The organism is Arthrobacter sp. TJ-236, from assembly GCF_058269235.1.
In genome coordinates, this window is sequence record NZ_JBZCNI010000001.1 from 1,094,956 (window position 1) to 1,207,876 (window position 112,921).

The 112,921-nt window shown below is 70.3% G+C and carries 108 protein-coding genes and 2 pseudogenes (2 of these 110 running past the window's edge); 57 read left to right on the forward strand and 53 right to left on the reverse strand.

Going from position 1 to position 112,921, the window contains the following annotated elements; genetic code table 11:
• The 3 genes from AC4D16_RS05025 to AC4D16_RS05035 form a co-directional block, all read left to right on the forward strand.
• Nucleotides 1-33 carry the final stretch of a 5-formyltetrahydrofolate cyclo-ligase gene (locus AC4D16_RS05025; RefSeq protein ID WP_490954169.1) on the forward strand. The gene continues 660 nt to the left of window position 1, outside the view, so 33 of the gene's 693 nt are visible here — the last part of the coding sequence; the start codon falls outside the window, past its left edge; the stop codon is at nt 31-33.
• A 144-nt stretch (nt 34-177) separates the two neighbouring features.
• The gene (locus AC4D16_RS05030; RefSeq protein WP_490954170.1) at nt 178-564 is read left to right on the forward strand and encodes an FmdB family zinc ribbon protein; all 387 of its coding nucleotides are present in this window, start codon (nt 178-180) and stop codon (nt 562-564) included.
• A 171-nt stretch (nt 565-735) separates the two neighbouring features.
• On the forward strand, nt 736-1,407 hold the full coding sequence (locus AC4D16_RS05035; RefSeq protein WP_490954171.1) for an RcpC/CpaB family pilus assembly protein: 672 nt from the start codon (nt 736-738) through the stop codon (nt 1,405-1,407).
• Nucleotides 1,408-1,483: 76 nt separating this feature from the next.
• Here AC4D16_RS05035 and AC4D16_RS05040 read toward each other — a convergent pair whose 3' ends face one another.
• The 4 genes from AC4D16_RS05040 to AC4D16_RS05055 form a co-directional block, all read right to left on the reverse strand.
• Complete coding sequence (locus AC4D16_RS05040; RefSeq protein WP_490954172.1) at nt 1,484-5,791, reverse strand: DUF4011 domain-containing protein; 4,308 nt, start codon at nt 5,789-5,791, stop codon at nt 1,484-1,486.
• A gap of 153 nt (nt 5,792-5,944) precedes the next feature.
• Nucleotides 5,945-7,543: a glutamine-hydrolyzing GMP synthase gene (guaA, locus tag AC4D16_RS05045; RefSeq protein ID WP_490948590.1), complete on the reverse strand. Its 1,599-nt coding sequence runs from the start codon at nt 7,541-7,543 to the stop codon at nt 5,945-5,947.
• 165 nt (nt 7,544-7,708) lie between these two features.
• On the reverse strand, nt 7,709-8,191 hold the full coding sequence (locus AC4D16_RS05050; RefSeq protein WP_490948775.1) for a DUF3817 domain-containing protein: 483 nt from the start codon (nt 8,189-8,191) through the stop codon (nt 7,709-7,711).
• On the reverse strand, nt 8,185-9,147 hold the full coding sequence (locus AC4D16_RS05055) for an SURF1 family protein (RefSeq protein WP_490954173.1): 963 nt from the start codon (nt 9,145-9,147) through the stop codon (nt 8,185-8,187). The genes AC4D16_RS05050 and AC4D16_RS05055 overlap by 7 nt, the downstream gene beginning before the upstream one ends.
• A gap of 142 nt (nt 9,148-9,289) precedes the next feature.
• On the opposite strand from AC4D16_RS05055, the gene AC4D16_RS05060 reads away from it, so the two are divergent.
• From AC4D16_RS05060 to AC4D16_RS05080, 5 genes are read left to right on the forward strand one after another with little or no spacing between them, the layout of a single operon-like run.
• Nucleotides 9,290-11,011, forward strand: coding sequence for an ABC transporter transmembrane domain-containing protein (locus AC4D16_RS05060; protein WP_490954174.1), 1,722 nt, complete (start codon nt 9,290-9,292; stop codon nt 11,009-11,011).
• Nucleotides 11,004-12,749 (forward strand): ABC transporter ATP-binding protein, encoded by a 1,746-nt coding sequence (locus AC4D16_RS05065; protein WP_490954175.1) that lies wholly within the window; start codon nt 11,004-11,006, stop codon nt 12,747-12,749. Before AC4D16_RS05060 ends, AC4D16_RS05065 begins: the two co-directional genes overlap by 8 nt.
• 50 nt (nt 12,750-12,799) lie before the next feature.
• Nucleotides 12,800-13,891, forward strand: coding sequence for a serine hydrolase domain-containing protein (locus AC4D16_RS05070; RefSeq protein WP_490954176.1), 1,092 nt, complete (start codon nt 12,800-12,802; stop codon nt 13,889-13,891).
• Between the two features lie 8 nt (nt 13,892-13,899).
• Nucleotides 13,900-14,238 carry a hypothetical protein gene (locus tag AC4D16_RS05075; protein WP_490954177.1) on the forward strand — a complete coding sequence of 113 codons (339 nt, stop codon included), beginning with the start codon at nt 13,900-13,902 and terminating at the stop codon, nt 14,236-14,238.
• Nucleotides 14,235-14,957, forward strand: a complete 723-nt coding sequence (locus AC4D16_RS05080) for a DUF3887 domain-containing protein (RefSeq protein ID WP_490954178.1) — start codon at nt 14,235-14,237, stop codon at nt 14,955-14,957. Before AC4D16_RS05075 ends, AC4D16_RS05080 begins: the two co-directional genes overlap by 4 nt.
• A gap of 79 nt (nt 14,958-15,036) precedes the next feature.
• Here the strand turns inward: AC4D16_RS05080 and AC4D16_RS05085 are convergent, their stop codons facing one another.
• Both AC4D16_RS05085 and AC4D16_RS05090 read right to left on the reverse strand, forming a co-directional pair.
• A complete protein-coding gene (locus AC4D16_RS05085) occupies nt 15,037-15,528 on the reverse strand; it encodes a PTS sugar transporter subunit IIA (RefSeq protein WP_490954179.1) in 492 nt (163 codons plus the stop codon).
• 87 nt (nt 15,529-15,615) lie between these two features.
• Nucleotides 15,616-16,755, reverse strand: a complete 1,140-nt coding sequence (locus tag AC4D16_RS05090) for a GuaB3 family IMP dehydrogenase-related protein (protein ID WP_490948574.1) — start codon at nt 16,753-16,755, stop codon at nt 15,616-15,618.
• 79 nt (nt 16,756-16,834) lie between these two features.
• On the opposite strand from AC4D16_RS05090, the gene AC4D16_RS05095 reads away from it, so the two are divergent.
• The 5 genes from AC4D16_RS05095 to AC4D16_RS05115 all read left to right on the forward strand — a co-directional run bounded on the left by AC4D16_RS05095 (nt 16,835) and on the right by AC4D16_RS05115 (nt 20,243).
• Nucleotides 16,835-17,272, forward strand: coding sequence for a hypothetical protein (locus AC4D16_RS05095; RefSeq protein ID WP_490954180.1), 438 nt, complete (start codon nt 16,835-16,837; stop codon nt 17,270-17,272).
• Nucleotides 17,265-17,876 carry a GNAT family N-acetyltransferase gene (locus tag AC4D16_RS05100; protein WP_490954181.1) on the forward strand — a complete coding sequence of 204 codons (612 nt, stop codon included), beginning with the start codon at nt 17,265-17,267 and terminating at the stop codon, nt 17,874-17,876. The genes AC4D16_RS05095 and AC4D16_RS05100 overlap by 8 nt, the downstream gene beginning before the upstream one ends.
• A gap of 155 nt (nt 17,877-18,031) precedes the next feature.
• Entirely contained in the window at nt 18,032-18,925 is an 894-nt protein-coding gene (locus AC4D16_RS05105) for a WXG100 family type VII secretion target (protein ID WP_490948568.1), read from the forward strand.
• Nucleotides 18,926-18,964: 39 nt separating this feature from the next.
• Nucleotides 18,965-19,591: a hypothetical protein gene (locus AC4D16_RS05110; RefSeq protein ID WP_490954182.1), complete on the forward strand. Its 627-nt coding sequence runs from the start codon at nt 18,965-18,967 to the stop codon at nt 19,589-19,591.
• A 13-nt stretch (nt 19,592-19,604) separates the two neighbouring features.
• Nucleotides 19,605-20,243, forward strand: a complete 639-nt coding sequence (locus AC4D16_RS05115) for a hypothetical protein (protein ID WP_490948564.1) — start codon at nt 19,605-19,607, stop codon at nt 20,241-20,243.
• Between the two features lie 78 nt (nt 20,244-20,321).
• Here AC4D16_RS05115 and AC4D16_RS05120 read toward each other — a convergent pair.
• A pseudogene (locus tag AC4D16_RS05120) lies at nt 20,322-22,152 on the reverse strand (ABC transporter ATP-binding protein).
• A gap of 45 nt (nt 22,153-22,197) precedes the next feature.
• Entirely contained in the window at nt 22,198-23,724 is a 1,527-nt protein-coding gene (gene guaB, locus AC4D16_RS05125; RefSeq protein ID WP_490948560.1) for an IMP dehydrogenase, read from the reverse strand.
• Nucleotides 23,725-24,112: 388 nt separating this feature from the next.
• Here guaB and AC4D16_RS05130 point away from each other — a divergent pair, with 388 nt between their 5' ends.
• Complete coding sequence (locus AC4D16_RS05130) at nt 24,113-25,747, forward strand: ribonuclease J (RefSeq protein ID WP_490948774.1); 1,635 nt, start codon at nt 24,113-24,115, stop codon at nt 25,745-25,747.
• A gap of 974 nt (nt 25,748-26,721) precedes the next feature.
• Here AC4D16_RS05130 and groL read toward each other — a convergent pair.
• Together groL and groES are read right to left on the reverse strand one after the other, a co-directional pair.
• Nucleotides 26,722-28,338, reverse strand: a complete 1,617-nt coding sequence (gene groL, locus AC4D16_RS05135) for a chaperonin GroEL (RefSeq protein ID WP_490954183.1) — start codon at nt 28,336-28,338, stop codon at nt 26,722-26,724.
• 73 nt (nt 28,339-28,411) lie between these two features.
• Nucleotides 28,412-28,708 carry a co-chaperone GroES gene (gene groES / locus AC4D16_RS05140; RefSeq protein ID WP_055768411.1) on the reverse strand — a complete coding sequence of 99 codons (297 nt, stop codon included), beginning with the start codon at nt 28,706-28,708 and terminating at the stop codon, nt 28,412-28,414.
• 229 nt (nt 28,709-28,937) lie between these two features.
• On the opposite strand from groES, the gene AC4D16_RS05145 reads away from it, so the two are divergent.
• Nucleotides 28,938-30,152: a class I SAM-dependent methyltransferase gene (locus AC4D16_RS05145; protein WP_490954184.1), complete on the forward strand. Its 1,215-nt coding sequence runs from the start codon at nt 28,938-28,940 to the stop codon at nt 30,150-30,152.
• A gap of 120 nt (nt 30,153-30,272) precedes the next feature.
• Nucleotides 30,273-31,010: an HAD family hydrolase gene (locus AC4D16_RS05150; protein ID WP_490948553.1), complete on the forward strand. Its 738-nt coding sequence runs from the start codon at nt 30,273-30,275 to the stop codon at nt 31,008-31,010.
• Between the two features lie 23 nt (nt 31,011-31,033).
• Here AC4D16_RS05150 and AC4D16_RS05155 read toward each other — a convergent pair whose 3' ends face one another.
• The gene (locus AC4D16_RS05155; protein WP_490948551.1) at nt 31,034-31,327 is read right to left on the reverse strand and encodes a DUF503 domain-containing protein; all 294 of its coding nucleotides are present in this window, start codon (nt 31,325-31,327) and stop codon (nt 31,034-31,036) included.
• A 50-nt stretch (nt 31,328-31,377) separates the two neighbouring features.
• The gene (locus AC4D16_RS05160) at nt 31,378-32,394 is read right to left on the reverse strand and encodes a LacI family DNA-binding transcriptional regulator (protein WP_490954185.1); all 1,017 of its coding nucleotides are present in this window, start codon (nt 32,392-32,394) and stop codon (nt 31,378-31,380) included.
• A gap of 493 nt (nt 32,395-32,887) precedes the next feature.
• On the opposite strand from AC4D16_RS05160, the gene AC4D16_RS05165 reads away from it, so the two are divergent.
• From AC4D16_RS05165 to AC4D16_RS05185, 5 genes are all read left to right on the forward strand, one after another.
• Nucleotides 32,888-33,217, forward strand: coding sequence for a hypothetical protein (locus AC4D16_RS05165; RefSeq protein WP_490948547.1), 330 nt, complete (start codon nt 32,888-32,890; stop codon nt 33,215-33,217).
• Between the two features lie 92 nt (nt 33,218-33,309).
• A complete protein-coding gene (gene ybaK, locus AC4D16_RS05170) occupies nt 33,310-33,798 on the forward strand; it encodes a Cys-tRNA(Pro) deacylase (RefSeq protein WP_490948545.1) in 489 nt (162 codons plus the stop codon).
• Between the two features lie 44 nt (nt 33,799-33,842).
• Complete coding sequence (locus tag AC4D16_RS05175) at nt 33,843-34,265, forward strand: GNAT family N-acetyltransferase (RefSeq protein WP_490954186.1); 423 nt, start codon at nt 33,843-33,845, stop codon at nt 34,263-34,265.
• Nucleotides 34,262-34,846: a GNAT family N-acetyltransferase gene (locus tag AC4D16_RS05180; protein WP_490954187.1), complete on the forward strand. Its 585-nt coding sequence runs from the start codon at nt 34,262-34,264 to the stop codon at nt 34,844-34,846. The genes AC4D16_RS05175 and AC4D16_RS05180 overlap by 4 nt, the downstream gene beginning before the upstream one ends.
• A 126-nt stretch (nt 34,847-34,972) precedes the next feature.
• A complete protein-coding gene (locus AC4D16_RS05185) occupies nt 34,973-35,848 on the forward strand; it encodes a DUF4394 domain-containing protein (RefSeq protein WP_490954188.1) in 876 nt (291 codons plus the stop codon).
• Nucleotides 35,849-36,109: 261 nt separating this feature from the next.
• On the opposite strand, the gene AC4D16_RS05190 is transcribed toward AC4D16_RS05185, so the two are convergent.
• Together AC4D16_RS05190 and AC4D16_RS05195 are read right to left on the reverse strand one after the other, a co-directional pair.
• On the reverse strand, nt 36,110-36,949 hold the full coding sequence (locus AC4D16_RS05190) for a PhzF family phenazine biosynthesis protein (RefSeq protein ID WP_490954189.1): 840 nt from the start codon (nt 36,947-36,949) through the stop codon (nt 36,110-36,112).
• 18 nt (nt 36,950-36,967) lie between these two features.
• A complete protein-coding gene (locus AC4D16_RS05195) occupies nt 36,968-38,422 on the reverse strand; it encodes an APC family permease (RefSeq protein ID WP_490954190.1) in 1,455 nt (484 codons plus the stop codon).
• A 252-nt stretch (nt 38,423-38,674) separates the two neighbouring features.
• Between AC4D16_RS05195 and AC4D16_RS05200 the strand changes: the two genes are divergently transcribed.
• From AC4D16_RS05200 to AC4D16_RS05225, 6 genes are all read left to right on the forward strand, one after another.
• Entirely contained in the window at nt 38,675-39,121 is a 447-nt protein-coding gene (locus AC4D16_RS05200; RefSeq protein WP_490954191.1) for a VOC family protein, read from the forward strand.
• Nucleotides 39,121-39,411: a DUF1905 domain-containing protein gene (locus AC4D16_RS05205; protein WP_490954192.1), complete on the forward strand. Its 291-nt coding sequence runs from the start codon at nt 39,121-39,123 to the stop codon at nt 39,409-39,411. The genes AC4D16_RS05200 and AC4D16_RS05205 overlap by 1 nt, the downstream gene beginning before the upstream one ends.
• A 224-nt stretch (nt 39,412-39,635) precedes the next feature.
• Nucleotides 39,636-41,693: a beta-galactosidase gene (locus AC4D16_RS05210; RefSeq protein ID WP_490954193.1), complete on the forward strand. Its 2,058-nt coding sequence runs from the start codon at nt 39,636-39,638 to the stop codon at nt 41,691-41,693.
• 5 nt (nt 41,694-41,698) lie between these two features.
• Nucleotides 41,699-42,628 (forward strand): carbohydrate ABC transporter permease, encoded by a 930-nt coding sequence (locus AC4D16_RS05215; protein ID WP_490948528.1) that lies wholly within the window; start codon nt 41,699-41,701, stop codon nt 42,626-42,628.
• 95 nt (nt 42,629-42,723) lie between these two features.
• Nucleotides 42,724-43,557 carry a carbohydrate ABC transporter permease gene (locus AC4D16_RS05220; protein ID WP_490948773.1) on the forward strand — a complete coding sequence of 278 codons (834 nt, stop codon included), beginning with the start codon at nt 42,724-42,726 and terminating at the stop codon, nt 43,555-43,557.
• Between the two features lie 89 nt (nt 43,558-43,646).
• Complete coding sequence (locus AC4D16_RS05225; RefSeq protein WP_490954194.1) at nt 43,647-44,987, forward strand: ABC transporter substrate-binding protein; 1,341 nt, start codon at nt 43,647-43,649, stop codon at nt 44,985-44,987.
• A gap of 170 nt (nt 44,988-45,157) precedes the next feature.
• Here the strand turns inward: AC4D16_RS05225 and AC4D16_RS05230 are convergent, their stop codons facing one another.
• Nucleotides 45,158-46,039: an NAD-dependent epimerase/dehydratase family protein gene (locus AC4D16_RS05230; RefSeq protein ID WP_490954195.1), complete on the reverse strand. Its 882-nt coding sequence runs from the start codon at nt 46,037-46,039 to the stop codon at nt 45,158-45,160.
• Between the two features lie 202 nt (nt 46,040-46,241).
• Between AC4D16_RS05230 and AC4D16_RS05235 the strand changes: the two genes are divergently transcribed.
• Nucleotides 46,242-46,841, forward strand: coding sequence for a TetR/AcrR family transcriptional regulator (locus tag AC4D16_RS05235; RefSeq protein WP_490954196.1), 600 nt, complete (start codon nt 46,242-46,244; stop codon nt 46,839-46,841).
• 102 nt (nt 46,842-46,943) lie between these two features.
• Here the strand turns inward: AC4D16_RS05235 and AC4D16_RS05240 are convergent, their stop codons facing one another.
• Nucleotides 46,944-47,588, reverse strand: a complete 645-nt coding sequence (locus AC4D16_RS05240; RefSeq protein ID WP_490954197.1) for a TetR/AcrR family transcriptional regulator — start codon at nt 47,586-47,588, stop codon at nt 46,944-46,946.
• A gap of 56 nt (nt 47,589-47,644) precedes the next feature.
• Between AC4D16_RS05240 and AC4D16_RS05245 the strand changes: the two genes are divergently transcribed.
• A complete protein-coding gene (locus AC4D16_RS05245) occupies nt 47,645-48,400 on the forward strand; it encodes an SDR family NAD(P)-dependent oxidoreductase (protein ID WP_490954198.1) in 756 nt (251 codons plus the stop codon).
• Between the two features lie 39 nt (nt 48,401-48,439).
• Here the strand turns inward: AC4D16_RS05245 and AC4D16_RS05250 are convergent, their stop codons facing one another.
• Nucleotides 48,440-49,438, reverse strand: coding sequence for a D-cysteine desulfhydrase family protein (locus tag AC4D16_RS05250; protein ID WP_490954199.1), 999 nt, complete (start codon nt 49,436-49,438; stop codon nt 48,440-48,442).
• A 215-nt stretch (nt 49,439-49,653) separates the two neighbouring features.
• Here AC4D16_RS05250 and AC4D16_RS05255 point away from each other — a divergent pair, with 215 nt between their 5' ends.
• Complete coding sequence (locus AC4D16_RS05255; RefSeq protein ID WP_490954200.1) at nt 49,654-51,549, forward strand: alpha-amylase family protein; 1,896 nt, start codon at nt 49,654-49,656, stop codon at nt 51,547-51,549.
• A gap of 99 nt (nt 51,550-51,648) precedes the next feature.
• Here AC4D16_RS05255 and AC4D16_RS05260 read toward each other — a convergent pair whose 3' ends face one another.
• Nucleotides 51,649-52,467, reverse strand: coding sequence for a shikimate 5-dehydrogenase (locus AC4D16_RS05260; protein ID WP_490954201.1), 819 nt, complete (start codon nt 52,465-52,467; stop codon nt 51,649-51,651).
• Between the two features lie 116 nt (nt 52,468-52,583).
• On the opposite strand from AC4D16_RS05260, the gene AC4D16_RS05265 reads away from it, so the two are divergent.
• Nucleotides 52,584-53,723: a glutamate--cysteine ligase gene (locus AC4D16_RS05265; protein WP_490954676.1), complete on the forward strand. Its 1,140-nt coding sequence runs from the start codon at nt 52,584-52,586 to the stop codon at nt 53,721-53,723.
• 114 nt (nt 53,724-53,837) lie between these two features.
• On the opposite strand, the gene AC4D16_RS05270 is transcribed toward AC4D16_RS05265, so the two are convergent.
• The 5 genes from AC4D16_RS05270 to AC4D16_RS05290 form a co-directional block, all read right to left on the reverse strand.
• A complete protein-coding gene (locus AC4D16_RS05270) occupies nt 53,838-54,080 on the reverse strand; it encodes a hypothetical protein (protein WP_490948510.1) in 243 nt (80 codons plus the stop codon).
• 120 nt (nt 54,081-54,200) lie between these two features.
• Nucleotides 54,201-54,722 carry an ATPase gene (locus AC4D16_RS05275; RefSeq protein WP_490954202.1) on the reverse strand — a complete coding sequence of 174 codons (522 nt, stop codon included), beginning with the start codon at nt 54,720-54,722 and terminating at the stop codon, nt 54,201-54,203.
• 161 nt (nt 54,723-54,883) lie between these two features.
• A complete protein-coding gene (locus AC4D16_RS05280) occupies nt 54,884-56,029 on the reverse strand; it encodes a mannitol-1-phosphate 5-dehydrogenase (RefSeq protein ID WP_490954203.1) in 1,146 nt (381 codons plus the stop codon).
• Nucleotides 56,029-58,032: a PTS mannitol transporter subunit IICBA gene (locus AC4D16_RS05285; RefSeq protein ID WP_490954204.1), complete on the reverse strand. Its 2,004-nt coding sequence runs from the start codon at nt 58,030-58,032 to the stop codon at nt 56,029-56,031. The genes AC4D16_RS05280 and AC4D16_RS05285 overlap by 1 nt, the downstream gene beginning before the upstream one ends.
• Nucleotides 58,033-58,094: 62 nt before the next feature.
• A complete protein-coding gene (locus tag AC4D16_RS05290) occupies nt 58,095-58,823 on the reverse strand; it encodes a TetR/AcrR family transcriptional regulator (protein WP_490954205.1) in 729 nt (242 codons plus the stop codon).
• Between the two features lie 119 nt (nt 58,824-58,942).
• On the opposite strand from AC4D16_RS05290, the gene ptsP reads away from it, so the two are divergent.
• Nucleotides 58,943-60,628, forward strand: a complete 1,686-nt coding sequence (ptsP, locus tag AC4D16_RS05295; protein WP_490954206.1) for a phosphoenolpyruvate--protein phosphotransferase — start codon at nt 58,943-58,945, stop codon at nt 60,626-60,628.
• Between the two features lie 58 nt (nt 60,629-60,686).
• Here ptsP and AC4D16_RS05300 read toward each other — a convergent pair whose 3' ends face one another.
• Nucleotides 60,687-61,088: a nuclear transport factor 2 family protein gene (locus tag AC4D16_RS05300; RefSeq protein WP_490948498.1), complete on the reverse strand. Its 402-nt coding sequence runs from the start codon at nt 61,086-61,088 to the stop codon at nt 60,687-60,689.
• A 230-nt stretch (nt 61,089-61,318) separates the two neighbouring features.
• On the opposite strand from AC4D16_RS05300, the gene AC4D16_RS05305 reads away from it, so the two are divergent.
• The 3 genes from AC4D16_RS05305 to AC4D16_RS05315 all read left to right on the forward strand — a co-directional run bounded on the left by AC4D16_RS05305 (nt 61,319) and on the right by AC4D16_RS05315 (nt 64,448).
• Nucleotides 61,319-62,530, forward strand: coding sequence for an MFS transporter (locus tag AC4D16_RS05305; protein WP_490954207.1), 1,212 nt, complete (start codon nt 61,319-61,321; stop codon nt 62,528-62,530).
• Between the two features lie 113 nt (nt 62,531-62,643).
• Nucleotides 62,644-63,600 carry a LysR family transcriptional regulator gene (locus tag AC4D16_RS05310; RefSeq protein WP_490948494.1) on the forward strand — a complete coding sequence of 319 codons (957 nt, stop codon included), beginning with the start codon at nt 62,644-62,646 and terminating at the stop codon, nt 63,598-63,600.
• Nucleotides 63,601-63,671: 71 nt separating this feature from the next.
• Nucleotides 63,672-64,448 (forward strand): SDR family NAD(P)-dependent oxidoreductase, encoded by a 777-nt coding sequence (locus AC4D16_RS05315; protein ID WP_490954208.1) that lies wholly within the window; start codon nt 63,672-63,674, stop codon nt 64,446-64,448.
• A gap of 2 nt (nt 64,449-64,450) precedes the next feature.
• Here AC4D16_RS05315 and AC4D16_RS05320 read toward each other — a convergent pair whose 3' ends face one another.
• The 7 genes from AC4D16_RS05320 to AC4D16_RS05350 form a co-directional block, all read right to left on the reverse strand.
• On the reverse strand, nt 64,451-65,440 hold the full coding sequence (locus AC4D16_RS05320; RefSeq protein WP_490954209.1) for a fumarylacetoacetate hydrolase family protein: 990 nt from the start codon (nt 65,438-65,440) through the stop codon (nt 64,451-64,453).
• Between the two features lie 5 nt (nt 65,441-65,445).
• Nucleotides 65,446-66,510 (reverse strand): amidohydrolase family protein, encoded by a 1,065-nt coding sequence (locus AC4D16_RS05325; protein WP_490954210.1) that lies wholly within the window; start codon nt 66,508-66,510, stop codon nt 65,446-65,448.
• Complete coding sequence (locus AC4D16_RS05330; protein WP_490954211.1) at nt 66,507-67,628, reverse strand: FAD-dependent monooxygenase; 1,122 nt, start codon at nt 67,626-67,628, stop codon at nt 66,507-66,509. The genes AC4D16_RS05325 and AC4D16_RS05330 overlap by 4 nt, the downstream gene beginning before the upstream one ends.
• A gap of 82 nt (nt 67,629-67,710) precedes the next feature.
• On the reverse strand, nt 67,711-68,706 hold the full coding sequence (locus AC4D16_RS05335; protein ID WP_490954212.1) for a cyclase family protein: 996 nt from the start codon (nt 68,704-68,706) through the stop codon (nt 67,711-67,713).
• Nucleotides 68,703-69,704 carry a fumarylacetoacetate hydrolase family protein gene (locus AC4D16_RS05340; protein ID WP_490954213.1) on the reverse strand — a complete coding sequence of 334 codons (1,002 nt, stop codon included), beginning with the start codon at nt 69,702-69,704 and terminating at the stop codon, nt 68,703-68,705. The genes AC4D16_RS05335 and AC4D16_RS05340 overlap by 4 nt, the downstream gene beginning before the upstream one ends.
• A gap of 1 nt (nt 69,705) precedes the next feature.
• Nucleotides 69,706-70,725, reverse strand: a complete 1,020-nt coding sequence (locus AC4D16_RS05345; RefSeq protein ID WP_490954214.1) for a VOC family protein — start codon at nt 70,723-70,725, stop codon at nt 69,706-69,708.
• Between the two features lie 186 nt (nt 70,726-70,911).
• On the reverse strand, nt 70,912-71,133 hold the full coding sequence (locus tag AC4D16_RS05350; protein WP_490948478.1) for a hypothetical protein: 222 nt from the start codon (nt 71,131-71,133) through the stop codon (nt 70,912-70,914).
• Between the two features lie 292 nt (nt 71,134-71,425).
• Between AC4D16_RS05350 and AC4D16_RS05355 the strand changes: the two genes are divergently transcribed.
• Both AC4D16_RS05355 and AC4D16_RS05360 read left to right on the forward strand, forming a co-directional pair.
• Complete coding sequence (locus AC4D16_RS05355) at nt 71,426-71,722, forward strand: hypothetical protein (protein ID WP_490948476.1); 297 nt, start codon at nt 71,426-71,428, stop codon at nt 71,720-71,722.
• 76 nt (nt 71,723-71,798) lie between these two features.
• Nucleotides 71,799-72,083, forward strand: a complete 285-nt coding sequence (locus AC4D16_RS05360) for a hypothetical protein (RefSeq protein WP_490948474.1) — start codon at nt 71,799-71,801, stop codon at nt 72,081-72,083.
• A 2-nt stretch (nt 72,084-72,085) separates the two neighbouring features.
• Here AC4D16_RS05360 and AC4D16_RS05365 read toward each other — a convergent pair whose 3' ends face one another.
• Nucleotides 72,086-72,238, reverse strand: a complete 153-nt coding sequence (locus tag AC4D16_RS05365) for a hypothetical protein (protein ID WP_490954215.1) — start codon at nt 72,236-72,238, stop codon at nt 72,086-72,088.
• Here AC4D16_RS05365 and AC4D16_RS05370 point away from each other — a divergent pair.
• The 4 genes and pseudogenes from AC4D16_RS05370 to AC4D16_RS05385 all read left to right on the forward strand — a co-directional run bounded on the left by AC4D16_RS05370 (nt 72,204) and on the right by AC4D16_RS05385 (nt 74,712).
• A pseudogene (locus AC4D16_RS05370) lies at nt 72,204-73,030 on the forward strand (sugar phosphate isomerase/epimerase family protein). The gene AC4D16_RS05365 and the pseudogene AC4D16_RS05370 overlap by 35 nt on opposite strands.
• 9 nt (nt 73,031-73,039) lie before the next feature.
• Nucleotides 73,040-73,429, forward strand: a complete 390-nt coding sequence (locus tag AC4D16_RS05375) for a nuclear transport factor 2 family protein (protein ID WP_490948468.1) — start codon at nt 73,040-73,042, stop codon at nt 73,427-73,429.
• A 10-nt stretch (nt 73,430-73,439) separates the two neighbouring features.
• Nucleotides 73,440-73,700 (forward strand): hypothetical protein, encoded by a 261-nt coding sequence (locus tag AC4D16_RS05380; protein WP_490954216.1) that lies wholly within the window; start codon nt 73,440-73,442, stop codon nt 73,698-73,700.
• Nucleotides 73,701-73,860: 160 nt separating this feature from the next.
• Nucleotides 73,861-74,712, forward strand: a complete 852-nt coding sequence (locus AC4D16_RS05385; RefSeq protein ID WP_490954677.1) for an SRPBCC family protein — start codon at nt 73,861-73,863, stop codon at nt 74,710-74,712.
• 116 nt (nt 74,713-74,828) lie between these two features.
• Here AC4D16_RS05385 and tsaD read toward each other — a convergent pair whose 3' ends face one another.
• The 5 genes from tsaD to alr are packed head-to-tail and all read right to left on the reverse strand — an operon-like array spanning nt 74,829 to nt 78,802.
• Nucleotides 74,829-75,914 carry a tRNA (adenosine(37)-N6)-threonylcarbamoyltransferase complex transferase subunit TsaD gene (gene tsaD / locus AC4D16_RS05390; RefSeq protein ID WP_490954217.1) on the reverse strand — a complete coding sequence of 362 codons (1,086 nt, stop codon included), beginning with the start codon at nt 75,912-75,914 and terminating at the stop codon, nt 74,829-74,831.
• Nucleotides 75,911-76,381, reverse strand: a complete 471-nt coding sequence (gene rimI / locus AC4D16_RS05395; RefSeq protein WP_490948460.1) for a ribosomal protein S18-alanine N-acetyltransferase — start codon at nt 76,379-76,381, stop codon at nt 75,911-75,913. Before rimI ends, tsaD begins: the two co-directional genes overlap by 4 nt.
• Entirely contained in the window at nt 76,378-77,091 is a 714-nt protein-coding gene (gene tsaB, locus AC4D16_RS05400; protein WP_490954218.1) for a tRNA (adenosine(37)-N6)-threonylcarbamoyltransferase complex dimerization subunit type 1 TsaB, read from the reverse strand. The genes rimI and tsaB overlap by 4 nt, the downstream gene beginning before the upstream one ends.
• Before the next feature lie 9 nt (nt 77,092-77,100).
• On the reverse strand, nt 77,101-77,652 hold the full coding sequence (tsaE, locus tag AC4D16_RS05405) for a tRNA (adenosine(37)-N6)-threonylcarbamoyltransferase complex ATPase subunit type 1 TsaE (RefSeq protein ID WP_490954219.1): 552 nt from the start codon (nt 77,650-77,652) through the stop codon (nt 77,101-77,103).
• Nucleotides 77,636-78,802, reverse strand: a complete 1,167-nt coding sequence (gene alr / locus AC4D16_RS05410) for an alanine racemase (protein ID WP_490954220.1) — start codon at nt 78,800-78,802, stop codon at nt 77,636-77,638. Before alr ends, tsaE begins: the two co-directional genes overlap by 17 nt.
• A 69-nt stretch (nt 78,803-78,871) precedes the next feature.
• Between alr and AC4D16_RS05415 the strand changes: the two genes are divergently transcribed.
• The 5 genes from AC4D16_RS05415 to AC4D16_RS05435 all read left to right on the forward strand — a co-directional run bounded on the left by AC4D16_RS05415 (nt 78,872) and on the right by AC4D16_RS05435 (nt 81,859).
• Nucleotides 78,872-79,453 carry a GIY-YIG nuclease family protein gene (locus AC4D16_RS05415; RefSeq protein ID WP_490954221.1) on the forward strand — a complete coding sequence of 194 codons (582 nt, stop codon included), beginning with the start codon at nt 78,872-78,874 and terminating at the stop codon, nt 79,451-79,453.
• 61 nt (nt 79,454-79,514) lie between these two features.
• On the forward strand, nt 79,515-80,162 hold the full coding sequence (locus tag AC4D16_RS05420; protein ID WP_490954222.1) for a sigma-70 family RNA polymerase sigma factor: 648 nt from the start codon (nt 79,515-79,517) through the stop codon (nt 80,160-80,162).
• 57 nt (nt 80,163-80,219) lie between these two features.
• Nucleotides 80,220-80,477: a hypothetical protein gene (locus AC4D16_RS05425; protein WP_490954223.1), complete on the forward strand. Its 258-nt coding sequence runs from the start codon at nt 80,220-80,222 to the stop codon at nt 80,475-80,477.
• Between the two features lie 24 nt (nt 80,478-80,501).
• On the forward strand, nt 80,502-81,242 hold the full coding sequence (locus AC4D16_RS05430) for a class I SAM-dependent DNA methyltransferase (RefSeq protein WP_490954224.1): 741 nt from the start codon (nt 80,502-80,504) through the stop codon (nt 81,240-81,242).
• Nucleotides 81,239-81,859, forward strand: a complete 621-nt coding sequence (locus AC4D16_RS05435) for a hypothetical protein (RefSeq protein WP_490954225.1) — start codon at nt 81,239-81,241, stop codon at nt 81,857-81,859. The genes AC4D16_RS05430 and AC4D16_RS05435 overlap by 4 nt, the downstream gene beginning before the upstream one ends.
• A gap of 34 nt (nt 81,860-81,893) precedes the next feature.
• On the opposite strand, the gene AC4D16_RS05440 is transcribed toward AC4D16_RS05435, so the two are convergent.
• Complete coding sequence (locus AC4D16_RS05440) at nt 81,894-82,493, reverse strand: DUF1349 domain-containing protein (protein WP_490954226.1); 600 nt, start codon at nt 82,491-82,493, stop codon at nt 81,894-81,896.
• A complete protein-coding gene (locus AC4D16_RS05445; RefSeq protein WP_490948441.1) occupies nt 82,490-83,644 on the reverse strand; it encodes a PfkB family carbohydrate kinase in 1,155 nt (384 codons plus the stop codon). The genes AC4D16_RS05440 and AC4D16_RS05445 overlap by 4 nt, the downstream gene beginning before the upstream one ends.
• Before the next feature lie 84 nt (nt 83,645-83,728).
• Between AC4D16_RS05445 and AC4D16_RS05450 the strand changes: the two genes are divergently transcribed.
• Nucleotides 83,729-85,123 carry a family 4 glycosyl hydrolase gene (locus tag AC4D16_RS05450; RefSeq protein WP_490954678.1) on the forward strand — a complete coding sequence of 465 codons (1,395 nt, stop codon included), beginning with the start codon at nt 83,729-83,731 and terminating at the stop codon, nt 85,121-85,123.
• Here the strand turns inward: AC4D16_RS05450 and AC4D16_RS05455 are convergent.
• The 10 genes from AC4D16_RS05455 to glmS form a co-directional block, all read right to left on the reverse strand.
• Nucleotides 85,078-85,863: an HpcH/HpaI aldolase family protein gene (locus AC4D16_RS05455; protein ID WP_490954227.1), complete on the reverse strand. Its 786-nt coding sequence runs from the start codon at nt 85,861-85,863 to the stop codon at nt 85,078-85,080. The genes AC4D16_RS05450 and AC4D16_RS05455 overlap by 46 nt on opposite strands.
• Complete coding sequence (locus tag AC4D16_RS05460) at nt 85,860-86,414, reverse strand: GNAT family N-acetyltransferase (RefSeq protein ID WP_490954228.1); 555 nt, start codon at nt 86,412-86,414, stop codon at nt 85,860-85,862. The genes AC4D16_RS05455 and AC4D16_RS05460 overlap by 4 nt, the downstream gene beginning before the upstream one ends.
• Complete coding sequence (gene mgrA, locus AC4D16_RS05465; protein WP_490954229.1) at nt 86,414-87,460, reverse strand: L-glyceraldehyde 3-phosphate reductase; 1,047 nt, start codon at nt 87,458-87,460, stop codon at nt 86,414-86,416. Before mgrA ends, AC4D16_RS05460 begins: the two co-directional genes overlap by 1 nt.
• 85 nt (nt 87,461-87,545) lie before the next feature.
• A complete protein-coding gene (locus AC4D16_RS05470; protein ID WP_490948431.1) occupies nt 87,546-88,721 on the reverse strand; it encodes a GGDEF domain-containing protein in 1,176 nt (391 codons plus the stop codon).
• A gap of 173 nt (nt 88,722-88,894) precedes the next feature.
• On the reverse strand, nt 88,895-90,649 hold the full coding sequence (gene treZ, locus AC4D16_RS05475; RefSeq protein ID WP_490954230.1) for a malto-oligosyltrehalose trehalohydrolase: 1,755 nt from the start codon (nt 90,647-90,649) through the stop codon (nt 88,895-88,897).
• On the reverse strand, nt 90,646-92,958 hold the full coding sequence (treY, locus tag AC4D16_RS05480; RefSeq protein ID WP_490954231.1) for a malto-oligosyltrehalose synthase: 2,313 nt from the start codon (nt 92,956-92,958) through the stop codon (nt 90,646-90,648). Before treY ends, treZ begins: the two co-directional genes overlap by 4 nt.
• A gap of 141 nt (nt 92,959-93,099) precedes the next feature.
• A complete protein-coding gene (glgX, locus tag AC4D16_RS05485) occupies nt 93,100-95,286 on the reverse strand; it encodes a glycogen debranching protein GlgX (RefSeq protein WP_490954232.1) in 2,187 nt (728 codons plus the stop codon).
• 160 nt (nt 95,287-95,446) lie between these two features.
• Entirely contained in the window at nt 95,447-97,006 is a 1,560-nt protein-coding gene (locus AC4D16_RS05490) for an NAD(P)H-hydrate epimerase (RefSeq protein ID WP_490954233.1), read from the reverse strand.
• 44 nt (nt 97,007-97,050) lie between these two features.
• The gene (locus tag AC4D16_RS05495; protein ID WP_490954234.1) at nt 97,051-97,422 is read right to left on the reverse strand and encodes a holo-ACP synthase; all 372 of its coding nucleotides are present in this window, start codon (nt 97,420-97,422) and stop codon (nt 97,051-97,053) included.
• A gap of 30 nt (nt 97,423-97,452) precedes the next feature.
• A complete protein-coding gene (gene glmS / locus AC4D16_RS05500) occupies nt 97,453-99,393 on the reverse strand; it encodes a glutamine--fructose-6-phosphate transaminase (isomerizing) (protein ID WP_490954235.1) in 1,941 nt (646 codons plus the stop codon).
• Between the two features lie 61 nt (nt 99,394-99,454).
• Here glmS and coaA point away from each other — a divergent pair, with 61 nt between their 5' ends.
• Together coaA and AC4D16_RS05510 are read left to right on the forward strand one after the other, a co-directional pair.
• Complete coding sequence (gene coaA, locus AC4D16_RS05505) at nt 99,455-100,432, forward strand: type I pantothenate kinase (protein WP_490948417.1); 978 nt, start codon at nt 99,455-99,457, stop codon at nt 100,430-100,432.
• Between the two features lie 2 nt (nt 100,433-100,434).
• Complete coding sequence (locus AC4D16_RS05510; protein ID WP_490954236.1) at nt 100,435-101,364, forward strand: M15 family metallopeptidase; 930 nt, start codon at nt 100,435-100,437, stop codon at nt 101,362-101,364.
• Nucleotides 101,365-101,421: 57 nt separating this feature from the next.
• Here AC4D16_RS05510 and AC4D16_RS05515 read toward each other — a convergent pair whose 3' ends face one another.
• Nucleotides 101,422-102,048 (reverse strand): GNAT family N-acetyltransferase, encoded by a 627-nt coding sequence (locus AC4D16_RS05515; RefSeq protein WP_490954237.1) that lies wholly within the window; start codon nt 102,046-102,048, stop codon nt 101,422-101,424.
• Between the two features lie 162 nt (nt 102,049-102,210).
• Here AC4D16_RS05515 and AC4D16_RS05520 point away from each other — a divergent pair, with 162 nt between their 5' ends.
• Nucleotides 102,211-103,518: an Nramp family divalent metal transporter gene (locus AC4D16_RS05520; protein WP_490954238.1), complete on the forward strand. Its 1,308-nt coding sequence runs from the start codon at nt 102,211-102,213 to the stop codon at nt 103,516-103,518.
• 44 nt (nt 103,519-103,562) lie between these two features.
• Here the strand turns inward: AC4D16_RS05520 and glmM are convergent, their stop codons facing one another.
• The 3 genes from glmM to rplM form a co-directional block, all read right to left on the reverse strand.
• Entirely contained in the window at nt 103,563-104,921 is a 1,359-nt protein-coding gene (gene glmM / locus AC4D16_RS05525) for a phosphoglucosamine mutase (protein WP_490954239.1), read from the reverse strand.
• A gap of 136 nt (nt 104,922-105,057) precedes the next feature.
• Nucleotides 105,058-105,555, reverse strand: a complete 498-nt coding sequence (gene rpsI / locus AC4D16_RS05530) for a 30S ribosomal protein S9 (RefSeq protein WP_490948407.1) — start codon at nt 105,553-105,555, stop codon at nt 105,058-105,060.
• A gap of 40 nt (nt 105,556-105,595) precedes the next feature.
• Nucleotides 105,596-106,039, reverse strand: a complete 444-nt coding sequence (rplM, locus tag AC4D16_RS05535) for a 50S ribosomal protein L13 (RefSeq protein WP_490948405.1) — start codon at nt 106,037-106,039, stop codon at nt 105,596-105,598.
• A gap of 316 nt (nt 106,040-106,355) precedes the next feature.
• On the opposite strand from rplM, the gene AC4D16_RS05540 reads away from it, so the two are divergent.
• From AC4D16_RS05540 to AC4D16_RS05570, 7 genes are all read left to right on the forward strand, one after another.
• On the forward strand, nt 106,356-109,118 hold the full coding sequence (locus AC4D16_RS05540; RefSeq protein WP_490954240.1) for a hypothetical protein: 2,763 nt from the start codon (nt 106,356-106,358) through the stop codon (nt 109,116-109,118).
• The gene (locus tag AC4D16_RS05545) at nt 109,111-109,803 is read left to right on the forward strand and encodes a P-loop NTPase family protein (RefSeq protein ID WP_490954241.1); all 693 of its coding nucleotides are present in this window, start codon (nt 109,111-109,113) and stop codon (nt 109,801-109,803) included. Before AC4D16_RS05540 ends, AC4D16_RS05545 begins: the two co-directional genes overlap by 8 nt.
• A gap of 158 nt (nt 109,804-109,961) precedes the next feature.
• Nucleotides 109,962-110,240, forward strand: a complete 279-nt coding sequence (locus AC4D16_RS05550; protein ID WP_490954242.1) for a Flp family type IVb pilin — start codon at nt 109,962-109,964, stop codon at nt 110,238-110,240.
• 130 nt (nt 110,241-110,370) lie between these two features.
• Nucleotides 110,371-110,724, forward strand: a complete 354-nt coding sequence (locus AC4D16_RS05555) for a TadE/TadG family type IV pilus assembly protein (protein ID WP_490954679.1) — start codon at nt 110,371-110,373, stop codon at nt 110,722-110,724.
• Entirely contained in the window at nt 110,712-111,749 is a 1,038-nt protein-coding gene (locus AC4D16_RS05560; protein WP_490954243.1) for a pilus assembly protein TadG-related protein, read from the forward strand. Before AC4D16_RS05555 ends, AC4D16_RS05560 begins: the two co-directional genes overlap by 13 nt.
• Nucleotides 111,750-111,771: 22 nt before the next feature.
• Entirely contained in the window at nt 111,772-112,536 is a 765-nt protein-coding gene (gene cpaB, locus AC4D16_RS05565; protein ID WP_490954244.1) for a Flp pilus assembly protein CpaB, read from the forward strand.
• Nucleotides 112,533-112,921: the start of a CpaE/TadZ family protein gene (locus AC4D16_RS05570; protein WP_490954245.1), read on the forward strand. It continues 808 nt past the right edge of the window; the window shows 389 of its 1,197 coding nt (coding positions 1-389); it begins with the start codon at nt 112,533-112,535; its stop codon lies beyond the right edge, outside the window. The genes cpaB and AC4D16_RS05570 overlap by 4 nt, the downstream gene beginning before the upstream one ends.

Genomic DNA, 112,921 nt, shown 5'->3' on the forward strand with positions numbered 1-112,921 from the left:
ATCACCGCGGACGGCGCCCGGCTCCTCCCCTGAGTTCCGCCCGGCGCCTGGAGCCGAGCGGCGCCCGTGGCCCCTCCCGAGCCGGCGACCCCGTGTAGACTGGCACTCGACTCCGGAGAGTGCCAGCTCTTCGCCAGAGCCCTCCGGGAGCCACGCCGTTCGCCCAGGAGGATTCCCATGCCCACGTACGCCTACGCCTGCAAGGACTGCGGCCACGCCTTCGACATCCAGCAGTCGTTCACCGACGAGTCGCTGACGGTGTGCCCGGAGTGCGCCGGCCTGCTGCGGAAGAAGTTCAACAGCGTGGGCGTGGTCTTCAAGGGCTCCGGTTTCTACCGCAACGACTCCCGCGACTCGACGGCCACCGTCGACGCCGGGTCCTCCTCCCCGTCGTCGGACGCATCGTCCACCTCAGGAACGACGTCGGCCTCCCCGGCGTCGACGTCGTCCTCCTCGTCCTCGTCGAAGGAATCGGCTACGGCCGCGCCGGCGTCGTCCGGTGCCTCGGGTGCCTCCAGTGCCTCCGGCAGGTCGTCGACGGGGTCCGCTGCCGCGGCTTCCTGACCTCGAGCGGAACAGGCACGTCGACCACGGTCACGGCGTCCGAAGGGGCCCGTGCCGGAGCGTGCACTCGGGCGTCCACCGGGACGGTGACGTGGGTGTGATCGGCTCGACGCTGTCCACATAGCGACTCCCCCGCGGGACGTGACCGGGCGCCGATCCTAGGGTCGAGCCATGACCCGAACCGGCACCACCCCGTCCCTCCCGCTGCGCACCCGACTCCGCCGTGCCGTGTATCGGCACAAGCGCCTCATGGCCTGCCTCTGCCTCAGCGCTGCGGCAGGCATCGCGGTCGAGGCGGGCGTGGGCGACGACGCCGCGAGCCGACCCGCGCTCGCTGCGGCACGCGACCTCGCGGTCGGCACTGTCCTGAGCGCCGCGGACCTCGTGGTCGTCGACCTGCCCGAGCAGGCATCGGTCGGGAATACCCTGCTCGCCGCGGACCAGGCGGTGGGTCAGCAGCTGGCCTCGCCTCTCGCCGAGGGCAGCCTGGTCCCGGAGACCGCACTCGTCGGCGAGGCGCTCCTCACGGGCCTACCCCCGGGCACCGTCGCCGTCCCCCTGCGCCCGAATGATCCGTCGACCGTCCAGCTGCTCGCACCGGGTCAGAGCGTCGACGTCATCCTGAGCACCGGCAACGGCTATGACGTCGCCTCGGACAGCCGGGTGGTCGCACGCTCCGTCCCCGTGCTGTGGACCGCGCCGGACGGCGGTGGCGGAGCCTGGCCGGGCGAGGACGGCGACTCCGGTCTCGTGGTCGTCGCGGCCGGTCCCGAGGACGCCGCGGTCCTCGCGGGAGCGTCGAGCTCGGGCGAGGTCCACCTCGTCCTCACCTCCGGCGGCTGACCGGTCCTGATGCGCCCCGCGTGAGCGAGCAGGCAGCCCTGACAATTACTCGTCACGGCTGCGCGTCCGGCGGCGGTCAGCCCCAGTGCGGAGGGCGCTGCTCCTCGAGCCAGGCGTCGTGGTTCTCCTCGGCGTCACCCCACGCACGCGGATCGTCCTCGCCCGCCTTCGTGGGCAGGGCGGGAGTCGACCCCGCCGCCGTTCCGGATGCCAATCCCGGCGTCGTTCCCGTCGCGTCCTCCGCCGTGGTTCCCGACGTATCTCCCGGTGCCCCGTCCGTTCCCGGCGCCGCCCGACCCACGGCCGAACCACGGCCCGGGTGCTGCTCGTCCTTGCGCATCCTCACCGCTTCCTTCCGTGTGGTCGGCTGGTCCGGTGTCTCCCGGGGCGGAAGTCCGATCAGTGCGGACGCGCGTTCGGCGCACCCCTCGGGATCGGTGAACACCTCGATGGTCCACAGGGGCATGTAGCGCCAGCCCATGCGCTCGAGGACCTGGGGCCGGAGCCTGCTCCGTTCGCGCACGGACATGGACCCGTACCGCTCGGTGCCGTCGGACTCGATGGCGAGCGGTGCCGGGCGCTCATCGCGCGAGGTGGCCGCGGTGCCGTCGGCCAGGACGTCGACCGGCCGCGCCGCGACGATGTCCAGGACGTCCGCATAGCGGTCCCAGACCTCGGCGCCGCGGTGCCGCAGGCGGTCCACGAGATCGGCGACGAGCGGATCGGCGTTACCACCGGTACTGACGGACGGGTGCGCCCTCTCGCCCAGTTCGTGCTGCAGCAGTGCGAAGAAGTCGAGTGCGCCGGTGGTCATGCGCTCCGGATCGAGATCCGTCGGCTGGAAGCAGGTCAGCACGTGCTGGCGACGGCGCGCCCGCGTCATCGCCATCACGAAGTTGCGCCGACCGTCCGGTGCCGAGAGCGGACCGAAGGAGTGCAGGGCCCGCCCGTGCGGCGTCCGGCCGTAACCGAGCGAGAAGATGATCTCGTCGCGGACCAGCCCGCCCGCACGCTCCACGGGCACCACCCTGAACGCCTCACGCCCGGGCGTGAAGAACTCGGAGGCCCACGGGAACTCCGCCAGCTGCAGCCGGATCGCCTCACCCACGCGTGCGGCATGCCGTGCGCTCGCGGTCACCACGGCGAGGGAGGAAGCGGGCCTGTGCCGGATGTGCTCGAACACGAGTTCCACCACCCGGTTGACCTCGACCGCGACGCTCTCGACGCCGTCGTGCTCGGAACTCGGCATGCCCGTCCCGTTCGGCAGGTACTCGACCTGGAGGCCACGGTGGCCACCCGTGACCTCGGACGCCTGCGGCAGGCGCGAGAGCTTGCCGTTGTAGAACGTCTCGCTCAGGTAGGTGTCGAGGTCGCGATCGACACCGCGGTACACCTGCGTGAGCCCCCGGACGGGAAGCACGTCGCGGAGGGCATCGAACGCGCTGGGCAGGGGCTCGAGCGTCGAGGCGCGATCAGCCGACTGCAGCTCGATGCTGAAGCGCGTCGGCCCCGCGAGGCGATCGTCGCCGAACACGACCGTCTGCCGCGCACGGGCGACGCAGGGCACCGCGCTCTGCAGGGACATCGACTCGCCGTCGAGCAGCACGGCGGTGTCGAAGCGGTACGCCTCGGGAACGGAGCCCCGCACGGTCAGCGGGCTGGCGGCCCAGACCGGGAGCAACGCCGCGACGAGATCGGGGTGCAGTCCGGCGAACGCCTCGAGAGTGAGGGTGTCCTCCTTGAGCCCCTGACGGAGCTTCGCCGCATCCCCGGGATGATCGGCGATGGCACGTGTCCATCGTTCCGCCAGCGACCAGCGGATGCGGCCCGGGCCCGAGGCGATGTGCGCGTTGTCGGCGAGCCGGAACTCCGCTTCGAGGGCGCGCAGGCTCGCGCCGTCGGACATGGCGAGGTAGTCGTCGCCGCTGATCATCGCTTCGAGAGCCGATTGCCACCAGGCGAGCTCGAGTTCATGGCCCACGTGATCGGCGGGCACCTCGCGCGCGGCGAGATCGTCCAGCAGGTCACCCAGGCCCTGTTCGCGCATCTCATCGAGCAGCAGGGTCCGCTCGGGAAGCGTCCCGAGCGTCGCGCGGTCGGAGGCGAGGCCACGCAGCAGGCTCTCCAGCGCGTCGAGGTCGAGAGCCGCGAGATCCGGGCGGGCAGGAGTGGACCGTAGCAGGGATGTCAGGTCCGCGAAGCGACCCTCCATGGCCACGTAGGCGGCATGGATCTCCGCGAGGCCCGTCGGCACGGAGGGGTGGCGCTCGGTCAGCGCGTAGCGGCTCCAGGAGGTCCGCTGCTGCTGGACTTCCAGCAGCGAGGAGTGGAGATCGGCGATGTGGACGCCCGGGCGGATGTACTCCTTGGCCACGCGTCGCAGCCGCGACCGCGTCATGGAACTCATCTCGATCTCGCGCTCCTTGCGCCACGACGCGGGCGCAGTGGCGGAGATGAGATCGGTGACGGGACGGTCGAAAATGTCGGGGGTGAACTTGTCGAGGCTGCCCCGCACGGAGACGAGGAGTTCGAGCTGCTCGCCCCACTCGCCGAACGTGCCGCCGAGGGTGATGTGCGAGTGCTCGGCCACCCGCTGGACCCTTCCGCGGAGGTCGGGGAGGTCGGTGGCGAGCCCTTCCGCGAGCGCGTGCGCGTGCTCCGTCTCCTTGCGGTTCAGGAGCTGGGCCCCGTACCAGGGGCTCTCCGTGGCGGCCCTGCTGAAGCTGCCGAGCTCTGCGGCCCGGTGCAGCCGCTCGGTGAGTTCCCTGCGGTCGGTGATTGAATCGAGCACGCTGCGCTTGAGCCGCACCGTGGTCGACGGCGCCGGATCGAGGGCGGTCAGCCCGGCGAGGGACTGCATGGCCTGGTAGGGCGAGCACGCCCACCGGCTGCGGACGTTGTGGAGGCTGCGCACGTGCTCCATGAGCTGGTGTCGGTGCCCCGTGAGGGTCTCGTGGAGCGAGCCGAGCTGCGGCTCTACGGCCTTTTCGTTCCGCACGAGAGCGCGGATGACCGCGTCCCGGAGCTGGGCGGGGCCTGTGCTGCTGCCCAGCTGCAGCACGAGGGATCCGAGGCCGAGTCCGTCGAGGTCCTGCACGAACTCGTTGAGCGTGCCCCGCCGCTCGGCGGCGACGATCACCGTTCGCCCCGCAGCGGCAGCCTGTGCGGCGAGGTTCAGGGCGGTCTGGGTCTGCCCGGTGCCCGGAGGGGTCGCGACGGCCAGGCTCACGCCGGCGGCGGCGAGGTCGAGGACCTCCTGCTGGGCCACGTCCGCATCGAGCACGAGGATCTCGCCGGCCGGGTCACGCTCGTCGGCGGTCGGGAAGTGACGGCCGTCCGCGGCGTCCGAGAGGAGCCGGGAGCCCTCCGCGTCACCCCTCGCGAAGGACATCAGGGCCGACAGGATCTCGTGGTCCGGCGTGAGCGCGGGGTCCCCCGTCACGCCTGCGAGATCCGCGAAGGTGGAGACGAGGACGCGGTGCTCCACCGACATGCCCCGCACCCCGTCCGCGAGGATCCTCATGCGCTCGAGGACCGGGTGCGGATCCATCCGGGCCGTCCCGTAGGCGAGCCGGGCGATGCCCTCCGCATCGACGCGCAGCCCCTGCTTGTCCTGAAGGTGGCGGACGAGCGCGGGGTTCATGCGCGCCTGCTCGGTGATCTGCAGTTCGTAGTCGTCCTGCGAGGCGTGCACGGTGAGGGACACCGCGGTCAGCAGGACGGGTGCGTTCATCGTCTCGGACCGCCCGGTCTCGTCGACGGACCGCCAGGACGCGGTCCCCGCGGCGAGGTAGCCGACGTCGATCCCGCGTTCCGTGCTCAGCTCGAAGATCTTCGCCCGGAGCGCCCGGGCGGCGGCCTTCGCGGCACTGTACTGGACCGGGTCGCGGAGGAGGGTGGAGAGCCGGGTGCGTCGTCCCGCCAGGAGCTGCGCGAGGCCGGAGGGGTGTGCGTGGGTCAGGTCGATGCTCGTGCCGGCGGACGGCCGGAAGTGCAGCAGGGTATCGCCACTCGCCTGGGGTCCGAGTGCCTCGAGCCAGGGAAGGAGGAACGACTGCGCCGACGGGGTGTCCTCCGCCGGCAACTGCGGCTCCCCACCTGCCCGGTCCACCGACGATGCGGCCGATGAGGAGGTGTGCTCCTCATCCGAGCGCGGCACGGGACGCGCCCCGCGAGCGGCGGGCTTCTCGCCGGAGGTGGCCGCCGACCGGTCCGATGCACTGCGCACGGAGCGGGTCGCGGAGCCTTCGCCCGCGCGCTGCCCGTCGTCGTTCCCACCCGGTCGAGCGTCCTCGGACGTCCCTGCCGCATCCCGCTCGTTCTGCTCGGGCGCGGCGGCCTTCTTACCTGCGTTGTCTCGTGCTGATCTCGACCAGATTGGCATGTCTTCCAAGCTATCCGAAAAGCGTCCGGAGCCTGCGGATAGCAACGCAGCACCGGCGGAGCGGGAAGAGGCGGGTACCGCCTCTTCCCGCTCCGTTTCCTTGTCTCTCTGAACCCGAGGTCCGAGGTGTCCCTCAGCTCCCGTGGGCGGCGGTCACTCCCACTCGATGGTTCCCGGCGGCTTGCTCGTGACGTCGAGGACCACCCGGTTGACGCCGTCCACCTCGTTGGTGATGCGGTTGGAGATGCGCGCGAGGAGATCGTACGGGAGCCGCGACCAGTCGGCGGTCATGGCGTCCTCGCTCGAGACCGGTCGGAGCACGATCGGGTGACCGTACGTCCGGCCGTCGCCCTGCACGCCGACACTGCGGACGTCGGCCAGGAGGACCACCGGCATCTGCCAGACCTCGTTGTCGAGGCCCGCCGCCGTCAGCTCGGCGCGCGCGATCGCGTCCGCCTTGCGCAGCAGGGTCAGGCGTTCCTCGGTGACGTCACCGACGATCCTGATGCCGAGGCCCGGGCCGGGGAACGGCTGGCGCCCGACGATCTCCGCGGGCAGACCCAGTTGGGCCCCGACGGCGCGCACCTCGTCCTTGAAGAGGGTGCGCAGGGGCTCGACCAGTTCGAACTGGAGATCCTCGGGCAGACCGCCTACGTTGTGGTGGCTCTTGATGTTCGCTGCCCCTTCGCCGCCGCCGGATTCGACGACGTCGGGGTACAGGGTGCCCTGCACGAGGAACCGGATGGGCTCACCCTCCGCCTCGGCCTCGCGCATGATGGCGCGCTCGGCCTCCTCGAAGGCACGGATGAACTCGCGTCCGATGATCTTGCGCTTCGTCTCGGGGTCGGAGACGCCCGCGAGCGCCTCGAGGAAGCGCTTCTGCTCGTTGGCGACGTACAGCTTCACGCCGGTGGCGGCCACGAAGTCGCGTTCCACCTGTTCGGCCTCGCCCTCGCGCAGCAGCCCGTGGTCCACGAACACGCAGGTCAGCTGGTCCCCGACGGCCCTCTGCACGAGTGCGGCGGCGACCGCGGAGTCGACGCCGCCGGAGAGGCCGCAGATCACCCGCGCGTCCCCGATCTGCTCGCGGATGCGGTCCACCTGCTCCTCGAGGATGTTCCGCGTGGTCCAGTTGGGGTCGAGGCGCGCGCCGCGGAAGAGGAAGTTCTCGATGACGGCCTGGCCGTGCTGGGAGTGCTTGACCTCGGGGTGCCACTGGACGCCGTAGAGCGCCTTCTCCTCGTTGGCGAAGGCGGCGACGGGCGCACCGGCCGTGCTGGCGAGGACATCGAAACCCTCGGGAGCGGCCTGCACGCTGTCGCCGTGGCTCATCCACGCGTTCTGGTGCTCGGGAGTGCCGGTCAGGATGGAGCGGGACGCGCCGTCGGACGTGATGTCCGTGGAGCCGTACTCCCGGAGGCCCGTCTTCGCGACCGTGCCGCCGAGGGCGTTGGCCATGGCCTGGAAGCCGTAGCAGATGCCCAGCACGGGCACTCCGGCGTCGAACAAATCGGCGTCGACCGTCGGTGCCCCTTCGGCGTACACGCTGGAGGGACCGCCGGAGAGGATGATGGCCGCCGGGTTCTTTGCCAGGATCTCCTGGGTGCTGAGCGTGTGCGGCACGATCTCCGAGTAGACGTCCGCCTCGCGGACGCGGCGTGCGATGAGCTGCGCGTACTGCGCGCCGTAATCCACGACGAGGACAGGGCGGTGGTCGGCGCCGTTCTCAGGGCCGTTCTCGGGATGCGTCACGCGTCCACAATAGTCGTCGGCTGCTGGGGGCCGCACACCGCCGGACGGCCCGGGCGCGGCTTCGAGGACACCGATCCGGCGTGTAGACGTAGCTGGGGCGAGCCGGAAGGTCGGATCAGCAGGGGCTGCGGTTCGGTCGCTGATCAGGAGCTGATCAGGAGCGGCTCAGTAGCGGGGCGCGGCCTCGGGGTGGGCAGCGAGATCCTGCTCCGCCTGCCGATGGATGCGCTTCTCGACGACGAAGGAGAGCAGCGGCACCACGCCACCCAGCGCGATCAGGATGAAGCGGCTGAACGGCCAGCGCATGAACTGCCACAGCCGGAAGTCGGCGATGAGGTACACGACGTAGAGCCAGCCGTGGACGATCAGCACGGCGGTGGAGAGGTTGAACCCGCCCGCCGTCTCGGCGACGACCTCCGGCAGGAACTGCAGCGGCGCCCCTGCTCCCGCCACGATCTCCGTCCCGAAGCCGTACTTCGCGACCATCTCGACGACCACGAGCAGCAGCATGACGCCGGTGGCGTAGGCGAGCACCTTGTAGAAGCCGAGCGCGGACCTGATCTGCGCGTGCGTGCCTCCGAACCGCCGTTTCCCGGGTGCGGGGCGGCCGCTGGATGCCTTCGGGGTGAGTGCTGGCTCGGTCACGATGGGAGTCGCTTTCTGTCTCGTCCGGCGAGAGCGTCGGCGTGGGGGTCGGCGTGGGGGTCGGCCTCCGGGTCGGAGAGGGTATCGGCGTGCGGGTCGGCGCGGGTGTCGGCTGAGGTCTCGGGTGCGGCGTCCGCTGAGGCCTCAGCGGCGTCGGCGGCGTCCGCGGCGTCTTCGAGGGACCGCCGGTGGTCATCGGCGACGAGCCGCCACCAGAGGAAGAACGCGAATCCGGCGAAGACCACCCATTCGATGGCGTAGAAGATGTTGAGCCAGTTGATCGGGGTCTCCTGCGGCTGCGGACCGACGACGACGGGCTCCATGCCCGCCGAGAACGCGACCGCGGCTCCCCCCTCGGTGATCTCGGTGGCCACGACGAACGCGGCGTAGGAGGGCCGGTCCCACAGGTTGGACACTTCGGCGGTGGAGAGCGTCGGCACCTCGCCGTCGACCGGACGCTGGACCTCGGGGGCCTCGGGCGGCAGCAGTCGCCCGACGACGGTCGCCGTGCCGGTCCGCTCGGCGATCCCGGCGGCGTCCTCAGCCTCCGGGACCCAGCCGAGGACGACGGGGATGACCGTGCCCTCCGCAGCGGACGCCGCTGCGCCGCCCGCGGCGTCGGCGCCCTGGGCGTCGTCGGCACCCTCGACCTCGAAGGCCTGCATCACCCAGAGGCCTTCCTCGCCGTCGAGGAGCCGGTTCTGCACGAGGGTCCTGGTGCCGGGAACGAAGGAACCCTCCACGGACACCATCTGGTCGGCGGTGGTCGCGAGGAGCGGGTTGAGCGGTTCGAGGACGTCCGTCAGGGGCCTCACGTTCTCGGTGGTGCTCGGCGCGGGCGGCGGGGCTTCGCGGGAGGAGTTCAACTGCCACTGGCTGAGGAGCACGAAGACCGCGGCGATCGCCATCGCGAGGATCAGCATGAGGATCCATCGGGGCTTGAGCGCGGTCTTCAACACCCCTCCACGGTACTTCGTAACGCTGTAGAACAACGAATGAAGCTGACGTGGAAGCGGCCGCCGGAACCCCGCGCGGCGGGTGCCGAAGACTGATTGGCATATCCCTACCACTACGGGGTCGCGCGGTCTACGATGGTCTCTCGTGCGCTCTTTTCCCTATGCCCCCACCGGTTCGCCGGACCTGCGCTCCCCCGTGCGCTTCCTGCTGTGGCTCGGCGGTCACCAGAAGGCCACCCTCCTGGCCGGGATCGCACTGGGGACGGTGTGGATGGCGTCGCAGGCCATGATGCCCTTCGTGATCGGTCGCGCGATCGACGACGGCGTGATCGGCAGCGACTCGGCGTCGCTGGTGGGCTGGGCCGCCGCACTCCTCGCACTCATGGTCGTCCAGGCCGTCGCCGACACCGCGACCCACCGGGCGGGCGTCAGCAACTGGATGCAGGCCGCCTTCCGGTCCGTGCAACTCGTGGGGCACAAGATCAGCACCACGGGGGACGCCCTGCCCTCGGCGCTCTCCACCGGCGAGGTGGTCTCCACCGCGGCGTCGGACGCGTTCCGGCTCGGCGAGGTGTACGAGGTGCTGACCCGTCTGGCAGGTGCTGCTGCGGCGTGGCTCGTGGTGACGGTGCTCATCTGGCGGACCTCCCCCGTCCTCGGGCTCGTCGTGCTCGTCGGCGTGCCCGTGTGCTGCGCCCTGCTGCTGTTCGTGGTGCGTCCGCTCCAGGCGCGGCAGCGCGAGCAGCGCGAGGCGTCGGGGAAGATGACCGCCGTCGGTGCGGACACCGTCGCCGGGCTCCGGGTGCTCCGCGGGATCGGCGGCGAGCACATCTTCGTGGACCGCTACCGGCAGAAGTCGGCGGCCACCCGCGATTCCGGTATCCGCGTGGCCCATTCGCTGGCCGATCTCGAGGCAGCCCAGGTGTTCATCGCGGGCGCCTTCAGCGTGGTCTTCACCTGGGTGGGCGCCTCGCTGGTGCTCGACGGCGCCATCACGCCGGGCGAACTCGTGGCCCTGTACGGCTTCTCGATCTTCCTCATGACGCCCATCCGCGCCGCGGCGGACTCCGTGGCCCGCTTCATCCGCGCGCACGTCGGCGCCCGCAAGGTCATCGCGGTGCTGTCGGTGGACGCGAACGTGGCGGACGCCGCGGCGACACAGCCGGCACCGCCGTCGGGCTCGCCACTCGTCGACGAGCGCAGCGGCGTCATGGTGGAGCCGGGGATCCTCACCGCCGTCGTGTCGCGCGAGCCCGACGCATCGGCGGACGCCGTCATGCGCCTCGGGCGGTTCGAGGACGCCGTGCTCGATGAGGCCACCGTCCGCTGGGGTGCCGCCGATCTCCGGCACGTGCCACTCGCCTCGATCCGCGAGCGCATCGTGGTCAGCGAGGCGGGACCGCAGCTGTTCAGCGGGCCGCTCCGCCGCCAGCTCGATCCGCACGCGCGGCACGACGACGCCGGGATCCTCGCGGCGCTCGAGGCAGCGAGCGCCCTGGACATCCTCGACGGCCTGGAGGACGGGCTCGATCACGAGGTGACGGAACGCGGCCGGAGCTTCTCGGGTGGGCAGCGTCAGCGCCTCGTGCTGGCGCGGGCCTACCTCACCGGGGCCGAGAACCTGGTGCTCGTGGAACCGACCAGCGCCGTGGACGCCCACACGGAACAGCGCATCGCCGCCCGCCTGGCAGGGGTACGACGGCGGGACGGCATGACCACCGTGGTGGTCACGGCCAGCCCCCTGGTGCTCCGCACCATGGACCGCGTGCTGTTCCTCGAGGACGGCCGTGTCACCGCCCAGGGCAGCCATAAGGACCTGATGGCCGCCAATGCCTCCTACCGGAACGTGGTGATCCGCAGTGAGTAGCACCGCGACGCTGCCCGTCGCCGAGCCCCGCGCCGTGCGCCGGGAGGCTTCGCGCCTCATCCGGCACCACCGGCGCGGGCTCGGCGGGGTGATCGGGCTGTACGTGGGGTCGGCCGTCGCCGGACTCGCCGGTCCGCTCCTGCTCGGGTACCTGATCGACGCCCTGTCCGCCGGGACGACGCCGGACGTCGTCGCGCTGGTCTCCCTCGGGATGCTGGGCTTCCTGGCCGTCCAGTCGATTCTCCGCCGCTTCGCGGTGCGCTCCGGCATGGTCTTCGGCGAGCGCGTGTTCGCCGAGCTGCGCGAGGACTTCATGGCGGACGTCACCGCCCTGCCGCTCTCGACCGTCGAGAAGGCGGGCACCGGCGACCTCGTGGCGCGCACCACGAACGACATCGACGCCGTGTCCCACACCGTCCGCTTCGGGGTTCCCCAGGTGGTCGTCTCGGTGGTGACCATCGCCCTGACGCTCGGTGCGGCGATCATCACCTCACCGGTCCTCTCGCTCGCCCTTCTCGTGGGCCTGCCGCTGCTGTGGCCGGTGACCCGCTGGTACCTGCGCCGGAGCGCCGCTGGCTACATGCGTGAGCGCGAGACCTACGCGGTGGTCAACGGCACGATCACGGAGACCATCGAGGGTGCCCGCACGGTGGACGCCCTCGGGCTCGGCGCACTGCGCCGCGAGGATCTCGACACCGCCCTCGGCACGAGCTACCGCGCCGAGCGGTACACGCTATGGCTCCGATCGGTCCTGTTCCCCGCCGCGGACATCGCGTTCTGGCTACCCGCCGCCGCTGTGCTGCTCTGGGGCGGGTGGCTCGCAGGCCAGGGCGTGGTGACGCCGGGAGCGGTGGCCGCCGTCGCCCTCTTCGCGGTGCGCCTGATCGATCCCGTGGACCTGCTGATCATGTGGACGGACGAGATCCAGGTGGGTGCGGCGTCGCTCGCGCGGATCGTCGGGGTGAAGGACGTGGAGCCGGACCGCCAGGCGACCACCGCGGTGCCCCGCGACGACGACATCGTCCTGAGCAACGCCAGGTACGCCTACCGGCCCGGACACGACGTGCTGCACGGCGTCGACCTGACCCTCCGGCGCGGCGAGCGTCTCGCCGTCGTGGGGCCGTCCGGCGCAGGGAAGTCGACACTCGGACGGCTGATCGCGGGGATCCACCCGCCGTCGTCGGGCTCGGTCACGGTGGGCGGGGTGCCGCTGGTGGACCGTCCGCTCGACGACCTGCGGCGGGAAGTGGCCCTCGTGACGCAGGAGCACCACGTGTTCGTGGGCTCGGTGGCGGAGAACGTGCGCCTCGGCCGTGCCGACGCCGCCGAGCACGAGATCGAGGACGCACTGCACAGTGTCGGCGCGCTGGAGTGGGTGACCCAGCTGCCCGAGGGCGTGCGCACCGAAGTGGGCTCGGGAGCGCACGAGCTCACCCCGGCACAGGCGCAGGAGCTCGCGCTCGCCCGCCTGATCCTCGCCGACCCGCACACCCTGGTGCTCGACGAGGCGACCTCCCTGATCGACCCGCAGGCCGCCCGCGACCTCGAGCGGTCGCTGAACGCGGTGCTCGAGGGCAGGACGGTCGTCGCGATCGCACACCGACTCCACACCGCCCACGACGCCGACCGCGTGGCCGTCGTAGAGGGCGGCCGGATCACGGAGCTCGGCTCGCACGACGAACTGATCGTGCTCGACGGCGCCTACGCCTCGCTCTGGAACTCCTGGCGGAGCGAATAGGTGTCAAGACTCTCTTGACAGTTCATGATCTGTAAATCTAGCGTTGACACATGGAACCCCTGACGCGTCGGAAGACATCCATCGTCGCTCTCGGTGCCGCTGCGCTCCTGGCACTCGGCGTCGCAGCGCCCACGCTCCCACCACCATCGGAGCATTCCTTCGGCGACGCCGGACTCGCCGAACAGGTCGCGGCGCACCGACCGGCGGACTCGCACCGCCTCGTGGTCACCCGCGTGACCGGTGATGCGGTGACCACGGCGGGGTTCGGCGCCGACGACCGCTCCGACCTCGAGATCGGCTCCATCACGAAGGCGCTGACCGGGATGCTGCTGGCCGACGCCGTGGAGCGCGGCGAGGTGGACCTCGAGACCCGCCTCGGCGAACTGCTCGACCTCGGTGCGGCACCGCTGGCCGGCGTCACACTCCGGGAACTGGCGACGCACCGCTCCGGTCTACCCGGGCTACCCGGCGGAGCGGGCTTCCTGGTCCGGTCCGCCTGGAGCAACGTCACGGGCAGCAACCCGTACGGCAGCTTCACCACGGCTCAGCTCCTCGACGCCGCCACGAACGCAGAGCTGTCCTCCCCCGGGACGTACTCCTACTCCAACTTCGGGGTGGCGCTCCTCGGGCAGGCGCTGGCCGCCCGCGCAGGGCTCCCCTACCCCGAGCTGCTCCGCAACCGCATCACGGAGCCGCTCGGGATGACGGACACGTACGTTCCCGCGACGGAGGAGAACCTCCGATCGGCGGCGCTACGGGGCCTCCGTGCCTCGGGCGACGAATCCGCTGCATGGACCATGGACGGCTTCGCCCCTGCCGGAGGCGTGCGGTCCACCGCCGCCGATCTCGCGCTCCTCGCCGCGGCGCTCCTCGACGGCTCGGCGCCCGGGAGCGGCTCGCTCGAACCGCTCGACGGCGTCGCGGACCCCGCCATGGGCCTCGCCTGGCACGTCCTCGAGGACGACGGCGGATCGACCGTCCTTTGGCACAACGGCGGGACCGGCGGCTTCTCCTCCATGCTCGCCCTCGATCCCGCGCGGGATGAGGCCGTCATCGCGCTCGGTGACGTGTCCCCCATCCGGACGGCGGCCTCCGTGGACGACCTCGCCATCGCCCTACTCGCAGGACGGGGTTCACGGTGATGGAGTTCGTGGCCACCTGGCTGATCCCCGTCGTCACTCTCCTCACAGCGGCCACCTACCTCCGTTCGGTACTCCGCCCCCCGAAGAAGCTCTCCGGCGTCGCGCTGGTCACGGCGCTCACGGCGGCGGTCGGCTGGATGGTGTTCGGCGCCGTCGTCACGGCGTTCTACGCCACCACCGTGTGGGTCTGGTACGTCCCGGCGGGACTCACCGCCGTCGGCACCGTGGTGCTGGTCGCGCGGTGGGACCGCCTCGTCGGCGCCGAGCCCGCGACCCGCGGGGACTGGTGGTCCTTCCTGATCGCCCTCGTGCCGACGGCCGGCATCCTGGCGGTGCGCCTGGCATGACCTCCGACCGCAGGAAGCAGGACGGCCCCGAGCCCGATGCCCGAAGCTCCGTGACCGCACCCGAGATCACGGGACCCTCCGTGACCGCACCCGAGGACGCCGGCCACGACGACGCACAGCCCGGGCAGGCCCTAGCCGACGTCGAAACCGGCACCGCGCGGGTCCGCGCACTGCTGGCCGTCGAGCCGTTCAGCCTCGTGGCGTCCGACGCATTGCGAGCCGCATCCGATCTCACCCACCTCAGCGACGCGCTGCTGCGCGCGACCGTCGACGCGGCGAGACGCCACGGCGCCAGTTGGGCCGACGTCGGTGCGGCGCTCGGCATCAGCCGACAGGCCGCCTTCCAGCGCTTCGGGTCGGAGGCTCCTGGCCGGACACTGGCTCCCCCTCGGGCCGTCCCGCTCGACCCGGCGGCGGAGGCCGAAGCCGTGTTCGCGGAGTGGGCCGCCCGGGACTGGTCCGCACTGCGTGCGCGGTTCACCCCGACGATGCTCGAGGCCGTGACGGAGGACGTGCTCGCGACGGTGTGGAGCGAGGTCGACGACGCCGTCGGCGCCTACGAGCGGCCGGGGACCGCCACGGTGCGGAAGAACGGCGCTCTCAGGATCGTGGAACTGGCGCTGCACTTCGAGGACGGCGTGATGTCCGGGCGCGTCTCCTTCGACCGGTCGGGCCGGGTCGGCGGCCTCCTCGTCCTCGAGCCCACCGTCGGCGGCTAGCCGCCGCGCGCCAGGGACCGCCGGGCGCATCGAGACCATCGGCGCGTCGTCGCCGCGCCAGGACCGTGCATCGAGAGCCCTAGTGGTCGTAGAACACGAGCGAGGAGTTGATCAGTTCCGCGATGACCTCGGCGTCATGGGCCCGCCGCAGCGATTCGCGGAAGTTCTCCTTGAAGAGGCTCCGGGCGATCGTCGCGAGGACCTCGAGGTGCTCGGAGAAGGACTGCGCGGGCGTCGCCATCAGGAGCACGAGGGTGGCAGGTCCATCCACGGCACCGAAGTCGAGGCTGTGGCCGAAGCGCGTCACACCGACGGCGATGGACGTCTGATTGACGTACTCGCTGCGCGCGTGGGGAAGCCCCACGCCGCCCGGGAGCCCCGTGGCCATCTGATGTTCGCGGGAGTTGACCTGATAAAGGAAGGCCTCGAGATCCGAGATACGGCCGGCCGCGTGCAGGCGGCCTGCGAGCTGCGCCGCGGCGTCCTCCTTCGAGGTCGCCTCCATCTCGAGGATCACGAGTTCGGGCGCGGTGAGCGCTGCGTCGTGGAGGTCCGGGTGGAGATCGCTCACCGGTGTGCCTTTCGAAGAGCCGACGCCGGGAACGGCGCTGGAGGCGGTTCCCAGTCTAGCCAGCCGTGCCGGTTTCCACCGGGACGATCAGTCGACGGAGACGTACGGCGAGAGGACGACCTCCACGCGCTGGAACTCCTTGAGGTCCGAGTACCCCGTGGTCGCCATCGCACGCCGCAGCGCCCCGATGAGGTTCGACGTGCCGTCGGTGTGGTGCGAGGGGCCCCACAGGACCTCCTTCAGCGGGCCGACCGTGCCGATGTTGACCCTGTCGCCGCGAGGCAGCTCGTGGTGGTGCGCCTCCTGGCCCCAGTGCCAGCCCTGACCCGGGGCCTCCTCGGCCCGGGCGAGCGCGGACCCGAGCATGACGGCATCCGCACCCATGGCGATCGCCTTCACGATGTCACCGCTGGCGCCCATGCCGCCGTCGGCGATCACGTGCACGTACCGTCCGCCGGACTCGTCCATGTAGTCGCGGCGGGCGCCCGCCACGTCGGAGATCGCCGAGGCGAGCGGCGAATGGATGCCGAGGGCGCGGCGCGTCGTCGTCGTCGCTCCCCCACCGAAACCGACCAGCACACCCGCGGCGCCGGTGCGCATCAGGTGCAGCGCCGGGGTGTAGCCGGCGGCGCCGCCGACGATCACGGGGACGTCGAGTTCGTAGATGAACTTCTTGAGGTCGAGGGGTTCCTCGTTCTTCGACACGTGCTCGGCCGACACCGTGGTGCCGCGGATCACGAAGATGTCCACACCGGCGGCGAGCACGGTCTTGGAGAACTGCTGGGTGCGCTGCGGCGTCAGGGAACCGGCCACCGTCACGCCCGCCTCGCGGATCTCGGCGAGTCGGCTCGTGATGAGCTCGGCCTGGATGGGCGCGGCGTAGAGCTCCTGCATGCGGAGCGTCGCGGCGGGGCTGAAGTTCTCCGTGCTGAGCGCCGCGATCTCGTCGAGGACCGGCTGCGGGTCCTCGTACCGCGTCCACAGTCCCTCGAGGTTCAGGACGCCGAGGCCGCCGAGGCGGCCCATCGCGATCGCCGTGGCGGGGGACATCGCCGAGTCCATGGGCGCGGCGACGACGGGCATCTCGAACTGGTACGCGTCGATCTGCCAGGCGACCGAGACGTCGAGCGGATCACGGGTGCGGCGGGAGGGCACCACCGCCACGTCATCCAGCGAATAGGCCCTGCGTCCGCGCTTGCCTCGGCCGATCTCGATCTCATAAGTCACTGGTCCAGATTAGCCCAGCGGGATCGGACGCCTTCCCGGCGGCCCTTCCCCTGAGCAACCGCCGGATGCATACTCAGCCATGAGCAGAGGGGGAATGGCTCTCGCCGTCGTCGTCGCCGTGGGGTCCATCACGGGGTTCGCCTACTGGTCGGGTCCGGGGCGCGCACCCTCGGGCTGCGCCCAACCGCCCTGGCACCTGTCGAGCGCCGTCGTGGCGCAGGGCGGTTCGGTGACTGTCACCGGCGAAGACGCGACGACCTGCGATCCGCGCTACGGCGGACGCGCGGACATAGTGATCACGGTGATCTCGGACGGCGGCCTGCACACGATCGCGACCGTTCAGGCGCCCATGTCCTCGCGCGGAGCGTTCGCCGCCGACATCGTCATACCCGAGGGCGCCCGACCCGGCTCCTACCAGGTCTCCGCTGTTCCGCGCCGTGTCGACATCTGCCGGGACACCAACGCCGCCTGCGCTGGCCCGCCGACCGAACCGCTCACGGTCCTCGCCGGTGAGTGACAGCCGCGCGCCCATTGCTCCCCGGGCACACCTCCCGGCACCGATCCGGCTCGCCGTCCTGAGCGATCTCCCGCATCTGGCGGGGATCGAGCGGTCAGCGGGCGAGGCGTTCCGGACGCTCGGCATGCACGCGATCGCCGACGACGAGCCGCTTCCCCTCGCGCGCCTGGAGCCGTACCAGCGTGAAGGCCGGGCATGGGTCGTCCAGACGGCCCAGGCGCTTCCCGCCGCCTACCTCCTGCTCGACGTCGTCGACGGGCACGCGCACATCGAGCAGGTGTCGGTGCACGCGCACCACGCTCGCCGCGGGCTGGGCAGGCGGCTCATCGATCAGGCGGAGGCCTGGGCCCGCCGACGCGGCCTTCCGGGCCTGACGCTCACCACGTTCCGCGACGTCGCCTGGAACGCGCCGTACTACCGCCGTCTCGGCTTCGTGGACCTGAGCCCGGCGCGGCTCGGCCCGGGGTTGGCGGCGCTCCGGCGGCACGAGGCGGAAGCGGGACTCGACGGCTGGCCGCGGGTGGCGATGCGCAGGGCCGTGACGCCGGTGTCCGCTGATGACACGCCGGAGTCGACAGACGACTCCGTTCCCGGGTCGCGGTAGAACACGAGCGCTGCGCGCCCGAGGGAACGGCCGCCGGCCCTCCATGGGGAGCCCTCCCCATGGAGGCATCGCCTGCCCGGGGATACGGTGGGACCGACGGCGCAGGTGCCCGGGACCCTCGGAAGGGCCGCGCCACGACACGAACGAGGAAGCCCATGACCAACGGCATGATCGGAGCAGACCCGACGGCCCTCCGTGCTCTCGCTCAGACCATGTCGACGTCGAGTGGCACCCTCACGACCATCGACCAGCAGATCACCACGGTGCTGGCGCGGGTCGGGTGGCAGGGCCAGGACGCCCAGCGCTTCAGGTCGCAGTGGAACACCTCGATCAGGCTGCGCCTGCAGGACAGCGCCTCCCTGCTGAGCGAACGGGCCACTGTCCTGCTCGCCGATGCCGACGAGCAGGACACGACGAGCGACGCCGGTAGCGGAAGCGCAGGCGGCGCCGGCAGCGGTGCTGGCAGCGGCGGAACGTCACAACCGACGGATGCTCCGTCGGGCGCATCGGAGGACCCGTCCCTCGTCGACCTCCTCGCCGACGTCGGCGGCGACCTCGGGGCGTGGCCACCCTTCCAGATCGGTGCACTAACCACCTCCGCGCTGGGCTTCGGTGCGGAGCGGCTGCTCTCCTCCATGCGGAACGCGGGACTGTTGACCACGACCTTCGGCCAGATGCCCGAAGTAGGCTACCTGCGCGGGACGCAGACGCTCAACGCCCTGCGCATTGCCGGCAACGCCGCGGCAGGGCTCGGCATCCTCACGGGAGCGGCTCAGGCGTACAACGGTTTCCAGGACGGCGACGGCCACGCCGTCGCCGATGGCGCCATCACGGCGATCCTCGCCGGAGGAAGCCTCGCGCCGACACCCGCCGCGCCGTTCTTCGCGGCAGCGTCCCTCGTCTGGGCGGGCGCACAGTTCCTGTCCGGCGACGTACCGGTGACCGAGCGCATCACCGACTTCGCCGGAGACGCTGTTGATACGCTCGGTGATGCCGGCGAATCGGTGGCGGGTGCCGCCGAGGATGCCTGGAACCGGGCGTTCGGATAGTCCTCGCACACCGCCGCCTCCCCCACCCGAAAGGCCTCCATGTCCGAGACCACGGTGCCACTCACCGAGCACGAGATCCTCGCGCTGCTGTCCTTCAACGACACCGATCCCAGCTCCTACACCCGCGACGTCCTCAGACTCGCGGACGTCAGGGCCGAGGACGTTCTCGTCCGCGCGGGCCTGTCGACGCTTCTGGTGCGTGATCTCGCGGTGGTCCAGGGTTCGGACCTCGTTCTCACCGGTCCCACGGAGCAGATCGCAGGGATCATGGCGACAGCGGGCGGCTGGCTGGAGATCGCTGTCACCACCGACGGCACCAGTTCCGTGCTGTTCGGTGTGCAGTCCGCCGCCGGTGCCTTCGTGATGAGCGTCGGAACGCGCGGCGTGCATCAGTTCAACCCGCTTCCCGCGGACAAGCCGATCCTCTCCTTCGCGCTCGACATCGCCACCCACTACTTCGGTAACACCTCCGCGGACTCCCTGCTCTCGGTGCGGGCGAAACACCACGGCTTCGGTGTCACGCCCCGGACGGCAACGCTCCTCAGGAACACCGACGGAGGTGTCCGCGTCACCCTCGGGGAGGGTGCGGAACCTGAGGTGACCACTCCCGCCACGGGTGCCGAGGTCGAGGAGTTCGGCAAGGCGCTCGACCTCGATGGCCGCTAGCCGGCGCAGGGACATGTCAGCGGCACCCGTGGGAGGCGAGCGCCACCCGGTGCGTCCCCTCGAGGCCTGGCTCGACGCCGGGCCCGAGGCGACCTCCGCGTCGACGACGGTCCTGCGCCGTATGGCCTTCAATCACTCCCAACGCCGCGCCGCCGTGCTGTGCGTGTACCTCTGGGCGTGCGTCGTAGCCCTCGCCGGGCTCCTCGCGCTGACGACGGGTTCGGCGGGTGCGCTCGGCTGGGTGCTCCCCGCGGTGGCAGCGGCGCTCCTCCTCTGCGCCATCGGTCTGCAACGGCGGCACCGGGCCCATCCGGTGCCACCGCACCAGCGCCTCACCTCCTCGCGGTCACCGGCGACCGTCCGCGGAGCCGTGCTGAGTGCCGCACTCCTCGGGGTCGGACTGCTGGTCGTGACGACCATCCTGCTGGTCCGGGCCGAGACACAGCCCACCGGCGTGGTGGGCGGCTTCGTCACGGTGCTGGGACTCGTGCTGGCGATGTCCGCCCAGCTCGTCATCCCCGCGTGGCATGCAGCCCATGCGCGCGAGCTCTTCCTGGCCCACCTCGAGGGGAACGCCGCAGCGCGGTCCGAGCTCCAGCGCAGAGCCCTGGCGGACGACGGCACCGGGCCCTTCCCCTTCGGGCCGTTGTGAGGGCTCGGTCACCGGTCAGGACGGCAGAAGAGCACCTGCCCGCACCCCTGCCCTAATTCCTGCTGCCGTGATTCCTGCTCAGGCCTCCGGCAACTGGCTCTCGAACATGCGGAAGTAGCGGCCGCGGAGGGCTACGAGTTCGCGGTGCGTGCCCGACTCGACCACCCGACCGTCCTCCAGCATGTACACGACGTCGGCCTTCTCGATCGTCGCGAGGCGGTGGCTGATCGCGATGATCGTGCGTGAGCGGTCGGCGAAGAGCCGCGTGAAGATGCGGTGTTCGGCGAGGGCGTCGATGGCCGAGGTGGGTTCGTCCATGACCACGAAGGGCGCGTCGCGGTAGAAGTTGCGGGCCATGGCGAGGCGCTGCCACTGCCCGCCGGAGAGGCCGCTCCCCTTCCGTCCGCGCGGGTCCTCCATCCAGTTGCTCACGTAGTTCTCGAAGCCGCTCGGCAGCGAGGTGATGAACTCCGTGGCCTCGGCGTCGTGCGCCGCCCTGCGCACCCGCTCGTCGTCGCGCGGCGTCCGGACGTCGCCGAAGAAGATGTTGTTCTCCGCCGTCGCGAACTCGTAGCGCAGGAAGTCCTGGCTCATGACGGCGAGGTGCCGGTGCCAGTCGTCGATTCGGACGGCCCGCAGGTCCCGGCCCTCGAGCAGCACCTCCCCCTCGCCGGGCTGGTACAGACCTGCGAGCACCCGGATCAGGGTGGACTTCCCGGCGCCGTTCTCGCCGACGATCGCCACGTGGGTGCCCCGCTCGAAGGTCATCGAGATGCCCTTGAGCACCTCGGCATCGCTGCCCGAGTAGGTGAAGTGGATGTTCCGGAGTTCGACGACGGACGGCGCGGCGTCCAGTGTGCCCGTCGCCGCCGTCGAGAGCGGGAACGCCATGAACTGCTCGTAATCCTTGAGGTTGGCGAGATCCTCGTCGATGGAGCTGAGCGAGGTCACGAGGTTGTTCGCGGTGCTCAGCGCGCGGCTGACGATCTGCTGCACGTAGAGGAACTGCCCCACCGGCTGGGCCCGCGCGATAATCTGACCCACGATCCACACGAGCGCGAGCAGCTCTGCGCCGTACTGCAGCGCATCGGCGAGGAGCTGCTTCGGGATGTACCTCCTCTGGAAATCGAGCCGACGCTTCTCGTCGGCGTCCCGCAGCGTGGAGCGCAGGTCCATGAGGTACCGGACGATCCCGTACAGCCGCATCTCGGCGATGTGCTGCGGCTTCATGAGGTTGTTCTCGATCATGCGCCGCTGACGCCGCGAGTCCACCTGCGTGTTCCAGTGCGCCATCTGCTCACGGGACAGCCGGAACTGCAGGTAGACGCTCGGGATGATGGCCAGCAGCACGATCAGCGCGATCCACCAGCTGACGAGCAGCAGCGCCCCCGATCGCGAGGACCACCGAGGTGAGCTGCGTGAAGATCGCGGCGATGCGGTCGAGCACGCGGGCGTAGGAGTCGGAGAAGCGGCGCGCGCGGTCGTAGAGATCCACCGTCTCCTTGTCGTCGTAGCGCCAGAACTCGAGGGCGAGGAACCTCTCGTACATCTGGTCGCCCACGATCGCCCCGACCCGGAAGCTCAGGACCTGCTGGATGTAGCGGTCCACGCTGGTGAACGCTCCCCAGAGCAGCCCGAGGACGGCCGTGACGACCACGTAGACGATGGCCTGCCGGCCGGCGTCGGCCTCACCCGCATAGGCCGCGGCGAGCGCCGTCGTCGTGAGTGAGGCGAAGTAGGTGGTGACCAGCGGCAGGACCGCCGAGATGAGCGAGCCCGCCACCTTCATGGCGACGGCGCCGGGCGAGGCCTTCGCGCTCACCTTCAGCACCTGCCCGACGGCGCGGGCATACGGACCGAGGCGGAGCCGGCGTCGCGCCGCCGCCTCGGGCTGGGGCAGCCCGCTCATGAGACGCCCGCCGTCCGACGACGGCGGGCTCCCGAGGGGCGTGCGTTACTTGGAGCCGTAGTTGGGTGCCTCGACCGTCATCTGGATGTCGTGCGGGTGGGATTCCTTCAGCCCGGCGGCGGTGATCCGCACGAACTTGCCCTTGGCCTTGAGCTCGGCGACGGTGCGGGCCCCCGTGTAGAACATTGTCTGCCGCAGTCCACCGACGAGCTGGTAGGCCACCGACGCGAGCGGGCCGCGGTAGGCCACACGCCCCTCGATGCCCTCGGGGATCAGCTTGTCGTCCCCGACGACGTCGGCCTGGAAGTAGCGGTCCTTCGAGTACGAGGTGTTCCTGCCGCGCGTCTGCATGGCCCCGAGGGACCCCATGCCGCGGTAGGTCTTGAACTGCTTGCCGTTCACGAAGATCAACTCGCCCGGCGCCTCGGCGGATCCCGCGAGGAGAGAGCCGAGCATCACGGTGTCCGCGCCCGCCACGATCGCCTTGCCGATGTCGCCCGAGTACTGCAAGCCACCGTCGGCGATGACCGGCACGCCCGCGGGGATGGCTGCCTTGGCCGATTCGTAGATGGCCGTGATCTGCGGGACGCCCACGCCGGCCACCACGCGGGTGGTGCAGATGGAGCCCGGCCCCACGCCCACCTTGATGCCGTCCGCTCCGGCGTCGATCAGCGCCTGCGCGCCCTCACGCGTGGCGGCCTGCCCGCCGATGATGTCGACGTGCGCCAGCGACTTCTCGGCCTTGAGGCGGGCGATCATCTCGAGCACGCCGGCGCTGTGGCCGTTCGCGGTGTCCACGAAGAGGGCGTCCACGCCGGCGTCGACGAGCGCCATGGCGCGCTCCCAGCCGTCCCCGAAGAAGCCGATGGCCGCGCCGACGCGGAGACGTCCGTCGTCGTCCTTGGTGGACAGCGGATACTGCTCGGCCTTCGTGAAGTCCTTGACGGTGATGAGACCGCGGAGTACGCCGTCGTCGTCGACGAGCGGGAGCTTCTCGATCTTGTTCGTGGCGAGGAGGTTGATGGCGTCGTCGCCACTGATCCCCACGCGGCCCGTGACGAGGGGCATCTTGGTCATGACGTCACTGACGCGCGTGGTCGGGAAGTCCCGCTCGAGGACGAAGCGCGTGTCGCGGTTGGTGATGATGCCCAGCAGGTGACCGGTCTCGTTGACCACCGGCAGGCCCGAGACACGGTAGTGACCGCACAGCTCGTCGAGTTCCAGCAGCGTGGCATCGGGGCCGATGGTCAGCGGGTTCGTGATCATGCCCGACTCGCTGCGCTTGACGCGGTCCACCTGGCCCGCCTGGTCCTCGATGGACAGGTTCCGGTGGATGACGCCGAGGCCGCCCTGGCGGGCCATCGCGATGGCCATGCGCGCTTCCGTGACGGTGTCCATCGCGGAGGAGAGCAACGGTGTCCGCACGGTGATGCGCTTGGAGATGCGCGACGACGTGTCCGCCTCGGAGGGGATGACGTCGGTGTGACCCGGGAGCAGGAGCACGTCGTCATAGGTCAGGCCGATGAATCCGAAGGGATCGTGGGTGTCGTTCTGGCCGGACTGCTGGCTCATTGCTGCGCCTCTCTCGGGGTTGCCGCGGGGGGGGGAGAAGGGCCAACGGCAAGGGTGCGCCGGCCGGCTCTGCCAGTCTAGAACGGAAGCAGGAGGGGCCCTATTCCGGTGACAGCGCTCACGTACGGCGCCCCGCACCGGCCCTTCCGGACCCGTTTCGAGGACCGACACCCCCGGTTCGCGCGCGACGACGTACCCTAGGAGGACTATGTCCCCGAATTCTCGGGGACCACCCGAACCACCCATTGATGGAGATTGCCGGGCTACCCGGCCTCGACGCGCAGCGTCTGACGGCCCCGCCCCGCCCACCTCACGACCGAGAGATACCTGATCTGTGAATAAAAGACCTGCCGTCCTGAAAGCACCACGCGAGCTCGCCACGGGAGCCATGCGCATCGTCGCTCTCGGCGGGATCGGTGAGATCGGCAGAAACATGACGGTCTTCGAGTTCGACGGGAAACTGCTGATCGTGGACTGCGGCGTCCTGTTCCCCGAGGAGCACCAGCCGGGCATCAACGTCATCCTGCCGGACTTCTCCTACATCCGGGACCGGCTCGACGACGTCGTCGCCGTGGTCCTCACACACGGCCACGAGGACCACATCGGCGGTGTCCCGTACCTGCTCAAGGAGCGCGCGGACATCCCCCTGGTGGGATCCCGGCTCACGCTCGCCTTCATCGAGGCGAAGCTCAAGGAGCACCGCATCACGCCGAAGACCATCCAGGTCAAGGAGGGTGACCGCCGCACCATGGGCGGGTTCGACCTCGAATTCGTCGCGGTCAACCACTCCATCCCGGACAGCCTCGCCGTCGCCATCCGCACCGCGGCCGGCATGGTGCTCCACACCGGCGACTTCAAGATGGACCAGTTCCCCCTGGACCGCCGCATCACCGACCTCGCGGGCTTCGCGCGCCTCGGCGCAGAGGGCGTGGACCTGTTCCTGACGGACTCCACGAACGCCGACGTCCCGGGCTTCACCACGTCCGAGAAGGATCTCGCCCCCGCGATCGACGCCGTGTTCCGCACGGCCCCGCGCCGCATCATCGTGTCGAGCTTCGCAAGCCACATCCACCGGATCCAGCAGATCATCGACACCGCGCACCAGCACCGCCGCAAGGTGGCGTTCGTGGGCCGCTCGATGGTCCGCAACATGACCATCGCGGCGGACCTCGGGTACCTGAACATCCCGCAGGGCCTGCTCGTGGACTTCAAGAAGCTCGAGCGCAGCGACGACCACAAGGTGGTCCTCATCTGCACCGGTTCGCAGGGTGAGCCGATGGCCGCCCTCTCCCGCATGGCCAACAAGGACCACGCGATCCGCATCAGCGAGGGTGACACCGTGCTGCTCGCGAGCTCGCTCATCCCGGGCAACGAGAACGCCATCTACGGCATCATCAACGCGCTCACCGAGATCGGCGCCAACGTGGTCCACAAGGGCAACGCGAAGGTGCACGTCTCCGGGCACGCGAGTGCCGGCGAACTCGCCTACTGCTACAACATCGTGAAGCCGCGCAACGTCATGCCCGTGCACGGCGAGTGGCGCCACCTGCGGGCCAACTCGGAGATCGCCGTCGCCACCGGCGTCGATCCCCGCAACGTGGTCATCGCGCAGGATGGCGTGACCGTGGACCTCGCGCGGGGCCGAGCGACGATCTCCGGCAAGGTCGAGGCGGGCCTCGTGTTCGTCGACGGCGACAGCGTGGGTGGCATCACCGAGGAGGACCTCGTGGAGCGCCGCCGCCTGGCCGAGGAGGGTGTGGTCACGGTCCTCGCGATCATCGATCCCGAGAACGGCGAGATCGTCGAGACACCCGAGTTCTTCATCAAGGGCTTCTCCTGCTCGGACGAGGACCTCGACAAGGCCGGCGCGGCGGTCGAGAAGGCTCTCCGTGACGCCGCCTCGAACCGCCAGGGCGGGCGCCGTCAGGATCCCGAGGACATCATCGAGCGGGCCACGGCCAACTGGATGCGCCGCTACTTCAACCGGCAGCCGGTGGTGTCGGCGATCGTCGTCGACGCCTGATCCCTCAGCACATCCGACGCAGCCCCGGTTCCCCCGTCAGGTGGGAGCCGGGGCTTCGTCGTTGTCAGGGCCTGGAATCCGTCCGGGCCGGTAGGGCGCCTAGGCCTGCCGACCGTTTGCCTGCCCGCCTGCCCGCCTGCCCGCCTGCTGGCCTGCTGATGACCTTGGCTGCGCTGCCACGACCGTATCTCGCCCCTTCCTCCCACTTCGCGTGGCGATCAAGTGGGAATGCGCCCTCATTCCCGATGCACGACGGCGTCCAATGGGAAGAAGCCAGCGGTGCGGGTGGACCCTCCCACTTCACGCGGCGATCGACCGGGAATGCGCACTCATTCCCACAATGCAGGAGCTCTATCTGGGATGGTCCGCTGCCCGTCACGAGAGCTGGGATGGTCCGCTGCCCGTCACGGGAGCCGGGGCTTCGTCCTTGTGGTGAGCTCGCAGGGCGTCCGGCCGTGGGCTTTTGACTGCTCGCGGCGTCGCTGCTGCTTCCTCCCATTCCACGACGCGCTCGAGTGGGAATGCGCACTTATTCCCGATGCACGACGGCGTCGAATGGGAGGAAGCCAGCGGTGCGGGTGGACCCTCCCACTTCACGCGGCGATCGACCGGGAATGCGCACTCATTCCCACAATGCAGGAGCTCTATCTGGGATGGTCCGCTGCCTGTCAGGAGAGAGCAGGGGCTTCGTCATTGTGGTCAGCCTTCAGGGCGTGCGGCACGCGGGTTTTCTCCGGCGTCGCTACCGGTTCCTCCCACTTCACGCGGCGATCGACTGGGAATGCGCACTCATTCCCAGTGCACGACGGCGCCGGATGGGACAAAGCCCCAGAGGCTAGAGGACCCGCGGCGCAGGGCCGAGCAACACGAAACACAGGCCCCACACGCAGCAGCACCCCGGCTCCGAGGAACCGGGGTGCTGCTGAAGCTGCGGGCGGAGCTGCGGTCAGCGGAATGCCGACCGCGAGGATGTCCTAGTGCGAGTGGCCGTGGCCCTCTTCGCCCTCGGACTCCGCGGGCTTCTCGACCACGAGGGTCTCCGTGGTGAGCACCAGGGCCGCGATGGAGGCGGCGTTCCGCAGAGCGGAGCGCGTGACCTTCACCGGGTCGATGATGCCGGCGTCCACGAGGTTCTCGTACTCGCCGGTGGCGGCGTTGAAACCGTGGCCCACCTCGAGCTCCGAGACCTTGGCGACGACGACGTAGCCCTCGTGTCCGGCGTTCTCGGCGATCCAGCGCAGGGGCTGGGCGAGGGCGCGGCGCACGAGACCGATGGCCGTGGCGGCGTCACCCTCCAGTGCGAGGACGTCGGGGTCGGTGTCGAGCGCCTTGCCGGCGTGGACCAGCGCGGAACCACCACCGGCGACGATGCCCTCCTCGAGAGCCGCACGCGTGGAGGACACGGCGTCCTCGATGCGGTGCTTCTTCTCCTTGAGCTCCACCTCGGTCGCGGCGCCGACCTTGATGACGCCGATACCGCCGGCGAGCTTCGCGAGGCGCTCCTGGAGCTTCTCGCGGTCCCAATCGGAATCGGTGCGCTCCACCTCGGCGCGGATCTGCGCCACGCGGTCGGCGACGTCGGACTCGCTGCCCGTGCCATCCACGATGGTGGTGGCGTCCTTGGTGACGGTGATCCGACGAGCAGAGCCGAGGACCTCGAGGCCCACCTGGTCCAGCTTCAGACCGAGGTCGGGCGAGACGACCTGCGCACCCGTGAGGGTCGCGATGTCCTGCATCATGGCCTTACGGCGGTCACCGAAGCCGGGTGCCTTGACGGCGACGACGTTCAGGGTGCCGCGGATCTTGTTGACGACGAGCGTGGAGAGCGCCTCGCCCTCGATGTCCTCGGCGATGATGAACAGCGGCTTGCCGGCCTGGAGGGCCTTCTCCAGCAAGGGGAGGAACTCGGCGAGCGAGGAGATCTTGCCGGAGTTGATGAGGATGAGCGCGTCCTCGAGGACGGCTTCCTGGCGCTCGGCGTCGGTCACGAAGTACGGCGAGAGGTAACCCTTGTCGAACTGCATGCCCTCGGTGAGGACAAGCTCCGTCACGGTCGAGGAGGACTCCTCGATGGTGATGACGCCGTCCTTGCCGACCTTCTCGAAGGCCTCGGCGAGGAGGTCCCCGACCTCGGTGCTCTGGGCGGAGATGGAGGCGACGTTGGCGGTCTGCTGACCGACGACCTCGCGGGCGTTCTCGAGCAGGCGCTTGGCGACGGCCTCGACCGCCACCTCGATGCCGTGCTTGAGCTGTCCCGGTGCTGCGCCGGCGGCCACGTTGCGGAGGCCTTCCTTCACGAGGGCCTGCGCGAGGACGGTCGCGGTGGTGGTGCCGTCACCGGCGACGTCGTTGGTCTTGGTGGCGACCTCCTTGGCGAGCTGTGCGCCGAGGTTCTCGTACGGGTCGTCCAGCTCGATCTCACGGGCGATCGTGACGCCGTCGTTCGTGATGGTGGGAGCGCCCCACTTCTTGTCCAGCACGACGTTGCGTCCGCGGGGGCCCAGCGTCACCTTGACGGTGTTCGCGAGCTTGTCCACGCCGGCCTCGAGGGCACGGCGGGCGGCGTCGTTGAATTCCAACTGCTTTGCCATTGTTGATTCCTTTCAGGCTTGTGCAGCGAGAAAAACCCCGGCCATTGCGGGCCGGGGCTCTTCCTGTGGGGTGCTACTTGACGACGACTGCGAGGACGTCGCGGGCGGAGAGCACCAGGTACTCCTGGCCGCCGTGCTTGACCTCGGTTCCGCCGTACTTCGAGTAGATGACGATGTCGCCCTCGGCGACGTCGACGGGGACGCGGTTGCCGTTGTCGTCGACACGACCCGGTCCGACCGCCACGACCTCGCCCTCCTGGGGCTTCTCCTTAGCGGTGTCCGGGATGACGAGACCGGAAGCAGTGGTCTGCTCGGCTTCGAGGGGACGGACCACAATGCGGTCCTCAAGGGGCTTGATAGAGACCGACACTCGGGCTCTCCTTTGCGTTCGATACCAGTGGAATGGGGCCGTCGGGAGGTGCGCATACCGTCGTCGCGGTGCCGGTGGACGCTTCCCTCGGGATTAGCACCCGCTAGGAGCGAGTGCCAACTCCGACTGTATGCAAGGGCTGGCACTCGGTCAAGGCGAGTGCCAATCGAGTTCGGGGAGGACAGCAGGGAACAGGCCTCGAACGCCCTCGCTCCTCTAGGCTGGCCGGATGGCCACGGACAACATCGCAGACATCCTGACGTCCGAGGGCTGGGAGCTGCTCAACTCCCTCGGCCCCTACACCGAGGCCGACAGCCTGCGCCTCACCGAGCAGCTCCGGAAGGCCGGGCACTCCCCCGAGGTGGTGGCCGCCGCCCTGACGCAATCGAGACTCCGAGCGAAGGCCGCCGCAAAGTTCGGCCCCTTCGCGGACCACATGGTCTTCACCACCGCGGGGCTCGAGCAGGCCACGCGGCTCTCCGTGGCCGCGCGCCACGCGCAGCGCTTCGTCGACGCGGGCCTCGTGAAGGTCGCGGACCTGGGCTGCGGGCTCGGCGCGGACAGCATGGCGCTCGCCACGCTGGAGCGCGAGGTGACCGCCGTCGAGCTCGACGAGACCACGGCCGCCGCGGCGACCATGAACCTGCTCCCCTTCCCGAATGCGCGCGTGGTCAACGCGGACGCCTCCTTCGTGGACACCGAGGGGTACGACGGCGTGTGGCTCGACCCCGCGCGCCGGACCACCACGACGTCTGGGACCTCCCGCCTGTTCGACCCCGAGGCGTTCTCCCCGCCGCTCTCCTTCGTGCAGGAGCTCGCGGACGGCGGCAAGCCCGTGGGCGTGAAGATGGGACCCGGTATGCCGCACGCCGCCATTCCCGCGAACTGCGAGGCGCAGTGGGTCTCCGTGGACGGCGACGTCACCGAGGTGTCCCTCTGGTTCAATGCCCTCCGCCGTGAGGGCATCCGCCGCGCCGCGCTGGTGCTCGGTCCGCGGGGGGCCGCTGAAATGGTCTCGGGAGCGGAGTTCGGACAGGGCCCGACGGCGTCCGTGGGCGCGGTGGGCGGGTACCTGTACGAGCCCGACGGCGCCGTGATCCGCGCCGAACTCGTGGCGGACCTCGCCGAGCGGCTCGGCGGCCACCTGCTGGACCCGATGATCGCGTACATCTGTGCTGCCGAACTCGTCGACACCCCCTTCGCCCGCGCCTACCGAGTCCTGGACGTACGCCCCTACAACGTGAAGGCGTTGAAGAGCTGGGTGCGCACGGAGGGCATCGGCGTGCTCGACATCAAGAAGCGCGGCCTCTCCGTCACGCCCGAGGAGGTCAGGAAACTCCTGCTGTCCGGCTCGGGGAAGGGCCGCAAGAAAGCCACCCTCGTGCTGACGCGCATCGGTGAGGAGCGCGTGGCGATCGTCGTCGAGCCGGTTCCGGCTCCCTGACCGGCCCGACGCGCGGCGGCCCACACTTCCCGTGCCGCCGCAAGCACGATGACGCGGACCGCACCGCCGTCCCCTGTTCCTAGGCTTGGGTCGTACCCGGAGCAGGCGGAGAGGACGACCATGACGGACGGCATCACGGACGGCACGACGAACGGTACCGAGGACTCCACCGCGGTGCGGCACGGGGTCCTCTTCGATGTGGACGGCACGCTCGTCGACTCGAACTACCAGCACACCCTCGCGTGGTGGCTCTCCTTCCGCCGCCTGGGTCACGACGTGCCGATGGCCGAGATCCACCGCGCCATCGGCATGGGCGGGGACAAGCTCGTGGCCCACGTGCTCGGCGAGGACCGCGACGCCTCCCAGGACGACGAGCTCGACACGGCGCACTCCGCGATCTTCTCCAGCCACTGGCCGGGCCTGCGTGCGTTCGACGGCGCCGCCGACCTCCTCCACCGCTGCGCCTCGGACGGACTCACCGTGGTGCTGGCTTCCTCGGCCTCGGGACGCGAGCTGGGCGTCCTCCGCGGGATCATCGGAGCCGATGACGCCATCACGGCCGCCACGAGTTCCTCGGACGCCGAGAACAGCAAGCCCTCCCCGGACATCCTGCGCGCCGCGCTCGACGCCGGTGGGCTCGAGGCCGCGAACGCCGTGTTCGTCGGCGACTCGATCTGGGACGTCGAGGCGGCGTCCGAACTCTCCATCCCCACGATCGGGCTGGCCTCGGGCGGAACGAGCGAGGCCGAACTCCGCGACGCCGGGGCCGTCGAGGTGCACAAGGACATCCGGGCCCTGCTGGCGGCCTACGACGACGGCGCGCTCCGCCGCCTCACGGCGTCCGACGTGGGGGCCTGACGCGCGGGGGCGGGACCGCCCGCTCAGTCCTCGCTGTCGAGGATCCGGACCTTCGAGCTGAGGAGATCGATCTCGGGCCGCTCGGCGACGTACCTCTCCACGCGGTCGAGCACGTCCACCGCGTGCTGCCGGTCGCCGCTGACCACCCCGACCCCCACGGCCGCCCGACGGTGCAGGTCCTGGTGGCCCACCTCGGCCACGGAGGCGTCGAAGGAGCGGCGCACGTCCGCGACGAGCGGCCGCACCACGGACCGTTTGGCCTTGAGGGAGTGCACGTCGCCCAGGAGGATGTCGAACTCGATGAACCCGATCCACATGGTGATGATCCTTCCCTCGAGACCCGGGAGTACTGGGCGGTGCTTGGGGGCTAGGCGGAGTCCCGCCACACGACAGTGGTCTCCAGCACCTGCACCGGGCTCGGCAGGCCGCGGATCTGCGCCAGGACCAGCTCGGCGGCCGTGCTGCCCAGGAGGTCGGCGGGCTGCCTGACCGTCGAGAGCTGCGGGCGTGTCCGGAGCGCCCAGCTGCTGTCGTCGAACCCGACGATCCCGACGTCGTCCGGCACCTTGCGGCCCGATTCCTGCAGGGCGGTCATGGCCCCCGCGGCGACGGCGTCCGAGGCGGCGAAGACGCCGTCGAGCTCGGGGCTGCGGCGCAGGAGCTCCTGCATCCCCTCCAGGCCGGCCGCATACGTGTAGAGCGGGTACTCCACGACGAGTTCGGGGTCGAAGTGCTCGCCGAGGGCCTCGCGGAAGCCCCGGAAGCGGTCCTGCCCGGAGTCGCGGTCCATGGCGCAGGCGATCATCGCGATGCGGCGGCGGCCGGTCTCGACGAGGCGCTGTGTGATGGCCCGCGCCGCCGCCGTGTTGTCGATCGCGACGTAGGGAAGGTTCGGCGTCCCGGGTGGATGACCCACGAAGGCCGCAGGGACACCGATGTCCCTCACGGCGGACGCGATCGGGTCCGAGGCACGGGCGGAGACGATCACGGCGCCGTCCACGAGCCCTCCGCGCAGGTAGTCCGCCACGCGGCGACTGTCCCTGTCCGAATCGATGATGAGTGAGACGAGCTGGTAGTCCGCCTTCGAGAGCACCTCGTTGGCGCCGAGGAGGATGGACCCGATGTTGGGGTCCTCGAACAGGAGTGAATGGGGCTCGTGGATGATCAGCGCGATGGCCCGTGATTCCTGCGTGACGAGGTTCCGGGCTGCGGTGTTGCGCACGTAGCCCACGCGAGCGATCGCCTCCTCGACGGCGACTCGCGCTTCGTCGGACACGTACCGTTCGCCGTTGACCACGCGCGAAACGGTGCCCCGCGAGAGCCCTGCCTCGGTGGCCACGTCGTTGATGGTGGCCCGACGCTGACGGGTTCGGATCGAGGCCATACGTGTAGCGTAGCCGAGCCCCTGTGCGTCCCACCTGCGACGATGCCGCGCGGGAAAATCGACACCAGCCAACACCGTGGAACAGGCGTACTGTGGGAGACGGTTGTCTAGAAGAAGGCGGCTCTCGCAGGTTCCTCTCTTCGTCACCTCGCCGCACGGCCGGTGCACAGCAGTCGAGCCTCATCCCCGAACGGGGCCCGCTCCATGACCACGCAGGAAGCCCTTCTTCCCTCCCCTCCCGTACGACGCACCCGCATGCGTCCTGCCGCTCTCCCGTCCGCCGGTTCCACCCCGGCCTCCCGCGCGCCGTCGATCCCACCGGCTCGCCGCTCCTGGCTCCCGCGCGTCACCCGTCTTCTCGCCTGAACCACCCCTGAACCTCGCCGAACCATCCCCGGCAGGCACGACGCCGTCGCTCCCCCTCCGCCTCTCGCGGCGACAGCGCCGCCGATCCGCCCCGTAGCCGGTTCCCGCTCTGCAAAGGACTCCCGCCATGACGCAGCACCTCTCCACCTTCCTGCTCGACTGCACCACCGCCACCTCCGATGGATCGCTCACCACCCTCGACGAGTTCGAGGGCCTCTACGTGTACTGGTGCTCCCTCCACGACGAGGAGCCGCTCGAGACGCAGCTGGTCCTCGCGGCCCTGGAGCAGGACGACATCGCGTCGGTGACGCGCGACGGGATCGACTACGTGGAGGGGCTGCTGCTGACCGGCCCGGTGCTCAGGGAGTTCATCGTGTCCTGCGAGTTCACCGGAGCATGGGGCTCCGCCGACCTGCTGGAGCTCGACGTGCCCGCCCGGGCGTCCGTCGCGGGCTGACCGCACTGGTTGATCGTGCCGCCGGTCCTCGGATGGGACGCCACGAGGGTGCCCTGGTACCTGCGAGCGCCTGCTGGGAGTAGAAAGGCCTCATGGCCCGAACGCCCTCGCCCAGCACCCCCGCGATCCTCGCCCTCACCGCAGCGGGCGTCTCGTTCACGGCGCGGCCGTACGACCACCGTGAGGGCGTGTCCACGTACGGACTGGAAGCCGCGGCCGCTCTCGGCGTCGACCCGGATCGGGTGTTCAAGACGCTCATGACCACGGTTGACGGCGGGCTCGTCACCGCCGTGGTCCCCGTCTCCGGCAGCCTGGATCTCAAGGCACTCGCGCAGGCCCTCGGCGGCCGGAAGGCGCTCATGGCCGATCCCGCCCTCGCCCAACGGCGCACGGGGTACGTGCTCGGTGGCATCTCGCCGGTCGGGCAACGCCACCCCTCCCCCGTGGTGGTCGACGACACCGCCCTCACGCACGCGAGCATCTTCGTCTCCGGCGGACGGCGTGGGCTCGACCTCGAACTCGCGCCCGGCGATCTCATCACGGTGACTGCAGCACGCACCGCGCCGATCGCCGGTCCGTAGCGCCGTCCCCCCGACGGCGCCGCGACCCGCAGTACGGTGGGCTGGTGATCATCATCGGCGACGTCGCTCCCCCGCTCGACGACGCGCTCGCCCTGTACCGGGCCGTGGGCTGGGCCGCGTACACGTGGGACCCCGCGCGCCTCGAGAGGAGCATCGCCGGCTCGCACCTCGTCCTCACGGCCCGGGACGACGGCGGGGAGCTCCTCGGTCTCGCCAGGACCGTCTCCGACGGCGAGTCGATCTGCTACCTGCAGGACATCCTCGTCGCTCCGACGGCGCAGCGACGCGGCATCGGGCGCGCCCTCGTGCAGGAGGTGAAGGAACGGTACCGCCACTGCATGTTCCTCGCCCTGACCACCGACGCCGCAGGGACGCCGGACGCTGCGGCCTCCCTCCCGTTCTACCGGTCCCTCGGGTTCAGCGAGCACGGCGACCTCCGGCTCGCGGCGTTCGGGCTCCGGCCGTGAGCAGCTCCGAGGCCTTCCCGCTGCCGCCCTGGCCGGTCGAGGCGCCGCGGTACGGCACCGTGGTGCTGCGGCAGTTCGGCGAACTGGACATCGCGATGGTGCGGGAGCTGTCCACGGACCCGTACGTGCCGCTCGTCGGAACCCTGCAGGCCCACTGCGACGACGACGGTGCGCGGGCGTACATCGAGCGCCAGCACGCACGCCACGCTGACGGCACCGGCTTCTCCTTCGCCGTCCACGACCGGGACTCGGACCGCGGTCTCGGGATGATCGGTCTGTGGCTCCGCGACCGCGCGCACGGGCGAGCCCAGGCGGGCTACGCCGTCGTGCCCTCCGCGCGGGGCCGGTCCGTGGGCACGGAGGCGCTCCGCGCGCTCGTCCCGTTCGCCTGGAGCTTCCCGGCCCTGCACCGACTGGAGTTGCACATCGAGCCGTGGAACATCGCGTCCGTGACGGTCGCCACGAGGGCGGGCTTCGCCTACGAAGGGCTCCTCCGCAGCTATATGGAGCTGGGCGGCTCGCGGCGTGATCTGGCCTCCTACGCCCTGGTCCGCAAGACCTCGGCACCGCCGGCCGGCTGACGGACCGGGAACACGCCGGCGAACAGGAACAGATCCTGACGAGCGGTGAACGCCCCGCCACCTCGCCGCGTATACCCCTGCCGAGTCGTCCGATATCCGGAGACCGGCAATCCTCAGGAGAACACCATGAAGAAGACCTTGAAGCTGGGCGTCGCAGCGATCGCCGTGACCTCCGTGATGGCCGTGGCGCCCATCGCCACCACCGTCCTGACCGCTGCCCCTGCCGTGGCCGACAGCGGATCGCAGGGCAAGGACAAGCTGCGCGTCGTCGGGCTCGCCGACGCCGGCACCACGCTGGTGCAGTTCGACACCACGAAGGCCGGCAAGGTCAAGGGCGGTGTCGCGGTGAGCGGCCTGACCGGCGGCGACACCCGCCTCATCGGCATCGACTACCGCGTGCAGGACGGCAACCTCTACGGCGTCGGCAACAACGCCGCGAGCGCCGGCGTCTACGTGATCAACGCCGACACCGGCGTCGCCACGCAGGTGACGAGGCTCACGGTGGCACTCAACGGCACCACGTTCGGCGTGGACTTCAACCCCGCCGCGAACGCACTGCGCGTCGTCAGCGACACCGGCCAGAACCTGCGCCAGCCCTTCGCCACCGCCGGTGCAGCCACCGTGTCCGACGGCGCGCTCAGCTACGCGGCACCTGCTGTCGCCGCGGGCATCAACGGAGCGGCCTACACGAACAACGACCTCGACCCCGCCACGGGCACCACGCTGTTCGATCTCGACGCAGCCCTCGACCAGGTGGCCCTCCAGTCGCCCGCCAACGCCGGATCGCTCGTCGCCACGGGCAAGTTCGGCGTGGACGCCGCAGGCGACACCGGCTTCGACATCTATTCGACCCTCCAGAACGGCAGCACGGTCGATTCCGTCGGCTTCGCAGTCATCAACGGGTCGCTCTACTCGGTGGACCTGCTCAACGGCAAGGTCACCCCGCTCGGCACCATCGGCGCGTCGGTCACCGACCTCGCGCTCCCGCTGACCCAGCGCTGATCCTTCGCTGATCCTTCCCTGGTCGGGTCGTCCGACCAGGAATCCGCACGCCGACCGGCCGGCGCTCCCTCGGGGGCGTCGGCCGGTGTCGTTCCGCCCGGGGCGTCGGCCTCGTCCCACTGCGCGAGCCGGAAGGCAGGCATCGTTCCGCTCGGGCCCGGCCTCGTCCCACTCCACGACCCCCCGCAGTGGGAATGCTCCATTCCTCCCACTGCGGGGGGGGCGTGGAGTGGGAGGAAGCCCTCGCGGACGGGCCGCCGGCTACGCGGTGATCGGCACCGCGCCGCCCGAGACGGTGATCCCGCCCGCCGCGGGAATACCGACGGAGATCACCGACGGCCTGCCGACGTCGGCCCCCTGATGCACCGTGATGATCGCGGGCGGCATCACCTCGCCCCGATGCCTGAGGTACGCACCCAGCGATGCGGCCGCCGAGCCCGTCGCCGGGTCCTCGCGGACGCCACCGGGTGGGAACGGGTTGCGCGCGTCGAACAGGTCGGCGCCGAGGCGGTGGACGACAGCCACGGTGGCGCCCCATCCGTTGTCAGCCATCAGGGACCTGAGCGCGTCGTAGTGGTAGTCCAGCGCACGGAGCACGCCGTTCCCGCGCACCGGGACGATCGGGTGGACGTTCCCGGCGAACGCGAGCATCACCGGGAGCTCCGGCGCGAGGTCCGCCTCATTGAGCCGCAGGTGCTGCAGCAGCAGCGTGCGGGCAGCGGGCTCGAGGGGCCTGACCCACGGCTCGACGGTCACGAGCGACGCGATCAGCCGGCCGCCGTCGTCCTGCCGCGTGGTCACGTCGATGTCGCCGACCGGCGTGGACAAGAGCAGCGGCCCGGCGCCGTCCTGCTCGGCGAGTGCGACGGCGGTGGCGATGGTCGCGTGCCCGCAGAACGGGATCTCGGCCTCCGGGGCGAAGTACCGGACGGTCGCGCTCCCGGGTGACCGGGCGGAGACGAAGGCACTCTCGGCGTACCCGAGATCGGCGGCGATGAGCTGCATGGTGGGGGCGTCGAGCGCATCGGCGTCCAGCACCACACCCGCCGGGTTGCCGCCGGCGGGGGAATCGGTGAACGCGGCGTAGCGGAGGATCTGCATGTCGGGTCGGTCCGCCGGTCAGTCGGCGGTGACGCTCGGGTCACCCGCGGGCGTGTCGGTGCGGCGGTTGATGAGCCAGGTGACGAGCCAGAGGGCCACGCCGATGGCCATGAGGCCGCCCGCGATCTGGTACTGCACGACGTCGCGCCCCACCCACGGACCGGCGAGGAAGGCGCAGAGGAGCGCTGCGATGAGCGGCAGCGGACCGGGCGAGGTGAAGAAGACCTTGCGGTGGGGGTCCCGCTTGCGCCGCAGGACGAGGCACGCGACATTGACCACCGTGAAGACGCAGAGGAGCAGGAAGGCCGTGGTGCCCGAGAGGTTGGCCACGATGTTGCTGTCCGGATCGCTGGTCACGAAGAGGATCAGGCCGAGCGCCAGCACCGTGGAGAAGAGGATGCCGGCCCAGGGCGTGCAGCGCACGGGCAACACCTTGCCGAGCGCGCGGGGCAGCACGTCCTGGCGGGCCATCCCGTAGATGAGCCGGCTCGCCATGAGCATGTTGATCAGGGCGGTGTTCGCCACGGCGAAGACGGCGAGGAACGGGAAGACGCGGTCGATCGGGAAGTCCGGCGAGCCCGCCCGCACCACCTCGAGCAACGCTGCACCCTCCGATTCACGGATGCCCTCGAGCTCCGTGGGGCTGAGCACGGTGACCACGGAGACGGCCACGAGCATGTAGAAGATCACGGCGATCCCGAGCCCGGTGAGCATCGTGCGGGGAAAGATCCGCTCTGGTTCGCGGGTCTCCTCGACCATGTTCACGGAGTCCTCGAAGCCCACCATGGCGAAGAAGGCGATGGACGTGGCCGCCGTGACGGCGAGGAAGAGCCCCTTGTCCTGGGAGTCGGTGAACACGAAGATCTCGCCGAGGTTGCCGCGGCCCTGAGCCATCACGAAGAACCCGACGCCGATCACGATGCAGAGGGCGGCCACCTCGATCAGGGTGAGCACCACGTTGAACTTGACGCTCTCCCCCACGCCCCGGAGGTTGATGAGCGCGAGCAGCAGCATGAAGCCGAGCGCTACGGCGGTGATGACGCCCTGGCCGGGCATGTCCAGCCACCCGTTGACCTCGAGGCCGCCGAAGAAGTTCTGCGCCAGCACGTTGGCGGACGTCGCGGCGCTGGTGATGCCCGAGCAGACGACGGCGAACGCCACCAGGAACGTGACGAAGTGGATGCCGAAGGCCTTGTGCGCGTACAGCGCCGCACCGGCGGCCTGCGGGTACTGCGTCACGAGTTCGAGGTAGGAGAACGCGGTCATGGTGGCGACGACGAACGCGAGCAGGAACGGCAGCCAGACGATGCCACCGACGGTTCCGGCCATGGTGCCGGTCACCGCGTAGACGCCGGCGCCGAGGATGTCCCCCACGATGAACAGCAAGAGCAGCTTCGGCCCGAGGACCCGTTTGAGCTCGGGCTGTGCGGTCTCGGTCGTGGACTCGGGGACGTGCCCTGCAGAGGTGCTCATCTTCGACCTTCCGTCGGCTGTGCACCTCACTGTGGTGCCTGTCCGCGCGGCGTGCAAGGGATTCCTTCGCGGACGTCTCCTCCTGCGCACGGCCCGGCGCACCTCCCGCCGCGGCGGGCCGCGTTCCCCCGGCCGGGAGTCATTGCGTCCGTGTACCTGCCCGACCGATGATTTTCCCGGCGACACTGCGTCCAACAGGTACAAGGGGCCCGGACGGGCCCCGTCAGCACCGCCACGAACAGGAGCACGCTCATGCCCACGAATGTCTTCATCAACCTGCCGGTTCGCGATCTCGCCGCGTCGAAGGAGTTCTACACGAGTTTCGGCTGGACGCTCGACCCCGCCTTCTCGAACGACGACGCCGGTGCCGTCACCATCAGTGACACGATCCACGTGATGATCCTGACCCACCAGCACTGGTCGCAGTTCACGGACAAGCCGGTCGCGGACACCGCCGCCACGTCCGCGACGATCAACGCCATCAGCGTGGACACCTCGGACGAGGTCGACGCCGTGGTGGACCGCGCTGTCGCAGCCGGTGCCGTGGAGGGCAAGCGCCAGGACCTCGGCTTCATGCGCTCACGGGCATTCGCCGACCCCGACGGCCACGCGTGGGAGATCATGTGGATGGACCCGATCGCGCAGACGGGCGACTGGGAGGCCGTGCAGGCGAAATACGGCGAGCAGCAGCCGGCCTGATGACCGACGACCGCACCGGCCGACCGCTGGACGCCGTCTTCGAGGTCGCCATCCGGAAGGACGGCGCCTTCGCCACCTACCTCGAACTGCCGGGCTCCGACGAGCTCCTCGGCACGCGCCGCGCTGCGAAGATCGCCGGGACCATCGACGGCCACGCCTTCGCGGCCACCCTGATGCCGTCCGGCACGGGCCCGCACTGGCTCCCGCTGCGGGCCGCGATCTGCCGGGACATCGGGAAGTCCGAGTCCGGCAAGGAGGTCGTCGTCCACCTGCAGCAGCGCTTCAGCTGACCAGCCACCTGGGAGGCGTCCTCGGACATCTCCCGGGCGGTCGGCGGGGATTGACGGCGCCCGGTGAACCGGGGCTTTGACAGGTAAGTGTGACCGTAGTTACTCTGGGAGCGTTCACAGATTCTCGATGGAGAGCCAAGCCACCCCTATGTGGGAGCGTTCACAGGACGCGCGGGTCTCCTCGGCCCTGCCGGAGGATCGCATCGCCGCATGAGGAGCCGAGTTTGGTACGCGCAACCACCGTCGCAGGACTGTCCGGGAACGGGCAGCTCGTGTACGGGTGTGACTACAACCCCGAGCAGTGGGACGCGTCCGTCTGGCTCGAGGACGTCCGCCTGATGAAGGACGCCGGGGTGAACCTCGTGGCCGTCAACATCTTCGGCTGGGCCGAACTGGAACCCGAGCAGGGCGTCTTCCGGTTCGAGACCCTCGACGCCGTCATGGACCTCCTCGCCGAGCACGGGATCGGCGTCAACCTCGGCACCGGGACCTCCTCCACACCGGCCTGGCTGACCAGCGCGCACCCCGAGGTGCTTCCCCGCGCAGCGGACGGGACCGCCCGATGGCCCGGCGGCCGCCAGGCCTTCTGCCCCAGCTCGCCGATCTACCGCGAGCGCGCCCTCGCCCTGGTGGAGCAGGTCGCCACCCGCTACGGCGCCCACGCGGCGCTGCGCCTCTGGCACGTCTCCAACGAACTCGGCTGCCACAACTCGCTGTGCTACTGCGACGTCTCGGCGGAGGCCTTCCGCAGGTGGCTCCGCACCCGCTACACCTCGTTGGACGCCCTCAACGACGCCTGGGGCACGGCCTTCTGGAGCCAGCGCTACTCCGCCTGGGAGCAGATCCTGCCGCCGCGACTCACGCTCTCCGCCACGAACCCCACGCAGACGCTCGACTTCAACCGGTTCAGCTCCGACGAACTCCTGGCGCACTACCGGGCCGAGGAGAGCGTGCTTCGCCGGAACAGCGCCGCTCCGGTCACCACGAACTTCATGGTCGCCGCGCACATCCGCAACCAGGACTACTGGGCCTGGGCACCGGAGATGGACGTCATCGCGAACGACCACTACCTCGACCACCGCCTGGACACACCTCTCGCCGAGCTCGCCTTCGCGGCCGACACCACCCGCGGGCTCGCCCAGGGCGCGCCGTGGCTGCTCATGGAGCACTCCACCGGCGCGGTGAACTGGCAGCCCCGCAACATCGCCAAGGGCCCGGGCGAGATGCTCCGCAACTCCCTCACGCACCTCGCGCGCGGCGCCGACGGCCTCTGCTTCTTCCAGTGGCGCGCGTCCCTGCAGGGCAGCGAGAAGTTCCACTCCGCGATGCTCCCCCACGCGGGGACCGACTCGCGGATCTGGCGCGACGTCGTCGAACTCGGCTCCTCACTCACGAAACTCGGCGAGATCGCCGGGACCACCGTGCACGCGGAGGTCGCGCTCGTCTTCAGCTGGGAGGCGTGGTGGGCGCACGACCAGGAATCGCACCCCTCGGGCGACGTCCGCTACATCGAGCAGGTTCACGCGGCCTACACCGCCCTGTGGCAGGCCGGGCTCACGGTCGACGTCGTGGCACCCGGTGCCGACCTCTCCGCCTACAAGCTCGCGGTGATCCCCAACCTGTACCTGGTGCGGGATGAGCACGCGGACGTCGTCGAGCGCTTCGTCCGGGGTGGCGGCACCGCGTTCATCACGTTCTTCAGCGGGATCGTCGACGAGAACGAGAGGGTACGCCCCGGCGGCTACCCCGGCGCGTTCCGCGACCTGCTCGGGATCCGCTCGGAGGAATTCTTCCCCCTGGACCCTACGCACCCGCTCCCCCTCGACAACGGGTCGCTCGGCTCCCTGTGGTCCGAGGCCATCCGCCTCACCACTGCCGAGGTGATGCTGAGCTTCGCCGGCGGGCACCTCACCGGGCAGCCCGCCGTCACCCGGAACCGTACGGGTGCCGGTGAGGCCTGGTACGCCGGCACCGTGCTCGACGCCGGCGTGCTCAAGGACCTCCTGCTCCGCGCCGCGGTCACCGCGGGCGTGCAGCTGCCCGAGGAGCAGGCCGGGCTCGAGACCGTCAGGCGCCGGGGCGAGCTCCACGACTACGTGTTCCTGATCAACCACTCCTCCGAGGACCGCAAGTACCGCATCAGCGGGCTGGAGCTGCTGACCACCGAAGCCGTGGCCGACGTCGCCGTCGTCCCCGCGGGCGCGGTCCGCGTCATCCGCACCGATCGTGCCTCCCGAGGCACGCGGACCACCGACGGCTCACCCACCAGTCGAAAGGATTAGAGGACATGTCAGCCCTCAGCACCCCGGCCGCAGCGGCACAGGCGCCGCCGGCCACCCGGAAGAACCGGTCGTCGGGAGCGCAACGCCGCGCCGTCGCCCTCTTCATCGCCCCGTTCGCCGTCCTCTTCCTCGCGTTCTACGCGGTGCCGATCGTCTACGCGATCGTGCAGTCGCTGCTCACGGTGGAGCGCGAGGGCACGTTCGGCCCGCCGCGGCAGGTATTCGGTGGCCTGGTGCAGTACCAGCAGGTGTTCCAGAACACCGCGTTCTGGGAGTCCGTGGGGCGCGTGCTGCTCTTCGGCGCGGTGCAGGTGCCGGTGATGCTCGGCCTCGCCCTGCTGTTCGCGCTCCTCCTCGACTCCCCGCTGCTGAAGGGCAAGAAGTTCTTCCGGCTCGCGTTCTTCGCCCCGTACGCCGTGCCCGGCGTCATCGCGGCGATCATGTGGGGGTTCCTCTACTCGCCCTCGCTCTCCCCCTTCGGCGCCGTGACCTCGAACATCGACTTCCTGTCCGGGAACCTCGTGCTGTGGGCCATCGCGAACATCGTGACCTGGGTGTACGTCGGCTACAACATGCTGATCATCTACTCCTCCCTCCTCGCCATCCCCACCGAGATCTACGAGGCGGCACGGCTCGACGGCGCCAGCAACCTCCAGATCGCCTGGCGCATCAAGATCCCCCTCGTGATCCCGGCGATCATCCTCACGGCGGTCTTCTCGATCATCGGGACCCTGCAACTGCTGGCCGAGCCGCAGACCCTGCGCAGCTTCAGCTCCGCGATCAACAGCACGTTCACCCCGAACCTCGCCGTCTACACCACGGCCTCCGTACCGAACTACAACCTCGCCGCGGCGTTCTCGGTGGTCCTGGCGCTGGCGACGTTCATCCTCTCCTTCGTCTTCCTGAAGTCCACCCAGCGGAAGGTCACCCAGTGACGGCAGCCCCAGCCACCGCCCCCAAGCGCCAGCGCGGCGGGAGCACGACGGCGCACAGCGCATCCCCGAGCCCCCGCGGTCCGCGCCAGAGCATCATGTCGCGGAGTGCGGCGATGCTCATCATGGGCGTCTTCACGCTCTACTTCCTCACCCCGATCTGGTGGCTCCTCACCACGTCCACGAAGACCGGCGGCGAGATCACCTCCACCGCGCCGCTCTGGTTCACCCCGAACGCGGTGGGCACGTTCTTCGACAACCTCGGCCGCCTCTTCTCCTACGGCGACGGACTCTTCGGGCGTTGGCTCCTGAACTCCGCGCTCTACGCGGGCGTCGGAGCGCTGATCGGCACCGTCATCGCCGCCATGTGCGGGTACGCGCTGGCCAAGTACGAGTTCCGCGGGCGTGAGGCGATCTTCAACATCGTGCTCAGCGGCGTGCTCGTCCCCGCGACCGCCCTGGCCCTCCCCCTGTTCCTGATCTTCAGCCAGGTGGAGCTCACCAACACCATGTGGGCCGTGTTCCTGCCGAGCCTCGTGAGCCCGTTCGGCGTGTACCTCGCCAGGATCTACGCCGCGGCGAGTGTGCCCGGCGAACTGCTCGAGGCCGCGCGTCTCGACGGCTCGGGCGAGATCCGTACGTTCTTCACGGTGTCCACGCGCCTCATGGCCCCGGCGCTCGTGACGATCTTCCTCTTCCAGTTCGTGGCCATCTGGAACAACTTCTTCCTGCCGCTGATCATGCTGCGGGACCAGGCCCTGTTCCCCGTGACCCTCGGCCTCTACGCCTGGAACAGCCAGATCAGCCAGATCCCCGAACTGCGCTCCCTCGTGATCGTGGGCGCTCTCGTCTCGATCCTCCCGCTGATCCTCGCGTTCCTCGCACTCCAGCGGTTCTGGAGCAGCGGCCTCGGAGCCGGCGGCGTCAAGTAACCCGTTCCGCGGGTTCCCCCACACCATCACCCCAGGTCCCGGAGCGTCCGCTCCGGGACCGCATCACTCGATCGACGATAGGAAAGACAATGCGCGCGCATTACGGAAAAGTCACCGCGGCCTTTGCCATGATCTCTGCGCTGACTCTCTCCGGCTGCTCAGCCGGCGGAGACAGCTCAGGAACAGCAGGAGGAGCCGAAGCAGCACCCTGCGAGGCGTCGGAAGGACCCGTCACCCTCGAATTCACCACGTGGGTCCCGGGCATGGACAAGGTCGTCGAGCTCTGGAACGCCGAGAACCCCGACATCCAGGTCAACGTGCAGACCGGCCCCAACGGAAACTCCGGCACATACCAGAACTTCTTCAACCAGATCCAGGCGGGCAACGCCCCGGACCTCGGCCAGATCGAGTACGACGCCCTCCCGAACTTCCGCGTGCAGGACGGCCTGGAGAACATCGCCGGCTGCGAGGGCGTGGCCGACGCCCAGGACCAGTTCGTGGACTGGACCTGGGGCCAGGTGACCTTCGGCGAGGAGGGCTCCGTCTACGCGGTGCCGCAGGACAGCGGTCCCATGGCCATGTACTACCGCGCCGACCTCTTCGAGGCCGCCGGCATCGAGGTGCCCACCACGTGGGAGGAATACGCCGCCGCCGCCGAGCAGATCAAGGCGCAGGGCTCCTACATCACCAACTTCCCGAAGTCCGACGTCAACTGGTTCGCCGGCATGGTCTGGCAGAACGGCGGCCAGTGGTTCGCGAACGACGGCGAGAACTGGGACGTCAACCTCACCAGCCCCGAGTCCGAGGAAGTCGCCACCTACTGGCAGGACCTCCTGTCCGAGGATCTCGTCTCCACCCTGCCGTCCTTCTCGGACGAGTGGAACGCCTCCTTCAACGAGGGCCAGCAGTGGACCTGGGTGTCCGCCGTCTGGGGCGCGACGACGCTCTCGACCGGCGCACCGGACACGGCCGGCAAGTGGGCCGTGGCCCCGATGCCGCAGTGGGAGGACGGCGGCGAGACCGCCGGTAACTGGGGCGGCTCGTCCACCGCAGTACTGAAGGGCTCGGAGCACCCGGCCGAGGCAGCGAAGTTCGCGCTCTGGTTGAACACCGACCCCGAGGCCCTCGCGCTCGCCAATGAGCTCGGCGGCCTGTACCCGGCGGCGAAGTCGGCCACCGAGCTCGAGGCCTTCGCGGGCGGCGTGGAGTACTACGGCGGACAGCAGATCTACGACGTCTTCGCCGAGGCCTCCGCGAACGTGAACCCCGACTTCACGTGGGGCCCCACCATGACGCAGACCTACACCGACGTCTCCGACGGTTTCGGTGCGGCGATCGGCGGCTCCGGCACGCTGAACGACGCCCTCGCCTCCGGCCAGCAGAAGACGATCGACTCCCTGAAGTCGCAGTCCATCCCCGTCTCGGAGTAGGCACTACCCTCGCCGTCGCGCCGCGTCCCCTCGGGGACGCGGCGCTTCGTCGTTCCCAGCAGATCCTGGCTGGAAGTCACCTCGGAATCCGGCGCCACGGGCGAGTCCGCCGACCTCCGCGATGGTGGTCTGGGGCAGCGGCCCGACGAGGCGGGCCGCTGCCACCGGTCTCAGGACGTGTAGTACCCGGCCTCGAGGTCGTCGAGCAGCGTCGGGCCAGTCGGCTCCCAGGCGACGAGGCGCCGGGTTCTGGCGTTGGAGGCGGGCTGGTCGCCGCCGATCAGGGCACCGAACATGCCGAGTTGCTCCGGGTCGACGGCCGAGGCTGTCAGGCCGGTCTTCCTCGCGATGACGTCGGCGACGTCGCGCATGGCCACCCCCTCCTCGCCGACGGCGTGCAGCACGGCCCCGGCGGGCGCCGTCTCCAGCGCAATGCGGAAGAGCCGGCCGGCGTCGCTGATGTGCACCGCGGGCCATCGGTTCGATCCGTCCCCGACGTAGGCGGCGGTTCCCAGCTGACGGTCGAGCCCGACCAGCATCGCGATGAGCCCGTTGTGGTCCCCCTCTCCATGGACGGTGCGCGGCATCCGCACGAGACCGGAGCGGATGCCGCGCTCCGCCAACACCAGTACGGCCCTCGCCGTGCGGGAGCGCGCGCCGGCCGGTCCCGCGGGATCGAGCTCGTCCTCCTCGGTGGCGAGTTGCCCGAGACTCGTCGGAGTGCCGGAAGCCGCGAAGAAGGCTTTCCCCGTACCGTCCAACGCCGATCCGATTCGCTCGAGGAGGCGTACCTCGTTGTCGACGGCCGCGTCGAACGCGGTGAAGTCCAGGGTGAAGGCGAGATGCGCGGTGGCGTCCGCGTCCGCCACCTCCGCGACCAACAGGTCGTGATCGCTCATGTCGCCCATGACTGGCGTGACGCCGACACGACGCACCTTCTCGGCCGAGGCCTCCGATCGGACGAGCCCGCGGACCTCGTGTCCTGCCGCAACGAGTTCGGCGGTGAGGGCTGTTCCGATCCACCCGGATGCTCCGGTGACGAATACGCGCATGTGATCGCTCCTGTCCATGACGGCCACCGCGCTCTGCGATGACCTGACCGAGCCCCTCTAGTGATGTGACTCAGGCACATGACACTACACCTGATGTTACTGAGTCACATCACTCATCGCCGCACCTTCCGCGACTTGCTCGTTCGTGGCCGAGTGCCCGCCTGCAGGGGGCGAAGCCCGATCCCATCACTAGACTCGAGGTATGGCTCGATGGGAACCGGACACACGTGGGAGGCTGCTGCACGCCGCGGTGGAGCTCTTCACCGAGCACGGGTATGACTCCACGACCGCGGCGCAGATCGCTGATCGCGCCAACGTGACCCGCACGACACTGTTCCGCCACTTCGCCGACAAGCGGGAGATTCTCTTCCAAGGTCAGGAGGAGTTGGTCACCCTTGCCGTGGAGGGCGTGGAGGCGGCGTTTCCGGGCAGCACACCGTTCGAGGTCCTTGAAGCAGGCATCCTGCCCCTCTGCGCGGTCCACACCGAAGACAGGCGACAGGTCCGTCAGCAGCTTGCTGCCATCATCCCGGCGAGCCCCGAGCTGCAGGAACGAGCAGCGTCCAAGCGATCCGCGATCACGGATGCGCTCCATGTCGCCGTCACTGCACGACTCGGCGATGCGCGTCAGGCAGGTGTACTCGCGGATGCCGGGATCCGCGCATACTACGACGGCTACGCCGCCTGGATCGACTCCGCCGAACAGGATCTACTGATCGATCGCGTCGGCGCCGAGCTCGCGGCTGTCGAGTCCGCCCTCGTTCGCCTGGCCGTCTCGGCACTGGCCGCGTCGGACACCTGACCGCGGCCGCCGTCGCCAGCCTGAGTCGACACGACCGACTTCAGGGACCTGCAGCCCCCACGGCAGGGCTCCAACCCCTGTGGTTGGCGGAAGTGACCCCTTCTACTCCCTCGTGAGGTGCAGGGCGGCGAGCACGACGTCGTCGATCACGGAGACGAAGAAGTCCCGGTGTGCGGGCTGACGGCCGGCATGCAGATGATGGGTACTCATCGCCGGAATGACATCGGCCAGGAGGGGGATGTGCGCGACGAACTTCGCGGGGATCTCGCCCCTGTCTGCCGCCCGGTACAAGATGCGCCGATACACCTCGACGTACGGTTCCGTGACCTCGGTTCGGACGACACCCGCGAGCTTCTCCGAGCTCCGCGTGGCCGAGGTGAGACCCGCGAAGATCGCCATGCGCCGGTCCGGACCGCCGAGCCAGGAGGAATCGACGACCGCGAGCAGATCCGCTCGAAGGAATCCCAGATCCGGTAGCCCATCGATCTCAGGGGGTCGTCCGACGGAGCGGATCGCGGCCAGGACGAGCTCTTCCTTCGTCGCCCATCTCCGGTACAGCGTTGTCTTGGCCTTACCGGTGAGGACCGCCACCTCATCCAGGGTGACCTTCTCATAGCCCTTCGCGGCGAGAAGGTCCAGCGTGCTCGCCAGTATCAGCCCATCACGTGAGTGGTCGGACGGGCGGCCCGTCCGCTGACGTCGCGTGGCCGCCCTGCCGGTGACGGGGGCTACGTCGGGGGTCTTCACCTCCACGACGATACTCCGGGCGTCACTACTTACGCTACCGAGGAGTATCGTAAGTAATGAGCACAACCTACGCTCAGAGCCAAGGAGCAGCAGTGAACATCAAGGACTCAGTCATCATCGTCACCGGCGCATCGTCGGGAATCGGCGCCGCGACCGCACGGGCCGCAGCACGGGCCGGAGCACGGCTGGTGCTGGCTGCTCGGCGCGAGGATCGGATCAACGAGCTGGCCGACGAGCTCGGAGGAACGATTGCCGTGCGTTGCGACGTCACTGATCAGGGACAGGTTGATCTGCTCCTGCAGAGGGCTCTCGACGAGTTCGGGCGAATCGACGTCCTCGTCAACAACGCGGGTCAGGGTTTACAGGCACTGACCGAGCAGATCGGGCTCGACGACTTTCGTTCCGTGCTCGAACTCAACCTCGTAGCGCCCCTGGCGATGATGCAGGCGGTGCTCCCGACCATGCGTCGCCAAGAGGCCGGCAGGATCGTCAACATCAGTTCCGGGACGACGTTCGCAGACGTGCCAGGAACGGGTGCATACGTCGCGTCCAAGATCGCACTCGAACGGCTGTCTGCGATAGCCCGCACCGAACTCGACGGCACAGGCATCACCGTGTCGACGATGATCCCGTTCGCCACCAGCACCGAATTTCTCACCTCGATCCGGGCAGGCCGCGCTGACGCCGAGGCGATGACGGCAGGAGCAACATTCGACACACCGGAGCAGGTTGCCGACGCGATCCTGCAGCTGATCAGAAGCGGTGCACCCCGAATGGACCTGGTACCCGCTGCTTACGGCGGATCCCGCTAAGAAAGCAAACCGCTTGAGGGCGTGCCAGACGCCCAGCGGTTAGGCGGGGGACGGCTCAGCGCCGAGCTCGATAATGCGGTCGAGGGCCTCCTGGTGTCCCAGCAGACCCGGGAGACCTCCCGTATGCCAGAAGACCGTCCGGTGCCCGCGTCGGATCTCCCCGTGGGCGACGGCGCGAACGAGGCCCGCCATGGCCCTCGCCGTGTACGTCGGGTCGAGAACCAAGCCCTCGGTGCGCGCAGCAAGCTGCAGGGCATGCAGAACCTCGTCCGTGACGGATCCGTAGCCGGGACCCAGCAGGGTCCGGTCGATCTGGATGGCCGTCGTCTCCTGTGGTCGGGCAGCGAGCTCGGACGCCATCCGGGCGACGGCGGACGCCGGGTCGGCCATGGCGCCCGTGTCGACGCCGAGTACACGGTCCGCACCGAGGGCGACGACGAGGCCCGCCATCGTGCCCCCGGAACCGACGGCCACGACCACGCGCTCCACCGAGGGGTCCTGCCGGAGGAGCTCGGTGCCGGCGTCCCGGTAGCCGGTTGCTCCCAGAGCGTTGGAACCGCCGAACGGGATGACCGCCGTAGCGCGGCCCTCGTCTGCCAGCGCTGACGCGACGTCCGCTGCGCGTGCTGCGAGCTCCTCGTCCGTCACATCACCACACCAGTGGACGGTGGCTCCGAGCAGCGCGTCCAGGGCGATGTTGCCCCTGGGCTCCGGGCTTCCGGTCAGGACCAGCACCACGTCGATGCCGAGTTTCGCGCCGGCGGCAGCAGTGAGCCGGGCGTGGTTGCTCTGAGCAGCACCTGTGGTGACGAGGACGTCCGCACCCTGCGAGAGGGCCGTGCCGGCAGTCCACTCGAGCTTGCGCACCTTGTTCCCGCCCCCGCCCAACCCGGAGAGGTCGTCATGCTTGATCCAGAGGTCGCCGGGGTCCAGGCCGAGAGCCGAGGCGAGCCGTGGTGCCGGCTCGAGGGGCGTCGGCCACGAGCCGAGACGCGCCCTGACGGGCGGCATTTCCCCCTGGTGCTTCATACCGGGCATGTCGTCCTCTCCTTCCGCTCCCCCTTCACGCGAGTGAGGGTGTCCGGGCGCCTCCAAAGCGCCTCGACGTCAATATCACCACGTGCAGGCTCGACGTGACAGCCGCCCTACGGAACTGCACGGACGCCTGAACGGCCTCGCTGAGACCCGTCGTGCGGACCTCCGGCGCCGGGGGTGCAGGGCTGGCACCACCGACCCTGCCCTAGGCTGGACGGATGAGTTCCACACCCCTGCCCGAGGACCGCATCCGCGCAGCGGTGCAGTCGGCCCGGCTCGGAAGCACGACCGACGCCGACTGGCAGTCCTTCGAGGCACGCTTCGACACCGAGTTCCCCCGATTGCAAGCGCTCTTCCACCGCATCTACGGGCCGGAGGCGGACGTCGAACTGCTCGACGTGGTGCGTGACGCCGCAGTCTCCTGGCAGCAGCGGCCCGAGGACCTCAAAACGATCGACGCCGCCCGCGCCATGGCTCCCGACTGGTTCCAGTCCAACAGGATGCTCGGCGGGGTCTGCTACGTGGACCTCTACGCCGGTGACCTCGCCGGACTCCGCGCGCGCATCCCCTCCTTCCGCGAGCTGGGGCTCACCTACCTGCACCTGATGCCCCTGTTCCGCGCTCCCGAGGAGAACTCCGACGGCGGGTATGCCGTCTCCAGTTACCGTGACGTTAACCCGGAGCTCGGGACCATGCAGGAGCTCGCGGACCTCGCGCGGGAGCTGCGTAGCGAGGGCATAGCCCTCGTGGTGGACTTCATCTTCAACCACACGTCCAACGAGCACGAGTGGGCGCAGAAGGCGATCGCCGATGATCCGGCATACCGTGACTTCTACTGGATCTACCCGGACCGCGAGATGCCCGACGCCTACGAGCGGACCGTCCGGGAGATCTTCCCCGACGACCACCCCGGCTCCTTCGTGCAGCTCGATGACGGCCGGTGGATCTGGGCCACGTTCTACTCCTTCCAGTGGGACCTCAACTACCGGAACCCGCGGGTGTTCCGCGCCATGGCCGGGGAGATGCTGTACCTCGCGAACCAGGGCGTGGACATCGTGCGCATGGACGCCGTCGCCTTCATCTGGAAGCAGCTCGGCACGGCCTGCGAATCCCTGCCCGAGGCCCACCTGCTCCTGCAGGCGTTCAACGCCGTGTGCCGGCTGGCCGCGCCATCGCTGCTGTTCAAGTCGGAAGCGATCGTCCACCCGGACGAGGTGATCCAGTACATCGGTCCGGGCGAGTGCCAGCTGAGCTACAACCCGCTCCAGATGGCGCTGATCTGGAACTCACTCGCCACGCGCGAGGTGGGGCTGCTCGCGCAGGCCCTCGAGCGGCGGCACCAGATCCCCGAGGGCACGGCCTGGGTCAACTACGTGCGTAGCCACGACGACATCGGCTGGACCTTCTCCGACGAGGACGCCGCCGAACTCGGCATCGACGGGCACGGGCACCGCCGCTTCCTCAACGCGTTCTACGTGAACCGCTTCCCGGACAGCTTCGCGCGCGGCGTCCCCTTCCAGGACAACCCGCGCACCGGTGACTGCCGCATCTCGGGCACGACGGCGTCGCTCGCCGGGCTGGAGGCGGGCGATCCGGCCGCGGTGGCGCGCATCCTCCTCGCCCACTCGATCATCCTCAGCACTGGTGGCATCCCGCTGCTGTACCTCGGGGACGAGGTGGGACAGCTTAACGACTACTCCTACCTCGAGGACCCTGCGAAGGCCGAGGACAGCCGCTGGGTGGGCCGCCCGGCCCGGCCCGCGGACCGCTACGCGTCCCGGCACGACCCCGCGACGGACGCGGGCGCCATCTTCACGAACCTCTCGCACCTCATCGAGGTACGACGCCGGACGCCGGAGTTCGCGGGCGTCCGGCTGGTGCCGTTCCACACGAACAACCCGCACGTGCTCGGCTACCAGCGCCCCGGGACGCTCGACGGCGAACCGTCCACCGTGGTGGTCCTCGCAAACTTCGCGGACACCTCGCAGCGCGTGACGCCCGAGACACTCTCGGGCCTCCCGCACACGGCACGGGAACTCGTCCGCGACGAGACCGTATTCCTCGGCGCGGGCCTGCAGCTCGAGCCGCACGGCATCCGGTGGCTGCGGGTCTGACGGACGCTCACCTAGATCCGGACGGGAACCGGCACCCTGAACGGGTCGGCCCTGTGGACGGGGACCGAAACCCTGAACGGAACCGGCAACCGACCGCCGTCAGGCCTGGCTGCGCGAGAACTCCCCCGCCGCCCGAACCTGCTCCGGCGTGGGCCGCACACCGGTGTAGAGGACGAACTGCTCCTCCGCCTGCAGCGCCACCACCTCGGCGCCCGTGATCACGGGCTTCCCGGCGCTGCGCGCGGCGAGGATCAGCGGCGTCTCGGACGGTGAGGCGACGACGTCGAACACCACCTGCGCCGCCGCGATGGCTGGTGTGGGGAACGCGACCACGTCGGCGTCCTCCCCGGTCATGCCGAGCGGCGTGACGTTGAGGAGGAGATCGGCGGTGGTGCTGCCGACGTCGTCCTGCCAGGCGAACCCGTAGAGGTCCGCGAGCGCGCGGCCCGTGCGCTCGTTGCGCGCCACGACCGTCACGCGGGTGAAGCCGGAATCACGAAGGGCCGCGACGACGGCCTTGGCCATGCCGCCCGAACCGCGCACGAGCACCGAGTGGGTCGTGGGGACGCGGTGCTCGCGCAGGAGCCGCTCGATCGCGAGGTAGTCGGTGTTGTAGGCGGTGAGCACGCCGTCGTCGTTCACGATGGTGTTGACGGAGTCGATGGCCTTCGCCGATGGATCGAGGTGGTCCACGAGCGCGATGACGTCTTCCTTGAAGGGCATCGACACGGCGCAGCCGCGGATCCCGAGCCCGCGGAGGCCCGCGATGGCGGAGGGCAGGTCCGTGGTGGTGAACGCCTTGTAGATGTAGTTCAGCCCCAACTCCTCGTAGAGGTAGTTGTGGAAGCGCGTGCCGATGTTGCTCGGGCGCGCGGCGAGGGAGATGCAGAGGGTCATGTCCTTGTTGAGAATCGGCACGCGCCCATCATTCCAGCAAGACGACGCACGGGCGGGGACCGGCGGGCCAGCACCTTACGATGGGGACGCGCCTCGCGTCCGTGGAGGCCGTGCCGTCGGATCCCCAGGAGCAGCCAGTGACCATCGACTTCGCGCAGTCAGCCCAGTCGACCCTCGGCGTCGAGTGGGAACTGGCGCTCGTGGACCGGTACAACGGCGAGCTGGTGTCCGTGGCGGACCAGGTGCTGCGCGGCGTGAGCGCCAACCACCCCGAACTGCAGGACGACGACGAGCACCCGCACATCAAGCAGGAGCTGCTCCTCAACACGGTGGAGCTCGTGACGGGCATCTGCACCACCGTGGAGGAGGCGAAGGCGGACCTCTCGCGTTCGCTCGCGGCGGTCCGCGAGGTCACCGATCCCATGGGCGTGGAGCTGTTCTGTGCGGGCTCACACCCGTTCAGCGCGCCCCGCTCGCAGCAGGTCACGGACCGGGAGCGGTACGCGAAGCTCATCGACCGGACGCAGTGGTGGGGCCGGCAGATGGTGATCTACGGCGTGCACGTGCACGTGGGCCTCGACCACCGCGACAAGGCGCTGCCCGTGGTGGACGGACTGACGAACTACTTCCCGCACTTCCAGGCGCTCTCGGCGTCGTCACCGTTCTGGGGCGGTGAGGACACCGGGTACGCCTCACAGCGCGCACTCATGTTCCAGCAACTGCCCACCGCAGGGCTCCCCTTCCACTTCGATGACTGGGCTGCCTACGAGTCCTACGTCCAGGACATGTTCACCACCGGGGTGATCGACTCCGTCAGCGAGATCCGGTGGGACATCCGGCCCGTGGGCAACCTCGGGACGGTGGAGATGCGGGTGTGCGACGGGTTGTCCACCCTGCAGGACGTCGGCGCGGTCGCGGCGCTCACCCAGTGCCTCGTCCACGAGTTCTCGACGGCGCTCGACGCCGGCCACACCATCCCCACCATGCAGCCCTGGCACGTCCAGGAGAACAAATGGCGCGCCGCCCGGTACGGGCTCGACGCGATCATCATCCTTGACGCCGCCGGCACCGAGCGCCTCGTGACCGATCACCTACTGGACGTGCTCGACCGGCTCGAGCCGATCGCCCGGACCCTCGGCTGCAGCGCGGAACTCGCCGACGTCGAGGGGATCCTGCAGCGCGGTGCCGGCTACCAGCGGCAACGGCGCATCGCCGAGGAGAACGACGGCGACCTGCGGGCCGTGGTCCTCGACATGGTGCAGCAGCTGCGCGCCTAGCGGTCCGGATCGGAGCCGGCGGGAGCCGGTCCAGGAGCACGACGTCAGCTCAGCAGGCTCGCGTCCCTGACTCGACCTTGATCAGACGTCGATCCGCCGTCGATCGAACCTCGGTCAGCGGGAGCCGCCCGTGAAGCGGTCGTCCCCGGCCGGGGAGTCCGCCGAACCCTCGAGGCCGAGGTTGCCGGCGAGGGTCTGGACGGCGGGACCGGCGTCGGGCACGGCCTGGTTCGCGATGAGGTCCACTTCGTCGGCGGCGGTGAGACCGCCCTCCTGGCTCTGGGCGACGTCCGTCGGATCGATGCCCTCGGTGCTGCCGAGGTCCTTCAGGTGATGGTTCTCCGTGGGTTGGTCCATGGATCGAGCGTAGGTGCCTTCCGCCGGCCGCGCGGGTCGGGGCGGGCTACGAGGCCACCTTGCGTGGGAGCCGGTCCGGAGCTAGCGAAATGCACCGTTCCCCCTCGGGACGGCGGTTGCTCATGCCCAGCCCGTGAGGTCGAGCAGCCGTTCGGCAACCGCCGCCGGGTCGAGGTGGTCCGTGTCCACGCGATGCACGGAGGCCGGCGCATCGGCATCGAGCCGGACCTGCATAGCCCTGCCGCGAGCTTCCGACGTCGGGTCCGGAGTGCCGTGGTTCCTCGCGCTGAGGCGGGCCCGCACAGGGTCATCGCTGCCGCGCAGCAACACGGCGGTCACCAGCGGATCGTCGCCCATCGCCGTAACCAGCTCGGGGAGCGTGAGGACGGCCGCCGTGTTCGTGTAGATGAGCCTCCTGTAGCCCAGCGACCGGTACCCGGCCCACATGAACGCCAGGTTCCGTTCCGTGAGCGCCGCGCTGGGGTGCGCCAGGTGCGGCGCCGGATGCGCGAGATCGAGGTAGTCACCCTCGATCACCGCGTGCTCGACGTCGCGCTCGATCAGGAGCTCGTGCAGCGTCAGTGCGGCGGTGGACTTGCCGACGCCCGACCGGCCGCCGAGGAAAAGCACGTGGGAGCGCATCGGGCCACTGTACTCACGCACGAGGGAGACGGGCCCGGGCCATGGCACCGACGCCGGCGTTTCGCGGCCGGTACGCCGCCGTGATCCGGCTGCACCTGCATCAGCCCCCGGACGCAGGGAGGGGAACGGCCGTAGCCGTTCCCCTCCCTGCGAGCAGTGACTCAGCCCAGCTGCGCGCGCCGCTTCGCCACGAGATCCCGGACGGACGGGAACAACGGGTGGTCGGCGTCGAGCCCGGTGATCGACGTCGTCGCCCTGTCCGGGTCCTGCGACCGGATGATGTCCGCCAGCTCGGCGACCTCGGGATCCTCCGGGGAGGAGAAGGCAAGCGCCGCCTGCATGACCCTGAGCAGTGCCTCGGGGTGGGTGCCCCGTTCCGCCAGCTCCGCAGCGGGACTGATGAAGCGCTCGTTGCGGCCGAGCTTCCGCAGGGGCGCGCGCCCCACCCGGGTCACGGTGTCGGGCAGGTGCTCGTTCGCGAAGCGACGCAGGATCTTCTGCACGTAGGCCTCCTGCTCCGCCTCGTCGAAACCGTGCTTGGCGACCAGCAGCTGCTTCGTCTCCTCGAGCACGGCCCGCACGCCGTCCGCGATGACCGGGTCCGCCATCGCGTCGGCGATCTTCTCCACCCCTGCTGCGTGACCGAGGTAGGCAGCCGCCGCATGACCGGTGTTGACGGTGAACAGCTTGCGCTCGATGTAGGGCGCGAGGTCGTCCACGTAGGTGGCTCCGGGGATCTCGGGCGCCCGGCCCGCGAAGGCCGTGCGGTCTATGACCCACTCGAAGAACGTCTCCACCGTGACGTCGAGGCCCTGGCCCTCGGCCTGATTCGGCACGATCCGGTCCACGGCGGTGTTGGCGAACACCGCCTTCGACGCGAGATCGCCCCCCTCGTACACCCGCTCGATCTCGGAGCGCAGGGTGTCCGTGGCGTTGATCGCGTTCTCGCAGGCCATGACCTGCAGCGGCGCCAGACCGTCCGCACGCCCGGCGATGCCGCGCGCGAGTACCGGCGCGAGGAACTTCAGGACGTTGGGACCCACGGCGGTGGTGACGACGTCGGCCGTGGTGATCTCGGCGACGACGTCCTCCTCCTGTGACCTCGAATTCAGGGCGCGGTAGGTGTCGACGGTCTTGACCGCCGGCTCCTCACCGACTTCGTGGACCTGGTAGCCGGGCGTGGAGACCAGCTGCTCGATCAGGGCGTCGGCGACGTCGGCGAAGACCACCTCGTACCCGGCTTCGTGGAGCAGGAGCCCCACGAAGCCGCGGCCGATGTTGCCCGCACCGAAATGCACTGCTTTCACTAGGCGTTGACCTTCCCGAAGAGCGCCAGGACCTCGCCGACCGTCGTCGCCTCGTCGAGCGTGGCCACCTGGTCCTTGTCCGAGAAGACCCGGGCGATCGCGGACAGGATGGACAGGTGCTCGTTGTTGACGCCTGCGACGCCGACCACGAACTTGACCTGCTTGCCGTTCCAGTCGATTCCCTCGGGGTAGCGGACGATCGAGACGGCGGACCGCCTGATGAGGTCCTTCGCAGCGTTGGTCCCGTGCGGGATCGCCAGGAAGTTGCCCATGTAGGTGGGAACGGAGCGCTCGCGCTCGTGCATGGCCGCCACGTAGCTGGCGTCGACGGCGCCGCGGTCCACGAGCAACTGCCCTGCCTCGTCGATGGCGTCCTGCTGCGTGGTCGCCGAACCGTTCAGCACGACACTCTCCTGGGCGAGGACGTCGTGCCCGCCGGTCGTCGACTCGGTCGCCGCGGAGGCATCATCCGCCTCCGCTGCGGCACCCGCCGGCATCGGGTTCTTCGGATCGACGCCGGTCTCGGACGAGGCGCTGGCGCGGACCAGTTCGACGATCTCGTCGTACCGGGGGCTGTTCATGAAGTTGTCGACGGACACGTGCGTGGCGCTCCGCGTCAGGGGCTCGGCGCGTGCGGCGAGGTCCTGGTGCGTGACGACGACGTCGAAGTCGTCCTTCAGGTTGGCGATCGCGGAGTTGGTGACCTTGACGTCACCGAATCCGGCGGCCTTGATCTTGTTGCGGAGCACCGAGGCGCCCATGGCCGAGGAGCCCATACCGGCGTCGCAGGCGAACACGATCGAGCGGATGGGGCCGTTGGTCGTGGAGGTGGACGCGAAGTTACCGGCGACGGAACTCTTCTTGCCCTTCAGGCCCTCCATCTTGCTGGCTGCACCCGCGATGTCGTCATCCGTGGACTTCGAGGTCTTGAGGATGACGGACCCGATGAGGAAGGAGACGGCGGCCGCCATGATGACCGAGAGCGTGACGCCGACGAAGCTGTCGGACGCGGTCGCCGCGTACACGGCGATGATGCTACCCGGGGCCGCAACGGACCGCAGGCCGGCCTCCGTGAGGACGAGCGTGAAGATGCCGGCCATGCCGCCGCCGATGACCGCGAGGACCATGAGGGGCTTCATCAGGACGTACGGGAAGTAGATCTCGTGGATGCCGCCGAGGAACTGGATGATGATTGCGCCGGGAGCCGAGGACTTCGCCATGCCGCGGCCGAAGATCGCGTAGGCGAGGAGCAGTCCGAGGCCCGGGCCGGGATTCGCCTCGAGCAGGAACAGCAGCGACTTCCCGGTCTCGGTGGCCTCCTGCGTTGCGAGCGGGGTGAGCACGCCGTAGTTGATCGCATTGTTGAGGAAGAGGATCTTGGCGGGCTCGATCAGGATGCTGGTGAACGGCAGCAGGCCATTGGAGACGAGGAAGTCGACTCCCCTGCCCGCGGCATCGCTGAACAGCGTGACCACCGGCCCGACGGCGAGGAGGCCGAAGACGGCCATGATCGCGGCGAAGATACCCGCGGAAAAGTTGTTGACGAGCATCTCGAAGCCGGGGCGGATCTTCCCGTCCCAGATGGAGTCGATCTTCTTCATGAGGTAGGCGGTCAGCGGACCCATGATCATCGCGCCGATGAACATCGGGATGTCGGTGCCGACGATGACACCCATCGTCGCCGCCGCTCCCACGACGCCGCCGCGGGTGTCGTAGACCATCTTGCCGCCGGTGTAGCCGATCAGCAGCGGCAGCAGGTAGGTGATCATGGGGCCCACGAGCCCGATGTTCGGGTCACCGGCCGCATTGGTACCGAAGCCACCGAGGACCGGATTGGGGAAGTACCCGGCCTCGATGAAGAGGGCCGTGATGAGGCCCCACGCGATGAATGCGCCGATGTTGGGCATGATCATCGCCGAGAGGAAGGCTCCGAACTTCTGGACGCGGACCCGGGCAGTGGGCCCCGACCTCACCTGTGTCTGTGTTTCTGTCTGTGTTGCCACGTCGTTTCCTAACGGTTGTGCCCCGCTACGTTGCGAAGGCGTGGGTGATGAAACCGGGAGCGTCAGCTCCCGGACCTGCTGGAGATGCGTTGGAGCCATTCGAGGAAGAGTTTGAGTTCCGAACTGGTGAGCTGGTCGGGGTGGGAGGACTGCAGGGCCGCGTTCAGGGCGATCGCGGCGACGACGACGGATGGCGAACCCTCCGTGTCGGTGGTCGGATCACCCTCGGAGTCGGTGGCGATCGCGGAGATCACCGCCTCGCGGGTCATGGCGGAGAGCTCGAGGTTGCGCTTCCCGGCGGGTTCCGCGATCAGCATGAGTGTCACCCCGATGTTGGCGGCGAGCATACTGCGGGCGGCTTCGTGCGGCGTGACCATCAGTCGCGCCGCAGCGGCCGCTCGGGCGAGGACCTCCTCGAGGAACGCCTCCGCGCTCGCCACCATGGAAGGTCTGCGCTCCGGCCGGATGTTGCCGAACATCACCACGTAGAGGTGCGGGTGGTCGAGCCCGAACTGCACGTGGTTGTCCCAGTGCATCCGCAGGTCCTCGATGGGCTGGCCGGACGCCGGGATGCGCCGCTCCGCCTCGAGGTACTCCGAGAAGCCCTCCGCGACGACGGCGTCGAACAGGCCTTCCTTGTCACCGAAGTGGTGATAGAGGGTGGGGGCGGTGACCCTGGCGGCCTTCGTGATCTGTCGGGTGGAGACGGGCTCGCCGTTGGACTCGGCGAGCAGCGCCGCCGCGGCTCTCAGGAGCCGGATCTTGGGTGCGGACTCGCCACCGGGTGTCATGCCCGCTACGGTAACACCTATAGCACCGTTATATGAAGCACGTCACAGGAGTCTTTTGCACGGCACCGCGAAAGGGTGCTAGACCGGGAGAACCCACAGGCTAGAGATGAGGACATTCAATGGAGAAGTTCGCAGGCGTCGGTGTCAGCCCGGGACGCGTGATCGGCCCCGTTCTCCACATGCCCCACCCTGTCGGTGAGCCCCCGGTCGGCGAGCGCCTCGACCCGGCGGACGCTCCCGAGCAGGCCGTGGCCGCCCTCAAGACCGCGAGCAAGGCCGTGCAGGAGGAACTCAAGCGCCGTGCCGCGGCCGCCAAGGGTGATGCGCAGGCGGTCCTCCAGGCGACGTCGCTCATGGCCGCGGACCCCATGCTCCTGAAATCCGCGACGAAACTCATCAATGGCGGGTCCTCGCCGTCCCGTGCGATCTGGGAGGCCGGTGCGTCCGTGGCCGAGATGCTCCACAACCTCGGCGGGTACATGGCGGAGCGGACCGCGGACGTCCTCGACGTCCGCGCGCGCATCGTCGCCGAACTCCAGGGCCTCCCCGCCCCGGGCATCCCGGCGTCGGACGCGCCCTTCGTCCTGGTGGCCGAGGATCTCGCCCCCGCGGACACCGCGACCCTCGATCCGTCGATGGTCCTCGCGTTGGTGACCTCCGGAGGCGGACCGCAGTCCCACACCGCGATCATCGCGCGCTCGCTCGGCCTCCCCGCCGTCGTCGCGGCCACGGGCGTGGACGACATCCCGGGCGGTACGGCCGTGTTCGTGGACGGCGCGGCCGGCACCGTGTCCCTCGATCCGGGCGCGGACGAGCAGGCCGCTGCCGAGGCGTACGCCGCGGCCGCCGAGGCGCTCACCGTGTTCGACGGCGCCGGCGTCACCGCCGACGGCCACGAGGTGGCCCTGCTGGCCAACGTGGGAGGCGCGAAGGACGCCGTGAAGGCCGCCGCTGCCAACGCCCAGGGCGTGGGCCTGCTCCGCACCGAATTCTGCTTCCTCGGACGGGACACGGAGCCCAGCACCGAGGACCAGGTGGAGGCCTACAAGGGCGTCTTCGACGCCTTCCCGGGCAAGAAGGTGGTGGTCAGGACGCTCGACGCCGGCGCCGACAAGCCCCTGCCGTTCCTCACCGACACGAGCGAGCCGAACCCGGCGCTCGGTGTCCGTGGATACCGTACGGACCTCACCTCCCCCGGCGTGCTCACCCGACAGCTCGCCGCGATCGCGACCGCCGCCGGGCAGTCCTCGGCCGACGTCTGGGTCATGGCTCCCATGATCTCCACCGCCGAGGAGGCCGCCGACTTCGCGCGGATGTGCTCAGAGGCGGGCCTGCGGACGCCGGGCGTGATGGTCGAGGTGCCTTCCGCCGCCGTGATGGCCGCATCCATCCTCGGAGAGGTGTTCTTCGCGAGCCTCGGAACCAACGACCTCACGCAGTACACGATGGCGGCCGACCGCCAGCTGGGTTCCCTGGCCTCGCTGAACAACTCGTGGCAACCGGCCGTGCTGCGCATGGTGCAGCTCACCGTCGAGGGCTCCGTGGCGGAGGGTTCCGGCAAGCCCGTCGGCGTCTGCGGTGAGGCCGCGGCGGATCCCGCCCTCGCCGTCGTGCTCGTGGGCCTCGGTGTGGCAACGCTCTCGATGACCCCGCGCGCGCTCGCGGGCGTCGGTGCTGTCCTCGCGAGCGTGACGCGCGCCGAGGCGGAACGCATCGCGGCGATCGCGCTCGCTGCGCCCACGGCCCTCGAGGCGAAGGCGCGTGCGCGTGCCGAGCTCCCCGTCCTGGAGTCGCTCGGCCTCTGACAGCAGGCCGTGACCCGGCCCGACGCGGACCGGTGGAGGCGACGCCCGACGAGGGTCGTCAGAACATCGGGTGCGGGTTCTCGGCGTGTTCGGGGACGGGCTGCAGGACGTCCCAGTGTTCGACGATCCGCCGATCCTCGACGCGGTAGAGGTCCACGACCGCGAGGACGGGCCGCCCGGGGAACGTGGCCCTGACGTGCACGGCGGCGAGGTCACCGTCCACCAGCAGGCGCTGCACCGCGAAGGAGACCCCCTCTCCACCGAACCTCGCGACGAGGAACTCGATCGCGGCCTGCCGCCCGTCCGCAATGGACGGGTTGTGCTGGATGTAGTCCTCAGCCACGTGGTCCTCGAAGGCTCGGCGGACCTCCCGTCGGTGGTAGAAGAGGTCGCAGAACCGCTCGAGCATCGCCCGCCTGTCCTCGACCGTCGTCGTGTGGTGTGCCGTTCCAGCTGTCATGTGCCGCCTCCCGTGCGCGGGCCTCCGGCCTCGCTGGGACCTCACCCTACGGCTGCCACGGGCCCGCGGACCCCCTCCATCTCGGCATCCCTGCTATCCACCCCGCGGATACCTTGCATCCTGAGGAGCTTCTTCCTCGATACCTCGCAGGCGGTCACAGTGAGAGGGATCACTGCAGCTGGACGCCCGTCCCGACGTCGCAGGGAGATCCACGAAGGCGAGGTAGTTCAATGAAGAATGTCCGTGCCGGGGAGCAATCCCCTCCCACCGAAGCTCGTGCCGCCACCCGGGAGGGCACTACCGGCCAGGCCGCGCTCCTCATCGCGGGCAGCTGCATGCCCGTCCTCGGCGCCGTGCTCCTGGCGCCCGTCCTCCCCACCCTCACCGCGGAATTCGGTGACGCCGCGTACGTGGCGGTCCTGGTGCCCCTCGTGCTCACGGTGCCCGCGCTGTTCGTGGCCCTCTTCTCACCCGCCGCGGGGTGGGTGGCCGACCGCGTGGGCCGGAAGAAACTGCTCATCGGGGCCATGGTGCTCTATGCGCTCTTCGGCACCGCTCCCCTGTACCTGACCACGCTCGGGAGCATCGTCGCCTCGAGGGTGGGCGTCGGGATCGCCGAGGCGGCGATCATCACGTGCTGCACCACGTTGATCACCGACTACTACTCCGGCGCGCGCCGCAACACGTACCTCGGCCTCCAGACCATGGTCAGCGCGCTCGCCGCCACGGCCTTCTTCGCGATCGGCGGCGCGCTCGGCAGCGTCGGTTGGCGCGCCCCCTTCTGGATGTACTCCGTCAGCCTCCTGATCGTGCTCCCCATGGTCTTCCTGCTGTGGGAACCGGTCCGCTCCACGGCCACGGCCGTCCGCACCCCCGTCCCGTGGCGCCAGGTGGCCGTGCCGTCACTGGTCACCCTGTTCGGGGGCATCGTCTTCTACACGCTGATCGTCCACCTCCCCTACGTGGTCACCGGGCTGGGCGTCGCCGACCCCGCCGTGATCGGCATCGCAGCGGCCGTCGCGTCCCTGGCGACGGCGGCGGGCGCCGTCTCCTTCCGCTACCTCGTGCGTCTCGGCACGCCCCGGCAGCTCGTGGTGGCCTTCGGCTTCGCCGGCGCCGGCCTCCTGGTGGTGGCTGCCGCCACCACCATCCCCGTGGTGATCGCCGGCGCGGTGATCGCGAGTGCCGGCACCGGGCTGCTGCTGCCCACGCTCCTGACCTGGGCCGTCTCGGGGCTCGGGCTCGAGCAGCGGGGGCGCGGGACCGGCATCTGGACCAGCACCCTGTTCATCGGCCAGTTCCTGACGCCGATCGTGGTCATCGGCATCTCGGCCCTCGGCGGCCTCGACGTGGCGCTCGGCACCATCGGCGTCCTCAGCCTCGTGGCCCTCGTCGGAGCCCTCGTGGCCGGCACCCGCGCCCGGAAGCCGGCCATCGCCTGACCCCACGTCGCGTGTCCCGGGCGCCGCCGTCGGTGCGAGCCTCGAGCGCCTCCTCCCCCGCGCCCCGCCGGAGAGGAGGCGCCAGGCGTGGGGGTGGTGGCTAGGGTGGGCCCATGAGGAACCTCGACCTGAACCTGCTGCCTCACCTGCAGGTGCTGCTGGAACTGCGGAACGTGTCCAGGGCTGCCGAACGGCTGCAGCTGAGCCAACCGGCAACGAGCGCGGCCATGGCGAAACTGCGGCGGCACTTCAACGACGAGCTGCTCACCCGCACAGGCCGCACCTACGAGCTCACGCCCTTCGCGCAGGCACTGCTGCCGCTCGTCAACGAGGCCGTGGCGCACATGCAGCGGGCCACGAGGATTCGCTCGGGCTTCGACCCCGCCACGAGCGAGCGCGAGTTCGTCATCGCGGCCTCGGACTACGCAGCCTCCCTCGTGGTGGGTCCGCTCCGTCGCATCCTCGTCGAGGAGGCCCCCGGCGTCGGCGTGGACATCGTCCCCAACTCGGGCTTCAAGGGCGAGATGTCCGAGCTCTCGCGGACGGACCTGCTGATGGGACCCACGGGGTACCGCATGCAGGGCACCTCGCGCGAACTGTTCCGTGACAGCTTCGTGGCCGTGGTGGACGCCGCCCACCCGCTGCTCGAGGAGGAGTCCGTGACGCTGGAGGACCTCGCGCGGCTCCCCCACGCCGTCGGCTTCTTCGGCGAGACGATCCTGACGCCCGCCGACCGCCTGTTCGCCGACCGCAGTCTCACGCGTCCGGTGGCCGCCGTCGTCGCCGGGTTCCTCGCCCTCCCGCTGCTCATCGAGGGCACGGACCTCGTGGCGATGATGCCCGCGATGCTGGCCGCACGCGCCCAGCGCGGCGCGCCCCTCGCGGCTCTGCGCATGTCACCCGGCCACGAGGTGGCGCTGGTCGAGGCGCTGTACTGGCACCCGACGCAGACCGAGGACCCGGCGCACAGCTGGCTGAGATCCGTGGTGCACCGCGCGTGCACCTCGCTCAACGATCAGATCCCCCTGACGCCGCACCGGCTTACCATCGGAATCGCGGATACCTCGTAGACGCACGTCCGCCTTCCGGTGACCTCGTGCCGGGTGGCAGGGTCGAGGCACGTCCGTTCGAGGGAGAACACATGCATGCGCCGAGGCTCACGGGGAAGACCGCCGTCATCACGGGGATCGGCAGCGGGCTCGGCCGGGCAGCAGCGCTCCGCTTCGCGGAGGAGGGAGCGACGATTTTCGGGTGCGACATCGACGACGTCGGCGCCGCCGACACCGCGCGCGCCGTCCGGGACGCGGGCGGCACCATCGGTCACACGCACGTGGACCTGACCCAGGACCAGGAGGTGGCGGCCTGGGCGGCTGCCGTGCAGCGGGAGCACGACGGCGTCCACATCCTGTACGCGAATGCGGCGGCCACGCGCTTCGCCCCCGTGCACGAGCTGACCGTCGCCGACTGGCAGTGGAACACCGCCCACGAGCTGGACGTGGTGTTCCTGCCGGTCCGGCACTTCTGGGAGCAGCTCACCGCGGCCCCGCGCGCCGCCGTCGTCCTCGTCGGTTCCACCGCCGGCGTGCGGGGGTCGACGACGAACGGCCGCCTCGCGCACAGCGCCACGAAGGGCGCGGTGATCGCGATGACGGCGCAGCTCGCCGCAGAGGGGGCGCCCCGCGGCATCCGCGTCAACGCCGTCAGCCCGGGCATGATCCGCACGCGGGCCACCGAGCAGGACCTCCTGGCGCCCGACCACCCGATGACCGGCATCGCGCGGTCGATCCCCCTCGGGCGGATCGGCACGCCGGAGGACGTGGCGGCGTGTGCCCTGTTCCTCGCCTCGGACGAGGCCGCGTACGTGACCGGCGCGAACCTCATGGTGGACGGCGGCTGGTCGGCGGTGCTCCCGGGCTGAGGTCAGGTCACCGAGCTCCGTCCGCTCCCCGGGCGCGTCCGCGCAGCGACCCGCGTGACCGCTTCCCGCCGCGGGCCCACCACGTTCGTGATGCTTCCGATGCCCTCGACCGTGAGGCGCACCGTGTCACCCGTCACCAGCGGTGGTGGTGTCTTCCCGCCGTTACGCCCCCAGAGTTCGGCCAGGCACCCGCCGGCGCAGGTACCCGATCCGAGCACGTCACCCGGGACCACCACGGAGTCCTGCGAGGCGTACGCCACGAGGTCGGCGAACGGCCAGCCCATGTTGGAGAGCAGGTCCCGGCCCACCTCCTCGCCGTTGACCTCCGCCGTCATGCCGATCGGCAGGAAACCGTCGTCGTCGTGCAGGTGCTCGAACTCGTCCGCCGTGACGATCCACGGCCCGAGGGTGTTGGCGAAGTCCTTGCCCTTGCACGGACCGAGGCTCACTCTCATCTCGCGCCGCTGGAGGTCGCGGGCGGACCAGTCGTTGAGGACGGTGTACCCGAAGATGTGGCGGTGCGCCGTGGCGGCGTCGAGGTTCCTGCCGTCACTTCCCGGGACGGCGCCGATCACGGCGGCCACCTCGGTCTCGAAGTCCATGTCCTCGCAGCCGGCCGGGATGCCGATGACCTCCCCCGTCCCCCCGACGGTGTGCGGGTTCGTGAAGTAGAACGTGGGCGCCTGGTACCACTCGGGAACCACGCCCGCCACCCCGTCGATACTCTTCCGCACGCCCTCCACGTGCTCCTCGAACGCCACGAAATCCCGCATGCTCGCCGGTTCCAGGGGAGCTACGAGCGTGACCTCGCCGAGTGCGACGCCGGGGACGGAGCCACACACGGCGTCCGCCCGCGCGAGGGTCTCCGCGAGGCCGGCGCGGAGGAGATCGGCGACCGTACCGGCGTCGGGCAGCGCATGGCACTGCTCTCCCCGGACGAACCCCGAACGGATGCCGCCGTCAGCCGACCGCCAGCGCGCGATGCGCACCACGGGGCCTACCTCGCCGCTCGGGCGGAGGCTGCCGCCGTGATGCCGAGCCGGTGTGCCGTACCGGAGAGGACGGCGTCCTCGTCCCCGAGACCGGCTGCGCGGACGGCGCCCACGGGGTCCTCGGAGCCCATGTCGAACGGGTAGTCCGAGCCCAGGAGCACCTGGCCCGGACCGGCCGCGGCCACGAGGGCCCGCAGCACCTCCGGACTGTGCACGAGGGAGTCGAAGTGGAGCTTCCGCAGGTACGACGACGGCGGTTCGGCGCAGGTCCGGGCGTCCGGCCGCACCTCCCACGCGTGATCCGACCGGCCGATGCTCGTGGGCAGGTACCCGCCCCCGTGCGCCGCGACGAAGCGCAGGTCCGGGAAGCGGTCGAGCACCCCGCCGAAGATCAGGTGCGAGAGCGCCACGGCGTTCTCGGCCGGCTGGGAGACGGTGTTGGCGAGGTAGAAGCGGTCCAGCCGCTCGTCCAGTGAACAGCCGAAGGGGTGCAGGAACACGAGGGCGCCGAGCTCCTCGGCACGCGCCCAGAAAGGATCGAGCCGCACGTCCGAGAGCTCCACCGTGCCGGCCTGCCCCGCGCCCGTCCGCGGCGGGGCGAAGGAACCGATCTCCACGCCGAGCAGTCCCACCTCCAGGACGGCGTGCTCCAGCGCCTCGACCATGAGGTGCGGGTGCTGCAGCGGCGCCAGGCCCAGGCCGTTGAGGCGGGTGGGCGCCCGGTCCACGAGGTCCCGCACGAGGGCTGCGGCGCGCCGGCTGAGTTCGAGCGCGAGAGACTCGTCCGCGAAGTAGGAAAAGTGCGACGGTGAGGGCGACACGAGCTGCACGTCCACACCGGTGGCGTCCATGTCCGCGAGGCGCCGGTCGAGGTCGGTGAGGCGCGGCCAGCGCTCCCTGATCATGGCTCCCGACGCCGCGAGGGACGGGCCGCCGTTGCGGCGCCGCTCGAGGTCCTGCTGCGCTGCCATCCCCTCGGGATCTGCGGCGGACGCCAGCTCCTGGAGCTGCGGCAGGAGGACGTGCGCGTGGACGTCGACGACCGGGAGGGCCTGTCCGGAGGAGCTCATGCGGGCTCCTTCAGCAGGGTCGAGATGCCGTTCATCAGCCCGGGCACGTCACCGCGGACGCCCTCGAGCATCCACTGCCCCACCTGCACGGACGCGGCGACGACGGCGCTCGCGCGCGGCTGCCGCCGGTCGGCGAACTCCTGCCAGAGCTCCTCGGACAGGGCGTCCTCCCGGATGACGAGTTCCGCCAGCACGGCGGCGTCCTCGAGAGCCATCGAGGCCCCCTGGGCCACGGTGGGCGGGCAGCTGTGGGCGGCGTCACCGATGATGACCACCCGGCCACGGTGCCACGGCCCCTCCACGAGGTGGCTCGTGAAGTGCGTGTAGTTGATGGACGCGGTGTCGTCGAGGTGCTCGCGGATCTCCCGCCACGGCCCGCCGTAGCCCGCCGCGAGCTCCCGCATGACGGCCGGCCCCTCCTCCGGGGTACGGGTCTGTGCCTTCTCCACCAGGTAGGCGTAGATGGAGTCCTCGCCCGTGGGGCAGTACCCCGCGATGTAGCAGGGCCCGCCGTAGATGAGGTCGGTGCGCACCACGTCGGCCGGGCGGCCGACGAAGGCCCGCCAGATCCCCATGCCCGTGCCGACGGGCTGGGCGTCGATGCCGATGGCCCTGCGGACGTCCGAGTGGAGCCCGTCCGCGCCGATCAGCAGGTCGTAGGTGGAGCGACTGCCGTCCGTCGTCGTCACGGTGACGCGCTCGCCGTCGTCCTCGAGGTGCGTCAGCGCACGTCCGTGGCGGATGCGCACCCCCGCCGCCTCGGCGCGCTCCATGAGGATCGCCGTGAGGTCCGGGCGGTACATGCCCATGGTCGCGGGCAGGTCCTCACCGCCCGTGCGGATGTCGTCGAGGACGGCGATCACGGTGGCCTCCGGATCGGGCGCACGAAGGCCCAGGGTACTGAAGGCGAATCCCTTCTCCAGGACCTGCGGCCAGACGCCGAGCTGCCGCAGGATGCGCAGGCCGTTCCCCTGCAGGGTGATGCCCGAGCCGTGCGCACGGGGTACCTCGGCCTTCTCGATCAGTTCGACGTCGAGCCCCGCGTCTGCGAGGAGGATGGCCGCGGTCAGTCCGGCGGCTCCCGAGCCTACGATCCCGATGCTCTGTACTGCTGCCATCTCGAACTCCTTCGTGGTCGACGGCTGGTGGTGGGTCGGTCCGACCCCGGTCGTGCGGTGGTGCGGTGGTCCGGTGGTGCTGTCAGCGCAGGGCGATGGGGTTCACGGGGGACCCCACGGCTCCGGTGATGCGCAGCGGTGCGGCGGTGAGCAGGAAGTCGTACCGGCCGTCCGCGGCGCAGGCGTCGGCCAGGCCGTCGAGATCCCACATCTCGCCGAGGAACAGACCGAGGTTGGGTATCGCGATCTGGTGCAGCGGCTGGAAGGCGCCGTCGAACTCGTTCGGCCGCACCTCGAAGCCCCAGGTGTCGGTGGCGATCCCCGCGATCTCCGAGGCGTGCAGCCACGGGGCCGCGTTGAAGGAGAGGCCGGGGGCCGGCCCGCCCGCGTACTCACCCCAGCCGTCCCGGCGGGCCCGCGTGTACTGCCCGGTGCGGACCACCACGATGTCGCCGCGGCGCACCTCGGCGCTGGGTCCCTGGGCGGCGATGGTCTCGGCGAGGTGCTCGGGCGTGATCGCGAAGCCGTCGGGAAGCTGCCCGTCGGTGCGGCCCAGCCCGGGCGCCAGCGTCCGTCCGACGTCGAGCAGCACACCCCGCGTGGTCACCGCCGAGGCCGCGGTCTCGATCCCGGTGACGAGATCACCCTCGGAGGTCACGACGTCGCCCGCCCGCCGGCCGTTCCACGCCCGCCCGCGGTCGAAGATGTGGCCGAGGCCGTCCCACTGTGTGGAGCACTGCAGCGGCATGGAGATGACGTCGTCCGCGCCGCCGATGCCGTGCGGGAACCCCTGGTTCCCGCGTTCGGCGTCCACGCCGGTGTCCGTCATGGTGTGCACGGGGTTGGTGCGGCGCCGCCAGCCCTTCTGCGGACCGTTGGTGTCGAAGGACTGCGAGAGCGAGTACGTCTCCCCCGTGACCACCAGGCGCGCGGCTTCCACGCGCTTCGCCGGCGTGATGAAGTTCAACGTCCCGAGAACGTCCTCCTCGCCCCACCGGCCCCAGTTGTTGTGGTTCGTGGCCATCGCCTCGATGGAACCGAGCGGGTCCGCCCACTGGATACCCGATCCGGCGCTCATGCCCTGGCCGCCTGCCGGGCTCCGTGCTGCGCCGCGTCGCTGCTCGCCGACGTGCTCTCCGCCCTGCAGTGCACCACCTGCGTGCCCAGTCCGGTGATGGTCCCCTCCATGACGTCGCCGTCACGCAGCAGTCTGCCCCAGTGGGCGCCGTTGCCGGCGGGGCTGCCCGTGAGCACGAGATCACCCGGCAGCAGCGGGGCGGTCTGCGACGCCTCGCTGACGAGCTTCGCGACGCCGAAGATCATGTCCGCCGTGGATTCGTCCTGCATGGTGTCACCGTTGAGTTTCAGCGTCACCTGGAGGTCCTGCGGATCGGCGAGGAACTTCGACGGCGTGAGCAGCGGGCCCGTGGGCAGGAACCCGGGAGCGTTCTTGGCGCGGTACCAGTCCGAGCCGATGGCCGGCATGTCCTTCCGGAACACGAACTCGCGCGTGGTGATGTCATTGACCATGGTGTACCCGAACACGTGCGCCAGCGCATCCTCGGGCGTCACCCGGAAGGCACGCGTCCCGATCACCGCTGCGAGCTCGAGCTCCCAGTCGTGGCTGTCGCTGTAGGAGGGCAGCACGAGGTCCGCCGTGGCCGACGTGATGACCGTGGGCAGCCCGATGAAGAAGTAGGGCGTGCCCTGGCCCGCCCTGCTGTCCATCATCTCGGCCGTCCGGCGCCGCACCTCCTCCTCGTCCTCGCCCGGCGAGCGGTGCGAGGCGGCGAGGTCGATCACGTGCTTGCGGTAGTTCGCGCCGGCCTGCAGCACCTGTGCCGGCTGGACGGGCGCGACGACGTCGAGGTCGCCGAGCGCATGCCGGTCGTCGGAGGTGTCGGCGGCGAGGGCGTCGAACACCGGTTCGAGGTCAGCCCACTCCGCGATGACCGTGGGGATGTCCTGCGGGATCTCCCGCACGCGGTCCCCCACGACGAGCCCCGTGGCGGTGGCGCCGTCGGCGCGGCGGAAGCGGAGGAAGGCGTAGGAATGTGCAGGCGTGTCGGAGGCCATCTCAGCCACGACCCTGGACGGCGTAGGGGTTGAGCAGCGCGTCCTTCATGGCGTCGGATGCACCCTCCTCCGTGGCCGTCATGCCCTCGGCGGGCGGGAAGGATTCGGTCATGGAGTGGGGCATGATGCCGTTGCGGTAGAAGTTGTTCGAGCCGGCGGACGGCGTCCATGTGTTCGCCTCCCAGTCGGGCACGTAGTTGCGGTAGCCGCCGGAGTTCAGTTCCACACGGAGTCCGCTCGGTTCACGGAAGTAGAGGAAGTTCTGCTCGCCCACGCCGTGGATGGACGGGCCGTACTCCATGGGGGTGCCGTGCTCCATCATGACGTCCGCAGTGCGCATGAGGTCCTCCGTGCTGTCCACCCAGAACGCGATGTGGTTGACGCGGCCGGCCCGGGAGGAGGTGTCGAGGACCACGCCGAGATCGTGCGACTTCTCGTTGGTGGTGAGGACCGAGAACACGGTGACGGGAGCCTCGTCGAGGTCCACGAAGGCCATGACGCGGAAGCCGAGGGTCTCGCTGTACCAGCGGGCGAACCCGCGGACGTCCGAGGCGGCGACCGTCACGTGGTCCAGGAACCTCGGGGCCGCGGCGTGATCGCTGCGGCGCTCGGGGCGGTCAGGGTACGAGGACGCGAACTCGGGCTCGGCCACGAAGCGCTCCACCTCGAAGAAGAGGCGCATGGGGTGGCCGTAGGGGCCGGTGAACTCGTAGGCGCGGCCGTGACCGTGGCCGGAGTCCTTCCAGGTGCCCGTGGTGCCGCTCGCCTCGATCCGCGCGACGGCGTCGTGCAGTGCCGCCTCGCTCGAGGTGCGCCACGCCATGCGCGTCAGCGCGGCCTCGGGGCCGGGCACCACGACGAGGCTGTAGCGGTAGTAGTCGCCCCAGCAGCGCAGGTAGACGGCGCCGTCGACGCGGTCCACGATCCGCATGCCGAACTTCTCCTCGTAGAAGCGTGCCGAGGCTTCGACGTCGGGGCTGGCGATGTCCAGGTGGGCGAGATGGGAGAGCGGAGTTTCCACGCTGAATCCTTCGGGCTGGGTACGAGGCGGATCCTCTGTGATCCACGTAACAACCTTGTCCCGCCCGAAGTATCAGGGGAAGAGCGTAAAGAACATACGAAGTATCCGCTGAGCGAATACCAGCTCGGTCACTGCTGGTCCGCTCCCGGCCGACGCGCCCGTTCGCGTGGCCGACGCCGGAGCTCCCTAGAAGGGCAGTGCGGCGTCCGGGCTGACATCCTGTGCGAGCTTCACGACGTCGTCCACCGGGAGCTCCGCCACCTCCGCGATGACCTTGATGTCCTCGCCGTGGTTCAACGCCTCCGTCACGGCCTCCTGGAGCACCAACTCCGCGCGGTCGAGCTCGAACTCGACATCTTCCTTGTCCGCCGCTGCTACGCGGATCTTGTGCAGGTCGTCCTTCGTCATGGCTGTGCTCACTTCACACTCAGGTGGAACCACGGTCAACGGTGGTGGCGACGCACCGCTCGCACAGCACAAAGTGCAGCCCGCCCCAGGTGACGTCGTCGCGTTCATGCTATCCAGTAGGCCGTCCCTGCGCAGGAGGGATTCCCGCCACCCGCCGGGCCCTTGCGCAGTCGGCGCCCCCTGTGCTGCGGGTGCCCCCTGTGCAACGGGTGCCCACTGCACGGTCGTCGCTCCAGTCGGACCCTCGAAGGCCGGACCTCCGAAGGTCGGACCCGCGACGTACCCTCGTCGCATGGCACAACGACCAGGCTGGCACGGAATCCCACCCAGCGCCGACAGGTACGTCCCACCGCTCCAGCTCGAGGCGCCCACGGCGGACGTCGTCGAGCCGATCCGATCGCCTGCCCTCTGGGTGGACCTCGACTACCCCGACGGCTCCACCCGCACCCTGAAGGGCTTCGCGATGGCGTGGACCGGGACGGAGGTCCTGGCGCAGTGGATCGAGTTCTCCCGCGCCAGGGAGGCGTGGGTCGACGCCGCCCGGTGCCGCCGTCGCGCGCTGCCGGTCCACCCCACGCGCGCCGCCTGATTCCCGAGCGCCGCCCGCCCGGGCTCGTAGAGTGGTGGCGTGACCCTGCCGCCCGCCGCCGCCCGAGCCGTGCGCCGTGGCTAGGGCCGCCGGCTGGCACGGGCTGCCACCCACCACCCACCGGTACACCCCTCCCCTCCAGCTCGAGGCGCCCACCGAGGGCATCACCGAGTCGACGTCACCCGCACCCGCCCTGTGGGTGGACCTCGAGTACGCCGACGGGGCACGTCAGACCGTCCGCGGGTTCGCCATGGCGTGGACGCCGACGGCCGTGCTCGCGCAATGGGTCGAGTTCTCGATCGCCCGCGAGGCCTGGGTCCGGCCGGACCAGTGCACGCGGCGGCAGGTCCCCGAGCGCTAGCATCAGCCCGGCGGGCGCCCGGGCGCTTGGTTGCCCGTCATGACCAGGGCGTACCCGAACGGCCCCAGGCTGACGCCGTCGACCGGGTCCGAGGTCAGGAGATCACTGCCTCGGACGTCGATGTCCGCGACGCCGGCGCCGTGGTTGATAACCATCAAGTACGCACCCCTCGACGAGGCCCTGCGGGTGGTCGCCGGCGCGACCATCGGAAGCATCGGGCGGTGGCGCGACTCCGTGCACTCCGTGCACTCCCACGCGCCGTCCGGCTGCTCGCCGACTCGCGCCTCCGGCTCTCGAGCCTGTGCCGCGGTGGGTTCTTCACGGTTCCCGAGGGCTCCGCACGGCGCGCAGCCATGGAGGACAACCGCAGGGCCATCGACGAGACGGCACAGCTGGCCGCGGCGGGCGCACCGGGCTCGGCCGCCGTCCTCGTGATGGTGGCCGGTGGCATTGCCGAACTGGCGCCGGTGGCGGCCGCCGCGGGCGTGCGTCTGGCGCCCGAGGCACTTCATCCCATGTACGCATCCGACCGCGCGGTGATCTCCACGCTCGGCCAGGCACTCGACCTCGCTGCACCGTTCGACCCCGCGGTGGTAGCGGTCGTGGTCGACACCTTCCACGTTTGGTGGGACCCCGACCTGATGGGACAGATCGCCCGAGCGGGACGTGAGGGCCGTATCGCGAGCTACCAGGTGTGCGATTGGCGGACACCCCTCGAGGCGGACGTGCTGCTCTCCCGGCATCTACCCGGTACGGGAGTGATCGACTTCGGGTCCATCACGCGGGCCGTGTCGGCCGCGGGATACACGGGCGACGTCGAGGTCGAGATCTTCAACCAGGCCATCTGGGACACATCGGCGGAGACCGTGATCGGACGAACCGCCGATGCGTTCTCGACGCAGGTCACCCCGCACCTGGACCGTCCCGCCGACACCGTGCACCGGTAGCATCGGGGCATGAAATCCACGGAAGTCGTCCGTCAGTACTGGTCAGCAGTCTGGAGCAGGGACTGGAAGGCCGTCGGCGCAACGCTCGCCGAGGACGTCGAGGTGTTCTGGCCCGTCACGCGCGAGATCATCCGCGGCAGGGACAACATGGTGGCGGTCAACTCCGAGCACCCGAACGGCTGGAGCATCGACGTGCTGAACGTCCACGACGCCGGCGACGTGGTGGTCTCCGAGGTGCAGGTACCGCAGGAGGACGTGGGCATCTTCCGCGTGGTGTCCTTCTGGACCGTCCGCGACGGCCTCATCACGAGCGGCCGCGAGTACTGGACCGAGTACGGCGGCGAGGAGGGCCGCGACTGGCGGCGGAAGTACGCGACCGTCGGCGATCTGCCGAGCTGAGCGTCCCGTCATGAGCCTGCCCACGGCCCCCGAGCCTGACGGCGCAGCCGCCATGCACCACTTCACGATCGCCGTCGAACCCTGGCGGCGGCCCCGTGGGTGGCGCACCCTGGCGTGGGCGGGCAGCTTCCTCGCCGCAATCTCCCTCGACCTGATCGACCGCCCGTCCCTGTACCAGGTGGTCCTGCGCCGCCGATCGGACGGTGCCCACGTGCTCCGCCTGGACGCCTCCGATAACCAGGAAGCCGACAGCCTGATGGAGGAGGTGTAGGAGGATCTCGCGCGGCTCACCGTGGAGGAGTTCTCCCTGGAATGGAACCTGCCGACGCCCGCCTGACACGCGCGGCCCCTTGGCACCGTCCTTGAGAACCCCATATGCTAAGCCTGCTGATGATTTCGTCAGCGCACGTCCCACCATCCAGGGAGGCATGATGAGCACGAAGGTCGAAGAGTCCGTTGTGGTAAATCTTCCAGTGACGACCGTGTACAACCAGTGGACGCAGTTCGAGGAGTTCCCGCACTTCATGGGCGGGGTCAAGCAGATCACCCAGCTCGGCGACGATCGCATGGAATGGGTCGCGGAGATCGGCGGCATCCGCCGACAGTGGGAGGCGAAGGTCCTCGAGCAGGTGCCCGACCGCAGGGTCTCCTGGGCTGCCACCGAAGGCGCCACGAACGCCGGAACCGTGTCCTTCGAGGACCTCGGCGGAACCACGCGCGTGAACCTCTCCCTCGAGTACGAACCCGAGGGCCTCGTGGAGAAGGTCGGCGACAAGCTGAACGTCGTCGAGAACCAGGCGAAGGCCGATCTCCACCGCTTCAAGGAGTTCATCGAGTCCGAGAGCTACGCCACGGGCGCATGGCGCGGCACCGTGCCGGGCACGGGCACCGCGACGATCGACGACGCCGCTGGATCGCGCGGCGACAGCGGCGGCGCAGGGATCTCCGGCAAGCTCGCCGCTGGTGTCGGCGTCGCAGCGGCCGCCGCTGTGGCAGGTGTCGCCGTCGCGGCCTCCAGCTCGAAGAACGACGACGACGTCGACGTGACGGAGACGCCCGTCGACACCGGCCTGGGATCGGATTTGGGCACCGACACGGAAGCCGTCACGGTGATCGACGACGTCCCGGTGCCACCCGTGACCGATGACGCCGGTGTGGTCGACGTCGATCCCGTCCCCGCCGTGGACGGCATCCCGGGCACCGGTGTGCCCTCGGAGATGACGGGGCTCCGCGACAACGATCTCCTCGACGAGGAGACCACGGACCGGCGCGGCACGCTCTGATCGGCGGGCCGGACCGGGCCATCCCGATCAGGTCACGTGAGCGGGGCCGGACTCCTTCGGGGGTCCGGCCCCGCTCCGCGTCCGGCACGGCTCCGGGCTCAGACTTCTAGACCTCGTCAGACCTCGGGGAGCACGATGGTGGTGACGGGCAGCGAGGAATCGGTGCCGAACCCGATGCCGCTCGGGCTGCCACCCGCCAGGACGATCTGCGCGCCGAGCGCCGCGACCATGGCACCGTTGTCCGTGCAGAGCGACGGCGCGGGGACGGTGAGCGCGATCCCGGCGGCGTCGCACCGCTCCCGGGTCAGCTCCCGCAGGCGGCGATTGGCCGCGACTCCTCCGCCGAGCAGCAACGAGCGGATGCCGTGCTCGGTGCAGGCGAGGACGGCCTTCCGGGTGATGACGTCCACCACCGCCTCCTGGAAGGACGCCGCGATGTCCGCCACGGGCACCTCGAGACCCGCCGCCTCGTGCTGTTCCACGGAGCGGGCCACCGCCGTCTTCAGGCCGCTGAAGGACCAGTCGTACCGGTGCGGGCCGGGGGCCTCGGCCGTCCCCATGTACTTCGGCTGCGTCAGGCCCCGGGGGAAGCGGATCGCCGTGGGGTCGCCGTCGCGCGCGAGCCGGTCGATCGCCGGCCCGCCCGGGTACCCGAGCCCGAGGATCCGCGCGGTCTTGTCGTAGGCCTCCCCCGCGGCGTCGTCGATGGTGGACCCGAGCAGCCGGACGTCGTGCGCGAGACTGCCCACGCGGAGGATCTCCGTGTGGCCACCGGAGACGAGGAGGGCGCCGAGGTCCTCGGGCAGCCCGTCGGGGAACGTGCCGCCCAGCAGTCCCACGCCCACGTGCGCCACGAGGTGGTTGATCGCGAACAGCGGCTTGCCCGTGGCGACGGCGAGCGCCTTGGCCGCGGAGACACCCACCATGAGGGCCCCGGAGAGGCCCGGACCCGCCGTCACCGCGATGGCGTCGATCTCCTCGAGGGTGACTCCCGCCTCCGCCAGCGCCGCGCGCAGGGTCGGCACGAAGGCGTCGAGGTGCGCGCGGGAGGCGATCTCCGGGATGACGCCGCCGAACCGCACGTGCTCCGCCATCGAGGAGGACACCGTGTTGGTGAGGAGCCGCGTGCCGCGGACGATCCCCACTCCGGTCTCGTCGCACGAGGACTCGATGCCGAGGACGAGCGGCTCCGCGCGCGTCACGGCGCAGCTCTCTCGGCCGGTGCAGGCAGGAGGAGCCGCATCACCCAGGCGTCCACGCCGTCGCGGTAGTACCGCTTGCGCGTGTGGATGCGCTCGAAGCCGAAGCGGACGTACAGCCGCTGGGCGCGCGGGTTGTCGGCGCGGACCTCGAGCATGACGGTGTCCGCGCCCCGACGCGCAGCTTCCTCGATCAGTTCCGTCAGCATGGCACGGCCTATGCCCCGGCCCTCGACCGCGGGCAGCACGCCGATGGTCTGGATGTCCGCCGTCGTGTCCACCACCATGAGGCCCGCGTACCCCACCATTTCGCCGTCCACCTCGGCCACGATGTAGCGCCGGGTGTCGGGTTGGAAGAACTCGTCGTAGAACATCTCGAGGGGCCAGGCGTCGGCCGGGAACAGTTCCACCTCGAGGCGCGCCAGGGCCTCGATGTCCTCGTAGGCGAGGTCCCGCAGGGTGAAGGTCATGACGTGGCCCGCTTCCGCGGCCCGGGAACCTGCGCGTCGGACTCCCGGAGGTACAGAGGGGCGGTGTCGCTGAGTACCATCCCGGCGAGGAGCCGGAGCCGGGCCACCCGCGCGAGCGCGACGGCGTCGGGGTCAGCGGTCGCGAAGTCGGGCACGCCGTCGAGCTCCTCCGGGTACAGGCCTGCGGCCCGGCCGACGACCGGCAGGCCCGTCGGGAGATCGGCTGCCGGACCCACGTGCGGACCGTCGAGCAGTACCGGACCGTCGAGCAGATCCGGCACGGAGGGTGCGTCGTCGCCCAGGCGAGCGGGTTGGGCGGGCTTCCGGTACTCGGCCCAGTACACCTCCCCGCGCCGCGCGTCCGTCCCGACGAGGAACCGCTCCCCGGCGGGCAGTGCGCCGGAGGCGTCGAACGCCAGGGCGTCCAGGCTCATGACCCCGTGCAGGGGCACGTCCCAGACGAAGGCGAGGGTCCGCGCGGTCACGAGGCCGGCCCGCAGCCCGGTGAAGGGCCCCGGACCCACCCCCGCGACGACGGCGTCCACGTCGGGACCGTCCACCCCCGCCTCGGCGAGGATGCGCTGCACCGCGGGGGCGAGGACCTCGGCGTGCGAGCGGGTGTCGCCACTGCCGAACCGGCCGAGGACGACGTCGTCCTGCAGGAGGGCCACCGTGGCCGCGGCCGAGGTGTCGAGGGCGAGAAGAAGCACCCGACAAGCCTAGTCGAGCGCGAGCGTCGGCTGACGGTCCCGCCAGCGGGGGCCGAACCCGGTGAGGGTGACGGTGCGCACCTCGTCCTCGCCGTCGTCCTCGAAGTCGGTGACGATGCCCGGGCCGGCCGGGCCGGGAGCTGCGGAGCCACCGAGCGGTCGCGCGATCCCGATGTGCAGGCGGCTGTCGCTGAGATGGTCCACGCGTCCGGCACCCCATTCGACCACCGTGACGTTTCCGGGCATGGTCGAGTCGAGGTCGAGGTCGTCCACCGCTGCAGGGCTGTCGAGGCGGTAGGCGTCGACGTGCACGAGCCCGGGCCTCCCGCTCGGGGCGGGGTGGTGCCGCACCAGCACGAAGGTGGGCGAGATGATGCGCTGCTCCACGCCGAGGCCCCGGCCGAGGCCCTGCGTGAAGGTGGTCTTGCCCGCCCCCAGTTCACCGGACAGCACCAGCAGGTCACCCTCCCGCAGCACCGGCGCGAGGCGGGCGGCGAGATCCTGGAGCTCCTCCGCGGACCCGACGTCGTGCGTCGACGCCCACTCAGGCGCCGTCGTCATCCGGCCCGTCCCCGTGACGTGTCCCCACGTAGCTGCGCTCCACCCGGCCGCTGATCCGCGTGACCACCTCGTAGTTGATGGTCTGCGCCGCGGCCGCCCAGTCCTCCACCGCGGGCGCGCCCGGACCGCCGAACAGGACGGCGCGGCGGCCCAGCGGGCTGTGCGGCGTTCCCAGCAGACCGGTCGCGCCGAAGTCGATGACGAACTGGTCCATGGCGATGCGGCCCACCACCGGGTAGATCCTGCCGTCCACCTGCACCGGTGCGCCCGTGGCGATCCGCGGCACGCCGTCCCCGTAGCCCACCGGGATGAGCCCGAGCGTCGTCGGCTTCTGCGTACGGTAGGCGAAACCGTAGGAGACGCCCTGGCCGGCGGGTACCTCCTTGACGTTGGAGACGAGCGCGCTGAACGTCATCGCGGGGTGCAGCCCGAGGTCCGCAGACCCCTGATCGGCGAACGGCGAGAGCCCGTAGATGCCGAGCCCCACCCGCACGAGGTCGAAGTGGCAGTCCGGACGGGAGTAGGTGGCGGGCGTATTGGCCAGGTGCCGCACCTCGACGTCGATCCCGGCGTTCTCGGCCGCAGCGACGGCCTCGCGGAAGGCCCGCACCTGCAGGTCCGTCTCGGGGCGCGACGGTTCGTCGGCCACGGCAAGGTGGGAGAAGATGCCGACCACGCGGATGAGGCCCTCCTCCTGGTGCTCCACGGCACGGCTGAGCAGCGCGTCCCACTGCTCGGGCGGGCAGCCGTTCCGCCCCAGCCCGGTGTCGATCTTGAGGTGCACGATCGCCGGCCGCTCGAGTTCCCGCGCTGCCGCGACCACGTGCTCGAGCTCCCAGCCGGAGATCCCGAGGTCCAGGCCGTGCTCCACACCGGCGGAGAAATCTGTACCCGGGGTGTGCAGCCAGGCGAGGATGGGCGCTTCGATCCCGGCCCTACGAAGCGTCACGCCCTCGCTCACGTGCGCCACCCCGAGCGAGGCGGCACCCGCCTCGAGCGCCGCCTTCGCGACGGGTACGGCACCGTGCCCGTAGGCGTCCGCCTTCACCACCGCCATGAGGCGCGCAGGGTGCGCGACGTCGCGCAGGTGGCGCACGTTGTGGCGCACGGCATCGAGGTCGATCTCCAGGGCGCGTTCGGGCTGAGTCATCGCCCCCATTCTGCCAGCCGGCCGCCCTGCCCGAGGCGCGGTGTCGGTGGCGGGAGGCAGGATCGACACGTGACCGATTCCGAACCGCCCGCCGCGGTCTGCCGCTTCGACGACGCGGGTGGCATGCCCTGCGCGCTGCCGACCGCGGACGCGCCGTTTCCCCTGTGCAGCGCGCATCTCGCGGAGGTCACGGACTGGGTGGAGGGCGAGTTCGGGGTACAGGACGTCCTGCCCGTCGCCTGCCCCGCGTGTGGTTCACGCACGGGTGTCAGGTACCCGTCCGGATGGGTGTGCGCGGCGTGCGAGTGGCGCCTGGGTGAGACCCGCGACCCCGGGCTCCCGCCGCCGCGCGTCGACGTCGTCTATTACATCCGCTTCGGGGACCGCATCAAGATCGGCACGACGGCGAATCCCCGCAGCCGCCTGGCGCGGCTGTGGCACGACGAGCTGCTGGCCCTCGAACAGGGGGACCGCCTGGTGGAGCGTCGCCGGCACGAACAGTTCGCCGACGCGCGGCTGGACCGCTCCGAGTGGTTCCGCTCGACCCCCGCCCTCGAGGACCACGTGCGCCGACTGGCGGCGGGTGTGGAGGACCCCTGGCTGAGATACACACGCTGGCTGGGCGAGGCGACGGCGCGCCAGGGCGCGTAGATCCGCCGACTCGTCGGGTAGCAGACCGGTGGTCCAGGTGGTGGCACCTAGGATGACGAGTGTGGCGACGTCAGCGCAGCGGGTCGACGGTGCGGCGAACGACGACGTCGCCGCCCTCCTGCTCGCCGTCTCCCGTGGCGACGAGCGGGCGTTCACCGTTCTCTACCGGGTGGGTTCGCCCCGGGTCCATGCGGTCGCGCGCCGCGTGGTGGTCGACGAGCAGCTGAGCATGGAAGTGAGCCAGGAGGTGTTCCTCGCGCTCTGGCAGGAGACCGCCGCGCGCTACGACCCCGCAAAGGGGTCCGGCATGTCATGGCTGCTGACCCTCGCGCACCGTAAGGCCGTGGACAAGGTGCGCATGGAACACACGCACCGCGCCCGCACGGTGGCCTACGGTGCGCGGAACCTCGACGTCCCCTTCGACTCCGTGACCGAGACCGTCCTGGCGCGGTGGGAGGTCGGCGAGGTACGGCGGGGGCTCAGCGCTCTCTCCCCTGCGCAGCGTGAGGCGATCTGCCTGGCCTACTACGGCGGCCTGACCTACCGGGAGGTCGCCCAGTACCTCGGTATCCCGGTACCCACGGCCAAGACCCGCATCCGGGACGGGCTGAAGAGGTTGTCGGCGAGCCTCGCCCTCGGCACCGACCCCGCCTCGGAGGAGAGCCACCCCGCCGCCCCCACCGTAAGGTCGGCCCGCACCGCCCTGTGACCCGGATGCGGCCCCCCGGGGGTTCTCCTCGGCCCACCGATGCTGCAGGATGACGTGATGGGGATGAACCAGGAATTCCAGAACGAGGTCCGCCGGCTCGCCTTCCGCTCCCGCCTGACACCCCTGCTAGCCACGGTGTGGTTGCTCGGCACGGCGGTGGTGGTCGCGTCCGTCGCCGCGCCCTCAACCTGGGTGTCCGATGCACTCGACGTGATCCCGTGGATCGTCTTCGGCGCCCTTCTGCTCGTGGGAAGCAGGGCCAGGGCACATGTTCGCCGCCGGTCCGTACCGCCGGCGCGCGGCACCCTTCGGTGAGAGCTGGCTCGAGAACACGCGCCCGTGCCTGACGCGATCTTCGACCACCCCCGCCTCGCCGCCGTCTACGACCACCTCGATGGCCACCGCGACGACCTCGAGCCCTACTTCGCCATGGCGGAGGAGTTCGGGGCGGAACGCGTGCTCGATCTCGGGTGCGGTACCGGTGTCCTGGCGCTGGAGCTCGCCGAGCGCGGCTACCGCGTCGTCGGGGTGGACCCCGCCGTCGGCTCGCTCGACGTCGCCCGGTCGAAGCCCGGTGCCGCGGCCGTCCGATTCGTGCATGGAGTGGCCGTCGATGCCGCCCACGAGCGCGCCGACCTCGTCCTGATGACGGGCAACGCCGCGCAGGCGGTCGTCGATCCCGAGGATTGGGACGCCACCCTCGACGCCGTGTTCCGCATGCTGCTGCCGGGCGGCCGGTTCGTGTTCGAGACCCGCGATCCCGCGCGTCGCGGCTGGGAGGCCTGGACGGACCAGCAGTCCCGCAGCACCAGGACGGTCGACGGCGTGGGCGACGTCCACAGCTGGGTGGAGCTGACCGGTGTGGCATTGCCCCTCGTGAGCTTCCGCTGGACGTTCGTGTTCGGCTCCGACGGCGCAGTACTGACGTCCGACTCCACCCTCCGCTTCCGGTCGGAGGAGGAGGTGCGTGAGCAGCTGACGCAGCACGGGTTCGTGGTGGACGACGTCCGCGACGCACCCGACCGGCCGGGCCGCGAATGGGTGTTCGTCGCGCGGAGACCCGACGGGCCCGAGCTGTGACGGATACCGTCGAGGTCTTCACGATCGGCGCCGTCGTCGCCGGCCTGCTCCGCCGCACGGAGCATCCCGACACGCTCCGCACCCGGCTGATGTTCGAGTCCCCGCACGGACAGCTCGTCGAACTGTCGCAGACGACGACGTTCCGGACCGGGAGCGAGGTCTGGGATCGCTTCTCCTCCGCCGAGGACGGCGAGGAGATCAGGTGCGTCAATGCCCGGAGCGGTGTCGACGACGGCTGGGGGTCCGTGATCGACGTCGGTGACGCCGTCCCGAGCTACGCTGCGCACCGCGTCCTGGCGCGGATGCTCGGCACCGGAGCCGATGAGCTCCGCTTCCGCCAGTTCGACGAGTCAGCGGCCCCTCGCGTCGAGGATGCGAGATTCGTCCGGAAGGAACTGGGTGTGGTCGCGGTGGACGGCGTCGAGCGACCTGCCCGGCGGATCCGGCTCTACGTCGGTGACCGGCCGGGCAACAGCTTCTGGGTGGACGGCGCATCGATCCTCAGGTCCGACTGGAACGGAGCGGAGTCCTACCCCGTCGAGCACGTCGGCGCGCTCCTGCCCCTGCTGCCGCCGCGGGTGAGGGAGCGCTCCGCGGCCCTGCTCGTCGACGAGTGAGGGCCACGGCCGGCTCCGCGACGGATCAGACGGATCAGGGGTGCAGCGAGGCGTCGGCGTCGAGCACGGACCATCCCGTGAAGACCACCGTGAGGCCGCCCCGCGTGGGCGCGCAGCAGTAGGGCCCTGCGAGCACCTCGGCCGCGGGATCGAGCGGTACCACCCGGACGAGGCGGAAGGGCTCGCCGTCGGCCCGCGCGCGGACGGTGACGGCGTCACCTGCGCGGCTGACGCGCATCGTCACCTCGCGGCCCTGCCAATCCGGCACCGGAGCCACCGACCAGTCGGAGAACGGTCGCGTGACCACGGCGCCCACCTGCAGCACGCCGTCGGAGACCTCGACGCCCGCCTTGATCCACTCCTCGGCCGCGCGGTGCAGGTACAGCCCGGCCTGGTCGAACTGCTGGTCGTAGGTCAGCCGGAAACTGACCTCCATCGCGGTGTCGGCGGGGAACGGCCTCAGCAGAGCGTGGGCGCTGTGGTGCACGAAGCCGTACGAGGTGTGACGCCAGGCATCACTCCCCTGCTCGGCGGTCACATGCAGCGACGCACCCTCCTGGGCCACGGCGGCGGGGCGGTGCAGCCACGTCCCCCCGTCCCAGGACACAGGGCCGCGCTGCGATGTGCGGCTCACGAGAGCTCGCCCCGGGCGTCGCGTCCCGCGGGCCCCCCGGACGCGCCGGACGCACCGGACGACGGCGACGCGTCGGACTGGCGGGCGATGGTCGCCGTCGCGCGCCGTACCGCCTCCGTGGGGACGTCCGACACGAGTTCGTCGAGGAAGGCGTAGCGTCGCAGCCACTGCTTGCGCACGCCGTCGCGCCCCTCGCTCACCCGGTGCCACCAGTCCGCGATGTCACCCCAGCCCGGCGCCGCCAGCGAGCCGCCGACGTGCTGCACCGACAGCGACGCACAGAGGTTCGCGAAGCTCAGGCGGTCGGCCAGCGGGAAGCCCGCGAGGTCCGCCATGACGAACGCGGCACCGAAGCAGTCCCCCGCCCCGGTGGGATCGTAGGCCGCGACCGGCAGCGCCGGGACCCACTCCTCCTCCCCCGTGATCGAGTCGATGGCCATGGCACCCTGCTGTCCCACCGTCACCACGGCCACCGGCACGCGGTCGGCGAGCGCGTAGAGCGCGGCCCAGGGATCGTCCGTGCGCGTGTAGGCCATGGCCTCCACCGCGTTGGGCATGAACGCGTAGAAGTGCTCGAGCGAGCCGAGGGTCTCCGGGGCCCATTCCCCTGCCGGGTCCCAGCCGACGTCCCCGAACAGTCGCGTGCCTCTGGCAGCAGCGGCCCTGGCCCAGGGCTCCACCTCCTGCTCCACGCCCACCACAGCTGCACGGCACGACGGCGGCTGCCCGATCAGCTCCGATGCGGACAGGGGTGCGGGATGCCCGTGGGTGATCATCGAGCGGTCCTGGTGCACGGAGAGCGAGACGGTGACGGGCGAGTGCCACTGACTGAACACCCGCGAATGCGAGAGGTCAACGTGCTCCTGGTCCTGCAGCACGTCCCAGTTGAACTGCCCGTAGCCGTCGTCGCCGAACGCCGCGGAGAGGCTCGTGCGGAGCCCGAGCCTGCTGGCGGCGATGGCCTGGTTGGCGATGCCCCCCGGCCCCGACCCCATGCCGTCCGTCCACACCTCGGTGCCGGGTGAGGGCAGCTGCTCCAGGCCGGTGAAGATGATGTCGAAGAACACCTGCCCGGCGAGCAGCAGGTCGAACTCCGGCCCCCCAGGGGTCCGGGTGGCGGCCAGCGGATCGAACCTGTGCTGTGGGGACATGTACGGCAGACTACGTGCAGGCTGCCCGTCGCGGGCGGTGACCAGTCCGTGAGCGGGGACGACGACGGCGGGAGCGGTACGGGTATGTCGGATGGCAGGAGCGGCACGGGTGGCGGAAATGGCACGGGCGGCGGGGCGACGCTCGTGGTCGTGGGTGGCGGCGGGTTCCGCGTGCCGCTCGTGTACCGCGCACTCTCCGACGGCCCGTTCGCCGGGCTCGTGTCCGACGTCGTGCTCGTCGACTCCGAGCCGGACCGGGCGCGCGCCATGGCCCGCGTCCTGGCCGATGCACCGCCCGCGGCGGAAGGCACCTCCGTGCCGTCCGTGCGGGTGGCCGACCGGATGGAGGACGCACTCCCGGGCGCGGACGTGGTCTTCGCGGCCGTGCGGAGCGGTGGTGCGGAGGGTCGTATCCTCGACGAACGCGTGGCCCTTACCGCAGGTCTCCTCGGACAGGAGACCGTGGGAGCCGGCGGCATCTCCTACGCCCTGCGGTCCATCCCCGACATGATGCGTCTCGCCACGGCCATGCAGCAGCTCGCACCCGAGGCCTGGCTCGTCAACTTCACCAACCCGGCCGGCATGGTCACCGAGGCGGTGGCGGCGGTGCTCGGGGACCGGGTGGTCGGGATCTGCGACTCGGCGTCGGGCCTCGTGACCCGCGCCGCACGCGCCGCCGGCGTGGACCTCCGCGGATCACTCAGCGGAGTGGACTACATCGGCCTCAATCACCTCGGCTGGCTGCGCGGCCTCGACGACGACGGCAGCCTGCCGGCCCTGCTCGCCGCCCCGCAGCGCCTCGGCACCTTCGAGGAGGGGCGGCTCTTCGGGCCGGAGCTCCTCCGCACGCTCGGCGCCCTGCCCAACGAGTACCTGTTCTACTACTACTTCCACCGCGAGGCGCTCCTGGCCATCCGCGGCGCCGACCGCACGCGCGGGGAGATCCTCCGGGACCAGCAGCTGGACCTGTACCCGAGGCTCCTCGCCGCCGACCGCCCGTTCGGCGTCTGGGAGGACGCGCGGCGGGAGCGGGAATCCGGCTACCTCGCCGAGGCCCGCTCCGCCGAGGAGGAACGGGACGAGGCGGATCTCGCCGGAGGCGGCTACGAACGCGTGGCCCTGCAGGTCATGCGTGCCCTGCTCACGGGCCGGCGCGCCGAGCTGATCCTCAATGTGCGGAACGGCTCCACGCTGCCCGGCCTACCCGCTGACGGCATCATCGAGATCCCCGCCGTCGTCGATGCTACCGGCGCCCACGCACTGCCCGCCGCTCCGCCCACGCCCCACCAGCTCGGCCTGATGGCCGCCGTCAAGGGCGTCGAACAGGACACCATCCGTGCTGCCGCGCACGGCGATCGGGACGCCGCGCTGCGCGCCTTCGCGCTGCACCCGCTCGTGGACTCGTTCCACGCGGCCCGGCGCGTCCTCGCGGCCTACGAGGAGGTGTTCCCCGCACTGCGGGCGTCCTGGTCGGGCTGAGACAGCGCCAAGCGGAGCGAGGCGACCCCGAGGTGCAGGAGCGCCGTGTCCGTGGTGGACGCGATCCAGGTGAAGCCGGCCGCGGCCAGCAGTGCGGCGCGCTCCGGCGTCCCGGCGTAGGCACCCGCCCTGATCCCGGCGGCCTTGCAGGCCCGGACGATCCGCGGCAGCGGTGCGTCGTCCGCCCCGGCTCCGAGGAGGTCGTCCACGTCGAGCCCGAGCGCGAGCGAGAGGTCGAAGGGGCCCACGAAGATCATGTCGATCCCGGGGACGGCGGCGATGAGCTCGACGGCGTCCAGCGCCTCCGCGGTCTCGATCATCACCGAGCACAGCGGCACGGGGTGGTCCCCGGCGTCGGTGCCGGGCGCGTGGGCGGCGACGCTGCCGTGGAGCGGGCCCCAGCTCCGGGAGCCGAGCGGCGGGTAGTACGCCGCTGCCACCGCCGCCTCGGCGTCGGCCACGGTGCTCACGAGGGGTACGACGACGCCGTCCGCCCCGGCGTCGAGGGCCCTGCCGATCAGCACGGGCGTGTTCGCGGCGACGCGTGCCAGCACGGGTGCGCCGTCCGCGGGCCGTCGGTCGAGGGACTCGCGGAGCGCGCGGTCGTCGACGTGCCCGTGCTGCTGGTCGAGGCACACCCAGCCGAGGCCTGACATCATCAGCTCCCGCGTGAGGCGGGGCTCGCCGAGTGTCACCCAGGCGCCGAGGAGGGTGCTGCGGTCGGGATGTTCGGGGGTCATGGCCGGTCCTTGCGCTGTGGGTCCTGATCGGGAGGTTCCGCCGCCGGGAGGAAGCGGTGCATGATGTGCAGGCCCACGGGACCCGCTGTGGGGTGGCGGAAGCCCTCGGGCACGGTGCCGATGATGCTGAAGCCGAGCGAGGTCCACAGCCGCACCGCGCGGGTGTTGGTGGCGACCACGGCGTTGAACTGCAGGGCCCGGTAGCCCGCCGCCGCTGCTTCGTCGATGACGTGGTCGGCGAGCGCCCTGCCCACACCGCGGCCCGCGGCCTCCGCGGCGACGAGGAAGGAGGCGTTCGCCACGTGGGATCCGTTGCCGCCGCGGTTCGCGTGGAGCTGGGCGGTCCCGAGGACGGCGCCCTTCGCGTCGTCGACCGCGACGAGGACGACGAGCGTCGGGTCGTCGGGAGCCTCCGGGAGCCACTCCCGCCGGGCGGCGGGCTCGTCCATCGCCGGGTCCCAGCAGTAGGTCTCCCCCGCGCGGAGCACGGGCTCCATGATGCTCCAGAGGGCGGGCCAGTCCTCAGCGCCCGCCCTCCGGAAGGCGAGCATCAGGCCTCGAGGGCCTTCGCCCAGAGGTTGATGTCCGATTCCGTGGCGAACTCGTCGATGGCGTGCAGTTCCTCGGAGGTGAAGTCGAGGTTCTGCACCGCGGCGAGGCTGTCCTCCAGCTGCCGCACGCTCGAGGCGCCGATCAGGGCCGACGTGATGGGCGTGCCCTTGACCTGCGGGCGGAGGATCCATGCGATCGCCATCTGCGCGAGGCTCTGGCCGCGGCCCTCCGCGATGGCGTTGAGGCCGCGCACGCGCCGCAGGTTGTCCTCCGAGAGGTGGTCCTCGGACAGGGACTTGTGGGCCGCCGCGCGGGAGTCCGCCGGAATGCCGTCGAGGTAGCGGCTGGTGAGCAGTCCCTGCGCGAGCGGGGAGAACGCGATGGACCCCGCGCCGGTCTGCTCGAGCGCCTCGGGCAGGTTCGGCGTGCCGTTCTCCACCCAGCGGTTCAGCATCGAGTACGAGGGCTGGTGGATGAGCAGCGGCGTGCCGAGGTCCCTGAGGATGGCAGCGGCCTCCAGGGTGCGCTCGGGCGAGTAGGAGGAGATCCCCGCGTACAGGGCGCGTCCCGAGCGGACCGCCGTGTCGAGAGCACCCATGGTCTCCTCGAGCGGGGTCTCCGGGTCCGGCCGGTGGCTGTAGAAGATGTCCACGTAGTCCAGGCCCATGCGGTCGAGGGACTGGTCGAGGCTCGCGAGCAGGTACTTGCGTGAGCCGAAGTTGCCGTAGGGCCCGGGCCACATGTCGTAGCCGGCCTTGCTGGAGATCACGAGCTCGTCGCGGAACGGGCGGAAGTCGTCCTTCAGATGCCGCCCGAAGTTCGTCTCGGCGCTGCCGTAGGGAGGGCCATAGTTGTTGGCGAGGTCGAAGTGGGTGACGCCGAGGTCGAATGCCCTGCGCAGGATGGCCCGCTGCGTCTCGAAGGGCTTGTCGTCGCCGAAGTTGTGCCACAGGCCGAGGGACACCGCGGGTAGCCGCAGCCCGCTGCTCCCCACGCGTCGGTACGGCATCTTCTCATAGCGGTCTTCTGCGGGGTGGAAGGTCATCTCCTCATCCTAGGCGAGCTGCAGGGCCGCCGACGGGGTGGCCCCCGGAGCGTCCCTGCGGCTGAGCACCGGCCGCTACCGGTGCTCAGGCGACGTCGGAGCGGCGATTCGTCGGCGGGCGCAGCGCCCGCACGGAGCGGTTCCGCCCGCTCGCCTTCGCGGCGTACAGCGCAGCATCCGCGGCGGCGATGGCAGCGTCGAGGTCGTATCCGTTGGCCTCGAGGGAGGCGACCCCATAGCTCACGGTGGGCATCTCGCGCACCTCCTCGGTACTCCGGCTCCTCATCGCGATGCTCACGTTCCGGGCGATGTCCTCGCTCCGACTCACGGTGGCGCCCGGCAGCAGGAAGATGAACTCCTCACCGCCGTAGCGGCCCACGAGGTCCGTGGCACGCACCGTCTCGAGGCACGCATCCGCGAAGGCACGCAGTACGGCGTCGCCCGCGAGGTGTCCGTGGGTGTCGTTGATGGTCTTGAAGAAGTCGAGGTCCGCCAGGATGAGTGTGCCGGAGCGCTCGGCCCGGGCGAGGCGGTCGGCCTGCACCTGCGCCAGTCCCATGAAACCGTCCCTGTTCAGCAGACCCGTCATCGAGTCGGTGTCCGCGCGGGTCCGAAGGGCGGTGGTGACCTGCTCGGCGCTCAGAGCAGCCGCGCTGAAGGACACCACGACCAGCAGCAGCATGGTCACGAGCGTGGTGATCTCGGAGCCGAAGTAGGTGCGGAAGACAAAGCCCTCCGGCCCATCCGCCACGAAGGTGATGCAGCGGGCCAGGTAGAGCACGGAGACGAATCCGGAGGCCACGGCGAGGGGCGCCTGGACGCGGCTGTAGCTGGACGGCAGTCGCCAGAGTTCCCAGGAGGCGAGACCGATGGACAGTGACATCAGACCGAGGAACACCGGACCGCCGGACCAGGTGTTCGTCGCCGGCGAGTCGAGCGCGGAGGCCACCAGCGTCACAGCAGGAGCCGCCGTCAGCTGGAACCACGAGAGCCGCCGCGCACGCAGGCTGCGGGCGCCGGCCCAGACGCTGACCGTCCCCGCGACCAGCAGCATGTTGGAGACGGGGTTGGCCCACACCTGGTGCTCCGTCCCGTCCAGCAGGAAACCGCACGTACCCACCGAGAACAGGGCGATCGCCGCGCTCCACCAGCCGCTGTAGGCGGAGCGGGTCTGGCGGTAGGAGACCATCGAGAACAGCACGAAGAGCGTCATGGCGATGGCGCCGAACGCCACGCGCAGCGTCGTGATGTCCAGACTCATGCTCGTGTCCCCGCTCGGTCGCTGCAGGGTCCCCGCTCCGTCACACGACGGCCGGAGGACCCGCCTCCCCCGCCGGGAAGCCGTTCCGCCCAGTATGGTGCAGCCCTCGGACACTTTCGCCCGAGCCGTCCGAGTCCTGCGGCAATGCTTGCAGTCTTCTGCCCCAGCGGCTCCTAGGAGGCGGCGAGGTCGAGCACGAGTGCCGCGTGCGGCGGCAGCTGCGCCGTGTCGGCGAGCAGCCCCACGCCATCGACCGTGGTGAGCAGGACCTCCGCGTCGGTACCGCGGAGGGGCACCGTCGCCATGGTCTGCCCCAGGTTCAGGACGACGGCGGTGGTGCCGCGGTGGAGGACGATCCACCGGGCGTCCTCGTCGAACTCGACGGAGACGGTGCCGAAGGCGGGGTCGCGCAGCTCAGGGCGGTCCCGCCGCAGCCGGATGAGGTCGCGGTAGGTGGCGAGCAGGGCGGCGTGGTGGCCCCGGCCCACCTCGTCCCAGTTGAGTTTGGCGGACGCGAAGGTCTCCGGGTCCTGGGGGTTCGGTACGTCCTCGGGCCGCCAGCCCATGCGCTCGAACTCACGGAGCCTGCCCTCCGCCGTCGCCCTGCCCAGCTCGGGCTCGGGGTGGGAGGTGAAGAACGGCCACGGTGTGGAGGCACCGAACTCCTCACCCATGAACAGCATGGGTGTGAAGGGGCCGAGGATGGTGAGGACGGCCGCCTGGGCGAGCTGCGCCGGGGACAGCGTGGCGCTGGTGCGGTCGCCGGCTGCCCGGTTCCCGATCTGGTCGTGGTTCTGCGCCGCGACCACCAGCTGGAGGGGTGAGACCCGCGCGGGGTCGATCTCGCGGCCGTGGCTGCGCTCCCGGAAGGAGGAGTAGGTGCCGTTGTGGAAGAACCCCTTCTCCAGGACCTTCGCGAGCGCGCCCACGGAGTCGAAGTCCAGGTAGTAGCCCTCCGTCTCTCGCGTGAGGTTGACGTGCACCGCGTGGTGGAAGTCGTCGCTCCACTGGCCCGCGAGGCCGTACCCACCGGCGTCCCTCGACTCGATGAGGCGCGGGTTGTTGAGGTCGGATTCCGCGATGAGGAACAGCGGCTTGCCGAGGTCGGCGGCGCACTCGTCCGTCCGCGCGGCGAACTCCTCCAGGATGTGCACGGCGCGTTCGTCGTGCAGCGCGTGCACGGCGTCCAGCCGGAGACCGTCCACGTGGTAGTCCCGGAACCACATCAGGATGTTGTCCACCACGTAGCGGCGCACCTCGTCGGACTCCGGGCCGTCGAGGTTGAGGGAGTCGCCCCAGGTGTTGGCCTTCCCCTCCGTGAGGTACGGGCCGAACTGGCCGAGGTAGTTGCCGCTCGGGCCGAGGTGGTTGTGCACCACGTCCTGGATCACGCCGAGGCCCTTCCGGTGCGCGGCGTCGACGAAGCGCTGGTACGCCTCCGGCCCTCCGTAGGTCTCCTGCACCGCGTACCAGAGCACGCCGTCGTACCCCCAGTTGTGTGTGCCGTTGAAGGCGTTGACGGGCAGCAGCTCCACGTACTGCACGCCGAGGTCCACGAGGTGGTCGAGCTTGCCGATCGCCGCGTCGAGCGTGCCCTCGGGGGTGAACGTACCGAGGTGCATCTCGTAGATGACCCCGCCGTCCAGCCCCGGCGACTGCCACCCGGCGTCCTGCCAGGCGTGGGCTCCCGGGTCGAAGGTGCGCGAAAGCGCGTGCACCCCCTCGGGCTGGCGGCGCGAGCGCGGATCCGGCACGGGGGTGTCCGCACCGTTCACGAGATATCCGTAGGAGACGTCGGAGGACGACGGCGGCGCGTCCGCGGGGTGCCACCACCCGCCCTCGCCCTGCTCCATCGGGTAGTGCTCGCCGTCGGCCACGAGGGTCAGGGTCTCGGCGCGGGGGGCCCAGACGTCGAAGATGGATGTCATGCTGCGTCCTCCTGGACGAGTAATGCTGCCGGGTAGGTGGAGAAGATGTCCGCCACGCGGACGGTGCCGCCGGTGAAGCGCGCGCCGGTGAGCGCGCAGGTGTAGGCGCCGGCGGGAAGCTCAACGGCGGCGTCCCCCCAGCCGTGCTGCGCCACCCCGTGCGGCAGGCGCGTGATCAGCGTGACGGCACCGCCGCGGTCGAACCCGAAGACGTGGTTGGCGTGATCTCCCGACGCCGCGACGGCGGTGTACCCGGTGAAGAGTTCCGGGCGTTCACGCCGGAGGGTCAGCGCCCTGGTGACCACCAGCAGCTTCGCGTGGGCGTCCGCGCCGAGCTGCGGCCGGGCACCGAAGCTGAGGTCCGTCAGCACCTGGCGGCGGGCGTCGTAGTCCACCTCGCGCCGGTTGTCGGGGTCCACGAGGGAGGTGTCCCAGAACTCGGTGCCCTGGTACACGTCCGGCACGCCCGGCATGGTGAGCTGCAGGAGCTTCAGACCGATCGAGTTGGACCAGCCGGCGTCCTGGATGCGCTCCACGAGGCCCGCGATCAGGGAGGCGACCCCGGCGTCGTCGAACGCGGCGTCGACGGCGGCGTGCATCCCGCGCTCGAACTCCTCGTCCGGGGCGGTCCAGTGGGTACTGAGGTCCGCCTCACGGGAGGCCTTCTCCGCGTAGGCGTGCGCCCGCTCACGGCTGATGGGCCAAGCGCCGATCAGCGATTGCCAGAGCAGCGGCGCGAAGGTGGGGTCCTTGATGGGTGCGAGTTCCTCGAGCTGCGCGAGGAGCCCGGTCCACTCCTCGGGGATCTCCGAGAGCACCGAGATGCGCGATCGCGTGTCCTCGCTGCGCTTGGTGTCGTGCGTGCTGAGGGTCGTCATGGCCAGGGGGGCCTCCGCCTGGCGCTCGAGCAGCCGGCGGTGCAGCTCGAGGGGCTCCACCGAGAAGATGGACGGATCGGCGCCCACCTCGTTGAGGGAGACGAGCCTCGAGTACCGGTAGAACGCGGTGTCCTCCACGCCCTTGGCCATGACCATGCCGGAGGTCTGCTGGAAGCGGCGCGGCAGTTCGGTCAGCTCCCCGGACCCACCGTCGCGGAACGGGTCGAGCAGGGGGTGCAGCGTCGCGATCGTGTCAGCGAGGTCGGGGCGGCGCACCTGTGCGTCCCGCACCGCCTCCTCGAGGTACTCGGCGCCACCGGGCAGGTAGCTCCGGTACACCGGGAAGCACGTGAGCAGTTCGGCGATCGCGTCCGCTGCCGCCTCGGCGTCGAGCCCGGCCTCGGCGGGTACCAGCCGTGCGAGCCGCAGCACCTCGGAGCGGAGGATGCCGTCGGTGATGGCGCGCTTGGTCCCATGGATCATCTCGTGGAACGGCTCGACGGGCACCGAGGCGGTCAGGACGTGCTCACCCGTGGAATCGGTGAACAGGCGGTCGATGTCCGCGAGCGCGTCGTAGCCCGTGGTTCCCGCCGTCGCCCAGTCGGTGGGCAGCTTCTCCCCCGGTTCCACGATCTTCTCCACGAGCACGTACGCGCTGTTCGTCAGCGTGCGGAGATCCTCGAGGTACCCCTTGGGATCGGCGAGGCCGTCCGGGTGGTCGATGCGCAGGCCGTCCACCAGCCCTTCGTCGAACCACCGCTTCACCTCGGCGTGGCTCTCCTCGAACACCCAGGGCACCTCGACGCGCAGCCCTGCGAGGGTGTTGACGCCGAAGAAACGTCGGTAGTTCAGCTCGGCGTCCGCGCGGCGCCAGTTGACCAGCTCGTAGTGCTGGCGGTCGTGCACCTCCGCTCCGGTGTCGCCGGGATGAGCGGTGCCCTCGGCGATCGGGAAGCGGTTGTCGTAGTAGCGCAGTTCGCCGTCCACGACGGCGAGCTGGTCGAGTTCGTCGTCGCCGTCACCGAGGACGGGCACGCGGATCCGGCCGCCGTTGGCGTCCCAGTCGACGTCGAACGCCTCCGCCATCCGTGAGGAGCGCCCCTCCGCGAGGAGCTGCCACCACCAGGCGTTGTCGGCCGGCGTCTCGATCCCCATGTGGTTCGGGACGATGTCCACGAGCACGCCCATCCCCACCGCCCGCGCGGCCTCGCTGAGTGCGGCGAGCCCCTCGGGCCCTCCGCGGTCGGGGTCGACCGTGGTGGGGTCGGTGACGTCGTAGCCGTGCCCGGAGCCCTTCTCCGCCGTGAGGATCGGGGACAGGTACACCCAGTCCACCCCGAGATCGTGCAGGTACGGCACCAGGGCCGCGGCCCTGTGCAGATCGAACTCGCTCCGGATCTGCAGCCGGTAGGTGGATGTGGGTGTCAGCACGGTGGGTCCTCCTGGACGGGCAGGTCGGGTGATGGGGCGGATCGGGCAGGTCGGGCGGGTTCATCGGGATAAACGCGTCGGGCGGGTTCGCCCGGGGTGCACCGTCCGGGGCCGCAGGGGCCCCGGACGATGCAGGTGCGGCTAGGCCGTCCCGGTCTTGCTGGTGACCTCGTTGGCGAGGATCGCCAGGGACGCCGCGACCGAGTGGTCGAGGTCCTCGACCTCGGAGTGCGCACGGAGTACCACCATCGACTTCGCCTCGACCTTCACCACGGCACCGGCGGGGATCGCCTCACTGTCGGCGTACTTGCCGGCGGTGTCGATCACCTCGTCCCACGACGGCCCGTACTCGTCGGACGGCACCGTGAAGTCGACCGCCTCGTCATGCGCGTTGAAGTACATGAGGAAGTTGGCGTCGACGATCCGCTGGCCGCGGGCGTCGCGTCCCTGGATGCCCTGGCCGTTGAGGAACACGCCGATCGAGCGGCCGAATCCGCTGTCCCAGTCCTCGGGGGCCATGAGTTCGCCGGAGGTGTCCAGCCACACGATGTCCGGCAGCGCCTCGCCCTCGCCGCGCCGCACGGGGCGGCCGTCGAAGAACCGACGACGGCGGAAGGTGGGGTGCTCGGAGCGCAGCCGGTTCACGGCGGACGTGAACTCGAGCAGCGGCTGGTCCATCTTGTCCCAGTGCACCCAGCTGATCTCGGAGTCCTGGCAGTAGGTGTTGTTGTTGCCGTCCTGCGTGCGGCCCAGCTCGTCGCCGTGCAGCAGCATCGGCACGCCCTGCGAGAGCAGGAGGGTGGCAATGAAGTTGCGCTGCTGCCGGACACGGATCGCGAGCACCTCGGGATCGTCCGTGGGACCTTCGACCCCGCCGTTCCAGGAGCGGTTGTGTGACTCGCCGTCGTTGTTGTCCTCGCCGTTGGCCTCGTTGTGCTTCTCGTTGTAGGACACGAGGTCGCGCAGCGTGAAGCCGTCGTGGGCGGTGACGAAGTTGATCGACGCGACGGGGCGGCGTGCGGAGTGCTCGTAGAGGTCCGCCGAGCCGGTGAGGCGTGAGGCGAACTCGCCGATGCTGGAGTGCTCCCCGCGCCAGAAGTCGCGGACGGTGTCGCGGTACTTGCCGTTCCACTCCGTCCACTGCGGCGGGAAGTTGCCCACCTGGTAGCCGCCGGGTCCCACGTCCCACGGCTCGGCGATGAGCTTCACCTGCGAGACGATCGGGTCCTGCTGCACGAGTTCGAAGAACGCCGAGAGGCGGTCCACCTCGTAGAACTCGCGGGCCAGGGCCGAGGCGAGGTCGAAGCGGAAACCGTCCACGTGCATCTCGGTGACCCAGTAGCGCAGCGAGTCCATGAGCAGCTGCAGGGAGTGCGGGTTGCCGACGTTCAGCGAGTTGCCCGTGCCCGTGGTGTCCATGTAGTACTGCTTGTCGTCCTCCACGAGCCGGTAGTAGGACGCGTTGTCGATCCCGCGCATCGAGAGCGTGGGGCCCATGTGGTTGCCCTCGGCCGTGTGGTTGTACACGACGTCGAGGATGACCTCGATGCCCGCGAGGTGCAGCTCGCGGACCATCGCCTTGAACTCCTGGACCTGCTCGCCCTGGTCACCGGAGGAGTTGTACTTGTTGTGCGGCGCGAAGAAGCCGATGGTGTTGTAGCCCCAGTAGTTCGAGAGCCCCTTCTCCTGCAGCGTGCTGTCGTTGACGAACTGGTGCACGGGCATGAGCTCGATCGCGGTGACACCGAGCTTCTGCAGGTGCGCGATCACGGACGGGTGCGCCACGCCGGCGTAGGTGCCGCGCTGCTCCTCGGGGATGTCCGGGTGCAGCTGCGTGAGTCCCTTGACGTGGGCCTCGTAGATGACCGACTGGTGGTAGGGCGTCCGCGGCATGCGGTCGCCGTCCCAGTTGAAGAACGGATTGACCACGACGCCGAGCATCATGTGGGGCGCGGAGTCCTCGTTGTTGACCGAGTGCTCGTCGCCGAAGGTGTAGCCGAACAGCGCCTGGTCCCAGTCGAGGTCACCTGAGATGGCCTTCGCGTACGGGTCCAGGAGGAGCTTGTTCGGGTTGCACCGGTGACCCTCGGCCGGGTTGTTCGGGCCGTGCACGCGGAAGCCGTACTTCTGGCCCGGGCTCACGTGCGGCAGGTAGCCGTGCCACACGTAGCCGTCCACTTCCCTGAGCTCCACGCACGTCTCGACGCCGTCCTCGTCGAAGAGGCAGAGGACAACGGAGTCGGCTATCTCGCTGTAGAGGGCGAAATTGGTTCCTGTGCCGTCATAGGTGGCTCCCAGGGGGTAAGCATCGCCGGGCCATAGTTCCATCAGTTCTCCTTGGTGTCTTCTCCCGTGACCGCTCGGCGGTCGCGGGTCGTGCTCGCGGATCGTGCTCGCGGGTGCGGCGGTCCTGCTGACCGCTCTCCTGCTCCATACATAGCGCATCGAAGCGTCCGCCGTGTAGACGGGTGTCGGGCGCCGGTAGAGCTCACATGACGGCCGCCAGTCGTCGCTCCTCGATCAGCTCGCCGAGCACGGCCCCGATGTCCCCCGGCAGGTCGGAGCTCACCAGGGGTCCACGCGCCGCCGCCCGGCGCCCCGCGCTCCCGTGGATCAGCGCGCCCGCTGCCGCGACGGCTGCCCACAGGTCCTCCTGGGCGACGCCGAGGCGTCCGGCGGCGTCGCCGTCCTCCGCGAGGGTGGCGGCGAGCGCGCCGAGCACTCCGGCGAGGCTGTCGCCCGAGCCTGCCGTCGAGAGCCACGGCGTGCCGTCCGCCTGCACGAAGAGCGCGCCGGAGGGCGAGGCGACGGTGGTCGTGAAGCCCTTGAGCAGCACCGTGGCGCCCGTCAGGTCCGCGGCACGGAGCGCGAAGCGGGCGGGTTCGGCCTCGATCTGCGCGCGTTCGACGGCGACACCGTAGGCGGCCAGCACCTCGCGCAGCTCACCGGCGTGCGGCGTGAGGACGACGTGCGGTTCCAGGCGGCCGCTCAGGTCCGCGAGCGCGCCGGCATCGACGACGACGGGCAGCCCCGAGACGAGGGCGTCCTTGGCGCGGTCGCGCTGGTCGTCGTCGTCCACCGCGCCGGGGCCCACGAGCCATGCCTGCACCCGGGCGTCGGCGACGTTCCCTGTGGACGCCACCACTTCCGGGCAGCGCTGGTGGACGAGGGCGGCCACGGCCTCGGGTCCGAGGTACCGCACCATGCCGACGCCGGTGGCGAGGGCCGCGGAGACCGCGAGGGCGGCGGCTCCCGGGTAGCGGGCGGACCCGGCGGCGATCCCGAGGACACCGCGGGAGTACTTGTGGTCGTGCGTGCCGGGCAGGCGCAGGAGGCGCGCGACGTCGGCCGGGAGCAGACTCCTAGCCGCGGGAGTGAAGGCACCGAGATCGAGCCCGATGTCGACGACGTTCAGCTCGCCCGCCGCCACGGCGCCGTCGCCGAGGAGGAGCCCGGGCTTCGCCGCGCCGAACGTGACCGTGGCATCCGCGGCGAGCACGGGGCCCTCGACGTAGCCGCTGTCCACGTCGATACCGCTGGGTACGTCGCAGGCGACCACGAGGGCGCTCCGGCGGCCCCGGGGCGCTGCGGCGGTGGTGATGGCCTCGACGAGCGCAGCCGCGGCGCCCCGGAGTCCGCCGCTCGCGCCGGTGCCGAGGATGCCGTCGATCACGACGTCGGAGGTGGCCGCGTGTGCTGCGAGGAGCGCCACGCCGGCGTCCTCGAGGCGGACCGTTCTGCCGCCGGCCCTCGTGAAGACGGCGAGGGCGTCGGTGTGCACGCGGTCGGACGTGAGGATCGCCGTGGCCGCGGCTCCCCGGCCGAGCAGCCGCGCGCCGGCGTAGAGAGCGTCGGCACCGTTGTTCCCGCTGCCCACCAGCACCACGGCGGTGGCGCCGTAGGTGCCGTGACCGGCGTCACGCAGGAGTCCGAGGACCACGCCGAACAGCCCGTGGGCCGCGGCCTGCATGAGGGCGTCGCCTCGGCCTGCGGCGATGAGAGGTGCCTCCGCAGCGCGGACGTCACCCCCGGAATAAGCGTGGAGCATAGGTCCGAGCTTAGCGGCACGCCGGACGATGATCAGTACGGTTACTATCCTTGACCGGAGCCGAGCCCGCCCTCGGCCACCACCATGGCCGTGGCGAGTCCGCCGTCATGGCTGATGGAGAGGTGCCACCGCTCCACGCCGCGCGCCGCCGCCGCGTCCGCGACCGTTCCCGTGACGACCACGGAGGGCGCGCCGGCGTCGTCGACCTCGATGGTGCAGTGCTGCCAGTTCATGCCCACCGGCGCTCCGAGGGCCTTCGCCACGGCCTCCTTCGCCGCGAAACGCGCGGCGAGGGAACGGGTGGCGAGCGGCCGCTCGACCGGCACGAACAGCCGTTCGAGGAGCGCCGGTGTCCGTTCCAACTGCTGGCGGAAGCGGGCGATGTCCACCACGTCCACGCCGATCCCCACGATCACGGGCGTAGCCGCTCCCGCCGGACGGGCGTCCTACTCAACCGTGACCGACTTCGCGAGGTTGCGCGGCTGGTCCACGTCGTAGCCCTTGGCGCTGGCGAGGGCCAGGGCGAAGATCTGCAGCGGAACCGTGGTGAGCAGCGGCGCGAGGAGCGTCGGGGACGCCGGGACATAGAACACGTGCTCGGAGTAGGCCTCGACGGAGGTATCGCCCTCCTCCGCGATGACGATCGTGACGGCCCCGCGCGCGCGGATCTCCTGCACGTTGGAGACCACCTTCGCGTGCAGGGAGTCCCGCGCCTTCGGGGACGGCATGACGACGACCACCGGCTGGCCCTCCTCGATCAGGGCGATGGGACCGTGCTTGAGCTCTCCCGCCGCGAAACCCTCGGCGTGGATGTAGGCCAGCTCCTTGAGCTTGAGCGCGCCCTCCATGGCCACGGGGAACCCCACGTGGCGGCCCAGGAACAGCACGGACTTCGCGTTCGACATGTCGGCGCCGAGCTGCTTGATCGTGTCGGCGTCGTCGAGGATCGCCTGGATCTTCGCGGGGATCTCGGAGAGGTCGGCGAGCACGTCGGCGATCTCGTCGCGGTACTTGTTGCCGCGGAGCTGCGCGAGGTACAGGCCCAGCAGGTAGGCGGCGGTGATCTGCGCGAGGAACGCCTTGGTCGAGGCCACGGCGATCTCGGGTCCGGCGTGCGTGTAGAGGACGGCGTCGGACTCGCGCGGGATGGTGGAGCCGTTGGTGTTGCAGATCGCCACGACCTTCGCGCCCTGCTCGCGGGCGTAGCGCACGGCCATGAGGGTGTCCATCGTCTCGCCCGACTGCGAGATGGCGACCACGAGGGTCTTCTCGTTCACGATCGGGTCGCGGTAGCGGAACTCGTGCGAGAGCTCGATCTCCGTGGGGATGCGGCACCAGTGCTCGATCGCGTACTTGGCGACCTGCCCGGCGTAGGCCGACGTACCGCAGGCGAGCACCACGATCTTGTCCACCGAGCGCAGGATCGACTCGTCGATGCGCAGCTCGTCGAGCACGAGGTTCCCCGAGACGTCGGAGCGGCCCAGGAGGGTCTGGCCCACGGCGTCGGGCTGGTCGTGGATCTCCTTCTCCATGAAGGAGTCGAAGCCGCCCTTCTCGGCGGCCGCGGCGTCCCAGCTCACGTGGAACTCGGTGCCCTGGGCCGGTGCGCCGAAGAAATCGGTGATGACGACCTCCTCGGGCGTGATGGTGACGATCTGGTCCTGGCCGAGCTCCACCGCCCGGCGCGTGAAGTCGATGAAGCCGGAGACGTCCGAGCCGAGGAAGTTCTCGCCGTCGCCCAGGCCCACGACGAGCGGCGAGTTGCGGCGGCCCGCGACGACGACGCCCGGCTGGTCCTGGTGGATGGCGAGGAGGGTGAACGCACCCTCGAGGCGCTGGCAGGCCTGCTGAAGGGCCAGGGTCAGGAGGTCTCCCTCGGCTCCGCTGTCCACGAGCCCGCGGTAGATGTAGCCGACGAGGCCGGCGGCCACCTCGGTGTCGGTGTCGGAGACGAAGGTGAGCCCCTCACCCGTGAGTTCGGCCTTCAGCTCGGCGTAGTTCTCGATGATGCCGTTGTGGATCAGCGCGAGGCGACCGTCGTCGGCGAGGTGCGGGTGCGCGTTCTGGTCCGTCGGCCCGCCGTGGGTGGCCCACCGCGTGTGACCGATGCCCGTCAGCGAGCGCGGCAGCGGCGAGGCCGCAAGTTCGCCCACCAGGTTGGTGAGCTTCCCGGCCTTCTTCCGCGACTCGATGCCCGCGGGGGTGATCACCGCGACGCCCGCGGAGTCGTACCCGCGGTACTCGAGGCGCCGGAGTCCCTCCATCACGACGTCGAGCGCACCGTGCTGCGCGTCCTGGGGCTCCTGCTCGTAGGCGGGGCCCACGGTGTCGAGCGTTGATGTTCCCTGGCCGCGATCCCGGCCCACATATCCGACGATTCCACACATGGGCCCAAGCGTACCGGCGGCCACGTTTGTTAATGCGCAGGCCACCGGGCAGAATCAACGGGTGAGAGAACGCAGCACCGGGCCGCACCACGCCACCGGTGCCGAGTCGATCACCCCGTTCGTCGAGCTCGACCGCCACATGTGGTCCCGGCTCGCCGACGAGATGGAGAGTCCGCTCACCTCCGAGGACGTCATGCGGCTCCGTGGTCTCGGCGACGCCCTCAACCTCGACGAGGTCCGCGAGGTCTACCTCCCGCTCTCCAGGCTGCTGAGCCTCTACATCGCCGCCGCCGGTCAGCTGCACGCGGCCACCAACACCTTCCTCGGCGAGAGCACCGCCCGCACCCCCTACGTGATCGGCGTCGCCGGGTCCGTGGCCGTCGGCAAGTCCACCACCGCGCGCGTGCTCCGTGAACTGCTGCGGCGCTGGCCCGGGTCGCCCAACGTGGAACTGGTCACCACCGACGGCTTCCTCTACCCCAACGCGGAACTGGAGCGGCGCGGGCTCATGCAGCGGAAGGGCTTCCCGGAGTCCTACGACCGCCGTCGGCTCCTGCGTTTCGTCAGCGAGGTCAAGAGCGGAGCCGCCGAGGTCCGCGCGCCCTCGTACTCGCACCTCACCTACGACATCGTCCCCGGGCGGGAGGTCGTGGTGCAGCGCCCCGACGTGCTGATCGTCGAGGGTCTGAACGTGCTCGCACCGGCGCGCCCCCGGGCGGACGGCATCACGGGTCTGGCCCTCAGCGACTTCTTCGACTTCTCCATCTACGTGGACGCCAAGACGGCACACATCGAGCAGTGGTACGTCCGGCGGTTCCGGTCCCTCCGATCCAGTACGTTCGCGAACCCGGACTCCTACTTCCACCGCTACGCGAACCTCACCGACGACGAGGCCGAGTCCACCGCGATGGGCATCTGGGAGCGCATCAACGAACCGAACCTCGTCACCAACGTGCTGCCCACCCGCGGTCGGGCGCAGCTGGTCCTGACGAAGGACGCCGACCACTCCGTCCGTCGCATGCTGCTGCGGAAGACCTGAGGATGCGACTTCTCGCGGGTGCGGCGGCGGTTGTGCTCGTGGTGGGGCTCTCGGCGTGCTCGCCCGGTCCTGCGGCGGACGGCACATCCTCGACGGCGCCCGCGACGTCGTCCCCCGCCACAGGTTCCCCTGACTCCCCTGACTCGCCCACTTCCCCTGCCGACCCGCCCATGGGCGCGCCATCCGACGCGTCGTCGGATGCTGCCGCGCCCACGGAGTCCTCGAACGTGCAGGGGGCAGCGGATCTCCCGGCCCCGGCAGGGGTGCTGCCCGCACCCGCCCAGCGTGAGCCGGTGCCGAGCGGGTCGGGCGGAGCGGCATCGGCCCCACCCGCGGACGGCGCGCACGCGGATCCCGCTGCGATCGACGTCGTCGTCAACAAACGGCGGCCCCTCACGCCCCTGGACCACGCGCCGGCGGACCTCCGGCAGCCCGCCGTCGCCACGGCCACCGACAACGGCCTGCTGCGGCCCGACACCGCGTCCGCCGTCGAGGAGATGTTCGCCGCTGCCGCTGCCGACGGCGTGGGGCTCGTGCTGATCAGCGGCTACCGGTCCTTCGCCAACCAGGACTCCACCTACGCCTACTGGGTGGGCCAGTACGGCGGACAGGCGGGAGCGGACACCGTGTCGGCGCGCCCCGGCTACTCCGAGCACCAGACCGGCCTGGCCTTCGACATCGGGCAGGACGACGGCGCCTGCACCCTCGTCTCCTGCTTCGGGGACACCGCCGCGGCCCGGTGGGCGGCGGAGAACGCCGCCGAGTACGGCATCATCCTGCGCTACCCCCTCGGATCCGACGCCGTCACGGGATTCTCCGCCGAGCCGTGGCACTTCCGGTTCGTGGGCAAGGACGTCTCGCTGGCCATGAGGGCCGCGGGGACGGCGACGCTCGAGGAGCACTTCGGGCTGCCGCCCGCGCCGTCGTACTGACCCTCCGACCGGTGCGGACCCAGGCGCCTCAGGCCGGTCCACACCGCCCCCGGCGCCTCACGCCGTCTCAGGCGTGCCGGCTGATGCGTGCCGGCTCAGGCGGTGCAGCAGGTTGTCCCGGACCATGGGCCACTCGTGCAGGAGGATCGAGTACACCACCGTGTCACGCAGCTCGCCGTTCCTCGCCCGCGTGTGGCTCCGCAGCACGCCGTCCTGGTGCGCGCCCAGCCGGGTGATCGCGTCGCGGGACTGGTGGTTGAGCCAGTGCGTGCGGAACTCCACCGCGGGGCACCCGAACTCCTCGAACGCATGCCTGAGGAGGAGGTACTTCGACTCGGTGTTCGTCCCCGAACGCTGGGCGGACGCCGCGTTCCAGGTGGAGCCGATCTCCACGCGCGGAGTGTCCCGGTCGATGTTCATGTACGTCGTCATCCCGATGACCCGCCCGGGTCCACCGGTCGCGGGGTCGGCCAGCCGCGTGGCGAACGGGAGCATGGACCCCCGCTGCTGGAGCTCGAGGCGCCGATCGATCTCCCGCCGCATGTCCTGCGGTTCGGGCACCGAGGTGTACCAGAGCGTCCACAGCTCGCCGTCGCGTGCAGCGTCGACGAGTCCGTCGTGGTGGTCAGCACGGAGGGGCTCGAGCACCACGTACCGACCGCTGAGTGCCACCGGCGTGATCATGGTGCCACTGTAGCGGCGGCGCCGGGCGAGCCCGCGCGAGCGAGCCGCCCCCACCGCCGTCGTCCTCCCCGGTCCGCGTGTGCGAAGGGCTGCCGTGGAATGATGAGGCGGTCCGGCGGCCTCGTACCCGCCGGAAGCAGCCCACTCGACGAGGAGGACCCGATGTCCAGCGACAGCACCGTGCCGTTCCGGAAACCCGACCATGCGGATCGGATCGACGACGACGGCGGCAAGCCCGCGAAGTGGAAGATCGTCGGGCCGGGCCTCGTGGTCGCGGCGACCGGCGTGGGGGCGGCGGACATGGTCGCCACCCTCGTGGCGGGATCCCGGTACGGGTACGGCCTGCTGTGGGCGGTCGTCCTCGGCGTCGTCATGAAGATCGTCCTGGTCGAGGGCGCCGGCCGCTTCACCCTCGCCACCGGTAACACCATCTTCGAGGGCTGGCGCTCGCTCGGCCGTTGGACCACCTGGTACTTCGCCCCCTACGTCATGATCTGGGGCTTCGTCTACGGTGCGACGGCGATGTCCTCGGCGGCGCTCCCGCTCGCGGCCCTGTTCCCCGTGCTGCCTCTCTGGGCCTGGGCGATCGTGATGGGCCTGCTCGGCTTCGTCATGGTGTGGTTCGGCCGGTACGCGACGTTCGAGAAGATCACCGCCGTGCTCGTGGGCATCATGTTCGTCACCGTCGTCGGCCTCGCGATCGTGGCAGCACCGAACATCCCCGAGATCTTCACCGGACTCGTCCCGCTCATCCCCGAAGGTGGCGTCCTCTACACACTGGCTCTCGCCGGAGGCGTCGGTGGCACCATCACGCTGGCGGCCTACGGCTACTGGCTGAGGGAGAAGGGCTGGTACACACCCAAGTGGATGCGAGTCATGCGCATCGACAACTCCATGGCCTACGTGATGACCGGCATCTTCGTGATCGCGATGCTGATCGTCGGCGCCGAAGTGGTGCGCGCGGCAGGCGTGACCCTGAGTGCGGGCGACGAAGGGCTGCTCGACCTCTCGACCGTGCTGCGCGACGAGTACGGCGACGTGATCGGCATCGGGTTCCTCGTGGGCTTCTGGGCGGCCTCGTTCTCGTCCATCCTCGGCGTCTGGAACGGCGTCTCGCTCATGTTCGCCGACTTCTGGGGCCACATGCGCGGTAAGGAGTCCGGCCACCCGGACACACGCGTGGGCGGCAAGTACTTCAAGTTCTACGTGCTCTGGCTGACGTTCCCGCCGATGATCCTCTTCGCGCTGGGCCAGCCGATCGGGCTCATCCTCGCCTACGGCGTTCTGGGCTCGCTCTTCATGCCCTTCCTCGCGATCACCCTGCTGGGCCTGCTCAACGGCAGGCGCATCCCGAAGGGCTTCGCCAACAAGCCGCTCGGCAACGCGGCGCTCGCGGTCATCGCCCTGCTGTTCCTGGTGCTCGGCGCGAACCAGCTCTACACGGCGCTCCGGCCGGTCCTCGGCGGCTAACCGACCGCTGCGGGGCCGCAGCAGCGGCCCCGCGGGCGCGGCGCCTAGACCGCGGTCGTGAGCGCCAGGCGCTCCTGCACGACGGCGGCGAGGTCGTCAGCGATCCGCTGGGCGGTTGCGATGTCGGCGGCCTCGACCATCACGCGCACCACGGGCTCGGTACCCGAGGGCCGGAGCAGCACACGGCCGGTCTCGCCGAGTTCGGCGTTGGCCGCACGCACGGCGTCCTGGACGCCGTCGTCGGTGGTGGCCGCCGAGCGGTCCACACCCCGCACGTTGATGAGCACCTGCGGCAGCTTCGTCATCACCGCGGCCAGCTCCTTGAGGCTCTTACCCGTCGCAGCCATCCGCGCCGCGAGCTGCAGGCCCGTGAGGACGCCGTCGCCGGTGGTCGCGTACTCGGCGAAGATCACGTGCCCGGACTGCTCGCCGCCGAGGGTGTAGTCGCCGTCGCGCATCCCCTCAAGGACGTAGCGGTCCCCCACCCCGGTCTCGAGGACCGTCACGCCAGCGCTGCGCAGCGCGATCTTCAGCCCCAGGTTGCTCATGACCGTGGCCACCAGCGTGTCGTCCTTCAGCTTCCCGGCGTCCTTCATGGCGAGCGCCATGACCGCCATGATCTGGTCGCCGTCCACCACGGTGCCCTCGTGGTCCACCGCGAGGCAGCGGTCGGCGTCGCCGTCGTGCGCGATCCCGAGGTCAGCGCCGTGCTCGAGCACCGCGGCCTGCAGCTGCTCCAGGTGGGTGGACCCGTAGCCGTCGTTGATGTTCACTCCGTCCGGGTCGGCGCCGATGACCACGATCTCCGCGCCGGCGTTCCGGAACACCTCGGGTGAGCAGCCACTGGCTGCGCCGTGCGCACAGTCGAGCACCACGGTGAGGCCCTCGAGGCGGTGCGGGAGGGTCTGCAGGAGGTGGACCACGTAGCGGTCCTCGGCGTCGGCGAAACGCTGGATGCGGCCCACGTCGCCGGCGACCGGCCGGAGCCGCTCACGGGCCATTTCCTCCTCGATCGCATCCTCGAGCGCGTCGCTCAGCTTCTTCCCGCCACGGGCGAGGAACTTGATGCCGTTGTCGGGGGCGGGGTTGTGCGAGGCGGAGATCATGACGCCGAAGTCGGCGTCGAGGTCCGCCACCAGGAAGGCGGCTGCGGGGGTCGGCAGGACCCCGGCGTCGTACACGTCCACGCCGGAGGACGCGAGGCCTGCCTCGACGGCGGCCGCGATGAACTCGCCGCTGATGCGGGGGTCACGAGCGATCACCGCGGTGGGACGGCGTCCGCCGTCCACGGCGTTGTGGCCGAGCACGACGGCGGCGGCCTGTGCCAGGTGCAGGGAGAGTTCGGCGGTGATCAGGCCGTTGGCCAGACCGCGCACACCATCGGTACCGAATAGCTTGCTCATCGTTGATCATCCTAGGTGAGGAGTGTGAGACCCCACGGATGGGTCTCCAACAGGTTAAAGCACGATGCCCGTCCGGGAAGCCCGGACGGGCATCGTGCTTCGACATTCCTTCGGCCCGGGTGGGGCCGAGCGGCACTTACCGCTTGGAGTACTGGGGTGCCTTGCGGGCCTTCTTGAGACCGGCCTTCTTACGCTCGATGACGCGGGCGTCACGAGTCAGGAAGCCTGCCTTCTTGAGGGCGGGGCGGTTGTTCTCGCGGTCGATCTCGTTCAGGGTGCGGGCAACTCCGAGACGGAGTGCACCGGCCTGGCCGGAGGGGCCACCGCCGTGGATGCGGGCGATGACGTCGTAGGCGCCGTCGAGCTCGAGGAGCTTGAAGGGGTCGTTGACCTCCTGCTGGTGAAGCTTGTTCGGGAAGTAGTCGGCGAGCTCGCGCCCGTTGACGATCCACTTGCCGGTACCGGGGACGAGGCGCACGCGGGCGACTGCTTCCTTGCGGCGTCCGACGGCGCCGCCGCCGACGGTCAGCGCAGGGCGCTCCTTGACGGCGGACTCGCTGCCCTCGGTGGACTCCGAGGTGTAGCTCGTGAGCTCCTCGGTCGGTTCGTTCAGCTCTTCAGTGTTCTCAGCCACGGTTCTCCTTGGAAATGATTACTGGTGTTGGTGGCCAGGACTACTGGGCGACCTGGGTGATTTCGTACGTCTTGGGCTGCTGCGCCGCGTGGGGGTGCTCAGCTCCGCGGTAGACCTTGAGCTTGCCGATCTGCTGTGCAGCGAGCGAATTCTTCGGGAGCATGCCACGGATGGCCTTCTCCACGGCGCGCTCGGGGTTCTTGTCGAGCAGCTCGACATAGCTCGTCGACTTCAGGCCGCCCGGGTAACCCGAGTGGCGGTAGGCGCGCTTCTGCTCGAGCTTGGAGCCGGTGAGGGCGACCTTCTCGGCGTTGATGATGACGACGAAATCACCCATGTCCATGTGGGGAGCGAAAGTGGCCTTGTGCTTCCCGCGGAGCAGGATAGCGGTCTGGCTGGCAAGGCGACCCAGGACGACGTCGGTTGCATCGATTACGTGCCACTGACGGTTGATGTCGCCTGGCTTCGGGGAGTACGTACGCACGGTTATGGCCTTCGTTTCTATTTCGGTGTCGCCTGCGTCCGAGGGAAAGCCCTGGAACGCCGGCTCAGCTTATTCATGCGTTACCGGAACTTCAGGTGAGGGCTGAAATACGACCAGTGATCCCATGGCCTCGGCTCCGCCCCCGGGCCAGGTGGTTCTGCAACTGAACCGCTCCGGAGGGCGCAGACGTATCGAGCAGGGATACGCACAACGACTCCCAAGATTAGCCTGCCGCCGCGCGTGAGGTCAAAATGAGCGGGTTCCGGCGTCGCCGCTGGATAGTATGGCCCCCACGGACGCGAGGGGAAGGCTGCACGTGGGTTGGCGCTTGCACGACGCACCACGGCACCGCGCCTCCCTCTCCACCCTGCTGGTCGCCTGCCTGACCGCCGGCGTCGTCCTCGCGATCCTCCTCTACCCGCCGCTGGCATCGACCGATCCCCTGCGCGATTCCCCGCGCCTGCAGGCGCGCTCCTTCACCGTGACGACGCCCGCGCGTCCCGGCATCGACCAGCGTGGGCTCGCGACGACGGTGGTTCCCGAGCCCGGCGGCGGTCTGGCCCTGCGCGAGTGGACGGCGAGCGCGCCGGTGGAGATCGTCCCCTCGGGAGGCACGGCGGTGAACCTGCCCGCGGGGCTGCGCGTCACCGCCGTCGCCAGCACCGGAGGTGACCGCGGCCCCAAGGTCGACGGCGACGGCCTGCTCCGCGTGTCGGTCACCGCCGCGGACGCCGAGCGCCTCGGACTCGCGGAGGGCGAGACCTTTGCCGTCACCGGCGCGAACGGCACGCTCCGGCTCCGGATCGACGACGCCGCCGTGACGACGGGCGTGACACTCCCACCACCCACCGACGGCGCACCGCTGACGGTCGCCGTGTCCCCCGCCGACCTCGCCCTCTTCTCCGCACCGGCGATCCTCGGCTGGGACGTCTCCACGACGGATGCGCTGAGTGGGCGCTCGGTCGGCGAGGCAGCCGCGCAACTCTCCACCTTCCCCGGCCGCCTGGAGGACGCCGGCGCGGCACCCGACGGTGCGACGGCGTCGGGCGATCTACCTATACTCCTCACCGAGGCGGCCGCGGCGTATAGCGTCGCTGTGAATCTCTCTCTCAACGGCGCCGTCCTGGTGGCTCTCGCGGGACTGTCCGTCATGGTGCTGCCACGGACGCTGCGGAGGACCTCCGTGGCCGGGCGGCGTCGCCCCGCACACCTGACGGCCCTCACGGTGCTCGCCGCCGTCGCCCTCGGGCTGCTCCTGCCGGTCCTCGTGGGAACGCGGGATGGCGTCCCTCCCTTCTCGCTCGCACCCGCCGTCGTCCTCGGCGTCGGGGCGCTCCTCGCCGCGGCGCTCATGACCCGCTCCGCGTCCCTCGCGGGGCGCCGAGGCCAACGGGCCCTGAGGCCGCACGCCCTCCTCGCCTCGCGGGATCTCGCCCGCAGGCCGCTCGGTTGGCAGGTGCCGGTGGTTGCCGTGGTAGTCGCCATCGGCGCGGGGCTGTCCGTCGCGGCCGTGGTGGGTAGTACGGGGGCCGCCGCCCGCTCCGCCGCCACGCTCGCCGTCGGGGGCGACGTGCGGATGGTGCTGCCGCCGGGGGCAGATGACGACGCCACCGCAGGGGTACCCGACGACGTGCCCGCCACGCGCGTCCTCCGCGTTCCCGCCGAGGGTGCGGGATCCCCCGTCGACCTCGTGGCCGTGGACACCGCAGCCCTGCCCGCCGTCCTGGCCGAGGGCAGCCGGCTCGACGGCGAGCGCCTGGCGGGGCTGCTCTCGCCGACCGTCGCAGCGCCCGAGCCCGCGCTCGACCTCCAGCCCACCGCACGGCAGATACGTCTCCAGCTGATCACCCAACCCGGCGGAACCGGGGCCACGGAGCCGTCCGCGGCCCTCACCGTCCGGCTCGCGGCGTGGCTGGAGGGAGAGGACGGCACACTGCAGCGAGTGCCGGCGGGGACGCTCTCCATCACGCCGGCGCAGGTGCAGCAGCACTCGCTTTCCTTCACGGTCCCGGAAGGGCTCCGCGCCGAGGCGATCGCCGCCGTCGACGCCGAGGTACCCGCAGCGGCGTCCGGATTCACCGTGGAGCTGGTGAGCATCTCCACCGACGCCTCGATCGGTACGGGCGAGAGCCGATTCACGCCGACGTCGTCGTTCGGCGTCCTTGATTCGCTGCCCAGCGCGCGGGAGGCAGGGGTCGCGGACCTCGAGGGCGGCGTCGGCTTCGCCCTGTCCGCGGTGACCCCTGAGGCGACCACCGTCCGGCTGACCGACGACCGCGCCTCGGCTGCAGTGAGGGTGGCCACGGTCCCGTCCGTGTCCGGTTCGGTAGGAACCCTGGATCTGGCGTTCGGCGGGGAGGTTCTGGCCGTGGAGGTCGCAGCCGTCGAGGCGGCCCTGCCCGGGGCCGCGGACGGTCCTGTGCTGCTGGCCGATCTCCGCGCGGCGTCCTACGCTCTGCTCCGCACACCGGACGGCCCACCTCCCGCTCTGGAGGTGTGGCTGTCCGCCGATGATCCCGCCGCGGTCGCGGACACCCTTCGGTCGGAGGCGCCGGCGGGAGCAGTCGTGACGACCGCCGTCGTCGACCCCCTGGGTGCGCCGCTCGCGCCACTCGCCTGGTTGATCGCGGCCGCGTGCACTGTCGGCGCCCTGACCATCCTCGGAGTGCGATCCGCCCGCCCGGCGTTGTCCGGTCGCGACACGGACGTCGTGGAGATGCTCGGGCTACCGGGAACGACGGCGTCACGCGCGCAGCGGTGGTCCCTCGGTGTGACTCTCGCACTCGGCGTGGGTGCGGGCTGCGTCATCGGTGCGGTCGCGGTGCTGGTGACCGAGGGGCCGGCAAAGGGGCTCGCGCCTCAGGGTCTGCTGATCGGCGCTCTGGTCCTGGACGGGCCGCTGGTGATCGCGACCGTCGCCGCGATCCTGCTGCTCGTCGTCGTGCCGTTCCTCGTGGCCGGGCGCCTAGGGGTTGAGACCCTCGGGACCGGGAGCACCGGAGATGGGCGCGCCGGAGCCGCAGCCGGTAGCACGACGGCAAAACGCACCAGAGGCGGGACGGAGGCCGGTCGTGGCTGAGAAGCTCCTCACCCTGCAGGGTGTGCCTCTTCCCGATGGCAGACCGGTCGAGCTGGTGCTGCGCGCCGGCGAGACGCGCCGCGTGACGGGCAGCCGGGCACGCCTGGACGCATTCGCCGCCGTCGCGTCGGGTCTTCACGTACCCGAGGCCGGCCGCGTGCTGCTGCTCGGGCGGCCGTTCTCGTCCATGCGCGCGGAGGATCGCCGGGTGCTGCGAGCGGAGTCGATCGGAGTGTCCGCTGCCGCCTGGCCCTTCCTCGAGTGGCTGACCATCGGCGAAAACGTGCAGCTGGCCCTGCCTCCGGACAGTGGCGGGCCCGACGACGTCCTCGCCGCCTTCGCCCTCGATGCTGTCCGGGACGCCTTCGCTACGGACTCTTCCGCGGAAGGCGACGCCACCCTGCTGGCGCGTGCTCTTGCCCGAAAGCCCCGTGTGCTGGTCTGGCAGCCTGATGTCGCGCTGGCCGAGGAAGATCTGCTCGCTCTGCTGAGGCGCGTGCGCGCCTTTGCGGGGCCCCGGCTGGGCGTGCTGATCCTCCTCGAGGACGGAGCGGCGCCGGCTGCGAGCGCTGCGGTCTCCTCCGAATCCGAAGGGGCGTCGTCGAGCGACGCGCACTCGGGCGACGAGCTGATCCAGGTGCCCGCAGAACTGCGCTCCCGGACGCCGCACAGGCCTCAAACCTAGCGTTGGGGCACTGTCCGCGCAGGGCCGGCGCATGTCCCGCGCAGGATCCGTAGCCTTCGCTCAGGATCGGTCGAACTTAGGTTGCGTGGTATTCCGCAGCCTTAGTTTTAGTCCAGACGCGGCGCTGGGCCGGTCCAACAGAACCACAGGAGTTCATCATGTTCCTCGTCTCAAACACCCCTATGCACCTCCTCCCGCGCATCGTCCGCAAGGAGGACGGCGCCACCGCCGTCGAGTACGGCATCATGGTCGCCCTCATCGCGGTCGTCATCATCGCCGCTGTGACCCTCCTCGGCGGAGGCCTGCAGACGTCCTTCACGAAGGCGCAGTGTTCTATCACCGGGGGTACCTACGCACCTCCGGTCGCAGCGTCCGGATCGGGTTCAACCGCAGTGACTGCCGCACCCGCTAGCTGCACGGCACCGACCACGCCGTAATCGTCCACTTCAAGCGAAAGGCGTGATGATGACGAGGTCTCAGCGTCATCATCACGCCTACGCGCGTCGCGACGAGCACCGCTCACGGAGCCGTCGAGCAGGTCGCGAGCGCGGAGCTGCTGCAGTGGAGATGGCTCTCGTCCTCCCGATCCTCATCCTTCTCCTCCTCGGCATCATGGAATTTGGCCGAGCCTTCAACGCGCAGGTCATGGTGACGAACGCTGCCAGGGAAGGTGTCCGCGTCATGGCGATCGGTCGGAACGATGTCGCCGCTCAGAACGCGGCCGTCCGGGCCGCGGATGTCCTGAATCCCGACATCCTGCCGGCGAACGTCGTGATCACGCGCTCGAACGGAGGAGCGGTGAACACCTGCGCGTCAGGCGCCACGGTCACGGTGAACATCACCTACAGCCTCTCGACGCTCACCCGCATCGCCGGCCCGTTCACCCTCAGGGGCAAAGGGGTCATGCTGTGTGGAGGCTGAGGCATTCCGGAGCGAAGGCCTCCGGGGAGACAGGGGCGGTCAGCGTCCTGGTTGCCCTCCTCATGGTGGTGCTCCTCGGGTTCGCGGCACTCGCCGTCGACGTCGGGCTGTTGGCTGCAGAGCGTGCGCAGCTGAGGAACGGTGCCGACGCCGCAGCGTACGCCGTCGCGCAGAGGTGCGCAGCTGACCCTACGGACTCCGCATGTTCGACGACGTCCAGCCTCGCTGCCGGACTCGCCAATGACAACGCGCTCGACGCTCGCTCAAACATCAAGCAGATCGTCCTGGACAAGCCGGGCCGGAAAGTAACCGTCACCGCTGGCGCTGCCCAGACCGGGCAGGCACCCAATAGTGTGTCCCTGATCTTCGCGAACGCGCTCGGCGTCAGCTCCAGTGAGGTCACGGCGACCTCGAGTGCTGTGTGGGGTAGCCCGACGCGTGGAACAGCACCCTTCCCCCTCACCTTCTCGATCTGCCAGGTGCAGGGGCAGGTGGGTGGAGCCCTGCAACTCCTCCAGGCGCACGGCGACAACGCAAACCCTGACTGCAACTACGGACCCTCCGGTGCAACTGTGCCCGGAGGGTTCGGGTGGCTGGCGCAGAGCGCCGGGCAGTGCGGCGCCTTCGTCGACATCGCGGTGCAGCTGGGCGGCAGCGACACCGGGAACGACGGCCCGAGCAACTGCGACGACGTCCTGAATGGCTGGGCTGCCGATCTGACCGCGGGACGCCCGATCACGCTCCTCCTTCCTGTGTTCGATCGCGTGACCGGAACGGGAAGCGGCGCACAGTACCGCCTCGTGTACTTCGCGGCCTATGACCTCAAGGGGTGGGCCTTCTCCGGCAACAACAGTCTGCCAATGACCTTCCGATCCTCCGTCACCGACGGCTCGGTCACGAAGGAATGCAGCGGCAGTTGCCGCGGCGTCATCGGCAAGTTCATCAAATACGTCTCCCTCGCCGACGGCTACACCCTCGGCCCCGTGAGCGCCGGCGGAGTCACCGTCGTCCGGCCCGTGCTCTGACAACAGCTAGGGAAGAAGCATCATGAAGTCCCGTCTCCTCGCAGGCATCGCAGCCGCAGTGCTGGCACTCGTCGGAGCCCTCATGCTCTGGGGATACGCGCAGGGCGCCGAGGCCCGCGCCGTCCAGGGCCTCGACCCCGTGGACGTCCTCGTGGTGTCCCAACCGGTTCCGGCAGGAACACCTGTCGAGGAGCTGACGCCCTTCCTCTCCACGGAGTCGTTACCTGCCACCGCCGTCGGGCCCACCGCGCTGAAGGATCTGAACTCCTCGACCGGCACGGTGACCGCCGTCGCCCTCATGCCCGGCGAACAGCTCCTCACAGAGCGCCTCGTGGCCCCTGAAGACGTGGAGGTCGGCAGTGTTGCGGTTCCGGAGGGCCTCCAGGAGGTGTCCTTCACCATCGAGCCGGAACGCGCCGTGGGCGGCAAGGTGGCACCCGGCGACCTGGTGGGCGTCTTCATCCTCCTCGCGGGAGAAGGGGTGGAGGACACACCGGAGGTACCGACAACGCAACTGACGATTCAGAAGGTCCTCGTCACCTCCGTGCAGCGCGCACCGGTCGCGGCAGCAGCCGTGGACCCGGCGGCCACGCCGGAGGAGCAGGCGAAGGCGGAAGCCGAGGCCCTGCCGAGCGGCTCGCTCATGCTGACCGTCGCCGTGGATGCGGACCAGGCCACGCGCATCGTGCACGCGAACGAGAACGCCTCCCTCTGGCTCAGCAAGCAGACGGAGACGACCGTCGAGGGCGAGTCCCCGATCCTTCAGAACAAGGAGCTGTACCGATGAGCAGATTCGTCCTGATCACGCCGAGCTCCGAGTTCGAGCAGAAGCTGCTGCTGGCCGTGGCGGGAGGCCTCCGCGGCACGGTCACGAGCCTCCCGGCGAGCTTCCTCGCCGGGGAGTCGGACGCCGTCCTGGGTCAACTCGCGCACGAATCCCCGGAGGTGCTGGTCTTCGGCCCCGGTATCGCCATCGAGGACGCCCTCCGGCTGGCCCTGATCGTCGACGTGACGTTCCCCGAGATCAGCCTCGTGCTCGTTCACGACGACCACCCGGACGTCGTCCTGCAGGCCATGCGCGCCGGGGTGCGCGACATCCTCAGCCCCCTCGCCGACGTCGGGAGCATTCGCGCCCAGCTGGAACGCGCGTGCCAGGCGTTCGCGAGCCGGCA

Bases quoted from the DNA above. Each gene is read 5' to 3' on its own strand.
- AC4D16_RS05030 (WP_490954170.1), top strand. From the start codon at position 178: ATGCCCACGTACGCCTACGCCTGCAAGGACTGCGGCCACGCCTTCGAC.
- AC4D16_RS05035 (WP_490954171.1), top strand. From the start codon at position 736: ATGACCCGAACCGGCACCACCCCGTCCCTCCCGCTGCGCACCCGACTC.
- AC4D16_RS05040 (WP_490954172.1), bottom strand. From the start codon at position 5,791: ATGCCAATCTGGTCGAGATCAGCACGAGACAACGCAGGTAAGAAGGCC.
- AC4D16_RS05070 (WP_490954176.1), top strand. From the start codon at position 12,800: ATGGAACCCCTGACGCGTCGGAAGACATCCATCGTCGCTCTCGGTGCC.
- AC4D16_RS05080 (WP_490954178.1), top strand. From the start codon at position 14,235: ATGACCTCCGACCGCAGGAAGCAGGACGGCCCCGAGCCCGATGCCCGA.
- AC4D16_RS05095 (WP_490954180.1), top strand. From the start codon at position 16,835: ATGAGCAGAGGGGGAATGGCTCTCGCCGTCGTCGTCGCCGTGGGGTCC.
- AC4D16_RS05105 (WP_490948568.1), top strand. From the start codon at position 18,032: ATGACCAACGGCATGATCGGAGCAGACCCGACGGCCCTCCGTGCTCTC.
- AC4D16_RS05110 (WP_490954182.1), top strand. From the start codon at position 18,965: ATGTCCGAGACCACGGTGCCACTCACCGAGCACGAGATCCTCGCGCTG.
- AC4D16_RS05115 (WP_490948564.1), top strand. From the start codon at position 19,605: ATGTCAGCGGCACCCGTGGGAGGCGAGCGCCACCCGGTGCGTCCCCTC.
- guaB (WP_490948560.1), bottom strand. From the start codon at position 23,724: ATGAGCCAGCAGTCCGGCCAGAACGACACCCACGATCCCTTCGGATTC.
- AC4D16_RS05130 (WP_490948774.1), top strand. From the start codon at position 24,113: ATGCGCATCGTCGCTCTCGGCGGGATCGGTGAGATCGGCAGAAACATG.
- groL (WP_490954183.1), bottom strand. From the start codon at position 28,338: ATGGCAAAGCAGTTGGAATTCAACGACGCCGCCCGCCGTGCCCTCGAG.
- AC4D16_RS05145 (WP_490954184.1), top strand. From the start codon at position 28,938: ATGGCCACGGACAACATCGCAGACATCCTGACGTCCGAGGGCTGGGAG.
- AC4D16_RS05150 (WP_490948553.1), top strand. From the start codon at position 30,273: ATGACGGACGGCATCACGGACGGCACGACGAACGGTACCGAGGACTCC.
- AC4D16_RS05155 (WP_490948551.1), bottom strand. From the start codon at position 31,327: ATGTGGATCGGGTTCATCGAGTTCGACATCCTCCTGGGCGACGTGCAC.
- AC4D16_RS05160 (WP_490954185.1), bottom strand. From the start codon at position 32,394: ATGGCCTCGATCCGAACCCGTCAGCGTCGGGCCACCATCAACGACGTG.
- AC4D16_RS05165 (WP_490948547.1), top strand. From the start codon at position 32,888: ATGACGCAGCACCTCTCCACCTTCCTGCTCGACTGCACCACCGCCACC.
- ybaK (WP_490948545.1), top strand. From the start codon at position 33,310: ATGGCCCGAACGCCCTCGCCCAGCACCCCCGCGATCCTCGCCCTCACC.
- AC4D16_RS05185 (WP_490954188.1), top strand. From the start codon at position 34,973: ATGAAGAAGACCTTGAAGCTGGGCGTCGCAGCGATCGCCGTGACCTCC.
- AC4D16_RS05190 (WP_490954189.1), bottom strand. From the start codon at position 36,949: ATGCAGATCCTCCGCTACGCCGCGTTCACCGATTCCCCCGCCGGCGGC.
- AC4D16_RS05195 (WP_490954190.1), bottom strand. From the start codon at position 38,422: ATGAGCACCTCTGCAGGGCACGTCCCCGAGTCCACGACCGAGACCGCA.
- AC4D16_RS05200 (WP_490954191.1), top strand. From the start codon at position 38,675: ATGCCCACGAATGTCTTCATCAACCTGCCGGTTCGCGATCTCGCCGCG.
- AC4D16_RS05205 (WP_490954192.1), top strand. From the start codon at position 39,121: ATGACCGACGACCGCACCGGCCGACCGCTGGACGCCGTCTTCGAGGTC.
- AC4D16_RS05215 (WP_490948528.1), top strand. From the start codon at position 41,699: ATGTCAGCCCTCAGCACCCCGGCCGCAGCGGCACAGGCGCCGCCGGCC.
- AC4D16_RS05220 (WP_490948773.1), top strand. From the start codon at position 42,724: ATGTCGCGGAGTGCGGCGATGCTCATCATGGGCGTCTTCACGCTCTAC.
- AC4D16_RS05225 (WP_490954194.1), top strand. From the start codon at position 43,647: ATGCGCGCGCATTACGGAAAAGTCACCGCGGCCTTTGCCATGATCTCT.
- AC4D16_RS05230 (WP_490954195.1), bottom strand. From the start codon at position 46,039: ATGCGCGTATTCGTCACCGGAGCATCCGGGTGGATCGGAACAGCCCTC.
- AC4D16_RS05235 (WP_490954196.1), top strand. From the start codon at position 46,242: ATGGCTCGATGGGAACCGGACACACGTGGGAGGCTGCTGCACGCCGCG.
- AC4D16_RS05245 (WP_490954198.1), top strand. From the start codon at position 47,645: ATGAGCACAACCTACGCTCAGAGCCAAGGAGCAGCAGTGAACATCAAG.
- AC4D16_RS05250 (WP_490954199.1), bottom strand. From the start codon at position 49,438: ATGCCCGGTATGAAGCACCAGGGGGAAATGCCGCCCGTCAGGGCGCGT.
- AC4D16_RS05255 (WP_490954200.1), top strand. From the start codon at position 49,654: ATGAGTTCCACACCCCTGCCCGAGGACCGCATCCGCGCAGCGGTGCAG.
- AC4D16_RS05270 (WP_490948510.1), bottom strand. From the start codon at position 54,080: ATGGACCAACCCACGGAGAACCATCACCTGAAGGACCTCGGCAGCACC.
- AC4D16_RS05275 (WP_490954202.1), bottom strand. From the start codon at position 54,722: ATGCGCTCCCACGTGCTTTTCCTCGGCGGCCGGTCGGGCGTCGGCAAG.
- AC4D16_RS05290 (WP_490954205.1), bottom strand. From the start codon at position 58,823: ATGACACCCGGTGGCGAGTCCGCACCCAAGATCCGGCTCCTGAGAGCC.
- ptsP (WP_490954206.1), top strand. From the start codon at position 58,943: ATGGAGAAGTTCGCAGGCGTCGGTGTCAGCCCGGGACGCGTGATCGGC.
- AC4D16_RS05300 (WP_490948498.1), bottom strand. From the start codon at position 61,088: ATGACAGCTGGAACGGCACACCACACGACGACGGTCGAGGACAGGCGG.
- AC4D16_RS05305 (WP_490954207.1), top strand. From the start codon at position 61,319: ATGAAGAATGTCCGTGCCGGGGAGCAATCCCCTCCCACCGAAGCTCGT.
- AC4D16_RS05310 (WP_490948494.1), top strand. From the start codon at position 62,644: ATGAGGAACCTCGACCTGAACCTGCTGCCTCACCTGCAGGTGCTGCTG.
- AC4D16_RS05315 (WP_490954208.1), top strand. From the start codon at position 63,672: ATGCATGCGCCGAGGCTCACGGGGAAGACCGCCGTCATCACGGGGATC.
- AC4D16_RS05325 (WP_490954210.1), bottom strand. From the start codon at position 66,510: ATGAGCTCCTCCGGACAGGCCCTCCCGGTCGTCGACGTCCACGCGCAC.
- AC4D16_RS05330 (WP_490954211.1), bottom strand. From the start codon at position 67,628: ATGGCAGCAGTACAGAGCATCGGGATCGTAGGCTCGGGAGCCGCCGGA.
- AC4D16_RS05335 (WP_490954212.1), bottom strand. From the start codon at position 68,706: ATGAGCGCCGGATCGGGTATCCAGTGGGCGGACCCGCTCGGTTCCATC.
- AC4D16_RS05340 (WP_490954213.1), bottom strand. From the start codon at position 69,704: ATGGCCTCCGACACGCCTGCACATTCCTACGCCTTCCTCCGCTTCCGC.
- AC4D16_RS05350 (WP_490948478.1), bottom strand. From the start codon at position 71,133: ATGACGAAGGACGACCTGCACAAGATCCGCGTAGCAGCGGCGGACAAG.
- AC4D16_RS05355 (WP_490948476.1), top strand. From the start codon at position 71,426: ATGGCACAACGACCAGGCTGGCACGGAATCCCACCCAGCGCCGACAGG.
- AC4D16_RS05365 (WP_490954215.1), bottom strand. From the start codon at position 72,238: ATGGTTATCAACCACGGCGCCGGCGTCGCGGACATCGACGTCCGAGGC.
- AC4D16_RS05375 (WP_490948468.1), top strand. From the start codon at position 73,040: ATGAAATCCACGGAAGTCGTCCGTCAGTACTGGTCAGCAGTCTGGAGC.
- AC4D16_RS05380 (WP_490954216.1), top strand. From the start codon at position 73,440: ATGAGCCTGCCCACGGCCCCCGAGCCTGACGGCGCAGCCGCCATGCAC.
- AC4D16_RS05385 (WP_490954677.1), top strand. From the start codon at position 73,861: ATGAGCACGAAGGTCGAAGAGTCCGTTGTGGTAAATCTTCCAGTGACG.
- rimI (WP_490948460.1), bottom strand. From the start codon at position 76,381: ATGACCTTCACCCTGCGGGACCTCGCCTACGAGGACATCGAGGCCCTG.
- tsaE (WP_490954219.1), bottom strand. From the start codon at position 77,652: ATGACGACGGCGCCTGAGTGGGCGTCGACGCACGACGTCGGGTCCGCG.
- alr (WP_490954220.1), bottom strand. From the start codon at position 78,802: ATGACTCAGCCCGAACGCGCCCTGGAGATCGACCTCGATGCCGTGCGC.
- AC4D16_RS05425 (WP_490954223.1), top strand. From the start codon at position 80,220: ATGGGGATGAACCAGGAATTCCAGAACGAGGTCCGCCGGCTCGCCTTC.
- AC4D16_RS05445 (WP_490948441.1), bottom strand. From the start codon at position 83,644: ATGTCCCCACAGCACAGGTTCGATCCGCTGGCCGCCACCCGGACCCCT.
- AC4D16_RS05450 (WP_490954678.1), top strand. From the start codon at position 83,729: ATGTCGGATGGCAGGAGCGGCACGGGTGGCGGAAATGGCACGGGCGGC.
- AC4D16_RS05455 (WP_490954227.1), bottom strand. From the start codon at position 85,863: ATGACCCCCGAACATCCCGACCGCAGCACCCTCCTCGGCGCCTGGGTG.
- AC4D16_RS05460 (WP_490954228.1), bottom strand. From the start codon at position 86,414: ATGCTCGCCTTCCGGAGGGCGGGCGCTGAGGACTGGCCCGCCCTCTGG.
- mgrA (WP_490954229.1), bottom strand. From the start codon at position 87,460: ATGACCTTCCACCCCGCAGAAGACCGCTATGAGAAGATGCCGTACCGA.
- AC4D16_RS05470 (WP_490948431.1), bottom strand. From the start codon at position 88,721: ATGAGTCTGGACATCACGACGCTGCGCGTGGCGTTCGGCGCCATCGCC.
- treZ (WP_490954230.1), bottom strand. From the start codon at position 90,649: ATGACATCCATCTTCGACGTCTGGGCCCCCCGCGCCGAGACCCTGACC.
- glgX (WP_490954232.1), bottom strand. From the start codon at position 95,286: ATGGAACTATGGCCCGGCGATGCTTACCCCCTGGGAGCCACCTATGAC.
- AC4D16_RS05490 (WP_490954233.1), bottom strand. From the start codon at position 97,006: ATGCTCCACGCTTATTCCGGGGGTGACGTCCGCGCTGCGGAGGCACCT.
- glmS (WP_490954235.1), bottom strand. From the start codon at position 99,393: ATGTGTGGAATCGTCGGATATGTGGGCCGGGATCGCGGCCAGGGAACA.
- AC4D16_RS05510 (WP_490954236.1), top strand. From the start codon at position 100,435: ATGCGACTTCTCGCGGGTGCGGCGGCGGTTGTGCTCGTGGTGGGGCTC.
- AC4D16_RS05515 (WP_490954237.1), bottom strand. From the start codon at position 102,048: ATGATCACGCCGGTGGCACTCAGCGGTCGGTACGTGGTGCTCGAGCCC.
- AC4D16_RS05520 (WP_490954238.1), top strand. From the start codon at position 102,211: ATGTCCAGCGACAGCACCGTGCCGTTCCGGAAACCCGACCATGCGGAT.
- glmM (WP_490954239.1), bottom strand. From the start codon at position 104,921: ATGAGCAAGCTATTCGGTACCGATGGTGTGCGCGGTCTGGCCAACGGC.
- AC4D16_RS05550 (WP_490954242.1), top strand. From the start codon at position 109,962: ATGTTCCTCGTCTCAAACACCCCTATGCACCTCCTCCCGCGCATCGTC.
- AC4D16_RS05555 (WP_490954679.1), top strand. From the start codon at position 110,371: ATGGCTCTCGTCCTCCCGATCCTCATCCTTCTCCTCCTCGGCATCATG.
- cpaB (WP_490954244.1), top strand. From the start codon at position 111,772: ATGAAGTCCCGTCTCCTCGCAGGCATCGCAGCCGCAGTGCTGGCACTC.